Source organism: Rhodococcus sp. GA1 (assembly GCF_024321955.1).
Taxonomy (GTDB): domain Bacteria; phylum Actinomycetota; class Actinomycetes; order Mycobacteriales; family Mycobacteriaceae; genus Rhodococcus; species Rhodococcus pyridinivorans.
Genome location: NZ_CP097186.1, coordinates 2,471,204 through 2,584,808 on the forward strand (window position 1 = coordinate 2,471,204; position 113,605 = coordinate 2,584,808).

Consider the following 113,605-nt stretch of genomic DNA (forward strand, 5'->3'; position numbering starts at 1 on the left):
CCCGCGGCCTGTCCGGGGTGCGGTTGGTGACCTCCGATGCCCACGCCGGCCTCGTCGCGGCGATCGGCGCAACCCTGCCCGGCGCCTCCTGGCAGCGGTGCCGCACCCACTACTCGACGAACCTCATGGCCGTCACACCGAAGTCGTCGTGGCCCTGGGTGAAGACACTGCTGCACTCCGTGTACGACCAGCCCGACGCGGATTCCGTTCACGCACAATACGATCGAATCATCGATGCACTCACCGAGAAGCTGCCGAAGGTGGCCGATCACCTCGACGCCGCCCGGTCGGATCTGTTGGCGTTCACCGCGTTCCCGAAGCAGATCTGGAAACAGATCTGGAGCAACAATCCGCAGGAGCGCCTCAATAAGGAGATCCGCCGCCGGACCGACGTGGTGGGGATCTTCCCGGACCGCACCGCTCTGATCCGACTCGTCGGGGCGGTGCTGGCCGAGCAGCACGACGAGTGGATCGAAGGCCGCCGCTACCTCGGCCTCGACGTACTCGCCCGCTCCCGCACCGGCAAGCCCGCCGACAGTGTCACCGAGGGCACCGAGGAGGTGACACCGGCCTTGACCGCCTGATCCACCGACGAGGAATCACGCGACGACGTCGTACACCACCTCACGGGACTTGACCGCGCCGCGACGATCTCGGCGAGTCGCGGAGAGAGGCGGGGCGTCACCCTTCGAGTGTGGAATGTGGGCAGACGGGCCGAGGCAGCAACAGAGAAAGGGCGCTTCCGAAAGATCGGAAGCGCCCTTTACCTGCATTCATGTGATTGTGGAGCCTAGGAGATTCGAACTCCTGACATCTGCCTTGCAAATGCGAAACATGGTGCAGGTCAGAGGTTCGGAAACGCCGTGAACTGCGGAAACAATACGTTCGGCATCACTCCACATCACACGGTTTGAAGGCATGATGTGTCCAAAATGTGTCCACGCGGGCGCAGACTTCTACCAATGTAAAGAACCGTGGCCAGGGGCACCGTGGTTGACGGGATAGTCCCCGTCTTAGTCACAAATGGGTATCCGCATGTCGGTGCCTCGTGTTTACCTGTCTACTATCCCTTCATGCCGAACCAGGAGCCTTGCATGATTTCCGCAGAAAACCTGAAGTACGAACTGAGCGGACGGCTGCATGAACTCGCCTCGGTAACCGGCAAGACGCATCTCAGTGTCCGCTGGGAGCCTCAGGCACGAATCGTCCGAGTCGGCGCTTGCCTTGAAGAGTACAACTGGGACTCTAGAGAAGCCGTCCTCAAGCGACTCCTGGCCTTTGAGGCTGATCACTTCGACGAACTCGCATTGGAGTTCGACATCATTCCGCTGCACGCGGTCCGCGACGAGTCCTTTGCAGAGGTCTAGGTGGGAGCTCGTGCGTGGCATCTTGAGCGCGCAAAGCACAACAAGAAAGCCTCAGATTTCCTCCAGAACGACGGGAAGTTTATCGACTGGGCGGCAATCTCACTCTTCTACTCCGCGCTTCACTACGTGCATTCCTCCCTTGCCGATGAGCCAGAGCTCCCGAAGGATGAGCGACATCCTCGTAAACACAGCGACCCCACCCCAGGTAGCCGTGGGGTAAACCAGCTGGTCACGCAACTCTATCCTCAGATCAGCACCCAGTACCGCAGTCTCTTCGAGATGTCCTATCGCACTCGCTATGACATAAAGCAGCTCGGCCCGACTGCCATGCCCATGTTGGTGAGGCAGTGGAAAGACGTCAAGCAATTCTGCGAGGGGCTCAACCAGGGGCGACCCACCATCCCCACCCAAGCCCCATAATCGGGGCTTCGGGGCTCACGTTCGAGCATCCGCGTCGATTCGACGGCCTCCTGCATCGCACAGAGACACGAAAACGGCCCCACCCCGACATAGGGCGAGGCCGTTCGCGCTGATACGTCAGCCGACGAATGCAGTCTGCTTCGGCCGCTGATTCGGAGCAGCAGAAACGACCGTCGCGTAGGCCTCCGCCAAAGTCCGCAGACCCTCCGGGTTCTGGAAGTCGATCTCGTCGGCCGCCTTCTTGATCTGCTCCAGCAAAGCGACCGCAACCTCTGCGCTGAGTTCCTTCATGTACGTACCCCTCCTGAGTTCGACCCCGACCCGAGACGAGAGTCAACAACACGTCACCGACACACTTCCTGTCGCACCGGAGATGTCAGCGGTGGGCACTACATGTTTGGGACGCCTTTCGGAAAGCGCGGTTCTGATGATCGGGTAGCGGTCGGACGGGTATCGGATAGCGGAGTTCACCCGTCCGACCGCTGGGCCGCTATGGCGTTGCCGTGGCGAGGTGTCGTCTCATGTTCGGGCCGTCGAGGGCGATGATCTCGGCGCCGGCGACGATCCGGTTGAGGATCGATTCGGCGATGACCGCGTCTTGGAGCGACTTGTACCAATCTGGCGGATCGAACTGCGAGGTCACCAGCGTCGAGCCCCGCCCCTCCCGAGCGGCAAGGATGTTGAGCAGCTCCGCCGCGGTGTGCGGGGCCACCGGCGTGGTCAGGAAATCGTCCAGCACTAGCAGGTCGCAGTTGTGCAGATCAGTGAGGAAGTCCAGCCTGCGCTGCGAGGTCGGCTCCAGCACGGCGAGCCGGTTGGCCAGGTCGTCGAGCCGGAAGAACCTCGCGGTGTAGTACTTTCGGCACGCGGCATTGAGAAGCGCCTGGGCGAGGTAGGTCTTGCCCACGCTGGATTGGCCGAGCACGACGAGATTGCGAGTGGCGTCGATCCATTGACAGCTGGAAAGTCGTGCGATTAGCTCGCGGTTGACGTTGCGGTCAGGCAGGTAGCGGATCTCTTCTACGCAGGCGTCAGGGTTTGGCGATCTGGAGGCCTTGAGTAGTTTCTGGGTCCGGCGTTCCTGCCTGGCCGTGATCTCTTTGTCCAGGGCGTGGAAGATCTTCTCCGAGAAGGTCCACTCGTCGCAGGCGGGATCGTTGGCCAGGTCAATGACGGTCTGGCCGAACGCGGTCATCCGCAGCTGCGTGAACAGCGGCATGTCGGCGTCGGTGAGATGACGATCAGTCACTGCAGCTCCTCCTGCCCCGCAGTGCCGCTGCTCGGGCCTCCGGTGAGGGCGGCGAGGCTGAACTGCTCGGGCCCGGCCAGATGCGCCCCGGTGGTATCTCGCCGACCCGGCGGCGGCTCCAGCCGGTCCGTCGTAGCCGCCACCGCCGGCTGCGTGGTGGTGGGCCGGGCGGCGGCCTGGGTCCTCAGGGCCGCCAGCTGCTGCTTGACGGCGGTGTAGCTGATCGCCCGGCGTGAGGTCTCGGAGACGAGTTGGCCACAGGCCCGCTCGAGCAGCATCTTGTTGTCCCCGCGGGCCAGGGCGAGGATGTTCTGGCACGAACGGTAGCCCTGAGCCTCGATCCGCTGGCGATCCAGGACCTCACTGATCGCAGCCACGGTGTGCGGTCCGATCTTGTGGGCCTGGCGCACGAAATACGCCCGCGACCACAGGTCCGATGACTGCAGATGCTGCGCGGGAACATGGTCGGGATCGGTGACGAAGGCGTGCCGCCTACCGGAGACGGTGTGGGAGGCGATGATCTCGCCGCCAGCCATGACCACCAGTGTGGGGCCGGTGATCTTCACGTCGACGTGCTGGCCGGTGAAGGTGTAGGGCACCGAGTACTTCACCGTGGCGATCTCCACGTGATAGTCCCGGTTGACCTTGGACTTCTTCCAGATGACCGGCTGCCAGCGGACCTCGGGCAGAGCGATCAGCTCCGACTGCTCGTGCTCGGTGAACAGCTCGCGGCGGCTGGTCTTCTGGCCGCGGAACGGGATCCGGTCGTTGATCGCCTCCACCTCGGCGGCGATCGCCTCGTTCAGATCGTCCAGGCTGGCGAAGCGCCGATCGGCCAGCCGTCCGATCACCCAGTTCGTCACCACCTTCACCCCGGCCTCGACGTTGCCCTTGTCCGTCGGGCGCACCGGCCGAGTGGGCACGGCGGCGGTGTGGTGGTACTCGAGGAAGTCACGGTATTCACGGTTGACCTCGCGGGCCCGGTCGCCGCGGGCGATCTGGTTCGATGCCGTCGAGGCGTTGTCCGGGACGATCACTTGCGCCGCGCCGCCGAAGTACTCGAAGGCCTGCAGGTGCGCGTCGAGCCAGTTCGCCATCTTCTCGTCCACGCAGCCGCACGCGAAGACCATCCCCGAGTACGGCAGCGACGCAACGAACACCGAGACCGTGGTCTTGGTACCGAGGACGGGGTCGAAGATCGCCATCTTTGTGCCCGCCCAGTCGACCTGCATCGTGTGCCCGGGCACGTGCGCGATCCGCATCGTCAGCTCGTTGACCTCGACGTACTCGCCGACGATCTGGCAGAACCGCTGATAGCTGTAGTGCCGCTGCCCCGGCGATCCGTCGCTGTCGAGGTAGTTGGCCCACAGCACCCGCAGCGGCAGCTTGTTCTTGCCCGTGCGCTTCTTCACGGTCGCCGCCACGTCGAAGGCGACGAACTCCTTCGACGGCGTCTTGCGCCCATCTGCGAACAAGACGTCGATCTCCTCGCCGCTGAGCGCCTCGACCTGGCTCGTGGCGGTCAACCCGTGCTCGTGGCAGACCTTCTTCGCCTTCGCGACAGTGCGATGCGAGCAACCCGCGATCGCCTCGATGTCCCGGTAGGACCTGTCCTGCAGCAGTAGCGACATCACCAATCGGTAATCAGTCACCCGTGCCTCCTGTTCGGATCCACGCGCAGCCTTGTTGCCACGCGTAGAACCGACACGAGCACACGAGGACCGGCACCGCTATCCGATGCTCATACTCGCGCTACCCGATCATCAGAACCCTGCTTTCCGAAGCACGTCCCTAACACACTACACTCGGCCACGATCGTCGATGCTCGATCACCGATCCGCCCCGTCACCCCCGGGGCGGATCGCTCGTTTCACACCCCCACCGAGAACCCCCAGACCCGTAGGCAAGGCGAGCGCCAATGCCAAGGGGTGTCCAGGGTTGGCGCCGAGGAGGGGGTGGGTGGTCACCGGTCCGTTCCGTGCAGGACACGCCGGCGAACGGTGTGGTTGTCGACGATCATCTCGACCACACCTCCGGGCCACGGGTTGTTGCGCGCCCACTCGCGTCGAGCAGCGCACCAGGCGTGGACTCGTTCGGCTGTGGTGCCCGACCAGTCACCGGTGTCGAAGGTCCACAGCATCGGCGGCACCTTCCCGGCCTCGCCGATGCGCCGGCGTCTCACGCCGTGCCCCGAATCCCGTACACCCCTCGAGGTGCACGCACCGGACGAGAGGCATCCTCGGCAGGGATGTTCAAAGCAGCGAGCAGACGAGCCAACACGATGCGCTGCTGCCTGAGTTCGGAGACGGCGGGATGCACGCGCCTGCCCTGCGGTGAGTTCTGCATCGGGCCGTCCGTCTTCACCACAGCCTGCAGCTGTTCGATCTGGTCCACGGTTCGCACCGCTTCCCGCAGGACAGCGACCTCGTGGGTGTCGAGTTCGTACTCGTCGAGCACCGCGTTCCACAGGCGGCGACCCACAGCGGTGCATCCAGGTGGGGGTTTGGGCTTCATCGGGCCTCCATAGGTCGGGGCGTTTGGCCGGCGGGGGGATAGATCCTCAATGCCGAGGGGAAGCGGAGCGGGGTGGGGCGAGGAGGTGGCCCCTGGGGGCGTCGCTGCTGTGCGGTCACCATTGCTGTGAGGTGGGGAGCGGCAGCCTTGTGGTGGGGACTTGGAAGGGTTCGCCGTATGCCTTGCCGCCTTTGGCGAGGTTGCAGGGCCGGCACGACAGGACGAGGTTGTTGGGGTCGTGTGCGAGGTCGGGGCGCTCGATGTATGGGATGAGGTGGTCGATCTCGATTGCGCCGGGTTCACCACGTTTGGCTTTCGGGTCCAGGGCTGTTCCGCAGTGGTGGCATTGGTGTGTGCGGGTGCGGATGAGGCGTGTCCTGATGCGCTTCCATCGTGTGGTTGCGGTGCGTGGTGTTGTGGGGCGCGGCATGGTGTCTCCGGTTGTGGTGGGTGGGCGTCGGTCCAGGAGGGGAAGCCGACGCCCACCCGTTCCCGCACGGATGCTGGCGTGCGGGAAGTGTGTTAGACCAGTTCGTCTTCGGGGTCGATCTCTACCCGTACTGATCCGGCGTACTTGCCTTCACCGCGTATGTACTTCACTTCGATGGGTGCGGGTCGGCGGTAGGGCGTGAAAGTGTCGGGGTGTGCTGCTCGGATGGTTGCTCCGAGGCGTGCGAGTGCTCCCCACTTACCGGTGCGTCCGGTGCTGGTTTCCCAGGCTTCCCACAGGCGCCTGCGGTGGTGTCCTGCGGTGTCGACGGTGAGGGGTAGCAGGGCGTCGTTGTCGTGGGCGCGGAGGCCGGCGAGTACTGCTGCTGCTCTGAGTGCGGTGAGTTGCTGGTCGAGTTCGACGGCGTGGATTGCGGCGTCGGTCCAGGCTTTGCGGGCCTTCTCGGACTGGGTCACCATCTGCTCGGCGGGCAGGTCGGGGTCTGCTGCGTTCACGGCTTTGGTGAACGCAGTGGCGGTGGCGGTGAACTTGTCGGCGAGGGTGCGGTAGTTCGCATCGGCGACGGGTTCGTAGGCGGCACGGAGAGCGAGCAGAACGGGGGCTTTCAGCTCTTTGGTGAGGTCGGCCTGTTCGACGGTTCCGCAGCGTTCTGCGAGGGCCAGTGCCCGTAGTTGTGCGAGGTCGCTGGTGTCGCCGGGTGTGGTGATCGCGTCGGCGAGCAGTGCGCTGGTGTCGTGGCCGATGTCGAGGTAGCGGCTCCATCGTTGGTTGATGGTGGTGTAGGTGTCGGGCACGGTGCCGCCGGCGGCTGCGACGGTGTCGACTTGTTCGCGGAAGGTGTCGAGGGGGTGTGTTCCGAGCATGGTGTGGTCCTTAGAGTTCGCGGCTGCGGTTGAGTTTCGCGCCGATGATGCGGGCGAGTCCTTCGTCGTCGTTGAGGGCGACGGGTGCCGGCTGGTCGGGTTCGGGGGTGCGGTTGAGTTCGCGGTGGATGAGGTCTCGCACGTTGGCGGGGCCGGGGTCGACTCCGCGGGCTTCGGAGATGGTGCGGCGGAGCTCGTCGTCGGTCATGGCGGCGAGCATGTCCAGCAACTCGTGCCGGGTGGGGCTCATGCGGCCCGTCCTTTCAGGTGTTCGTCGACGGCGGCACGTGGGATGAGCCAGCGGCCTGCGTGGAGGCGTCCGTCGAGTTGGGGTGCGAGTCGGCGTGCTTGGCGTTGGCTGCATCCGAGCATTCGTGCCGTCTCCTGTATGTCGAGCAGTTCGGTTGAAGTGTGTTGTGCGCGTGTGGGTTCGGTGTCCGTTGTTCCGGGTTCGGTCACGGCTGCTGCGAGTTCGGTGAGTTCTCGGGGGACGGGGTAGCCGTTGCGGTGCCGTGCTGCGATGGCGACTCGTACGGCGTAGCGCACAGTGGTGAGGGCGTCTCCGGTGAGCAGGACGACACCGGGGGCGAGGTGCTGCACGGTCATGCTCGGCCCTGCCTCAGTTTTTCGGCGGCGTCGACGAGCTGGTCTGCGAGAGCGATTGCTTCGGATGACCTCATAGCGATGGCGACTCCGCTGAACTCGAAGAGCACCGGGAAAGGTTGTCCGGGGTTGGCGGTCACTTTCGCCTTGCTGCGGTGGACGACGAGTCTCATGCTGCGGGGGTGTCCTTTCGTCCGGGGCGGCCGGGCAAGCCGTGGACCTTGCCGCCCCATATCCCGAGGGGGTGTTCCTGTTCGCTTGCTGCGGTTCGGCACAGGCCCTGGACCGGGCATCGTGTGCATTCGGTTCGTGCCCATGCCAGTCGTGCCGATCGCTGCTCGGCGGTCTCGTCTTCGAGTTCGGCATCGAACAGGGGGTGCCGGCCGCTGCACCTGGCACCGGTGAGTCGGTCGTCGACAAGGCTGGCGATGGGATCGGGAATCTGCGGAAGCCGTGAGGTTCGGTGTCGGATCATGCTCTGTTCCTCTTCATGAGCGGGATATGTGCGAAACACGCGAAACTTGAGGAACTGTGCAGGTCAGAGCGTTTCGCTTCCGATTCATGTTTCGCTTTATCCGAAACAGTGTTTCGATCCGAAACGCTGTGACCTGGCAAGTTCCGCTTGTTACCCACGTTTCGACTACTTCCCGGTTTCGCTCGGTAGGTAGCGCTTCCAGGCGTCATGGAAGCCGTTCTCGCCGGTGGCTGTGTAGCCCTTGACCGTCCGTTCTCCGATGCGGATCTGACCGGAACGCACGCCGTACTTCTTGAGCATCGATGCCAGACGTCGGGGGTCGATCTGCTTGCCGTGCATGTCACCCCACGGCGATTCCTCGATCTTGCGAAGCTCGAGGATCAGTTCCTCGGTCGACACTCGGTCGCGGCCGTCGATGATCGTTCGGCAGTCCGCGAGCAACTGCACTCCCAGGGATTGTTCTGCCGGTTCGGAATCGAGCACGAAGTGCCGGCACGCTGCCCGTGCGGTCTCCGGCCAGTGACCGCCCGCCTCGTCGGCGATCGCAAGCAATGCCTCCCACACTTCGGCCGGACGATCCTCGACACCGCGGGGCATCTTCGGTCGGGCCTCGGCCACACGTTCGGCGACCGACTCCATCCACTCCGCCAGGTCTTCACGGATCGGTTTCGCCTCGAGTTCGGCGTCGCGTTCCCTGTAGGGGTTCACTACCTCTCCGGGTGCTCGTTTGCGCTTGTGAATTGTGATGGCCCTGGTGGTGATCGTGGCGGGCATGTTCCCGGCCAGGCCGGCCAGTGCGGCCGGGGCGAACACCGGGAACTCGCGCACCTTCATGTTCTTCGCGTCGCCCTCGCAGCGGTCGACGGTCGCACCACGCTTGTACCCGGAGTTGAGCAGGGCCCGCAGGTCTTCGGTCTGCGGCGACGAGGTGCGTCCGAAGATCGCGTCCACCTCGTCGTAGAAGAACGACGGTGGCAGCTCCCCGGCATCGGTCGACTGTGCGATACGCCGGTAGATCGCCGCGGTGGTCGCGGAGATGGTCAGCTTCGGCTTGTGGGCGAGCAACGCGCCGAGCTCGAGATCCCTGGTCTTTCCCGATCCCGGTTCGGGTGAGGAGAAGATGATCCGCGGCGAGATATAGAAGGCGGTGCTGGCGTGCGTGTGAGCGATCCACAGCGCATACGCCGGCGCGCAGTGTTCGTTCGGATACACGCTGTAGAACCGCAGGAACGCCATCACGTCGTCGAGGACACCGGCACCGTTGACCGGAGCGATACTGTCGTCGGTGCGGTCGATTTCGGGGGTGTAGACCACCTAGGCCACCTCCCCGCGAAGCCGAGAAAGTCGCTCAGAATGCGATACAGCGTCTGTTCCGGCGAGGCGGAGCATCGGCAAAAGATCATTCTCGGGCATCGTGTCGGCAGCCTCGACGAGCGACTTCCCCAGCAGCTCGTAGCGGCGGCGGTATGCGTCGGAGACCACTGCGCGGGCGTATGTCGCCGGAGCGAGATGGTTCGAGGCGGCGCCGGAGGTGATCGCGTCGAGGAGGATCTTCTTCACCGCGGTGCCGGAGTCCCCTCCGAGGCGGCCGGAGCGTTGCAGCTGGTCGCTGACTGCGGTGCCGTCGTGGGGTTGGCCGGCGCCGACGAGCCAGCGGATCGCGAACAGGATCACGCGGGCGTTCGGGTCCTCGAGGTCGTCGTCGGCGATGAGGGGAAGTACCTCACGTACGTCGTCGGCGGTAGCCCACATGAGGGAGCCGAGGAGAAGCACTTCGGTTGTCGGGTCCGGGCCGATCGGGCGTATAGCTCGGGTCACTCCATGCCTCCCTTCTGGCACTTCGGGCCGACATGGGCGGCACGGGATTTCGGGGCGATGAGCCAGCGGCCGCACACGCTGCACCGGGTGGCGATACGGGCACCGTAGAGACGTGCTTCGGCGTCGATGCGGGCGACGGGATCGGGTTCGATTGGGATATCCTTCTTTTGACGCATCGGGGCGTCTCCTTCTGGTTCGATGTGGGGCCGGGAACCGCGGATCGGGTTCCCGGCCTTGCTCGTCCGCGGCGTGCGGGGCTCCGCATCGAGCACTGGATCGGGGGCCTGACGGTCAGGTCACGGGCTTCGCCTCCGCATCGCGGTGGTGGCGTCCTCTCCGAACCCGTCGCGGTCGGTGACCCGCCGGTCGACGATGTGCGCGAGGATCAGGGCGATGTTCTCGGCGAAGAGGGCGACGACGAGGAAGAGTTCGAGGTCGGTCACTGTCCGACCTCCGTGATGTACCGGTACGCCGTCGTGATCGCGTTCGTCACCTGTTGGAAGTCCTCGAGCTGGTCGGGGAGGATGCACAGGTCGTGGAACATTTCGCCGCCCTGCATCCCGGTCGAGTCGATGGTGATTTCGACTTCGCTGTGAGGCCGGCCCTGTTCGATACTGTCGTGTCGCCACACTTGGGCGGTGAACACGCCGCGGGTGACCTCGGCGAGAAGGAAGTTGTCCCCGTCGCGCCAATCGGCATCGGGTCCGAGGGTTTCGAGGTTCTGGTAGATGGTGGGGATCGGGTGCTTGACGATCCCCTCGGGTACGCCGTCGATGGTGTCGGCCGCGGGTTCGTCCTCAGGCACCGGCTGGTCGGATCGAAGGAGCTGGTACTCGATTTCGAGGCCGACTGTGGTGGTCATGCGTACGTAGTCGCCGGTGGTGACGGTGTATTCGATCGCGTCCCAGCCGAACCGTCGGGTCACGTCGGCGTTGATGAGAGCGACCGCGCTGCCGAAGGTGTCCGCATGGGCGACGATCTGCTGTAGCCCGGCGACGATCAGTCGCACCATGTAGCTCTGGGGGTCGGTAGACTGCATGTCAGAATCTCCTGCTTCCTGGTTGGTGGATTCGTTGCCCTCGATGCCCTGCCCGGCATCGGGGGCGTTCTCATTCGGACGCTCGGTGTAGTCGTGTTCGACTCCGAGCAAGTGGTGCAGCCTGCGGGGGTAGTCGCACCGCTGGCAGGTCGGTTCGTCGCCGAAATAGCTGGCCATCACGCAGCGCCGGGACGATCGTCGGTGCGCTGCATGGTGTTCTGGTCGATCCACTCGTAGACATCGGCCCACTTGTAGAAGATCCGGCGATTCAGCCGAACGAACTTCGGCCCGGTCCCCCGATAGCGCCACTGGGCGAGTGCAGCCTCGGTCATGTCGAAGAACGCTGCGACTTCCTTCGCCGGGGCGATGGACGGAGCGTGTGTCTCGCTCATGATTCCTCATTTCACTGATTTTTCGGTGACGTCACAAGTAGATCAGTGAGGTGAAGGGCTGTCAAGTCACGTAATTTCTAGTACCGTGTCGGTGTGACCGAATCGAGAGCGTTGTCCGAGGTAGTCGGCCAAAATGCGCGCGCACATCGCACCAAAGGTGAGGCAACACTCGACGACGTGGCACGCGCTGCGCGCTTCTACGGCCTCAAGTGGAACACCGGACGAGTCGGTGACCTTGAGAGTGGACGGATCCCCGCGACCCTTCCCACGCTGTTCGTGCTTGCCGAAGTCTTGGGGGACGTAACCGGGGAGCGCATCACGATCGCCGATCTCGTGTGGACCGACGGGTGGGTTGAGATCAATCCCGAACTGACAGTGAAAGGCGAAACTCTGGCTAAGTCCCTTCAAGGCGAACCGGTGCACCTTCGCGCAGGTGACGTGCATGGTGCGGTGGACCGAATGAAGGAACAGGTGCCGAAACTTCTTGCTGAACTAAAAGAACTTCCCGAATACCTCAACAAGACCGAGATAACCGCCCTAGAGCGAGCGGAACGCAATTCGGGCGTCACGGAAGAACGCGTCGCGAAGGACCTTGGGATCAGTTTGCTACGCATGCACCACGAATCGGCGCACCTCTGGGGTGACTCGTTCTCTCGGGAACGTGATCGCCGAGCTGGAGCAAACGCCAACGCTCAACGGAAAGGCCAGATCACCCGGCGCATGAAGGAAGAACTGAGAGTGAGCATGCGCCGTGGCGACGGTCAGTAGCTACGACACCGCCAGCGGGAAACGCTGGGAAGTCCGGTACCGCACCCCAGAGCGCACCACCACCCGGAAACGCGGATTCACCTCGAAACGGCAGGCACAGGACTTCGCTGCCACGGTCGAGGTAGAGAAGATGACGGGGAGTTACGTCGCACCATCGGCCGGCCGGGTGCTTTTCGGTGACGTCGCCGAAAAGTGGATCGCGAGCAAGGTCAACCTGTCCGCCTCGACTGCCTCGAGGTACAGGTCGGCGCTCGATGTGCACATCCTTCCCGCCTTCAAGACCACCCCCCTAGCTGACGTCACGCGAGAACGACTGCGGCGATGGGTAGCGAGCATGACGGAGACCAGCTCGGCCGCGACCGTACGGAAGAACGTCGGCGTCGTATCGCAGATCCTCGACCAGGCCGTCGAGGACTCAAGGATCGTGTCGAATCCCGCGGCCGGCCTCGACCTGCCCCGCATCGAACACGAGGAACGCCGATACCTGACACCCCACCAGGTCGATCTGCTGGCGAAGGCGGCAGACGGTCACGCCGTGCTCGTCTACACGCTCGCGTACTGCGGTCTGCGGTTCGGTGAGGCCGCGGCACTCACCGTGGCCGATGTGAACCTCGACCGCGGCCGGCTACGCATCCATCGGTCCGCGACTGTCGTCGACAGCAAGGTCGTGGTGTCGAGCACCAAGTCGAACAAGGGCCGCGATGTACCGCTCCCCCGGTTCCTAGCGGAGATGCTGGCGAAGCACACCGAGAGCATGAGTCCCGAGCAGTTGGTGTTCCCCGACAGTCGCGGCGGACACCTCCGTGCGAACAACGTCCGGCGACGATGGTGGAACGACGCGGTAAAGGCATCCGGTGTCCCCGAGGGACTGACACCGCACGAGCTGCGACACACCGCGGCCTCGCTGGCGATCAGCGCCGGAGCGAGCATCAAAGCGGTACAGCGGATGCTCGGTCACAGCAGCGCGGCACTCACCCTCGACCGGTACGGGCACCTGTTCGACGACGATCTCGGAATGGTGGCTCAGCGACTTCACGATCTCGCTCGACCACACTCCACGTGACACTGCTCGAGAACCGAGTGTGTCCAAACTGTGTCCAGAAACGCAGAGAGGGTATTTCCCCCGATTGGAGAAAATACCCTCTACCTGCACTTTTACTTGTGGAGCCTAGGAGATTCGAACTCCTGACATCTGCCTTGCAAAGGCAGCGCTCTACCAACTGAGCTAAGGCCCCGTCCGCCGCGTCAGCGACTGGGAACCGCGTGCCATTCGTCTTCGCTCCGAAGCATGCGAGCGATTCCGAGAACGATCAGAATCCCGGTTCCCACGAGCGCGAGAACCCTCATTCCGATCATCCTTTCGGCACGGGAGTGGGCCTAGGAGGACTTGAACCTCCGACCTCTTCGTTATCAGCGAAGCGCTCTAACCGCCTGAGCTATAGGCCCTCGAACCGAGATGGAACACTACCCCACCGGGGTCGCCGGAAACAAATCGCCTCGGCGGGGCAGCGTTCCGGCAGGTCAATCCGGGTCCGCGAGGGTGGCCTGAACGCCGCCTACGAGATCGGTGCAGAGGTTGTAGATGAACGCACCGAGGGTCGCGAGAGCCGTCAGCAACACCGTGTTGGCGATGCCGATGATCGTCGCGTAGCCGAACACCTGGCCGGCCGAGACGAGCGCACCGCTACCGGCGTCGGAGACGATGTCGGTGAACGCACTGTTGAGGCGTTCCCATACCCCCATGCCGGCCAGCACGCCGTAGAGTAGGCCGACCGCGATCATCCACACGAAGAACAACGACACCGAGATCACCGACGAGATCTTCAGCATCGACCAGGGGTCGATACGGCGGATCTGCACGGTGGCCCGCAGCGGTCCGGCGGCGGGGATCGCCGTGGGCACCGCGGTGGTGGCGGGGGCGCTCACCTGCGGGGTCTCCCCCGTGCTCGGCGAACCGGTCGACGGATGCTTCACTGCGGACAGATCCGGCAGGTCCTTGGCGAGATCCTTGCGTTCGATGTGCCGTGTCGGGCCGTCGATTACCGCGGACTTCGCCTTCGCTGCAGCAGCCCGGTCGCGCGTCCCGCGCGCGGCGTCTCCGCCCCCGGCCGGGCTAGCTCCTCCGGCGGCATTGGGAGCCGCTGTGCCGGTCACGACGGGACGCGTCGACGGCTCCGGGCCTCCGGCCGCAGAGCCCTTGGCCGAGGCCCCAGCGGGGCGCTGAGGCGCTCCACCCTGCTTGGACAGACCCTGACCCACACCCGGAACGTTCGTCTGCGGAGCGTTCTGCGGGGAGCCCGACTGCGCCGACGCCGCTCCCCGCTGCCAGGGAGGGGTCGGGCCGCCGGAGCGGGGCATCTGGGCGGTGCGTTGCTGACCTGTGGCCGGCTGATCGGCCGCAGCCGATCCGTTCTTACCGTCCGCTGAGGCACCACCGGACTTCTGGGGGCCGCCCTGAGCAGGCGTGTCCTGCGCCGCCTTCGCCGTCGGCTCGGCGGCCTTCCGGCCTGCTGCCGGCTGCTGGTCGGCCGGACCCTGCACGGGTGCCGGGTCCGCTGCTCCCGCTGCGGGAGCGGACGAACCCTCCGCCGGTGCCCCAGGAGCCTGCGAAGGCTGGGCCGGTGACGACTGCGACGGCCGGTTCTCCGGCGCCAGTTTCTGCTCCGAGGCCGGGCCCTGCTGCGTGCCCTTGTTCTCGGGCTTCACCTCGTTCTCTGTACGGTCCTCCGGCTTCCGACCGGTTTGCCCGCGATCGGCCCCGTTCGGTCCCTGGGGAGTGCTCACTTACGACTCCTTAGCTCCGGCTGCGTCGGCTTCGTCCGGCTCGTCGGCGTTGCGCGCGATCGCGAGCAATGTATCGCCCTCGGCCAGGTTCATGAGCCGCACGCCCTTGGTCTGACGGCCTGCCTTGCGCACCTGCTTCGCCGCAGTGCGGATGACACCGCCGCTCGAGGTGATGGCGTACAACTCGTCGTCGTCCTCGACGATGCGCGCCCCGACCAGGTTGCCACGCTTGCGGTCGTACTGGATGGTCAGAACACCCTTACCGCCGCGACCTTGGACCGGGTAGTCCTCCATCGGGGTGCGCTTGGCGTAACCACCCGAGGTAGCGACCAGCAGGTACGTGCCCTCCTTGACGACGTTGAGCGAGAGCAGCTTGTCCTCGCCGTTGAACCGCATGCCCTGCACACCGGAGGTCGCGCGGCCCATCGGACGCAGCGCCTCGTCGGTGGCCGAGAAACGGATCGACTGGCCCTGCTGCGAGACGAGCAGCAGATCGTCCTCGGCGGAGCACAACACCGCGCCGACGAGCTCGTCGTCGCCGCGCAGGTTGATCGCGACGATGCCGCCCGAACGGTTGGAGTCGAAGTCCGACAGGCGCGACTTCTTGACCAGGCCGTTGCGGGTCGCGAGCACCAGGTACGGCGCATCCTCGTAGGTTTTGAGGCGGATGACGCCCTGGATGCGCTCGTCGGGCTGGAAGGCCAGGAGGTTCGCGACGTGCTGACCACGCGCCGTGCGATTCGCCTCGGGCAGCTCGTACGCCTTCGCGCGGTAGACGCGGCCCTTCGTCGTGAAGAACAGCAGCCAGTCGTGCGTGGACGTCACGAAGAAGTGCTTGACGATGTCGTCCTGCTTGAGCTCGGCACCCTTGACGCCCTTGCCGCCGCGCTTCTGCGAGCGGTACAGGTCGGTGCGCGTGCGCTTGGCGTAACCGGTCTCGGTGATGGTGACGACGACGTCCTCACGTGCGATGAGGTCCTCGTCGTTGACATCACCGTCGGCCGCGACAAGCCGCGTGCGGCGCTCGTCGCCGTACTTGTCGACGATCTCCTTCAGCTCGTCGCGGACGATGGCGCGCTGCCGCTCCGGACGGGCCAGGATGTCCTTGTAGTCCTCGATCTCGCGCTCGATCTCGGCGAGGTCGTCGACGATCTTCTGACGCTCGAGAGCAGCCAGGCGACGCAGCTGCATCGCCAGGATGGCGTCGGCCTGGATCTCGTCGACCGTGAGCAGATCGATCAGGCCGGCGCGCGCGATGTCGACGGTCTGCGACGCGCGGATGAGCGCGATGACCTCGTCGAGCGCGTCGAGGGCCTTGACCAGGCCGCGCAAAATGTGGGCGCGTTCCTCGGCCTTGCGCAGCAGGTACCGCGTACGCCGGACGATGACCTCGATCTGGTGGTCGACGTACAACCGGATCATCTGGTCGAGGCGCAGCGTGCGCGGCACCCCGTCGACGATCGACAGCATGTTGCAGCCGAAACTCGTCTGCAGCTGCGTGTGCTTGTAGAGGTTGTTGAGAACCACCTTGGCCACCGCGTCGCGGCGGACAGTGACGACGATGCGCATGCCCACGCGGTCGGACGACTCGTCGTGGATGTCGGAGATGCCCGCGATCTTGCCGTCGCGGACCTGTTCGGCGATCGACGTGATGAGGTTGTCCGGGTTGACCATGTACGGCAGCTCGGTGATGACGATGCTGGTGCGGCCCTTGGAGTCCTCTTCGATCTCCACGACGCCGCGCATCTTCACCGATCCGCGACCGGTCGTGTAGGCATCGTGGATGCCCTGCGTGCCCGTGATCAGGCCGGCGGTCGGGAAGTCCGGTCCCTTGATCCGCTCCATGACCGCGGCGAGGGTGGTCTCCTCGTCGGCCTCGAAGTTGTCGAGCGCCCAGTAGATGGCCTCCGCAACCTCCCCGAGATTGTGCGGCGGGATGTTGGTGGCCATACCGACCGCGATACCGCCCGAACCGTTGATCAACAGGTTGGGGATACGGCTGGGGAGAACCGTCGGTTCCTGCGTGCGGCCGTCGTAGTTCGGCTGGAAATCGACCGTCTCGTGGTCGATCTCCCGCAGCATCTCCATCGCGAGCGGCGTGAGCCGGCACTCGGTGTACCGCATGGCGGCGGCGCCGTCGTTGCCGCGGGAACCGAAGTTGCCCTGACCGTCGACGAGTGGATAGCGCATCGACCACGGCTGCGCCAGACGCACGAGCGTGTCGTAGATCGACGCGTCGCCGTGCGGGTGGTAGTTGCCCATGGTCTCGGCGACCGCGCGCGCCGACTTCACGTACCCGCGGTCGGGACGGAAGCCGTTGTCGAACATCGCATAGAGCACGCGACGGTGCACCGGTTTGAGACCGTCACGCACGTCGGGCAGAGCACGGCCCACGATCACGCTCATCGCATAATCGATGTAACTGCTCTGCATCTCCTGCTGGATGTCGACGGGCTCGATGCGGTCGTGCCCCGGCCCCTCCGGAGGCAACGTGGTGTCGGTCATGAGCTCCTTCTTCTACTCGGCTCGCACGCCCGGCTCCGGCCTTCGGCCCGACGGACGTCTCGCAACCACACGAGTCTATAGGTGCAGGTCAGCCGATGCCGAGAAGGACAGGCACTTCACAGCCCGAGATCTGTCCGGAACCGAGTTCTCACATGTGGGATCCGGTGACCGGGTCGCGGTCCACCTGCCGTTCCGCCTCCGACGCCCACTGCCCGAGCCGGGCGTCGCGCACGGCGTCCTCCGGGTCGGAGGCGAGCAGCAGCGCGGTGATCGGCACGGCCAGGACGATGATGCCGAGGACGAACGCAGGGAACAGCAGCGACATCACGGTCATGCCTTCGGGCGCGGGCATGCTCGGATCGAGGGTGACCCGCACGCCGGCCATGCCGGTGTAGTGCAGCGCCACGACCGCGCATCCCATGACGAAGGCCGGGACGACGCGGATCTCGAGACGACGCGTGCGGCGGGCCAGTGCGAGCGCGGCCGTGGAGGCGACGACACCGATGATCACCGAGGCGATCACGTACCCCGTCTCGTGTTCGATCGCGCCCCGGATGCGGATGGCGTACATGCCGCTGTAGTGCATCATGCTGACGGCGGCGCCCATGAGCAGACCGCCGATGAGCAACCGCACCGATTCGGGAATGCGGTGCTTGCTGACGTCGTGCACGTCGGCGATCCGCAGACCCACGAGGGTCGCGACGACGGCGAGCACGACAGAGAAGACCGTCGGTGCCAGTTCGTATCGGATGGTCGTACCCGGCACGGAGAAGCCCATCATGCCGATGAAATGCATGAGCCAGATGCCCACGCCGCCGATGGACAACGATGCCATGAGGAGCCACCAGTTGCCGCTGCGCCGCGGCTCTTCGAGCGACCGCCGGACACAGGACAATCCGACGAAGGAGCCCATCACAGCGGTGGCGTAGGAGAGGAGGAAAACCCACATCCCCATGGAGAAGTCGTGTACGTCGTGCGACACGTGAGGTCCTCACAGCGGCGCGCTGTCACCACCGCGCTCGGAGGGCACGCGCCACGACTTACCCGATGCGGGCTGCACCCCGACTTTCCAGCAGCGTAAGCGAGCTTATCGTGCTGTGGGTGTTCACATCACATCACCGTTTCACATGTCGTCCGTAAGGACGGGAGACCGTCTCGGGGCCGTCCCCACCGAGCCAGATCGCCATCTCCCGCTCCTGCTCGAGGTCCTGTGTGCTCGCCGATGCCATCAGAGCTACGACCGGCACCGCGAGCAGCGCGACACCGATGATGAATCCAGGGAACAGCAGGGTCATGATGGTCATCCCCTCCGGATTCGGAGCGGACGGATCGACGGTCACCGCGATCCCGGCCATGCCCGTGTAGTGCAGTGCCACCACGGCGCATCCCATGACGGCGGCGGCCGGGATCCGCACGGCCGGCCGTTCCGCGACCCGCGACAGCCACAACGCGACGATCGACGCGACGACACCGATCGCGACGGACGCCGCGACGTACGACCGTCCCTGCTCGAGTTCGCCCTGGATCCGCACCGCGGCCATGCCGCTGTAGTGCATGCCGGCGACCGCGAAGCCCATGATCACGCCGCCGACGAGAAGCCGGACATCCGACGGCAACCCACGGATCCACTGCACGTCGGTGTCGAGGATCCGCAATCCGACCAGCGTGGCCGTCACGGCGAGCGCGACCGACAGCAGCGTCAGTCCGAGGTCGTAACGGATCGCGGAACCGGGTACGTCGAAGCCCATCATCCCGATGAAGTGCATCAACCAGATTCCGACGCCCCCGATGGACAGGGCTGCCATGAGTGTCCATCGGGTCCGGGCGACCGACGTCCATGCGTTCGCAGCCTTGCGCGCGCAGGACAGACCGGCATAGCACCCCACTGCGGACGTGATGTAGGCGAGTGCGAAAAGCCAACCGCCCATGGAAAAATGGTGAACCTCGTGCGACATGTTGCCCCCCAGGAAGCGGCACGCACGGCACATCGATCCGTGTCGTGCCGAGTAGACCGACAGCGACCCCCGACGCTGCACAGAAGACTACTCCATTTCCGGGATTTCAACCAGATATATTGACTTACAACATGTTCGGACGATACTCAGAAGGTCCGACCGTCGACGGGATCTACCGGGCCGTCGGCCGCCCACCGCTCGGATTCCTCTTCCAGTTCCGCCGCAAGACGATCCGGGGCCTGGAGCACCAGGACGATCGGAACGGCCAGCAGCAACAGGCCTACGACGAAGAGCGGGAAGAGAATGGAGAAGACCTCGATCCCACCGGAAACCACCACGGCGGGGTCGATCTCCACACGGACCGACGCGGCGGCGAGGAAGTGCACCGCGATCACGGCGACGCCGGCCAACGCGCTGCTCAGCAGGCGCTTGGGCCACGTGTCCGCCGTCTTCACCTGGGCCAGGAAGCCCACGGCCGTCGCGATCGCCAGCCCCACCGCTGCGGCGACCCAGAGCGGATCGAAGGTCAGCGATCCCTGGATCCGCACCGCTGCGAGGACCGAGAACGGCGCGCCCGCAAGGCCGGCGCCCAGCACGAGAGCACCCGTGACCGTCCGGGCGAGGGTGGCGGGAGCGTTGTCCGGGATCGCGACGAGCAGCGCCACGTACACCGACACCAGCGCGACGAGCATCGAGAACACGATGGTGACGGTGTCGAACCGCACCACACTGTCCTCGACGTTGAAGCCCGCCATCGGAAGGAACATAGCGAGCCAGACACCGACGCCACCGCTCACCAGGGCAGCGAGAATCATCCAGTACGAACGCAATCGGTCGCTGGAGGTGGTACGGACCCGTCGAGCACCGGTGACCCCGATGAACACCCCGATCGCCGAGGTCAGATAGGCAAGGACCGTGACCCACGAGCCCATCGTGAAGAGTTCGAGGCCCTCCCCCATTACTGGGTCACCGGCTGGTGCAGCTTCCGCAGAGCGTATTCGGTGACGGTGACCAGGGCCTGCTTCGCCGACTCACGTGCTCGCGCATCGATCGACACGATCGGCACATCCGCCGAGATCGCCATCGCCTGACGGATGTCCTCGAGCGGGTACCGGGGAGCATCGTCGAATTCGTTGATGGCGACGATGAACGGGAGATTGCGCGCCTCGAAGAAGTCGACGGCGGCGAAGCTCTCATCCAGGCGACGCGTATCGATCAGCACAATCGCCCCGATGGCGCCGCGGATCAGGTCGTCCCACATGAACCAGAAGCGGTGCTGTCCGGGCGTGCCGAACAGGTAGAGGACGAGGTCGTCGGCCAGACTGATACGACCGAAGTCCATGGCGACCGTGGTGGTCGCCTTCTGCGGTGTCGCAGAGAGGTTGTCGACGCCGTCGCTGGCGTTCGTCACGAGCGCCTCGGTACGAAGCGGCACGATTTCCGACACCGTCCCGACCAGAGTCGTCTTACCGACGCCGAAGCCTCCGGCGATCACGATCTTGGTCGAGGTCACGCGCTTCGTGGCGTTAGAGTTCGCGAAGTCCACTGAGGACCCTTTCAATCAGCTCACGACGCTCCGCGTCGCTCGAATCGTCTTTCAGCGTGGCCAGGATCTGTACGTGTCCGGCTTCGACGAGATCGGCGACGAGCACGCGTGCCACGCCGATCGGCACCCCCACGCGCGCGGCGATCTCCGCGACGGAGGGTGATTCCTTGCACAGCTCCAGGATCGTGGCATTGATGTTGTCCAGATCCCGGGACCGATCGTCGGTTCCCGGAATGGCCTGGATGAGCGCCTCCAACGCCAGTTCGACCGCAGGACTCGTACGTCCCGAAGTCAGGGAGTAGGGCCGGACCAGACTGGGCTGATCCGGCACGGACTCCGGCTTCCGCGATTCCATGGCCACCTCGACGTCAGGACCCTAGACCGACCCGCGGGGTGGCTTCGACCGAAGCACCCACTCGATCGACCAAGAGCGCCATCTCGTAACCGACCTGTCCGATGTCGCACTCGGAGGCGGTCAAGGCCGCCAGGTGCGAGCCGTCGCCGACGCTCATCAGCAGCAAGTAGCCGTGCTGCATCTCCACGACGGACTGCAGCACACCCCCACCGTCGAACAGCTGCGACACACCGTTGGACAGGCTGGCCAGGCCCGAGGTCACCGCAGCGAGCTGCTCGGCACGATCCACCGGGAGGTGGGCGCTGGCGGCCATGAGCAGACCGTCGGCGGACACGAGCACGGCATGCGAGACACCCGGGACTTCGCGCGCGAAGTTGGAAACCAACCAGTCCAATGGACGAGCTGCGTCGGATCCATGATCAATATTCATCGAACTCCCTGTTCGTCGTTCTCGCGATTGCTGGAATTCGCCGAGGCGCGTCCGTTGCGGACACCCTGCTGATGGCGGCTCAAGTTGGCCCGGATGGCTTCCGGGTCTCGACGTCGAATGGTCCTCGGCAGCTCACCCGTTGCCGGTGCCCGAACAGCACCCGGCACCAGACGCTCGCCGGGAGCGCGCCGCGGAAGACCCGCGGTGGTGTGCTCCTCCACGGGGGACTCGGTAGCACGCTGTGCGGCTTCCCAACCCGCGTCCGCCGCGGAGTGCCACTCCCGCTTCCTGCGGTCCTCCGGAAGGCTCGTCGGGTCGACGAGCCAGTCCGACATCATCGTGGTGAAGATCGGGGTGTTCGCCGGCTGCGGACGGGCCGACGCGAGGTCGGACCGCGGCTGGAAGAACGATGCGGTCTTCGCCGAGTTGGTCCGGTAGCGATGGCGGGCCGCCTGCTGCGCGTCGCTGTGCGGTGAGACGGAGCCACCGTCGGCGATGCTCGGGCCGGAGACCGCTGCGGCCGAATCGGGTTCGGAAGCGTTGGTCGACGCAGCGGGTTGCTGCGGAAGCCCCGGCGTGCTGCCCGGCTGACGACGCGGCAGACCGGGCGCGCTTCCCGGACGACGCTGCGGGAAACCCGTCGAGGGTTCCTGCTGCCGACGGTCCGCATCCTGCTCGGGGGCGCGCTGTGCGTCCGGCGCGGGGGCGCGCTGGGGCAGGTCGGGACGGTTCGGTGTGTCCGGGCGGCCTGCGGCGTCGCCACCTGCGAGCGGTCCCGCCGACGGCTGTTGCTGCGGCCGGTTCTGCGGAACGGACGGGGACGATCCGGAAGCCCGTCCCGGCAGGCCGGGAGTCGCGCCCGGCCGACGCTGCGGAAGACCGGGGGACGCGGGTCGCTGCTGCGGGGCGGGTGCACGATGCGCCGAACCCTGCTGGGGCTCACGGACCGGCAAGGACTGCGACTGCGACTGCTGGGAGTCCGTTGGCGACAGGCCCGGTGTGGCACCGGGACGACGCTGCGGAAGACCCGAAAGCCCTTCCCGGCGAGACCGATCGGCGTCGGGTCGTGGCCCGGCACCGTTGCGGCCGTCGAGCGGGTGACCGTTGGTCTCGTCCGGCCCGCGACGAGGACCGCGCGGAGGCAGCGACGACGCGAAGGCTGCTGCGGCGTCCGGCTCGATCCGGCGCGGCTGCGGCGACCGGGGTGGAGTCGGGAGACCAGGCGTCTCGCCCGGCTGACGCGTGGGCAGACCCGGAGTTCCACCCGGGCGACGCTGCGGAAGACCCGACGGGCCGAACTCGCGGGATGCCGACGGTGCCTGATTGTCGCGCTGCGGCTCGTCGCGTCGCTCGTCGTCGTAGGACGGCTCCGCATCCCATGCGGCGGAAGCGCTCTCGTCGACATCGGCGGCGTAACCGTTGTTCGCGTAGCCGTTGTCGTAGGCATCGTCGGACTCGTCCGCACGGACATCGTCGGCGGAGTCGAGCGGCTGCGAGGACGCGTACTCGTGCCGGTCGTCGGCCGCGGGCAGACCCTGCGGGGCGACGGGCGCCGAGAGCGCCTGCGGTGCCGAGTACTCCTCCGCTTCGATCTCGATGCGCGGCTGGGGACCGGTGTGCGACAACGCCAACGGGGAGACCAGCAGGACGTCCGGGATGTGGACGCTCGCGGTGATACCCGGGTTGCGCGCGGTGTCGAAGGTCGGGCGCAGGCGCACGGTGAGACCGTGCCGCTCGGCCAGTCGCGAGACCACGAACAGACCCATGTGGCGTGCGGTGTCGGGACCGACCTCGCCGCCCTTGGCGAGACGCTGGTTGATGGACTCGAGTTCGTCGGCCGGGATACCGATACCGCGGTCGGCGATCTCGACGAGCAGGCCACCGTCGACGGCTCGCGCGAAGCTGAAGGTGACGTTGCTGTCGGGCGGCGACGCGCGCAGCGAGTTGTCGACCAGCTCGGCGAGCAGATGCACGATGTCGGTCGCGACCGCGCCGCTGAGGGCACCGTCGGGAGTCGAACCGATCTGCACGCGCTGGTAGTCTTCGACCTCCGACATCGCGGCGCGCAGGATGTCGCCGAGCTGCACGGGCGCGGAGTGACCGCGGCGCGTGCGGGTACCGGAGAGAATCAGCAGGTTGTCGCCGTTCCGGCGCATACGCGCGGCGAGGTGGTCGAGGCGGAACAGGCTCTCGAGTCGGGCCGGATCCTTCTCCTCGTACTCGAGTCGTTCGATGAGGCCGAGCTGCTGCTCGACGAGCGACTTGGAGCGACGTGCGAGTGTCTCGAACATGTCGCTGATCTGCAGGCGGAGGTGTGCCTGCTCGCCGGCGAGACGCAGTGCCTGCCCGTGCATGTCGTCGACGGCGCGGGCGAGCTGACCGATCTCCTCGGTGGTGTGCACCGGGACTCGGGTGAACTCGATATCCTCGATGTTGTCGCCGACCTTGATGCGGTCGATGGCCTCGGGCAGCTCCTGCCGCGCGACCTTCAGCGTGCCGTAACGCAGGCGGCGGATCGGGCCGACCAGTGAGCGGGACACGAGCAATGCGAGCACGAGGGCTGCGAGCAGGGCTGCGAGCACGATCGCGGTGTCGCGGAGAGCGGCCGAGCGGGTTTCCGCGGCGCGGTCCTGAATCGTAGTGCTGACCTGCGACGACGCTTCGTCGATGATGGTGCCGTAGATGTCGACACTGTCGAGCAGCGACGCGCGGATGTCGAGGATCGGGAGCGGACCGGAACCGGCCGCGTCGACCATGTCGGCACGTTCCTGGACGCCGGCCCGCAGTTCGGCGATCTGCTGATCGGCCATCAGGTAGGAGCGGGCGAGCAGGTCGAGCATCGCGAGCTCGGCGCCGGAGGCGGACACCAGCGCGGTGCCCGGCTGGGTCGGGTCGTCGATCAGCTGGAGCAGACCGAGAACCTGACCGAAGAGGTAGCGCTGCGAGTACCACGCGTTGATCAGCTGGTCGCCGTAGCCGATGATCTCGCGATCGTCGACCTCACCGAGGATGGCCTCGACGACACGGTTGAGGCTGTCGCGCACCTCGTTGGTGACGGCACCGATCTCCTCGATCGGCACCGGACCCGCCTGAATCTTCGTGTAGAGCGACTGGGCCGTGGCGGCGGTGCGGCTGAGGTCGGCGGTCACGGCGGGATCGAGCTCGGGGTTCTCCGTGATCGCGGCGATCGTGCCGAAAGCGTCACCGAGAGCCGCCATTTCCTCGGGGGTCGCCGTTCCGACCGCGGCATCCGCGGTGGCGGTGGCGAACGCCGTCGAGAAATCCACGATGTCCGGCACGGCTGCGACCTGATCGGCTGCGGACGAGAAGTGGACGGCGTTGCTGAGCTCGTTCTCGACCCGAAGACCACCGAGGACCATTGCCACAGTCACGGGGACAGCGAGAACGGCGGTGACCTTCCTGCGAAGACCCCACCCCTCGATGTTCCACCACCGCTGCTGGGGCGGCGACTTGTCACTCATGGATCACAGCTCTCCTTCCACCCCGTCCGCGCCGGGCGACGAACACCAGTCGGCACTGCACTCCGTTGAGCGCGTTTTCGATCGAGTGCAGTCGAACGAGACGTTTCGGGTGAGGGCACCATATCGGGACATACAGCGGATACGGAAGAGTGAGTTCTTCCCGTACCCCGCGCTGCCCCAGCCCCCTCGTCGGCAGCCACACGTACAGATGGCCGATAGAAGTGTACTCACGAGTAACGAAGAAGGCTAACGGCCCTGCCCACTTCCGGGCGCACGACATGCGAATCCCCGCTGTGATGTACGACACAGCGGGGATTCGCATGCAGTTCTCCGGCGCTGCCGGCCGTGATCAGACGTCGAGGAAGCGGACATCCTTCGCGTTACGGGTGATGAAGCTCCGTCGTGCCGCGACGTCCTCACCCATCAGAACGCTGAACAGCTCGTCGGCGGCAGCGGCGTCGTCAAGGGTCACCTGACGCAGGACGCGGACGCTCGGATCCATGGTGGTCTCCCACAGCTCTTTGGCGTTCATTTCACCGAGGCCCTTGTAGCGCTGGATGCCGTCGTCCTTGTTGATCCTCTTGCCGGCCTTCAGACCCGCCTCGAGCAGGGCGTCGCGCTCGCGGTCGGAGTACGCGAACTCCGGCTCGCTGCGCTGCCACTTGAGCTTGTACAGCGGCGGCTGTGCCAGGAAGACGTGGCCTTCCTCGACCAGCGGCCGCATGAAGCGGAAGAGCAGCGTGAGCAGCAGCGTCGCGATGTGCTGACCGTCGACGTCGGCGTCGGCCATCAGGACGATCTTGTGGTACCGCAGCTTCGAGATGTCGAATTCCTCGTGGATGCCGGTACCGAACGCCGTGATGATCGACTGGACCTCGGCGTTCTTGAGGACCTTGTCGATCCGGGCCTTCTCGACGTTGATGATCTTGCCGCGCAGCGGAAGGATCGCCTGGTACATCGAGTCGCGACCCGACTTGGCGGAGCCACCCGCGGAGTCGCCCTCCACGATGTAGATCTCACACTTGCTCGGGTCCTTCGACCGGCAGTCGGCGAGCTTGCCGGGCAGACCACCGATGTCGGTCGCGCTCTTGCGGCGGACGAGCTCGCGCGCCTTACGAGCGGCGACACGCGCGTGCGCCGACGACACGGCCTTGGTGACGATCGTCTTCGCGTCGGCCGGGTTGGCCTCGAACCAGTGCGAGATGTGCTCGTTGCACGCCTTCTGCACGAAGGACTTCACCTCGGTGTTGCCGAGCTTGGTCTTCGTCTGGCCCTCGAACTGCGGCTCAGCGACCTTGACGGAGATGATCGCCGCGAGACCCTCACGGATGTCGTCACCCGTGAGGTTCGGGTCCTTGTCCTTGAGGAGTTTCTTGTCCTTCGCGTAGCGGTTGACGACCGTGGTCAGCGCCGCACGGAAGCCTTCCTCGTGCGTACCGCCCTCGTGGGTGTTGATGGTGTTGGCGAAGGTGTGGACGGACTCGGAGTAACCCGAGTTCCACTGCATCGCGACCTCGAGTTCGTGGCCGGTGCCCTTGGCGGTGAACCCGACGACGGAGTTGTGGATCGGCGACTTCGTGCGGTTGATGTGGCGCACGTAGTCCTCGAGACCACCCGGGTAGTGGTAGGTGCGGACCTTGACCTTGTGCACCTCGGGCTCAGTTGCCTCGACGGCCTGGTCCTCGGCGGTCTTCGGCGCCTCGGCGGTCTCCGGGACGTCCTCGTCGGTGACCTCTTCGGGAGCGACCCGCTCGTCGGTGAGAGTGATGGTCAGTCCCTTGTTGAGGAACGCCATCTCCTGCAGGCGACGCGCGACGGTCTCGAAGTTGAACGTCGTGGTCTCGAAGATCTCCGGGTCCGGCCAGAAGCGGACGGTGGTACCGGTCTGCTTGGTGGCCTCACCGCGGACGAGCTCGCCCGGCTTCGAGGCGGTGTACGTCTGCTCCCAGTGGTAGCCGTCGTTGTCGATCTCGACCTCGAGGGTTGTGGACAGGGCGTTCACCACGGAGATACCGACACCGTGCAGACCGCCGGAGACGGCGTAGGCATCGGAGTCGAACTTGCCACCCGCGTGGAGCTGGGTGAGGACGACCTCGACGGTGGGCACACCGGAGGCGTGCATACCGACGGGGATACCGCGACCGTCGTCGACGACCTGGACACCGCCGTCGGCGAGGAGGGTGACCTCCACCTTCGACGCGTAACCGGCCATGGCCTCGTCGACGGAGTTGTCGACGACCTCCCAGATCAGGTGGTGCAGGCCACGCTCTCCGGTGGAACCGATGTACATACCGGGGCGCTTGCGCACCGCCTCGAGACCCTCGAGGACGGTGATGGACGACGCACCGTACTCACTCTTGTTGTTGTTCGACTTCTGGGCAGCCACGGGTGGGTAGCTCTCCTTCTCCGATCGGCCCCGCGCACGCGCGCGACGCATTCCTGTCCATCCTACGTGCCCGTGAGCCTTGCGCCGGGGCGGACACGAAAGCGGGCGTTCCGTACCGCTGACGTCCCCGTAGCGGCCTCTTCGCGACCCGGACAACGTGATTTCCTACGCGCTCCGATTTTCGCCCCTCGTACGGGCCGGGAGCGAGCCCGGGATCACCCGTAGGTGTCGCGCGGTCCGCGGCCGCGGATGTGGCGTTCGCCTTTCCGCCAGCTCGGAGCCGTCGGGCCGGTGATCCGCAGTTCCTTGACCACCCCGTGCCCCACGGCCGCGGCGATCTTGGCGAGAATCTGCGATTGCATCATCCGCAGCTGGGTCGCCCAGGCGGTCGACTCGGCCGAGACGTGCAGGATCCCGTCGCGCAGTGTGGTCGGCTGGGCATGGCTCGCGATGTCGTCGCCGACGACCCGCGCCCAGCTTCCCATGACGGTGCCCTCGGACACGTGCGCCGACCAGCCCCGCTGTTTGGACAGCGACTGCGCGAGCGAACCGAGGGTCTGGGGATCGCGGTCGTCCGGCCCGGGTCCCGACCAGCCACGACGTCGGCGTTTCGGGCGCAGCGGCCCGCGCGACGCGCGTCCCTGGCCGACGGCCTTACCGCTCGCCTTGGCGGCAGCTCGAGCCTCCTCGAGCGCGCGGCGGGCCAGATCGATGCCCTTCGGCTCCGGCTCGTCCGCGCTGCGCTCCGGCCCGGCACCGCGTTCGGGACCTGCTTGTTCGTCGTTCAACCGACCTCCCCGGTGAGCGGGTCCGTCTCCCGTTGCACCGATCCCAGCACAGAGATACGACCTTCTTCGGTGTCCTCGGCATGCACGGGGTATCGGGCGCCGTTCAGTTCGGCCGGCACGTCCTCCGGCACGGCCGCCGTGATCAGCACCTGTTCGGCCGTCGCGGCGACCTCGGCGAGGGCGGAGCGGCGCCGTCGGTCGAGTTCGGCGAAGACGTCGTCGAGCATGAGAACAGGATCGGTGCCGTCGGTGCGGAGCAGGGCGAATGCCCCGAGCCGCAGTGCGAGCGCGAACGACCACGATTCGCCGTGGCTCGCATAGCCTTTCGCGGGTTCGGCACCGAGCGTCAGGTCGAGATCGTCGCGGTGGGGTCCGACGAGGCAGACGCCGCGTTCGATCTCCTTCGACCGCACCTCCGCGAGGCGGTGAAGGAAGACGGTCTCGAGAAACTCCCGGTCGTCGGGCGCGGGCGTGCGGGCCGGGTCGGAGAACTCCGGCGGCAGCGCGTCGGCCAGGCTGCTGCGATAACGCAGGCTCGCCGGACGCGACTCGGGTGCGATCGACCGGTACGCCTCGGACACGTGCGGGGCCAGTTCGTGCAGCAACGCGATGCGCGCGGCGAGCAGCTCGGCTCCGTGGGCCGCGAGATGACCGTCCCACACGTCGAGGGTCGCCAGAGCGCCCGCCCCGTCGCTCGAGCGACTCCCTCGCCGCAGTGCTCCCCCCGCGGTCTTGAGCAGGGCGGATCGCTGGCGCAGCACCTTGTCGTAGTCGGCCCGAACCCCGCTCATCCGCGGGAAACGCGTGCTGAGCAGTTCATCGAGGAACCGCCGGCGATCACCCGGGTCGCCGCGCACGAGCGACAGATCCTCCGGGGCGAAGAGCACCGTGCGGAGGATGCCGAGGATCTCTCGAGGACGCCGGGCGGGCGACTGATTGATCCGCGCCCGGTTCTGCTTGGCCTCGTTGATCTCGATGTCGATACCGAGCTCACGACCGTTGTTGACGACCAGCGCCCCGGCGAACGCCCGCGACGTGCCGGCCCGCAGCAGCGGGCCGTCGGAGGACACCCGGTGCGACGACAGCGTCGACAGATATCCGAGGGCCTCGAGCAGATTGGTCTTCCCGTGTCCGTTGCGCCCGACGAAGACCGTCGCCCCCGGAGTGAGGTCGACGGAAACCGTTCTCCACGAACGGAAGTCGCGCAGCGAGAAGGTGCGAACGTACACGGGGGTCCAGTCTCGGGGCCGGTCAGCCCGGCAGGCGCACCGGCATCAGAAGATAGGTGTAATCGCTGTCCGGAGCGGCGAACGTACCCGAGGAATCCGGCACGGGCTCCTCGTCGAGCGCCGGCCGCAGCACGGCCGGACGACTCGAAGTGGTGAACCCGAACGAGACCTTGTCGGTGTGCAGCGACGTCAGACCGTCGAGCAGGTAGCCGGGGTTGAACGCGATGATCAGCGGCTCACCGAAGAACTCCGCGGGATGCGATTCCTCGGCGCGGCCGGCGTCGTCGCCACCGGCGGACAGCATCACGCTGCCCTCGGTGAACTCGAGTCGGACCTGCGCACCGCGCTCGGCGACCAGCGCGACACGCTTGATCGCGTCGACCAACGGTGCGATTTCGACGGTCGCCATCGCGGTGTGCTCGTTGGGGAGCAACTGGCGGAACTTGGGGAATTCGGCGTCGAGCAGGCGCGTGGTGGTGCGGCGACCTTCGGCGACGATGCCGAGCAGGCCCTCGGCGCCCACCGACGACCCGCTGCCGAGCGCGAGCTGGACCGGGGAGTTGGACGACCCGCCAACAGTTTTCGCGGCCTCGGAGAGGGTCTTTGCGGGCACGAGCACGGCCGAGCTGGTGGACTCCGCGGTGGGCATCCACTCGAGCTTGCGCACTGCGAGACGGAAACGGTCGGTGGCAGCGAGCACCATGTCGGTGCCCTCGATCTCGACTCGGATGCCCGTGAGCATGGGAAGCGTGTCGTCCTTGCCGGCGGCGACGGCGACCTGGCTGATGGCCTCGGCGAACAGATCGCCGGAGAGTGCACCGGTCTGCTGCGGGAGCGCGGGCAGCTGCGGGTAGTCCTCCACAGGCATGGTGGGGAGCGAGAACTTGGCGCTACCGCACGTGATGAGCACACGGGTGCCGTCGAGCACGACATCCACAGGCTTGTGGGGCAACGCGCGGGTGATGTCGGCGAGCAGCTTGCCGGACACCAGCACCTGACCGGGGGTGATGACCTCGGCCGAGACGTGGACCTGCGCGGATACCTCGTAATCGAAGCCCGAGACCGTCAGCCCGCGTTCGTCCGCTCCGAGCAGGACACCGCCCAGGACGGGAACGGGGGGTCGCGACGGAAGGCTTCGGGCAACCCATGCAACGGAATCAGCGAAGTCCTCGCGAGGCACACGAAACTTCATACTTCCCAGCTCCATCGCCCGGTGGATCCCTTCGATCGTGGTCTCGACAAGTCTACGAAGTCTGTCACAGAACCCCGACACCGATGAGAGCGGAGCCGGGGGATGCGGGTCCACGCTATGCCTTCCCTCGCTGCTTGGAAAGCCGGGAGGCTCGAGGCGTGAGCCTCATTCGAGGGCCTGTGGACCGACGCTCTCCACACACCTGTTTTGAAAGAAGATTTCTGAAGAGAACTCACAGAAGTAGTAATAGGGCCTGTGGAATCTGTGGACGAACGACCGTCTAGGCTGGTGGGGCAACGTTCTCGAGGGCGTCGAACTCGAGGATGAACTCGAGGAGTTCTCGAGGATGAATGTGGATTCCTCGAGACTGTTCATTCTTTGTCCACCGTTCGTCCACAAAGATCCCACGTTCTGCACACCCTTGTCCACAGGTGTGGGGACCGGAAATTTCTCGAGATACGGGACAGGGAGCGCCCTGTGGACGCTCCCTGTGGATGGAAACTCGAGGCTCGAGGAATCAGCGCTTGGACCGCTGTTTGATACGCGCGGTGAGCTCCTGCACCTGGTCGTAGACCTTGCGACGCTCGGTCATCTCCTTGCGAATCTTCTTGTCCGCGTACATGACTGTGGTGTGGTCGCGACCGAAGGTCTGCCCGATCTTCGGCAGCGACAGGTCGGTGAGCTCGCGGCACAGATACATCGCGATCTGGCGGGCCTGCGCCAGCGGCCGTGCCTTTCCGGGCCCGCACAGGTCGTCTATCGACGTCCCGAAGTACTCCGCGGTCACAGCCATGATCGTGGCGGCATTGATCTCGAGAGCCGAGGAATCCGGCATCAGATCACGCAGCACGACCTCGGCGAGGGTGAGATCGAGCGGCTGCCTGTTGAGCGACGCGAAGGCCGTCACACGGATCAGGGCACCCTCGAGTTCGCGGATATTGCGTTCGATCCGGCTCGCGATCAGCTCGAGCACGTCGTGCGGCACGTTCAGACCGTCCATGCGTGCTTTCTTCGACAGGATCGCGATGCGCGTCTCGAGTTCGGGAGGCTGGACGTCGGTGATCAGTCCCCACTCGAACCGGGTCCGCAGTCGTTCCTCGAGCGTCGCGAGCTGCTTGGGCGGCCGGTCGGACGAGACGACGATCTGCTTGTTGGCGTTGTGGAGGGTGTTGAAAGTGTGGAAGAACTCCTCCTGGATGCCTTCCTTGCCCTCGATGAACTGGATGTCGTCGACGAGGAGGATGTCGGTCTCGCGGTAGCGCCGCTTGAACGCGACCTTGCGGTCGTCGCGGAGGCTGTTGATGAAGTCGTTGGTGAACTCCTCGGTGGAGACGTACTTCACCCGCATGCCCGGGAAGAGGCGCTGTGCATAGTGGCCGGCGGCGTGCAGCAGATGGGTCTTCCCCAGGCCCGAGGCGCCCCAGATGAACAGGGGGTTGTAGGCGCGCGCCGGTGCCTCGGCGATGGCCACCGCCGCGGCGTGCGCGAACCGGTTCGACGCACCGATCACGAAGGTGTCGAAGGTGTACTTCGCGTTGAGGCTGCTGCTGCCGATGGGCGGCGTCTCGGGCGGCGGGGGCTGGGTGAAATAGGACGGCCACGACTCGCGGACGGCGGTCATCGCCTCCCGGTCGTCGTCGACCTCCTCGAGTTCGCCGTGGTCGGCCTCGAGCATGTCGTGCTCGCGCGAGGAGATCAGGCGTCGCCGATAGGCCGCACCCTCACCGGGAAGCATGCCGTCCCGGGTGAAGCCCCCGTCCATCGGCCCGACGCCGTCCCTGGCCACAGCCCCGTCCCGCGCGCCGGCGACATCCCGGGGCATCGGAGGGTCGCGACGCAGATCACGGCTGCGGGGCTCTGCCGTGCGCGGGTCACGGCTGCGGGGCTCTGCCGTGCGCGGATTCACAGGCTGTGCATCTTCCGGCAGACCCTCGAGGGGCAGCGTGTCGCGGGGTTCGGCGTAGGGATCCTCGGCGGGGTCGTCCATGCGTTCCCGCGGTTCGACACGCACACCGAGACCCTCGACCCGGTGACCGAGGTGCCGGTTGAGGGTGCGGAGGATGGGTTCGCGCAGATCGCGTTCGATCGATTGCTGGGCGAGGGTGGACGGCACCGAGAGCAGCGCGAATCCCTGTGCGAGCGTGATCGGTTTTACCAGCGCGAGCCATGCCTTCTGGCTCTTCGTCAGCATTCCGTCGTCGATGGTCAGCTCGGATACGACGTCCGTCCACACATCGGCCAGCGCGTTCGGCTCGTCGCTCACGCAGCTTCCCTCCCTTTGGTCACCGGTTTTCCACACGATTATCCACAGGTGTGGACAACCGGGGGAATCACCCGGTGGATGTGTGGATGGGAGGTGTGTATTCGCTCGGCGGGGCTCGTGGGCCCGGGCGGTCTGCGGGGATCAGTGTGACACACGGTGCGACGCGGTCCGACTCCGTGTTCGGTGAACGCGCCCGGAGAAGCTGCGCGACGACGCCCGAAGAGGCGCGGGGCAGCGGGCCGTCACCGGCCGGCACATCGTCGTCGAATGGAGCGAGACGCGGGACTGCACAGGTAGTCGCGATGCGCCGTCGAAGACATGGCCCAAAGCGTACCCGAGCTGTGCTCCGGATCACATATCTTCTCGGCGAGTGGTTTTCGCCGAACAGGTCCGGCGTGTCGCGTTGATCGGCGCTGTTCGTCGCGGTTTGATTTCGCGCCCGCGTCCGAGTAGCCTCGAACAGTCACTCATACCGAGGTGACGGGTTCGTCCGGCTCGAGTCGAGCAATACGAATCCTGCGAATTCACGTACACGTTGGACGACGGTGCTTGCCGCGCCGTCGCAGAATTATCGAGGAGTGTCGACCGTGGCCAAGGGCAAGCGGACGTTCCAGCCGAACAACCGACGCCGCGCGCGCGTTCACGGCTTCCGTCTCCGGATGCGCACCCGTGCGGGTCGCGCGATCGTTTCGGCGCGTCGCCGTAAGGGCCGCGCTTCTCTCACCGCCTGATTCCCTAACGGGAGCTCGGGGTGCTACCTGAGCCGTATCGACTGCGGCGCCACTCGGATTTCTCGGATACCGTCCGCCGAGGGCGTCGTCAGGGGCGGCGGGATCTGGTGGTTCACGTTCTCGAACGCGATCGCACCGAGTCCTTGGTGAGTGTAGGCGGTCCGCGTTTCGGACTGGTCGTGAGCAAGGCTGTCGGGCCGGCGGTGATTCGACATCGAGTCGCACGCCGGCTTCGTCATATCTGTGCAGGTCTCGTCGAGGCTCTGCCCTCCGAGACCGACATCGTGCTGCGCGCACTACCCGGCGCTGCCATCGCGGATTCCCGTGAGCTCGACAAGCAGGTGCGGTCGGGTCTCACCCGCCTCGGACTGCTCGACGCCGGTGCTTCCGCCTCGCATGGGAGTGGTCGCGCATGACCGAGCCCGAGCGGAGGTCGTGGTGGCGGTCCCTGCGGTCCGCCCCGGCCCGGGCATTGATCTTCTGTATCGAGCTCTATCGCACCTATGTGTCGCCCACACGGATGCCGACCTGTCGATTCACCCCGACTTGTAGCGAGTACGCCGTGGAGGCGCTGCGCACGCGGGGTGTCGTCGTCGGTGCGGTCCTGGCATCGGTGAGACTGCTCAAGTGTGGCCCCTGGCACCCTGGTGGGTGGGATCCGGTACCCGAACGGAAACATCGGTCGTCCCCAGTGGGTACCTGACCGGAGCCGAGACCCGAGACCGACGCCTCTTCGTGGCGATCATGGACGACCAGAGGAGTACATAGAGCCGTGCTCGACTTCATCTACTATCCCGTGTCCTGGATCCTCTGGGTCTGGCACAAAGTCTTCGCCGCGATCCCGTTCCTAGGACCGGACAGCGGTTGGACCTGGGCGCTGTCGGTGGTGTTCCTCGTGTTCACCCTGCGCGCGATTCTCTACAAGCCCTTCGTCAAGCAGGTTCGCACGACCCGCCAGATGCAGGAGCTGCAGCCGCAGATCAAGGCACTTCAGAAGAAGTACGCCAAGGACCGGCAGCGCCAGGCACTCGAGATGCAGAAGCTCCAGAAGGAGCACGGCTTCAATCCGTTGATGGGCTGTCTGCCCGTTCTGCTGCAGGTCCCGGTCTTCATCGGCTTGTTCCACGTGCTGCGCTCGTTCAACCGCACGGGTACCGGCTTCGGCCAGCTCGGGCTGACTCCGGAGGAGAACGCGCAGATCGGCAACTATGCGTTCAGCCCGGAGGACGTCCAGTCGTTCCTGAGCGCCCGCCTGTTCGGTGCTCCGATTTCGTCGTGGATCACGCAGCCGATGGCGTCGCTCGAGGCGTTCGAGCCTTTCGGCGGCATTCCGACGCGCTGGCAAATTGCCGCCGTCGCGGTGCCGCTCATGATCGTCGCCGGCGTCGCCACGCACTTCAACGCTCGTGCCTCGGTCTCCCGCCAGAGCGCGCAGGCCGCCGCGAACCCGCAGGCCGCGATCATGAACAAGCTGGCCCTGTACGTCTTCCCACTCGGTGTGCTCGTCGGTGGTCCGTTCCTGCCGATCGCCGTCATCATCTACTGGGTCAGCAACAACATCTGGACCTACGGACAGCAGCACCTCGTCTTCCGCCGTATCGACAAGGAGGAAGAGGAGAAGAAGGCTGCGGCTCTGGCCCGCCGGAACGAGAATGCACCGAAGCCGGGTGCTCGCCCCGACAAGTCCAAGAAGAAGGGCTCGGCCGCAGCGTCCGACGCCGTCGATGCCACGGTCGACGAGACCGGCGAGGTGTCGCTGCAGAAGGACGCCGCGGCCGGCGACGGCTCCCCTGCGGCTTCGAAGTCCGGTGCGTCCGCTCCCAAGCCGGGTAGCCGACCCAAGAACTCCAAGCGCAAGCGGCGCTGACCGAAGTAGAAGAGAGCTGAATATGGCCAGTGACCTGGACAAGGTGGAAGAGGACCTCGCGGTGGCACCCGAGGAGCGCGACACTGCGGCGGACGCCGATCTCGATGACGACTACCTCATCGAAGAAGGCGAGATCGCCGGCGACTACCTGGAGCAGTTGCTCGACGTTCTCGATTTCGACGGTGACATCGACCTCGACGTCGAGGGCGACCGCGCGGTCGTGAGCATCGACGGCGGTAAGGATCTGACCAAGCTGGTGGGTCGCAACGGTGAGGTTCTCGACGCTCTGCAGGAGCTCACCCGTCTCGCCGTGCAGCAGGCGACCGGCGAGCGCAGCAAGCTCATGCTCGACATCGCCGGGTGGCGTGCAGGCAAGCGTGCCGAGCTCTCATCGCTCGGCGCGTCGGCCGCGAAGCGCGTGCTCGAGACCAGCAAGCGCGAAGAGCTCGAGCCGATGACGCCGTTCGAGCGCAAGATCGTGCACGACGCCGTCGCGAAGATCGACGGTGTGTCCAGCGAGAGCGAGGGTGCGGAACCGCACCGCCGTGTGGTGATCGTCAAGGATTGAGTCGGCCGTGCCGACCGAAGAGGGACTCTGCGCCGTCAGGGTCCCTCTTCGCCTTTTCGTAACTGATGCTGTGGGTCCCGATGTTGTTTCGGGTGAGCCGACAGGAAAGGATGTTTCACGTGGAACAGCACGAGGCGGAACTGTCGGCGGTCGCGCAGCGGGTCTTCGGGGATCGGACCGAACTTGCCGAGCGGTACCACCATTCGTTGTCGACGGCAGGTGTCGAGCGGGGGCTCATCGGGCCGCGTGAGGTGCCGCGCCTGTGGGAACGACACATTCTCAACTGCGCCGTGGTGGGCGAACTCATCCAGGAGGGTGAGACAGTCGTCGACGTGGGCAGCGGTGCCGGTCTGCCGGGTATTCCTCTCGCACTTGCCCGTCCCGACCTCCAGGTCACGCTCGTCGAGCCGCTTCTGCGCCGCACCGTCTATCTGGCGGAGTTCGTCGAATCCCACGGGATCGAGAACATTCTCGTGGTCCGTGGCCGTGCTGAGCAGCCGAGCGTCCTCCAGGAGGCGGGCGGCGCAGACGTCGTGACTTCCCGTGCCGTCGCACCTCTCGCCAAGCTCGCCAAGTGGTCGCTCCCCCTCGTCCACGAGGGAGGCCGGATGCTGGCGTTGAAGGGTTCGTCCGCTCGAGAAGAGATCGACCGCGATCACGACGAACTCGCTCGCCTCGGTGCCGGCAATCTCGAGGTGCTCGAGTGCGGAGGCAATCTCCTTCCGACACCCACGATCGTCGTGAAGGCCGAGCGGATTCCGCGGCCGGCGCGGCGTCGCAAGAAGCGCTGAGCGAATCGCCTGGCGCGACGATCGCCCCGACACCCTCCCCTCCCCTACCGGGTCGGGAGGGTGTTGCCGTTTCCGAGACATTCTTTCCGACTCGAGGAATCTACTCGAGTACATTACCGGTGCAAAACGGTTGTTTCGGACGTTGTCACACCAGACCCGATCACCCCATGACGTTTCGTCACTGTGATGTTTCAGATTCCCTGGAATGTGTTTATCAAACGAATTATCTTCCTGTGCACTACGATTGAAACTCACTAATGTGAATAGTATTGCGGACCAGAGCATTTCAGTCTGGGTGTTCGCGGTTCTCGGGCCCACTCGTGTGGGTCGGGATTGTTTCACGTGAAACCACCGAGCCGCTCCTCCGCCTGTTTCACGTGAAACAACTCCGCTCCCCGTTTCACGTGAAACGTCACCCGGCCATGTCGCCGACGGAACCTAGAATGCGGATGGGATACTGAACCGACTGAGAATGCGTGCGCGTGGTCGGAAGGCCGGGGACAGCTCCGGGCCCGGGACTCGCATTCTCCCTTCGGCGCCTCGACCCGGTCTTCGAAGTCGCGACCGGGAAGCGACGAGGATGTAGCGTGCGAACCGAGCGGATCTACGTGTAAGGAGTGTTCTATGACGGGTGGATCTGAATCCGCTGTTTCACGTGAAACCGGAGGCGCCGAGGACGACTTCTCCCCCGTACCCTTCGACGGTTTCTCCACCGTCGACACCCCGATCGGCGCGGCTGCTCATCGCGCCACCCAGGTCCTGCATCCGAGCGATGCCAACGCACTGCCCAAGCCGCGCGAGCGTCGCGTCTTCACGATCGCCAATCAGAAGGGCGGGGTCGGTAAGACCACCACGGCGGTGAACATCGCCTCCGCGCTCGCCGTGCAAGGATTGTCGGTCCTCGTGGTCGACCTCGATCCGCAGGGCAACGCGAGCACCGCCCTGGGCGTGCCGCACTATTCCGGTGTGCCCTCGAGCTACGAGATCCTCCTCGGCGAGATCAATGCCGCCGAGGCCGTGCAGCAGAGCCCGCACAACGAACGCCTCTTCTGTATCCCCGCCACGATCGATCTCGCCGGTGCCGAGATCGAACTCGTCTCGATGGTCGCGCGCGAGAACCGCCTCCGGAACGCCCTCACCAAGGAGGCGCTAGGCGACCGCGAGTTCGACTACGTGATCATCGACTGCCCGCCGTCGCTCGGTCTGCTCACGGTCAACGCGCTCGTCGCGGCGAAGGAAGTTCTCATACCCATCCAATGCGAGTACTACGCACTCGAAGGTGTCGGGCAGCTCCTGCGCAACATCGAGCTCGTCCAGTCGCACCTCAACCCCGAACTGCACGTCTCCACCGTCCTCCTGACGATGTACGACGGTCGCACCAAGCTGGCCGATCAGGTCGCCGCAGAGGTGCGTGCGCACTTCGGCAGCGCGGTGCTGCGTTCGGTCATTCCCCGCAGCGTGAAGGTTTCCGAAGCTCCCGGTTACGGGATGACCGTTCTCGACTACGATCCTGGATCGCGCGGCGCGATGAGCTACCTCGACGCCGGGCGCGAGTTGGCGGCACGCGGGGTACACGAGAATCAGGGGAACGGATGAGCGCGACACGTAAAGGCGGGCTCGGTCGAGGTCTGGCAGCGCTCATCCCCACCGGTCCCCCGGTGGATGCAGAGCAGAAGCCCACGGCCGCCCCGAGTTCCACTGCCGCCGCCCCCACGGCCACCGCTCCCACCGATACCGCTGCTCCGGCCGTTCCTGCGCCGGCCAAGTCCGCACCGGCCGCGGGTGAACCGTCGAAGCCTGCTTCGGGCGGACAGTCCAAGTCGGCTGCGTCGCGTCGCCCCGGCTCGTCGGTCCTGAACCTCCCGTCATCGGGTCTGGGTATGGCAGCCGCCGATCTCATCATCGGCGACGGCAGAACGCCGGCGCCCGCGTCGCCGGCGGAGGCTGTCGAGGACGACGCGGCACGGGCGTCCGGAGCGGCATCCGAAAGCGAACCCCTCCCCTCCCCCACCGGAGCGGTGTACCTCGAGATCCCGATCGACCGGATCGAGCCCAACCCGAAGCAGCCGCGGCAGGTCTTCGACGAGGAAGCGCTCGCCGAGCTCGTCCACTCCGTCCGCGAGTTCGGGCTCATGCAGCCGGTCGTGGTCCGCCGTCTCGAAGGCGACCGATTCCAGCTCGTGATGGGTGAGCGTCGCTGGCGTGCCGTCCAGGAGGCAGGCCTCGGCACGATCCCCGCGATCGTCCGCGACACCGAGGACGAATCGCTGTTGCGCGACGCGCTGCTCGAGAACATCCACCGGGTGCAGCTCAACCCCCTCGAAGAGGCCGCGGCCTATCAGCAGTTGCTCGAGGAGTTCGAGGTCACCCACGAGGAACTCGCGAGTCGGCTCGGACGGTCGCGGCCGGTCATCACGAACATGATCCGGCTGCTCAAATTGCCGGTCGCGGTGCAACGACGCGTGGCGGCCGGAGTGCTGTCGGCCGGGCACGCGCGTGCCTTGTTGGCGCTCGAGGCCGGTGCCGACGCTCAGGAGGCACTCGCCGCACGCATCGTCGCCGAGGGCCTGTCCGTGCGGGCGACGGAAGAAGCCGTCGTGCTCGCCAACCGCAACGACACCCCCGACGCTCCGCAGCAGAAGCGTCGGAAGCCCATCCAGATGCCGGGGCTGCAGGACGTCGCGGAGCGTCTGTCGAACTCCTTCGACACGCGCGTGACCGTGAGCCTCGGCAAGCGCAAGGGCAAGATCGTGGTGGAGTTCGGTTCGGTCGACGACCTCGAACGCATCGTGAAGATGATGGAGTCTCAGACCGACCTTTCTTGACTCCTCGTCGGAGCAAGACAACAGTCTGTAGACGAAAGACGTGGAGGCGAGCTATCCCGTGTCGACCCGAGTATCACCGCTCACGTTGAGTGGGATCGAGCAGTTGCCTGCTCATGCGCGACGGTGCGTTTTCTGGGAGCTGGATCCCACCTCATCGCCCGACGTTCAGCAATTCGCCGACCCCGAATTCGAGAAGGAAGCATGGCTGTCCATGGTCCTTCTCGAATGGGGGTCGTGCGGCCAGATCGCGACGATCGGCGACAAGGCCGCCGGGTGCGCGCTCTACGCTCCGCCGGGCATGGTTCCCCGCGCGCAGGCCTTCCCTACCGCGCCCGTCAGCGCCGACGCGATCCTGCTGACATCCATGCGGACCGAACCGCACGCGGACGAGCAGGATGTCGGAGCCGACCTCATCCGCGGTGTCGTCGCCGATCTCGTCCGTCGTAACGTCCGTGCCATCGAGGCCTTCGGGATCCGACGTACCGCCGACGTAGAAGCGAGCGATGTGCCGCACGCGACGGCCGCACTCGGGTGCTCCGACACGGAGTGCATGATCGACGCAGACTTCCTCGAGGACATGGGCTTCGAGGTCGTCGCCCCGCACTACCGCTACCCGCGGCTGCGTCTCGAGCTCGACCGCGACCACGAGTGGAAGTTCGCCGTGGAGGCCGCCCTCGATCGGCTCCTCGAGGAGTCCTCTCTCACCGTCGCGGATCTGACCGCAGGTTCGGCCGTCGGCGCCCACTGACGTACACCCGACACCGACGAAAAAGGACCGCCCCGCGGACTCTGCGAGGCGGTCCTTTTCTCGTCTACGGGCCTGCTAGCGACTGTCGGAGATGGACAACTCTTCGGCAAGCAACTCGGCGAAGGTGTACGTGCCGGTCGGCTGGTCGTCCTGGCCGAGCAGGTACAGCCGCTTCACCGCGATGAGGATCGCCTCGGCGATGATGTCGCGGCTGCGCGGATCGGCGAGCAGCGCGGCGTCCTGCTCGTTGGTGAGGTAACCGAGATCGATCTGCACCGTCGGCATGTTCGTCAGGCGCAGCAGATCCCAGGTGCGGCCGTGGCTGCGGCAGTCCTGCAGGCTCGTGCGGGCGACGATCTCGCGCTGGATGTAACCGGAGAGCACCTGTCCGATCATCGACTCGGACCCGTGCGAGTTGCCGTAGTGGAAGCTCGCGATGCCGTTCGCGGCGGGGCTGTGGCTCGCGTCGCACCGCAGCGAGATCATGAGGTCGGCACCGAACGCGTTGGACGTGCCCGCGCGTTCGACGTCGGTCGGATTCACGTGGTACGGCCGCGACAGGAAGGTCTCCATGCCCGTCGCCGCCATCCGGCCCTCGAGCCGACGCGCGAGATCCCACAGGATGTCGGCCTCGGAGATCGGGCCGTGAGGGCTCGGCACGATGATGCCGTGGGTGTTACCGCCGAGACCCGGGTCGATGACGATGCGCTTGCCGCTGAGCTGCGGACCGGAGCGGCGCACGATCTCCTCCTCGGAGATCGCGTGGGGCGACCCGCCCGACACGCGCGTGCCGAGCAGTTCGAGCGAGCGCAGTGTCTCGGCACCGCAGATGCCGTCGGAGGCGAGTCCGATCTCGCGCTGAAAGGAGCACAGACCCTCGTGGGTCTTCGGCCCGAAGTAGCCGTCCACGCGGTCGACGTAGAAGCCGAGATCCTGCAGACGGGTCTGCAGGGCCGCGACATCGTCGCCGTAAAGCGGAGCGGAGAGCTGATACATCAGGGTGCGCGCACCGAGCTTGTACGACGCTTCCTTCAAGGAACGGTAGGTCGCGGGGCCTACGGTCCCGTCGACGAGCAGACCGCGCTGCTGCTGGAACGCGCGCACGGCTCCGTCGAGTTCACGATCGAAGCGGACGTCCGATCCCATCCAGTCGCCCGACTCCTCGGGCTCGTTGTGCAGGAAGCCCAGGCCGGCCAAGGTGCTCCGGATCTCGGCGACCGCCGGACCGTGGTCGCCGTGACGAAGAGGGCGCATGTATCGGGCCTTTCCGTGCTGACAGGATCGGTGCCCGGCGTGAGGGCTGGGCAGCATCGAACGGGAGTGGGATGAAGGATGTGCCCGTGAAGACGGGCTCACGGGCACATCCGAGAGGTTGATCCTGGGACGGTACTACAGGACGTCCGCGAGATCCCGAAGCAACGCCGCCTTGCCCTTGGCCCCCACGATCGTCTTCGTCGGCTTGCCACCGGAGAAGAGGATCATCGTGGGAATCGACATGACCTGGTAGTCGCGTGCGGCCGACGGATTGGCGTCGATGTCGAGCTTGGCGACGGTCAGCTTGTCGCCGTGTTCGGCCGCGATCTCCTCGAGAACCGGAGCGACCATCTTGCACGGACCGCACCAAGTGGCCCAGAAGTCGACGAGGACGGGCTTCTCGGACTGCAGTACGTCCTCGACGAACGACGAGTCGGTGATGGTGACGGTGTTCTTGTCGGCCACGGATGTCTCCTGAATCTCGGGGTGGAATGTGGAACGGGGTGGTGGATCAGGCCTCGGCGAGCGTCGGCGCCTCGACCTCGCGGTTCGCGACGAGCCACCGCTCCGCGTCGATGGACGCCGAGCATCCGGTGCCGGCGGCGGTGATCGCCTGGCGGTAGGTGTGGTCGACGAGGTCGCCCGCGGCGAAGACACCCGGCACGGAGGTCGCGGTGGAGGGCGCCGAGACCTTCACGTAGCCCTCGTCGTCGAGGTCGACCTGACCCTTGACGAGCGAGCTGCGCGGGTCGTGGCCGACGGCGACGAACAAGCCGGTGACCGGCAGGTCGCTGCGCTCGCCGGTGACGGTGTCCTCGAGGACGAGGTTGGTGACGCTGTTCTCGCCCTGCACCTCGGCGACCTTCGCGTTGGTGACGAAGCGGATCTTCTCGTTGGCGCGGGCGCGCTCGAGCATGATCTTCGAGGCGCGGAACTCCTCGCGGCGGTGGATGAGGGTGACGCTGCGCGCGAAGCGCGTCAGGAAGGTCGCCTCCTCCATCGCGGAGTCGCCACCGCCGACGACGGCGATGTCCTGGTCGCGGAAGAAGAAGCCGTCGCAGGTCGCGCAGGCGGAAACGCCGCGGCCGAGCAGCTGCGACTCCCCGGGCACACCGAGGTAACGCGGCTCGGCGCCCATCGCGAGGATGACGGCGTGGCTGCGGTAGGTCTCGCCATTGGCGACGACCGTCTTGACCGGGCCCGTGAGGTCCATCTCGTCGACGTCCTCGGTGCGCAGATCGGCGCCGAAACGCAGTGCCTGCTCACGCATCTGGTCCATGAGTTCCGGGCCCATGATCCCGTCCTTGAAACCCGGGAAGTTCTCGACCTCGGTGGTGGTCATGAGCTCGCCACCGAACTGCGTTCCCTCGAAGACGAGCGGGGTGAGTTCGGCGCGGGCCGCGTAGATGGCGGCGGTGTATCCGGCCGGTCCCGAACCGACGATGATGAGGTCGTGAATCGTGGGCGAGGTCGTCATGCGGCGGAGCCTTCCGGTTGGGTGAACGGGGGCGCGAGGACTGCGGGCGATCCGGCCGGAACCGGACGGCAGCCTACAGATACTGTCAACACCAGGGTAAACGGTGTTGTTCCCCTTCCGCCGTGCGTCCCGCCACAGACGCCCTGTACGGACCGGCCGGTCGCCCGACCGGCCCGCCCTCGATGCGAACCGGTACGGTCTCAGGCCGCGCCGGGCACGTCCCGCAGCGTCTCGCGGATCACGCAACGCGTGCCCGTATAGATGGTCGGCATGCACTTGTTGCAGTGGATACACAGACCTTCGTGTGCCGTCTTCTCCTCGAACTTGCGGACGAGATACGGATCACGCAGCAGCGCGCGGCCCATGGCGACGAACTCGAAGCCTTCGTCGAGCGCCGTCTCGATAGTGTCGAGCCGGTTGATGCCGCCGAGCAGGATCAGCGGGATCTTCAGTTCCTCGCGGAACTGCCGGGCCATGGGCAGGAAGAATGCCTCCTCGAACGGGAGCTTCGGGAAGATCTTCGGCCCGTAGACCTTCAGTCCCCAGCCGACGACCTTCGGCTGCGACGCCTGGAACTCCTTCATGGGGACGTCGCCGCGGAAGAAGTACATCCCGTTCAACAGCGAGCTCCCGCCGGTGAGCTGCATGGCATGGATGGTGCCGTCGGACTCGATGAGCTTGGCCATGGGCAGGGACTCGTCGAGCCACAGACCCTGGGGCACGCCGTCGGTCATGTTGAACTTCGCGATGACGGCCACCCCCTCCCCCACCGCCGTGCGGACGGCCTCGAGCACGCGACGCGGGAAGGCGGTACGGCCCTCGATGCTGCCGCCGTACTTGTCGGAGCGCTTGTTGAGATTCGGGCTCATGAAGGAGCTGAGCAGGTAGTTGTGCCCGAGGTGGACCTCGACGGCGTCGAATCCGGCCTCGACGGCGAAGCGCGCGGCGCGTGCGTAGTCCTCGACCACCCGATCGAGCTGCTCGAGTGTCGCGCCGCGGACGAGCCCCATGGCGGGGGCGCTGATGCGCGTGGACGGCGCGAGCGTCTTCATCTTGTTGGAGATCTGGTTGGCGACGAGTCCGGCGTGGCCGATCTGCGCGGAGGCCAGACCCCCGGCGGCGTGCACGGCGTCGGTGAGCCGGGTCAGGCCGGGGACGGAGTCGGCGTCGAGCACGAGGGTGTCGCGGTGGACGCGGCCGTCGTGGGAGACCGAGCAGTAGGCGACGGTCGTGAGGGCGGTGCCGCCGCGGGCGACCTCGGCGTGGAATTCGACGAGTTCGTCGCTGACGGCTCCTCGAGGCATGACCCCTTCGAAGGTTGCCGCCTTGACGATGCGGTTGCGGAGGGTGAGCGGCCCGAGTCGGGCCGGTTCGAACACGGTGGGTCGCGGCGAAGACATGCCCCTACTTTCGATGCCAGTGGTATCGTAATTGCGCTTCGACTATAACGCTCGTCACACTCCGCGCCAGATCGATTCCCACTCGGTCCCGACATCACGGATCCCATGCCCAGCACCGCTCCGGGGCGCCCCCGCGACCCCCGAATAGACAACGACGTCCTCACCGCCACCCGCGAGATGCTCCGCTCCCACGGCTGGGACGGGCTGAGCCTGCGGGCGGTCGCCGCCCGCGCCGGCGTCGGCCGCGCCGCACTCACGCGTCGGTGGCCGACCAAGGCCCACCTGGTGCTCGACGCACTGCTCGGTTCCGCACCCGATCTGACGCCCTACGACGGCATCGATCGCAAGGGCTGGATCGAATGGGTGGTCACCGGGAGCATCGAATTGTTCTCCCGGCCGGAGGTCCGCGCTGCGCTCCCGGGGCTTCTCGCGGCACTGCGGGACCACGACGACCTCCGCAACACGCTCTGGCGCACGTTCAGCGGCCCCAGCACCGCCCTGTTCGCCGACGGCGACGGCTCGGACGTCGAGATCGACGCCAAGGCCGTGCTCGTGATGGCAGCGGGGTCGGCGTTGTTCGCCGGCCTCATCGCCGCGGAGGACGACACACCCGCGCTGCGCGCGCGGATCCTGGAACTGTTGTCGACCGTGGCGTAGCGCCGGACCCGAGCGCCGAAAGGTCAGCCGATCGTCTTGCGGACCAATATCGCGGGATCATCTGCGTCGCAGTCGGTTCCGACCACCAGAGCGGTAAGCGCCGGTGCGTCCGGTCCGCTCAACAGGACGAGGACGGCATCGTCGCCGGCGTACCGCACCGCGCGTGAACCGATCGGTGACCGGCCTTCGAAACCGTTCGCGTCCAAGCATTCTCGGAGACGATCGGCTCCACCGAGGAGACCGGGATCGGTGTCGCCGATCATCGCCCGCAGGGTGGAGGGTTCGAACAGGGCCTCGTCTTCCGCTGCCGCGACGGGAACACCGGTCGGGTCGTCGCTACCGAAAGCCGTTTCGCGCACGACCACCACGAGCAACACCGCCACTGCAGCCGCGACCGCGGCACCGGCCACCGCCCACCGGCGACGCCGTGCGATGCGGGACGGTGTGGACCGGACATCGGACCGGTCGTCGGATCGATCCTCCGCGAGCGCGGCACCGATACGCGCGGCGATCTCGGGCGGAATCGATTCCTTCGGTGGAGCGCCGCGCAGGGCCGACAACCGCGCCTGCGTCGCGTCGAGCCGCGCCAGATACACGACGGCCCCGGGATCGCGGCGCACGCGCGGCCACAACCGGGCGGCGAGCTCCTCGTCGAGCACCCCGGCATGCAGATCGGCGAGCAACTCCGCGGAGTACGGCGGGCGCATCTCGGCGGAGTTCGACGGACGCATCTCGTCCTCGTTCATGCGCGACTCTCCTCCGCGGTTCGGCATCCCTCACCAGAGTAAGACGGAGGAGGATCACGATCGGTTCCCCTCGGAGCGAAGGTCGTCGAGAAGAACTGCGAGCCGGCTCCGCGCGCGGGCACAGCGGCTCTTGACCGTTCCCTCCGGAACACCGAGACGTTGCGCCGCCTCCCGGACGGAGAAACCTTCCACATCCACCGCGACGACGGCTGCCCGCTGGTCGGGTGGCAGTGCGAACAGGGCGGATTCGATGTCGAGTGCGATCTCGGTGTCGTGGATGGGATCGCGCGGGGTACGCAGGTCGTGCGAATCGTCCTCGAACAGTGGGACGGTCACGCGGACACGATTGCGGCGGATGCGATCGAGGCACGCGTTGACGACGATCGAATGCAACCAGCTGCGGACCGCGGCGTCCTCCCGGAAACCCGAAGCCCTCCGGTGCGCCGAGAGCAGTGCCTCCTGCAGCGCGTCGGCCGCGTCCTCGTTCGAGTAACTCGTCCGCCGCGCGACCTGCCACAGATGGTCGTGATGTCGTGCCAGCAAGGCGGAGAAGGCATGCCGATCGCCTGCGATGTGTGCTGCGAGCAGCTCGGCATCCGACACTGCTCCATCGGACGCCACCCCGTCCGACACGCTTCCGCCGTCGTCGACACCCCCGTCGGGCACGGCGATTTTTGCGATCCCCCCGAAAATTCGCACGCGCGGATGGTAGCCGATCCGGACGATTCCGCCCGGCTGTCCGCGGTCAGCGTGCGGCTTCGAATTCCACTTCGGAGAGGGAACTCTTGTTGCTTCCGCCGCTCGAGCTCAGATCGGTGATCCACACCAGCACGTGCGAAGTCTGGCCGTCCGCCTCGACCGGGATCGTGGTCTCACCGGAAGCCAGTGTGCCCGAACCGATCACCTGCGTCTGATCGAGCGACGTCGACTCGGACGGTGCGCTGCGCACCTCGACGACCGTGCCCGGCGTGTCGGTGGTGACCTTCACCGCGGACAGTTCCGACGCGTCGGCGAGCGTGAACAGAAGTCCGACACCGTTCTTCAGCGACGGGAACGGATCGAAGTAGGCATCGGTGCTCCACGAGGTGGACGGATCACCGTCGATCGCCTGCGACGCGGTGGCGGGCGAATCGGGTGTGCCCTGAGGCGAGAACACCGACACGGAGGTCGCGGAGACCGGAGCGCTCGCCGCCGGTCGCGGCGGCGCGGCCTCGACCTGCTCGTCGCCCGCCCCCTCCTCGGCGGGTGCCTCGGCAGTGGGAGTCAGACCGAACTCCTGACTCGTCAGCGGAGCATCGTTGGCATCGCCGGCGAGCAGGTTCGCGATCCACCATCCGATGAGCGCGAGCAACAGCACCGTCGTGGCACCGAGCGCGGCCAGGGCGATGAGCATCCGCTGCGAATGTTTCTTCTTCTGTTCCAGCGCTTCGGGATCCGCGAGTGCATGCGTCTCCGCGGCGGCAGCGCGCTGCCCGATCCGCAGTGCCGGGATCATCTCGGTCTTCTGATCGACGACCGACGCCTGGTCGAGGATGTGCTGCACGGTCGCGGCGGTCCGGATACCGCCGTCCTCGGACAGGGCACGCACCGCGACCGCCGAGATCTCGAACGGCACATCGGGACGCAGGACGCGCGGCTCCACCGGCACACCGTCCTTGCGGTCGGGCTCCGGCATTCCGCCGACGGTGGCACCGCTGTGGTGCGGGACGGGAACGCCGCCCGGAGCCGATGGCTCATCGAGCGGCCACCGTCCGGTGATGAGTCCGTACAGGCTCGCGCCGAGACCGCGCACGTCGGACATCGCGTCGGAATCGGAGAAGGTCGCGGGGAAGGCCAGCACGGCGTCACCCGCCACGCTGATGCGGATGCGATCCGGGTGGTCGATCGACAGCGCGCTGCCCGCACGGTGCGACGCCTCGGCGGCGGCCGCGAGCGCGCGGATCGCGCGTGCCGCACCGATCGGCGACGGCTCGGTGGTGGACATCTCCTTCAGCGACCGGCCGGGAGTCCACTCCGAGATGACGATGCCGCCCGAGCTGCCGCGCACCACGTCGAGGACGCGGGCGAGTCCGGGCGAATTGATACGACCGAGGCGCAGGGTGCGCGAGAGCACGGCCTGCGGCGAGTCGGGGCCGGTGCCGTCGGCCGCGCGCTGTTCCGCGTCGACGAAGGTCAGCGCGACCTCGCGATCGAGCTTGACGTCGAGTGCCTGCCAGAAACGCAGACCGCGCGCGCCTCCGTGCGGGGCGAGCAGACGGTAGCGACCACCGGCGACCGAGGCACCGGCGATGAGATCGGGGCCGCGCATCGGACGGCGCGGCTGGGAGGCCGGGCCCGCGACACGCACCGGCGGGAGCTGCGGGGATCCGACGGGGATGACACCCGTGTCGAGGTTCGGATCGCGCGGCGGGCGCTTGCCGTCCTTGTCGGCAGACTTCTGCCGTGCGGCGGCATCGATGGTGGACTTGCCGGCAGCGTGGTCGTCGCTCACCCTCACTCCTTCGTTGTCGACTCGTCCACTTCCGGTGTGCAGACGCGGGTCGCCGCTGGGGGCCGCGAAGAACCGTGGTCGACGGCTCCCGGACCGTACCTGCTGCTGATCAGGGTACGGGAGTTGTCCGTGCGCATTGCTGCGACCGGGCACGTCCCTGATGGCGGGCATGACCTCTGTGATGGCGTCATAAGGTCCGACGCCGTACTCGCCGTAGTCGATACGCGGCAGGATGACGGTCTTCTCGGCATCCGATTCGGCGTAGCGCGGACGCGGGACGGGGGCGGGAGCCGGTGCCTCGTCGGAGGTGGTTCCGGTCTCGGGTTCGGAGGGGGCCTCCTCGACCGGGGCGGTGCCGCGCAGTGCCGCGACCTTCCGTCGCACGGCCGCTTCGATCGCGAGGATCTCGGGCACCTTGAGCAGGTACATCCCGACCAGCGCGACGAGCACCATGAGCACACCGTTGAGCCCGACCCGCACGAGCGAGCCGATGCCCCCGAAGCGGTCGGCAAGGACGTCGAGTTGCAGGAGACGGTCGGTGACGAGCACGACAATCGCCGCGGCGAGCGACGCGAGCACGACGTGCCAGACGGTGCGTCCGACGTTCGCCATCTGCAGGTCGCCGAGTGTGCGGTGCAGCAGATAGCCGCCGATGAACGCTCCGACGGTGAACGCGACGCCCGTGGCCGCGCCGAGGAGCAGCACCACCTGCTCGTCGTTCGCCGCGACGACGGGCGCCAGCGCGGACAGGCCGATCTTGACGGCGGTGATGCCGAGGATGATCCAGGTGGGGGTCCAGGCCTGTTCCCTGGCATAGAACACGCGCAGGTGGATGAGCACCAGCGCGTACGGGATGAGCGTGAACGCCGACCAGCTCACCGCCTGGCCGAGGCGTTCGGCGTTGCTGCCGCCGAAGTTGCCGTAGCCGTACAGCGCGGCGCCGACCTGCGAACCCGCGATCGTCAGGAAGGTGACGATCGGGATGAGCGAGATCATGGTGAGGCGGGTCGCGACGGACAGGTCGTCGACGACGGCCGGGGTGTCGTCCGCGGCGGCGTTGCGACTCAGGCGCGGCATGATCGCGGTGAGCACGGTGACCCCGAGGACGCCGTAGGGCAGCTGCAGCAGCAGCCACGCGTTGTTGTAGATCGCGGGACCTGCCTCGTCGGCGCCTGACGACACACGCGTGGCGAAGACCATTCCGGCCTGGCTGATCAGCACGTACAGCACGATCGCGGCGGCCATGCCACCGAACTGCCGGAGCCGGTCGTCGAGACCCCACAACGGCCTGAGATTGATGCCTTCGCGGCGCAGCGCGGGTACCAGGCACATCGCCTGCGTGATGACGCCGAGCAGCACGCCGATGCCGAGGACGAGCAGTTTCGGATCGCTCATCCGCACCGGATCGAGCGTGATCTCGCCCGGCATCAGGTAGTAGATCACCAGCACGGTGAGCACCACGAGGTTGTTGCACACCGGGGCCCAGGCGCCCGGCTTGAACACCTGCCGGGTGTTGAGGATGCCCGTGAACAGGCCCGACAACCCGTAGAACATGATCGCGGGCAGGAGCAGGTACGACAGCGCTGTGGTCAGCGACGTCGAGACCTTGCCGGACTCGTCGAGGAAGACGTGGGTGGTCAGGACCGGGGCTGCGGCCACCGCGAGAACGGTCGCCGTGCCGAGCAGCACCAGCGCCGTGGTGAACAGTCGCCGGACGAAGGCCTCACCGCCGTCGGGGTCCTCCCGCTCGGCCCGCACCAGCACCGGCACGACGATCGAGGTCAGGACGGCGCCGAGCACCAGCTCGGAGATCATGTTGGGGATCTGGTGCGCCACGGTGAAGGACGACGCGACGCTCGCACCGAGCAGGGTCAGGATGAGCAGCTGCTTGAGGAAGCCGGTGATGCGGCTGACCAGGGTCGCCACGGCGATGGAGCCGGTCGCCGCGAGCAGGCTCTGCGGCCTGCGGCGACCCGCACCGGCACCCGTGACGTCCGGTGAGGTGGTGGGAGAGTCCGACGGTCCCGGGTTCGGGTGTGTCTCCACGTCGTCCCGTGTGGAGTTCCCGGTCATTTCTCATACCCTTCGTCGGCTGGATCCGGCTCTCCCCGGAACCGGTGCAGAAGTCGCCTGCCCGCCAGGAACAGCAGGAGGGCTCCCGCACATCCCGTGACGACGGCGAGGATCTGGCCGTACGCATTGGAACGTACCGTCACCGTCGTCGAGCTGCCGAGAGGCAGGCCGGAGTCGGTGGTGAGTGCGAACTCCAACCGGAGGTTCCGCGAGTCGCTGATCTGAGCCGGCACCGTGAGGGTGCGGCTGCCACGCGGCGGGAGCTGGGTCGGCCCGATATCGGTGATGTCCACCGTGTCGGGCGCGTCCACCTGCAGCCGCACGGTGATGCCCACGGGCAGGTCGTTGCGCGCGGTGAGCAGCAGCGGACTCTGTTCGGACGTCAGGGTGTACACACCGCCGGTCGAGATGACCGTCACGGCGTCGTAGATGTCGTCGACGGCCTCCCGCACCTCGGAGGCGCGGTGCTCGCCGGTCGCGTAGGCACCGTCGGCGTCGGCACCGCGACGACCGGCCAGGCTCATCGCGCGCAGCAGGTCCTCGCGCAGCGGGGCGGTGAACTGCTGCGGGGTGAGCTGGGCCTGCGGGTCCTCGACCAGCGCCGTCTGGATCGCGTCGAGGCGGCCGATCTGTTCCTCGGCCTCGGACACGACCGTCGCGGAGGCGCCGTCGGTGATCGCCTGCTCGGGATAGACCAGCATCGAGGCCGTCGGGTCGTTCGCGGTGTTCGCGGCCGCGTCGACGAGCGCGGCGAGCGGTCGCGGCGTGGTCAGGCCCGAGCGGACGAGCGTGGAGAGCATCGACAGCACGGAGGCGGCGTCGTCGGGCGATGCCGACCAGTTCTGCGGCGGCGCGAACAGCACCGATCGGCCTGCGACCGGCAGTGCCGCCCCGGTGACCTCGCTGACCGTCGGCACCATGGCCGGCCAGGCCAGCGCGCCGAGGGCGTCCTGCAGGCGGGCCGTCGAGGAATCGCGGGAGAGGTCGTAGCGCGCCGAGGAGGGGACGAAGGACGGCGTCTGCGGGTCGGTGCCCATCCCGGCCAGTGCCGCGGACGCGGACGAGTCGAACAGGGCGGCGGTGAGGCCGGAGACACCGGAGATCCGGAAGCCGTTGCCGCCCGGCGCGGTGGACGGCGTCGACGACGTGCCCGCGAGCAGGGCGCGTCCGCCCTCGAGGGCGTTGTCGGACACCAGAGCGGTCACCGGGCCGTCGGCGGCGAGCATCGATCCGGTCTTCTCGGTGAGTACGCCGGAGTCGGGCCACATCACGCCCGGGGTGGAGGTGACGCCGAGGATGGAGTCGACGATCGTCGCCGGTGATTCGAGCGCGGAGTCGGTCAGGGACGAGTCGGCGAGGTCACCGAGCGCGGTCAGGTCGACCTGCGCGAACGGCACGGCCAACGTGCAGGTCGTCGCCGCGAGGGCACGCAACCGCTCGAGCCAGGCGACCGCGGCATCCGTGCCCGAGCCCGGACGCGCATCGCCGGTCGGTTCGTTCGGATCCTCGACGACGAGATAATCGCGCGTCATGTTCGCGACGGTCACGAGCAGGTCCGGGTCCACGGCCAGGCACAGTCCCTCGAGGACGCGGGGTTCGGTGCGGGCGGTGTCCTCGACGGCGCGCAGCAGACCGTCGAGCCTCCCGCCCTCGGTGAGCGAGGCCGCGAGGTCGTCGTCGACCAGGCGTACCGGCTCGGTGCCGGAACCGGCCACGCCGGCGGCGAGCCTCGGCCGATCGGCCAGTGGCCACAGCATCGTGACCGCGGCGGGGCGGGACACGTCGGGCGGTACGGCGGGGAACGCCTTCTCCTCGCGGTCGAGCCGGCCGTCGTCGGACGAGCGGGTCGTGCCCCGCGACCCGCCGTTCCCGGTTTCGGTCTCCTCGGTGACCTCGTCGCTCGCGGGAACCGCGAGCACGGGCAGCAGGAAGCGTGCGTCGTCGAGCCGGGCCGCCCCGCCGTATTCGGGGACCCCGTTGACGTTCACCAGCAGCGGGTAGACGCCGGGAGTGTCGATGTCGAGCGACGGCACGAGATCGGAGCGCAGCGGCAGTTCGAGTTCGAAGTCGGCACGTTCGCCCTGTCCCAGCCGGTCGGCGACCTCCTCGAACTCACCGACCGTGTCGAATCCGGCCTGGTCGAGGGACAGCGAGGTGCGCAGCGCTGCGGAGTCGGAGACCACCGGTGCGCGCTGCAGCCGCACCCAGACGTCCTCGACGTCCCGGTCGCCGATGTTCGCCACTGTGCCGCGGACCGTGACGACGGACTCGCTCGTGATAGTCACCGTCTGCGGCGTCACCTCGTCGATGCTCAACTCGAGGAAGCGCGGCTCGTCGGGGTCGGTCTGGGCTGCGGCCGGGTTCGCCGTGGCCGTCGGGAGAAGAGTCGTCGGCAGAAGAGGCGTCACGCCTGCCGTTGTGAGGACGAGTACGAGCACGGCGAGCACCGCGGCGCCCGCCCGGGACACCACCACCGTCATCCGCGTGGGGCCCCCGGTTCGTCGGCATCGGGGAGTCGTGTGTGGTCCATCTCGGCGATGAGCTGATCGGCGATGTCGGCGAGCTTGCGTTCGTCGGCGTACGCCAGGCGGGTCCGCAGTTCGCGCAGCGGCACCCACGCCACCTCGGTGACCTCGACGTCCGCGTCGGAGAGTTCTCCGCCGAGATAACGCAGCAGATAGTGGTGCACGGTCTTGTGGACCCGGCGGCCCTCGGTGACGAACCAGTAGTCGATGCTGCCCAGCTCGGCGAGCACCGAACTGCGCACGCCGGTCTCCTCGCGGACCTCGCGCATCGCGGTTTCCTCGGCGGTCTCACCCTGCTCGATGTGGCCCTTCGGCAACGACCACAGCAGGCGTCCCCGCCGGTCGGTGCGGCCGATCAGGGCTGCGCAGAGTTTCTCGGGCGGACCACCGAGTCCGTCGACCACCAGACCTCCCGCGGAAGTCTCGCGGACGGTCCGCATGCGAGGTCCGGGCGAAGCGGACGATCCGGGCGAAGCACCGTGTGCGGTCTTCTTTGCGCCCGCGCCACGCCGCCGCGAGCTGCGGCGGTTACGGTTGGCACGTTCGGCGGGCGACACCTCATAGATAGTAGATGGACCGACGTCGGTCCCGGCTCAACCACACGAACGCGCTGCTCGGTAAGGTGCAAAGACGTGAACTCCCCCACCGCAGACACCGACCGTCGTACCCGGCTGCTCGCCGGAGCCGAGGCCACTCTGCGCGATCTGTCCGACATCCTCGCCCCGCTGGGGGCGCGATTCGCCGAAGCCGGACACGAGCTGTATCTCGTGGGGGGCAGCGTGCGCGACGCGGTGCTCGGTCGCCTCGGCACCGACCTCGACTTCACCACCGATGCGCGTCCGGAGGTCGTGCAGGAGCTGCTGCGCGGATTCGTCGACCACCAGTGGGACACGGGTATCGACTTCGGGACCATCAGTGCGGTGAAGGGACTCGAGCAACTCGAGATCACCACCTTCCGCAGCGACGCCTACGACCGTGTCACGCGTCACCCCATCGTGAAGTACGGCACGAGTCTCGAGGACGATCTCGTGCGCCGCGACTTCACCGTCAATGCGATGGCCGTGCGGATCGGACCGGACGGTGCGGGTGAGTTCGTCGACCCGCTCGGCGGCATGGACTCCCTGCTCGCCGGCGTGCTCGACACCCCGGCGAAGCCCGAGGACTCCTTCCACGACGATCCGCTGCGCATGCTGCGCGCGGCGCGGTTCGTCTCCCAGCTCGGCTTCGCCCTCACCGAGCGCGTGCACACCGCGATCGTCTCGATGGCCGACGAGATCCTGCGGATCAGCGCCGAGCGGGTGCAGGCCGAGCTCGACAAGCTGATCCTCGGCGACTATCCGATCGAGGGCATCGACACGATGGTCGAGACCGGTCTGGCGCAGCGGGTGATCCCCGAGATCCCCGCGATGAAGCTCGAGATCGACGAGCACCACCAGCACAAGGACGTGTACTGGCACTCGCTGACCGTCCTGAAGCAGGCCATCGACCTCGAGGACGGCGATCCCGATCTCGTCCTGCGGTGGGCCGCGCTGCTGCACGACATCGGCAAGCCCGGCACCAAACGCAACGAGCCGCAGGGCGGCGTCAGCTTCCACCACCACGAGGTGGTCGGAGCGAAGCTCGTGCGCAAGCGCATGCGCGCCCTCAAGTACTCGAAGCAGATGATCGAGGACGTCAGCCGTCTGGTCTTCCTGCACCTGCGCTTCCACGGCTACGGCAGGGGACAGTGGACGGATTCGGCCGTGCGCCGTTACGTGCACGACGCCGGGCCGCTGCTGCCGAAGCTCCACAAGCTGGTGCGCGCCGATTGCACGACCCGCAACAAGCGTCGGGCCGCCGCGCTGCAGGCCACCTACGACGGTCTCGAGGAACGGATCGAGCGCATCGCCGCCGAGGAGGATCTCGCCAAGGTCCGGCCCGACCTCGACGGCAACGCGATCATGGAACTGCTGGGTATCTCCGCAGGTCCGACGGTCGGCAAGGCGTGGAACTTCCTCAAGGAACTGCGGCTCGACCGCGGCCCGCTCGAGCGCGACGAGGCCGAGGCCGCGCTGCTCGAGTGGTGGGCACAGCAGCAGGAGGCCTGACTCCGAACGTCTGATCTCACATCGTCGTGACGGCGGCGTGAGCCAGATGTCACCGCGTGCTCACCGCGGGTGACGCCACCGCAACACCGCTTCTCCAGCATGGACACCGGCGTAGTCGAGACGGTGTCGAGGAGTTGCGGGATGCAGGACGAGATCACCACGGTGAAATCCACCTGCTCCTACTGCGGTGTGGGATGCGGGATGCTCCTCGACGTCGCCGTCGACCCGGAGACGGGTGACCGACGCGTGGTGAGGGCATACGGAGACAAGGATCACCCGACCAACAGGGGTCGGTTGTGCACGAAGGGCGCGACCAGCGCGGAGATGCTCGCGGCCGGGGGCCGGCTCGATACGGCGTGGATGCGTTCCGAGCGGGCGGCCGAGGTCGCCCCGCTCCCCTTCGACGATGCGATCGCCGAGACCGCGCGGCGCCTGAACGATATCGTCTCGGCCCACGGCTCCGACGCGGTGGCTCTCTACGTCTCGGGACAGATGTCGCTCGAGGCCCAGTATCTCGCGACGAAGCTCGCGAAGGGATACCTGCGCACCTCGCACATGGAATCGAACTCGAGACTGTGCATGGCCGGCGCCGCGACCGGGTACAAGCAGTCGCTCGGATCCGACGGCCCGCCCGGCTCGTACGAGGACTTCGACCGCGCCGACGTCTTCTTCGTGTCGGGTTCCAACATGGCCGACTGCCATCCCATTCTGTTCCTGCGCATGATGGATCGGGTCAAGGCGGGAGCGCGACTGATCGTCGTCGATCCGCGGCGCAGCGCGACCGCCGACAAGGCCGACCTGTTCCTGCAGATCGCGCCGGGCACCGACCTGGCGCTTCTCAACGGTCTGCTGCACCTGATCGTCGAGAACGGACACGTCGACCGCGACTTCGTCGAGAAGCACACCGACGGCTGGGACACGATGGAGTCCTTCCTCGCCGACTACCCACCGCACGTCGTCGCCGAAGTCACCGGCCTGGCCGAGGCCGACATCCGCACCGCGGCGCAGTGGATCGGCGAGGCCGGGGAGTGGATGAGTTGCTGGACGATGGGTCTGAACCAGAGCACCCACGGCACGTGGAACACCAACGCGATCTGCAATCTGCACCTCGCGACCGGGGCGATCTCCCGCACCGGCAGCGGGCCGTTCTCCCTCACCGGCCAGCCCAACGCGATGGGCGGCCGCGAGATGGGATACATGGGACCGGGTCTGCCCGGTCAGCGCAGTGTCCTCTCCGACGACGACCGCGCGTTCGTCGAAGATCGCTGGTCGCTGCCGCGCGGCACGCTGCGCACCGAGGGCGGCGCCGGCACCGTCGACATGTTCGAGCGCATGGCCGCCGGAGAGATCAAGGCGTGCTGGATCATCTGCACCAATCCCGTGGCGTCGATCGCGAATCGGAGCACCGTTCTCGAGGCACTCGGGAAGGCCGAGCTGGTGATCGTGCAGGACGTCTATCGCGAGACCGAAACCGCTTCGTACGCAGACGTTCTCCTACCTGCGGCTCTGTGGGCCGAATCCGAGTATGTCACCGTCGGATCCGACCGCACCGTCAATCTTCTACAGCAGGCCGTCGAACCCGTCGGTGAGTCGCTGCCCGACTGGGAGATCATCGCGCGGGTCGCGCAGGAGATGGGTTTCGGCGACGCCTTCGACTATTCGAGTGCCGAGGAAATCTTCGAGGAGATCACCGGATTCGCGAATCCGCAGACCGGCTACGACCTGCGCGGCATGACCTACGACCGACTGCGGGAAGGGCCCGTGCAGTGGCCGTGCCCGCCGGAGTCGGCCGCGACACGGCACCCCGTCCGCTATCTCAACGACGGGACGAGCCGGACCCCGGTGGTGCGCGAGGACGGTTCCCGTCCGCGACTGGCGTTCGCGACCCCAGACGGCCGCGCTCGTTTCTTCCCTCGCCCGCACATGCCCGCCGCGGAAATGCCGGACGACGACCACCCCTTCGTCCTGAACACCGGACGCGTCCCGCACCAGTGGCACACCCTCACCAAGACCGGGAAGGTCGAGAAACTCACCAAACTGAATCCCGGACCGTTCGTCGAGATCAATCCCGATGATGCACAGCGACTGTCGATCGTCGATGGCGACCGGGTCGAGATCGCATCGCGGCGCGGCCGGGCCGTGCTGCCGGCCGTCGTCACCGACCGGGTGCTGCCCGGGAACTGCTTCGCGCCCTTCCACTGGAACGACCTCTTCGGCGACGATCTCGCCATCAACGCCGTGACGAACGACGCCGTCGACCCGGCATCTCTGCAGCCCGAATTCAAGGTCTGCGCCGTGTCGGTGGAGAAGGTCGCGGGTGCGGTCGAACCGGTGCTCGAGAGCGGTTCGGTGCTCGACCGTCTCGAGTCTGCGCTGGGACTCGGGACGATTCCCGCACCCACCTTCGACGACGCCGAACGAGGTTATCTCGCAGGTCTTCTCGCCGGACTCAGGACGGCGGAGATCACTGCCGCGCCGACCCTTCCGCCGACCGCGCCGTTCCCGGCCGACAAGCGGGTATGGGTCGACGGACTGCTCGCCGGGATGTACGCGCACTCGGCCCCGGTTCCCGACGCGACGTCCACCGAGGCGGTGCCGGACGGGCCGGTCGTCGTGGTGGCCTGGGCGTCGCAGACGGGCAACGCCGAATCCTTCGCGGCGAGTTGCGCACAACGGCTCCGCGATGCCGGTCGGGCCGTGCGGCTGAGGGGGCTGAACGAACTCGACGTCGCCGCGCTGGCCGACATCGACGACCTCGTGGTCGTCACGAGCACCTTCGGCGACGGCGACCCACCCGACAACGGCGGGTCGTTCTGGCGGTCGCTCGCGGCGGACACCGCGCCCGAACTGAGCGGAACGCGTTACGCAGTAATGGCTTTCGGAGATTCGAGCTACGACGATTTCTGCGGCTTCGGGCGCCGTGTCGATGACCGTCTGAGCACTCTCGGTGCGACCCGCCTGGCCGAGCGCGTCGACTGCGAACCCGGAGAGGACGAGCGCGCGCAGAACTGGCTCGACGCCCTCGTACCGCTGCTGGGAGGCTCGACGACCCCGGTCGCATCGGCTGCTCCCGCAGCCCCTGCCTATACCCGCAACTCGCCGCTCGTCACCCGGATCACCCGCAACATCGCACTGAGCGGTGCGGGTTCGGCGAAGGACGTACGTCAGTTCGGATTCGAGATCTTCGATCCAGCATTCGAATACGAGGCCGGCGACGCACTCGGGGTGATGCCGACGAACGGCCCGGAGGCCGTCGACGAATGGCTGCAGGTCACCGCCCTCGACCCGGAGACCGCCGTCGAACTCGGCGACCGTCCTACCGTGCCGCTGCGCGAGGCCGCGACCCGTCACCTCGACATCACCCGGGTGACACCGGAACTGCTCCGGTTCGTGCAGAAGCAGAGCGGCAGTGCCGAACTCGCGAAACTCCTGCGACCGGGCAACAAGATCGAGCTGCAGCAGTGGCTGTACGGGAGGCAGGCGATGGACGTCATCGCCGAGTACCCGTTCAAGGCGCCCTGGGACGAATGGAAGGACCTCCTCGGCCGTCTGCGTCCGCGCCTGTACTCGATCTCGTCGAGCCCGAAGACGAACCCGCGCGAGGTACAACTGACGGTGTCGGTGGTGCGCTACGAATTCGAGGGTCGATCCCGGGCGGGCGTGTGCTCGTCGTTCCTCGCGGATCACAGCAAGGGTGTGGACATCCCGATCTTCGTGCAGCGCAACGAGCACTTCCGGCCACCGGCACCCGAGACCGACATGATCATGGTCGGTCCCGGTACGGGCATCGCACCGTTCCGCGGTTTCCTCCACGACCGTCGCGAGGCCGGGCACACGGGCCGCAACTGGTTGTTCTTCGGCGACCAGCGATCCGAGACCGACTATCTCTACCGCGACGAGATCGAGTCGATGCACGCCGACGGTTTCCTCACCGAGCTGGGACTGTCCTTCTCCCGCGACCAGCGGCAGAAGATCTACGTGCAGGACCGGATGCGCGAGCATGGTGCGCAGGTGTGGAAGTGGCTGCAGAACGGTGCCCACTTCTATGTGTGCGGCGACGCCGGACGTATGGCGAAGGACGTCGACGCGGCCCTGCGCGAGGTGGTGCAGGCACACGGACGGCTCGACCGCGACGCCGCCGCGGCGTACGTCGAGCAGATGGCCGCCGACAAGCGGTACGTCCGCGACGTCTACTGATCTGCTTGCCGGTCCGCAGATGCGGATATAACGTAGCGTTCATGACGCATCTGCGGAGACACGCGTGACCGCCCTCCGGATCCGCGACGCCGCGTCGCTGCTGGGGGTCAGCGACGACACGGTCCGTCGCTGGATCGACCAGGGGCTGCTGCGCGCCGGCAAGGATTCCGCCGGACGCAAGACAGTCGACGGTCGCGAGCTGGCGGAGTTCGCCCGCGCTCAGGCCGACGCCGGTCCCGATCCGCTCGGGGTGGGCAGCTCCGCTCGCAATCGCTTCGTCGGGCTGGTCACGCGCGTCGTCTCCGACACCGTCATGTCGCAGGTGGAGATGCAGTGCGGTCCGCACCGCATCGTCTCGCTCATGAGCACCGAGGCCGTGAACGAACTCGGTCTCGAGCCGGGCAGCATCGGGGTGGCCGTCGTCAAGGCGACCACCGTCATCGTCGAGACATCCGGAGGGGACGGATGAGGCGCCGGGCGCTCGCCGCGTTCGCTGCCGGTCTCACCGCTGCGGCACTGACGTCGTGCGGCACCGGCGGTGGCTCGGATGTCCTCACCGTCTATGCGGCGGCCTCGCTCCGGGCGCCGTTCACCGAGATCGCCGAACGATTCGAGGAGGCGAACCCCGGAGTGACGGTGGAATTCTCGTTCGCCGGCTCGTCCGATCTCGAGACCCAACTCGAGCAGGGGGCACCCGCCGACGTCTTCGCCTCCGCCGACACCCGGACGATGGACACCGCCGTCGCGGCCGGACTCGTTGCCGGTGAGCCGATCCCGTTCGCGACCAACACGCTCACGATCGTCACCGAACCGGGGAACCCGAAGAACGTCACCTCGTTCGACGATCTCACCGGCGACGGTCTCTCGGTGGTCGTGTGCGCGCCCCAGGTGCCGTGCGGGGCGGCCACCGAGCGACTCGAGGAGACCGCCGGTGTCGAGCTCGCGCCGGTGTCCGAGGAATCGTCGGTGACCGACGTGCTCGGCAAGGTCACCTCCGGTCAGGCCGACGCCGGTCTGGTCTACGTCACGGACGCGAGGGGGGCCGGCGAGAAGGTCACCGTCGTCCCCGTCCCGGAAGCCGCGGAGATCGTCAACATCTATCCCGTTGCACCATTGTCGAATTCCCGAAATCCCGGTCGCGCCGACGCCTTCGTGCGCTTCGTCACCGGCACGGGCGGTCGTGCCGTCCTGGCCGACGCAGGATTCGGTGCACCGTGACCGCGACGGGACTGCCCCGGTGGTTGTTCGTTCCCGCGGCACTCGGGTTGCTGTTCGTCGTCGTGCCCCTGGTGTCGATGCTGCTCACCGTCGACTGGACGACCTTCCCCTCGCTGGTGACATCCCCGGCGTCCCTCGACGCGCTCGTCCTGAGCCTGCGTACCTCCGCGGCCGCCACGATCCTGTGCATCCTGCTCGGCGTTCCTCTCGCAATGGTGCTGGCGCGCAGTAGCTTCCGGTGGATATCGGTGATCCGCGGGTTCGTCCTGCTGCCGCTCGTGCTGCCCCCGGTCGTGGGCGGTATCGCCCTGCTCTACACCTTCGGTCGTCGCGGACTGATCGGTGAGCACCTCGATGCGCTCGGGATCCACATCGCCTTCACCACCACCGCGGTCGTGCTCGCGCAGACCTTCGTCGCACTGCCCTTCCTCGTCACGAGTCTCGAAGGTGCGCTGCGCAGTGCGGGTTCACGCTACGAGGACGTCGCGGCGACACTCGGTGCGCGTCCCACGACGGTCTTCCGGCGCATCACCCTGCCCCTCGTGCTGCCCGGCCTGGTCTCCGGTTCGGTACTCGCATTCGCCCGCGCACTGGGCGAATTCGGCGCGACCCTCACCTTCGCCGGCAGCCTCCAGGGTGTGACGCGCACGCTGCCGCTCGAGATCTATCTGCAGCGGGAAACCGATCCCGATGCCGCCGTCGCGCTGTCGCTCGTGTTGATCCTGGTGGCCGTCGTGATCGTCGTGGCCGTGTACTCGCGGCGGAAGGACCGCCCGCTGTGAGCCTGACGGTGCGGGCCCGGGTCGCCGCACGCGACGTCGACGTCGACCTCGAGGTCGCGCAGGGTGAGATCGTCGCGGTGCTCGGCCCCAACGGAGCCGGCAAGTCGACGCTGCTGGGAGTGGTCTCCGGTCTGCTGCGTCCCGATGCGGGTCGCGTGGAACTCGACGGTCGCGTCCTCACCGATACCGCGACCGGCGTCACCGTCGCTCCGCACGACCGGTCGGTGGTGCTGCTCGCCCAGCAGGCGCTGCTCTTCCCGCACCTGACGGTCGCGGACAACGTCGAGTTCGCACCGCGCAGTGCGGGTGCGGGTCGGCGTGAGGCCCGTGTGCGCGCCGAGAGGTGGCTGCAGGAGGTCGATGCCGCAGCACTCGCCGATCGTCGTCCGCACGAGTTATCGGGTGGGCAGGCGCAACGGGTCGCACTCGCACGTGCCCTCGCGGCCGAACCGCACCTGCTGTTGCTCGACGAGCCGATGGCCGCGCTCGACGTCACCGCGACACCGGTGTTGCGGTCGTTGCTGCGACGCGTCCTGCGCGACAGTGGACGCACGGGCCTGCTCGTCACCCACGACCCGCTCGACGTGCTCGCTCTCGCCGATCGGGTGATCGTGATCGAGGCCGGGCGGATCGTCGAGGACGGGCCGGTGCGCGGGGTGCTGACCCGGCCGCGCAGTGCCTTCGCCGCCCGCATCGCGGGGAGCAATCTCGTCACCGGCATCGTGCGAGCTGAGGCGCTGGAATCCGCGGACGGTCTCGTCCACGGCCGCGTCCACGACGACTGCGTCCCGGGTACGGCCGCCGTCGCCGTCTTCGCGCCGTCGGCGGTCGCCGTCTACACCGAGGCCCCGCACGGGAGCCCGCGCAACGCCCTGAGGGTGAGGATCGCGGAACTCGAGGCGCAGGGTTCGTCGGTGCTCGTGCGATCGGATACGGGTATCGCCGCGGAGATCACGACGGCGGCACTCGCCGACCTCGACGTCCATCCGGGTGACTCCGTATGGTTCGTCGTCAAGGCCACGGAGGTGGGGATCCATCCGGCCGCGCTGCGCACGTGATCGCTACTGCCGCGTGCGGCGCACGACGAGCACGGCGACGAGCCCGATCAGGTAGACGACCCCACCTGCGACGGCCAGCTCGGGTGTGCGTCCGTCGGGGTCGATGACGAAGGCCGCCACGACGATCGCGCCGAGGAAGGCGATGTTGAAGACGGTGTCCTGCAGCGCGAAGACCTGACCTCGGCGCGCGTCGTCGATATCGATCTGCATCGCGGCGTCGCCGGTGAGTTTGATGGTCTGACCGGCGAGGCCGAGCAGAAAGGCCGCGACGAGCAACGGTCCGGCCGACACGGTGGTGACGAACGCGAACTGCACGATCGCGGCGGCGATCAACCCGACGGTGACGGTGCACGGCCGGCCCAGCCGCGGGATCAGGATCGGTGCGAGCACCGCTGCGAGGAGCATGCCGGTGGCGGTGCAGGCGACCGCGACACCGAATCCGGAGAATCCCGCGAGCAGGTCGGAGCCATTCTCCTCGGCACGCAGGACGAGCACCATGATGAGCGTGTCGATGCCGAACACGATGCGGTGCGCGCCGATTCCGAGCATCGCGATCGTCACGCCAGGAGCTTCGAGGACGGCTCCTGCACCGGTCCGCAGACCCGACAGGACGGTGGGGATCACGGCCCGGGGACGTATTCCCTCGGGGCCGAGGGCATTCGCGGCGAATCCCGCTGCGGCGACCGCACCGACGAGCGAACCGCTCACTCCGAGGAGGACGGCCGTCCCGGAGCCAGTGTCGCCCGCGCCCACGAATCCTATGGTCGCGACCGCCGTGGCGGCCCCGACCGCCGAGACACCCGAACCGACCGTCGCCAGAACGGAATTGACCGGGACGAGCCACGACTGGGCGACCACGTGTGGGAGCGAGGCCGAGACGCCCGCCAGGACGAATCTGCTCACACCGATGGCGGCGAGCGCGAGCAGCATGAGTGGGGTCTGCGGTCCCCCGAGGAGCAACACGGCCGCCGCTGCCGCGATGAACACTCCGCGGAGCAGGTTGGCCCAGACGAGGACGAGGCGCCGGTCCCACCGGTCGAGCAGGGCGCCGGCGAACGGACCGATCACCGAGTACGGCAACAGCAGCACCGCGAAGCCTGCCGCGATCGTCACCGGGTCGGTGTGACGTTCGGGGTTGAACAGGATCGCCCCGCCGAGTGCGGCCTGGAACAGTCCGTCACCGAACTGGCTCGCGAACCGCACTCCGGTCAGTCGTACGAGACCCGGCGAGTTCCGCAGGGCGGTTGCGGTCGATCGCCACGCCCGCTGCCTGGACTGCTGCCCGGAGTCTCGCACAAGCACGACACTATCGGCTCCGCCACCATTCGACGGTGCGGGCGGCCGCCTCGTCGAGCGGGGTGGGCGACAGGCCGAGTACCTGTTCGGTGCGGGTCGAGTCCATGACGAACGGGGCATCGAACTGGTAGAGCATCTCGGCGAATTCCTTCATGTCCCGGTTCACGTGGCCGCCGGCCCGCACCAGCCAGGACGGGATCGTCCCCACCGCGGGCGCGGGCAGGCCGGCCGTCCGCGTGAAGGCGGTGGCGATCTCGCGCTGTGCCACGGCCGGTCCGGTGGGTGCGTGGATCACGGTGTTCCACACGGTCGGCTCCCCCGCTGCCGCGATCATCGCCGCGGCCAGGTCGGGAACGTAGGTGAACGAATGCGGGACGTCGGCCGAGCCGAGCACCCGCACCTTCTTCCCGGCGAGCACGGTGGGCACCATGCGTTCGCCGGCCATCGCGTTCAGTACCCGCGGACCGAAGAAGTCCGACGCGACCACGCTCACCGTCGGTGCGCGATGCGCTGCCCGGGCGGCGAGGAGCTGCCGTCGGACCCCGCGCTTGCCGGTGTCGGCCTCGCGGGGCGAGTCCTCGGTCATGACCCGGTCGGGTTCGCTGTACGAGTAGAGGCTCTCGGGGAAGACGACGACCGTCTTCTCCGACAGGTTCGCGGCGGCGTCGAGAACGACCCGCTCGGCGACGGGGAGTTCGCGTGCCCACACGTCGGCGCGGTAGGCCGACCCGTGGACGCACATGTACACCGCGTCGGCAACAAGTCCGTCTTCGTCGACGAGTGCTGCGGCCACGGCCTCGGGATCCGTGACGTCGACACGCAGGCGTTCGATGCCCGCGCCTTCCGGTCCACTGCCCGATCGGGTGAGAACGCGCACGCGATGTCCTTGTGCGGCAATCTGTTCGGCGACGGTCCAGCCGACGGGTCCGGCTCCTGCGACCACCTGGAGATGCGACATGATTCCTCGCTTCGGAAAAGTGTGAGCACTGCTCTCTGATGACGTCGACGATCCTCCGTGCAGCCGTGCTTGTCAAGAGCAGTGCTCTCATTTGTTGACGGTGCTCTCTGTTCGACGGCAGAATGGTCCGGTGACGACACCACGGGCGCGCGCACGCGCACAGACGATGGCCGACATCCTCCGGATCGGCCGCGAGCATCTCGGCACCCACGGAGCGGCGGCGCTGTCGCTGCGTGCCGTCGCCCGAGACCTGGGCGTCGTCTCCTCCGCCGTCTACCGCTACGTCTCGAGCCGCGACGAGCTGCTCACCCTGCTCGTCGTCGACGCCTACGACGAACTCGGCGACAGTGTCGACCGTGCCGTCGACGCAGTCGACCCCTCCGATCACCGCGAACGGTTTCTCACCCTCGGCCGGGCGGTGCGCTCGTGGGCGCTGGCCGAACCGGCCCGCTACGGGTTGCTGTTCGGCAGTCCGGTGCCCGGTTACGCTGCCCCGGCCGAGCGCACCACCGCACCCGGTATCCGCGTGGTCCTGCGACTGGCCCGGATCGTGGACGAGGCCCACGCCGCGGGTGTATTGGACGACACGGCCGCTGCCCCACCTCCGGAGAGCCTGGGGGAACCGCTGGGCCGGATCCGGGACGAGTTCTCCCTCACGGCCCCGGATTCCGTACTGGCACGCGGTCTCTGGGTGTGGCCGTCGTTGTTCGGGTCCGTGAGCTTCGAGGTCTTCGGGCAGTACGGCCCCGACACTTTTCCGGACCGCGAGGTCCTGTTCGAACATCATCTCGCCCTGTTGGCACAGACCGTCGGGTTCCACCCCACGCGCCGGTGACGGCGGTGACAGAATGGCTGACGTGGCGCAGCATCAGGACGAACCCGAGGACCGCACCGCACCCTCGACACCCAGGGTGCGGGCCGGAAGCCTGCTCGTCTCCGCCACCGATCTCACCGAGCCGACCTTCCGCCGCACCGTCGTCTACATCATCGAGCACACCGATGCCGGCAGCTTCGGTGTCGTCCTGAACCGCATCAGCGACACCTCCGTCGACGCCATGCTGCCGCAATGGTCGTGGCTCGCCGCCGAACCGAAGACCCTGTTCGTAGGCGGTCCCGTCCACCGCAGTTCGGCGCTGTGCCTCGGCACGCTGCGGGTGGGGGCCGACATCACCGACGTCCCCGGCATCCGCCACGTCGACGGCCGAGTGGTGATGATCGACCTCGATGTCGATCCCGGGCACATCGCCCACTACGTCGAGGGTGTGCGGATCTTCGCGGGATACGCGGGGTGGAGCGCAGGTCAGCTCGACGGCGAACTACGCAACGACGACTGGATGGTGGTCTCGGCACTGCCCACCGATGTGCTCGCCCCCGCGCACCTCGACGTGTGGGCGAGGGTGCTGCGCCGGCAGCCGCTGCCGATGGCGTTGCTCGCGACGCACCCCATCGAGGTCGAGCGCAACTGAGCCCCCCTCGGGCGACCGGGACCGGTCAGCGGGCGTCGGCGAGAGTGTTGAGCGCGCCGGCCATCTCCTCGGCCCTCGTTGCGGTCACGGTGAATTCGTGTCCCGAGGCCGTGGTCACCACGACGGCAGGCCCGGTGCGCGTGACCAGGCCGTACCGCTTGCCGCCCTTGGCCCGCAGGCCCCAGCCGCCCCAGTCCTGGAACGGGCGGGTCTCGGTGACCTTCGCCCCGACGATCTCGTCGAGGTCGTATCCGAGCGCGTCGGTGGCCAGATTCGACACCCGGATCCCGTCCGCGTCGACCACCACGGTGTAGCGGAGCAGACCCAGCACGAGCAGAGCGACGGGCGCGATCAAACCCAGCGGCCACCAGCTCTGCGTCGCACCGCACACGACGAGCGCGGGGATCAGGACGAGCAGCGACAGTCCCGCCGTCGTGCCCACACCGGTGCCCACCTGCTCGACGATCGGCAGTTCGGCACGACCGCGCGGCAGCGCCGGATCCGGAGCGGCGGTCGCCGCCTTCCGCTCCCGACCGTCGCGCAGGAGCCGTCCCCCGAACCAGCCCACCGCGATACCCACCCACATGCCGAGCACCGCCGGCCAGCCCTCCAACGCGGCCTGCGTGGCGTCGGTCGTGTCGAGCTGCCCCGCGAGACCGGCCAGGAACAGTGCGGTGATCGTGCCGGTGACCCCGAGACCGATCGCGAGCATGTAGCGACGCATGAGCAGTTGCGCCTGCGCGATCGCGGCGATCGCGCAGCACCCTCCCCCGACGAGCACGATCAGCAGGGCGGCGGTCCACGCCGAGGTCATGGGTGGTCCGAACGAATCGGGTGTCGTGCCCGACCAGTGCGTGGCGATCTCCTCGGGCAATCGTGGGATCCACGAGCGGGTGAGCACGAGTACGGCCACGGCACACAGCAACGGAACGGCCAGTCCGAGCAGCGCACCGACGGGGTCGACCTGACGCGTCGTCATGGGGTCAGCTTAGGGTGCGGGCCTCCACCGGCGCCGTCCTCGTTCCGCTCTCGTCGAACCATCCGTCGGGTCGCAGGTCGCCACCGAACCGGGGCATGTACTCGGTACACGCGAGTCGCGAGACGAGGCTGCGCCGGCTGTTCACACCGGTCTTTGTGAAGATGTTCTTCAGGTGGTCCTGCACGGTGTACGGGCTGATGAACAACCGACTCGCGATCTCGTTGCGAGACCGTCCGGCGAGCACTTCGACGAGTACTTCCGATTCGCGTGGCGTCAGACCGTAGGCGGCGGTGACCAGGGCGACGATCTCGGGCAGGCGTGCCCGCTCGAAGGTCATGACGACGCGGCCGGTCTCGTCGAAGATCGCGGCGCGCAGTACGAGCCATTCGCCGTCGAGGGTGCGGACACGCACATCCGCGGGCACGGGTCGTGTTCTACGGACCTGACGGGCGATCACATGCGCCGGTCCGGGGCGCCCCCGAGCGGGACTCTCCCAGCCGAGGCGTTCGAAGAAGATCATCGCTGCGGCAGTGACGGAATCGAATTCGTCGTCCGCCCCGATTACCACCACGGCCGGACCCGAGCATTCGCAGGCGGTGCCCTCGACGACCGTGTTCCGTGTTCGTGCGGATGCGTGCCGGATCAACGTGGTGCGGAATCCGTTCGCGATGTCGTCGAGAACGTCGTCGAGCATCGTGAGTTCGGCGTCGGAGAAACCTCGGCCCGACGCGCGGAGCAGATCACCGACACCCCAGCACCGACGGTCTCCGCCCCGGAAGACCAGCTGCACTTCGTGTCCCATGCCCAGATGCGACACGAGTTCGAGATACCGCCTGTTGCCGTATCCCGGTCCGCGGCCGGAGGGTTCTTCGAGCCGCCGCACTCCGGACCGGTGCTGCATGAGCGCGTAGAGGCTGTCCGGATCGAGGTCCGGACCGTACTCGAACTCGATCGACAATCGGAGTACCTCGGCCGGGTCGTCGAGGCCGCGGGTGGTGAAGCCGGTGGGAACCCCGACGGCCGGGTCCACGGGTGCGACACAACCACCGTCGTACGGAATGAAAGCGCCGAGCACATCCATCACGAACTCGCGAAACTGCGCCCCGTCCGCAGCCGCGGATGCTGCGTCGTGGATGCCTGCCCTCAACCGCTGTGCAGAGCGCATATCCCGAAGTATCCCCCTCGAATGTGGGATTGAGAACACCTCACGCGGCGACGAGGCTCCATGGACACGGGGACATTCATCCGGAAGTCGAGGTACCCGCCATGACCACCACTCACGCCACGCCGTTGTCCGCCGAGGATCTGGAGGTCGTGCATCTGATCCACTCCGCTCTACGCCGGGACACCGAACGTCTCGCCGACTTCGCGCAGAAGTGGCGGACCGCCGATCCCGGCACGCACGATGCGCTGCTCCTTGGCTGGCACGGATTCAGCACCGAACTGCACACGCACCACTCCGTCGAGGACGTCTACGTCTGGCCGTTCATGCGGCCACGCCTCGCACACGATGCGGGGGCGATGGAGGTGCTCGATGCGATGGAGGCCGAGCATTCCGTGATCGACCCGGCGTTGGCGGAGATCGAGGCTGTGCTCGACGACCGGGAGACGGCGACCGAGCGGCTCGGCGGTCTGCTCGACGGTCTCGTCACGTCGCTGGGTGCTCACCTCGCGCACGAGGAACGGGACGCCTTCCCGCTGATCGAACAATCCATCACCAAGGAGGAATGGCACGACATCTCGATGCGGGCGTTCGCGCAACTGGACAAGCGCGAGGTCTCCGAAATGCTGCCCTACCTCTTCGAGGGAGCACCGAAGGACCGCGTGGCCGTCGTGCTGAAGAGTCTCCCGGTACCGGTGCGGGTGCTCAACCGGTTCTGGTGGACACCGCGCTACGCACGGGAGCGCCGCTGGGCGTGAGGACTGCCGGTGGGAGGACCGTCAGGCGGTCGGCTCGCACGCCCCGCGCAGGCTGCACGCCCCGCACGAGGTACCGCAGCCGGCTGTCTCCTCCGGCTTCGTCGCCGCAGCGACCCGCGCTGCGACGGATCCGCCGGCTCCGGCGGTGATCAGGGCGGCCACCACGGTGACGACGACTGCGATGATCCCGGCGACGGTGGGCAGCGTCAGCGACGCGACACCACCGAGGGCGAGGAGCACCGCGGACCCGAGCATGCTGGGTGCGGCAACCTTGTTGGCCAGGGCGAACGCCGCGTCGTCACGCAGCGCGTCGGGGGTGCGCACACCGGCCCAGCGGTTGCGCGGGAGCTTGCCGGTCAGTGCCGCGACACCCACCGCGCCGACGACGAGAGCGAGCACGAAGAGCAGGACAGCGACGATGAGCACCCGACCAGGATACGCGGCCGGTGGTGCCACCGGTCTGCGCGGGTGCGGGCACGTTCTACCCTGGTGGGAGCACTCACACGCCCGGCCGAGTAGATAGTGATCACCGTGACCCGTCCCGAACAGACCTCCCAGCACGAACCCGGCAGCACTCCGCAGCATCGGTACACCGCCGAGCTCGCGGGGCGGATCGAGCAGCGCTGGCAGGAGCTCTGGCGCGAGCGCGGCACCTTCCACGCCCCCAATCCGGTGGGCGATCTCGCCGGCGAGGTGCCCTCCGACAAGCTGTTCGTGCAGGACATGTTCCCGTACCCCTCGGGCTCGGGCCTGCACGTGGGGCACCCGCTCGGGTACATCGCCACCGACGTGTATGCGCGCTTCAACCGCATGCAGGGCCGCAACGTGCTGCACACCCTCGGTTACGACGCCTTCGGTCTGCCGGCCGAGCAGTACGCCGTGCAGACGGGCACGCACCCGCGCACGACCACCGAGGCCAACATCGGGAACATGAAGCGGCAGCTCTCCCGGCTCGGTCTCGGGCACGACGAGCGTCGCTCGGTCGCGACGACCGACGTCGACTTCTACCGCTGGACGCAGTGGATCTTCCTGACGATCTACAACGCCTGGTACGACCGCGAGGCCGGCCGGGCGCGTCGCATCTCCGAACTCGAGGCCGAATTCGCCGACGGCACGCGTCGTCTCGAGGACGGACGCGACTGGGCGTCGCTGTCGGAGGGTGAGCGCGCCGACGTCATCGACTCGTACCGCTTGGTCTACCGGTCGGATTCGCTCGTCAACTGGTGCCCGGGTCTGGGCACGGTGCTCGCCAACGAGGAGGTCACGGCCGACGGCCGCTCCGAGCGCGGCAACTTCCCGGTCTTCCGGAAGAACCTGCGCCAGTGGATGATGCGGATCACCGCCTACTCCGACCGCCTGATCGACGATCTCGAGCATCTGGACTGGACCGACAAGGTCAAGTCCATGCAGCGCAACTGGATCGGGCGCTCGCACGGCGCCCAGGTGAAGTTCGCCGTCGCCGACCACGATTCGGCGATCGAGGTGTTCACCACCCGGCCCGACACCCTGTTCGGTGCCAGCTACGTGACCCTCGCTCCCGAGCACGAACTCGTCGACCGGATCGTCGCCGCGTCCTGGCCCGAGGGCGTCGACCAGCGCTGGACCGGTGGCGCCGCCGATCCGGCTGCCGCGGTCGCGGCCTACCGCGCGTCGATCGCCGCGAAGTCCGATCTCGAGCGGCAGGAGTCGAAGGAGAAGACCGGTGTCTTCCTCGGCGCCTACGCCGTGAACCCGGTCAACGGCGAGCGACTGCCGATCTTCATCGCCGACTACGTCCTCACCGGCTACGGTACCGGCGCGATCATGGCCGTTCCCGGCCACGACCAGCGCGACTGGGAGTTCGCGACCGCCTTCGGTCTGCCCATCCGCGAGGTCATCTCCGGCGGCGACGTCACCGCCGAGGCGTACACCGGCGACGGTGTGCTGGTGAACTCCGGCCTGCTCGACGGTCTCGACGTCGCCGAGGCGAAGAAGACGATCGTCGCGAAGCTCGAGGCGGACGGCGCCGGACGCGGCACCATCCAGTACAAGCTGCGCGACTGGCTGTTCGCGCGGCAGCGGTACTGGGGCGAGCCCTTCCCGATCGTCTACGACGAGCAGGGACGCGCCCATGCTCTGCCCGAATCCGCTCTGCCCGTGGAACTTCCCGAGGTGGAGGATTACGCGCCGGTCTCCTTCGATCCGGACGACGCCGATTCCGAACCGTCCCCGCCGCTCGCGAAGGCGGTGGATTGGATGAACGTCGAGCTCGATCTCGGCGACGGCCTGAAGCGCTACACGCGCGACACCAACGTGATGCCGCAGTGGGCCGGCAGCTCGTGGTACCAGCTGCGCTACATCGACCCCACCAACTCGGAAGCCTTCTGTGACAAGGAGAACGAGGCGTACTGGACCGGCCCGCGGCCGGAACTGCACGGCCCGAACGACCCGGGTGGCGTCGATCTCTACGTCGGCGGTGTCGAGCACGCGGTGCTGCACCTGCTGTACGCGCGGTTCTGGCACAAGGTGCTCTTCGACCTCGGGTACGTCACCTCCTCGGAGCCGTACCGTCGCCTGTTCAACCAGGGTTACATCCAGGCCTACGCCTACACCGACTCGCGCGGCGTGTACGTGCCGGCCGAGGAGGTCGTCGAGCGCGACGGCACGTTCTACTGGACCGGCCCGGACGGTGAGCAGGAGGTCGCTCGCGAGTACGGGAAGATGGGCAAGTCGCTCAAGAACTCCGTCAGCCCCGACCAGATCTTCGACGAGTACGGCGCCGACACCCTGCGCGTCTACGAGATGTCGATGGGCCCGCTCGACCAGTCGCGTCCGTGGGCGACCAAGGACGTCGTCGGCGCGCACCGCTTCCTGCAGCGCGTGTGGCGTCTCGTCGTCGAGGAGGAGGGTGGCGCGCTGCGCGTCACCGACGACACCCCCGGCGACGACACGCTGCGGGCGCTCAACAAGACGGTCGCGGGTGTGTCGGACGACTTCACCCACCTGCGCGACAACACGGCGATCGCCAAGCTCATCGAGTACACGAACCACCTGACGAAGCAGTACCCGTCGGGTGCGCCGCGCAGCGCCGTCGAACCGCTCGTGCTCATGCTCGGCCCGGTCGCCCCGCACCTCGCCGAGGAGATGTGGTCGCGTCTCGGACACACCGAATCGCTTGCGCACGGCCCGTTCCCGGTCGCCGACGAGAAGTGGCTCGTCGAGGACAGCGTCGAGTACCCGATCCAGGTCAACGGCAAGGTGCGCAGCCGCATCACCGTCCCGGCCGACGCCGCACCCCACGCGATCGAGGCCGCCGCGCTCGTGGACGAGAAGATCGCCGACCTGCTCGGCGGTGCCGCACCGCGCAAGGTGATCGTGGTTCCCGGCAAGATGGTCAATGTCGTGAAGTAGCAACCGCTTACGACGGACGAGACCCCGGTGCACAGGATGCACCGGGGTCTCGTCGACTACAACCGGGATCAGGGGTGCTTGTGTTCGATCTTCTCGAACTCGGCGACCTCGCCCGCATCGTGCGCGCGCTCCTCCGCTTCCTTCGCCTCGAGCTGCTTGGCGACGGCATCCTTGAGGGAGACCTTGGCGGGCTCGGCGGCCTCCTGCTCGGCCTTGCGGATGCGCTCCTCGTCCTTCTTCTTCGCGGTCTCGGCGGCCTGGCGCTTCGCGGCGGCCTCCTGGTCGGCCTTCGCGGTCTCGGCGGCCTTCTTCTGCTCGGCCTCCTTCTCCGCCTGCTTCGCGCGTTCCTGCGCACGCTCCCGGGCCTGCTCGACTTCGTTCTCGCGGTCGCGTCGCGCGGCTTCCTGCTGGGCAGCGGCACGTTCACGCGTTCGACGGAGTTCGGCGTCTGCCGCGCGCTTCTCGGCCGCGGCCTGCGCGTCGAGTTTCTCCGCGCGCTTCACCGCCTCGGCGCGTTCGGTGGCGAGCGCCCCGCGGGTGGCGATCTCCTGGTCGTCGAGCACGCTGCCGACGATGCCGTCCAGCATGCCCAGCCCCCGCTCGTACATCAGGCGCGGCGGGGCGTCGGTGGGCAGGAACCGCAACTGCTGCTCGATCAATCCCAGTGGGAAGCGGGCGATCTTGTACTGCAGTCGCAGAACGCTCTTGGGTAGAGTGGCGAGGTTCATGGGCGCATCTCCAACTTCGATGGGGGTACAGCTCCGGTAGGGAATGTCGGTGGTGTTCGTCAGCGATCCGGCTCGTCGGTCAGCGTGCGTTCGAGGGCTTCGGCCTTGCGGCGTTCCTCTTCGGCCTGGAGGCGTGCACGTTCGGCGTCGTGGGAGGCTCGTCGGTGGTCCTCGTCGGCGGCCGCGACCTCTGCGGCGGCATCCGTGACCTGCTCGTTCTCCTCGCGACGTGCCTGTTGTTCGGCGGCTGTGGCCTCACGAGCGGCGTCGGATCGCCCTCGGACGATGTTCTCCTGATGTTCGAGGTCGGCGGCCTGTTTGCGGACCCGTGCCTCCCGCTCGGCCTGCGACTCGACGGCGTCGGTCCGCTGCTGCACGGCCTCGCGTTCCTGTTGTCCGGCCTCGCGGACGGCGTCGAGCTGTTCGACCGCCTCGTCGCTCTCGGCCTCGGCCATGTGCGAGAGGGTGTCGGCCTTCCTGGTCTGCCGAGCCTGCTCCTGCTCGAGACGGCCTTCGGTGGTGAGGGAATCGTTGCCGGTCAGAGCGCCGGCGACCTCCTTCGCCTTACCGACCACGGTCCGCTTCAACCCGAGGCGTGCCTTGTCGGCCGGACCGGGGCGAGCCCTGTCGGATGCACCAGGGCGAGCCCTGTCGGATGTGTTGTCTTCGACCACGGTCATCTCCTTCCGTACGGGACACGAAGGGGACGGCCCCCATGGCTTGGGGTAGCCAGACGCGGTCGGCTTCAATCCTCGAGAGTCTCGAGAGGGTGGATGTGCGCGCCGACGAAGTCGACGACATCGCCCAGGACCTCGTCCCGATTCGTCTCGTTGAAGATCTCGTGCCGCGCTTCGGGATAGGTCTTCGACGACGCCCCGCGACCTGCCAGCGACGACCATCCGGTGGCGGTGCCGTCGAGGGGAACCAGTCGATCGTCCTCGCCGTGCAACCACAACACGGGCACGTCGTCGACGGCACCGGCGGCGGTGATCGTGTCGATGCAGGTCTTCAGCGCCTGCACGGTGGTGCGCTTGAACGGGCCGTGCCAGACGAGCGGGTCGGCCACGTAGGCGCGACCCACCTCGGGATCACGGGAGAGGGTGGACGGATCGATGGGGGTATCGGGGATCTCCTCGGCCGTGAGCAGGGCGTCGACGGCCGCCCACCTGCCGAGGACCGGGCCGGACAGGACGACCGCGGCCAGTTCCGAGCCGTATCGCTGCGCGTACCGGGCGGCGATCATGCCACCCATCGAGTGTCCGACGAGCACGACCGGCAGGTCGGGATGCTCGCGTCGCGCCGTGAGATCGAGCAGACGGAAATCGTCGACCACCTTCTCGAAGTCGTCGATCAGGACGCGTTCGCCGTCGCTGAGACCGTGACCGATGTGGTCCACCGCGTAGACGGCGGCGCCGTCGGCGACGAGGTGCGCGGCCACATACTCGTAGCGTCCGCAGTGCTCGCCGTAACCGTGGCACAACAACGCCACGTAGCGCGGGGCCTCGCCGACCCACGTGCGGGCTGCGAGAGCACCGGCGTGTCCGTCGAGGGTGAAGGCGACAGCGTCGATCATCGGGTCTCCGATCGTTCCGGGTGATGGCGATGTCATCGTCCTCCGGCGCGGGGGTCTTCCGAGTGGGAATCGCGAGTGCATCCGCGGATCCGGCCCACTACCGTCGAATTGAAACGTGTTCCCGATTCGAACGAAGGAGACCCCATGGCACCGAGTCGGGACGCGATCCGCACCACCGTCGAGAACTACGTGAAGTCCGTGGCCTCCGGCACCGTCGACGATGTCCTCGCGCTGTACGCACCGGGCGCTACGGTCGAGGATCCGGTCGGCACGCCGGTCCGCGCCACCGAGGCCGAGATCCGCGAGTTCTACGGAGTGGTCGAACCGCTCGCGCAGACCGGTGAGGTGATAACCCTCAAGATCGCGGAGAACAACGCCGCATTCGTGTTCCGCCTGGTCACGCACCTGGGTGAGCAGGATCTGGTCATGGAGGTCGTCGACGTGATGACCTTCGACGACGACGCGAGGATCACGAGCATGAGGGCGTTCTGGAGCCAGGAGGACATGCAGACCGTCCCCGCCTCCTGATGGACAGCCTCATCGTCGAGGTCGATGGTTTCACGTGGAACATCGACGATCGGGGCGACGGACCCGCGGTCGTCATGTGCCACGGCTTCCCCGGCCTGGGGTATAGCTACCGGCACCAGCTCGCGGCGCTCGTCGCCGCCGGATACCGTGCCGTCGCCCCCGACATGCCCGGCTACGGCCGCACCGGCCGGCCCCGGGAGGTCGAGGAGTACACGAACGTCGCGGTCACCGATCGCCTCGTCCGGCTGCTCGACGTCCTCGGCATCGACAGCGCGGTCGTCGTCGGTCACGACTTCGGTGCGCCCGTCGCATGGACGACGGCGCTGCGACATCCGGACCGCGTCGCCGGTCCGGCGGATACCGCTATCGCGACGCATGGTCGCATCCGTCCGAGAGACGCGGATATCTCGACGTGCTGCCCACCGCTCCCGACCTGCCGTGGGATTGGCTCGCCGACGACGAACTCGCCCACTACGCGGCCGAGTTCGCCCGCACCGGATTCCGCGGAGGCCTGTCCTGGTACCGCGCCTACGACGCGAACTGGGAGGCGTCGCGTCCCTACGAGGGTGCGAAAGTGCAGGTACCGACGCTGTTCGTGGCCGGCGACCGGGATCCGGTCATCGCGATGTCGGGACCGTCGGCGCTCGAACGGATGCGTGATTTCGTCCCCGATCTGCGCGGCGTCCACCTGCTCGAGGGCGCGGGGCATTTCGTGCAGATGGAACGTCGCGACGAGGTGAACGAGCTTCTCCTGAGCTTCGTCTCCGGGATCCGGATACCGACGAGAACCGCCGAACAGCACTTTCACCGGCGATCATCGACCTAGCATGACGGCGTGGCCAGCGACACGGTTCGTGGATTCGGTCTGGCACTCGCACTGACGGCACTGGTGGCGGGTGCCTGCTCGTCGGGCGGTTCGGTCGAGACGACGACGCCCGTGCACCTGCATGTCGCCACCGCGCAGGACGACCCGTGGACGCCGCGTCTCGTGCCACCCCAGGTGCCGGTCGCGGTGCCGCCCCCACCCCCCGAGGTCGTCGAGGACGGCGGCGACCCGGTCACCGCGACCGCCGGAACCCCGGCCGTCCCCGGTGATCGCCCCGCCCTCTACGGGGGAAGTCTCGACCGGCCCCTGTGCGACCGCGAAGCCCTCGTCCTCCATCTGGAAGAAGACCCGGACAAGGCCGAAGCGTGGCGCGGTGTCCTCGGCGTGCCCGACATCCGCGGCTACACCGACACCCTCACCGCGGTCCTCCTGCGCGCCGACACCCGGGTGACCATGCACGAGTACCGCGACGGTGCGGCGCGGCCCGTGCAGTCGCTGCTCGAACGCGGCACGATCGTCCTCGTCGACGAACTCGGTGTCCCGCGCGTGCGGTGCGTGCGCGGCAATCCGCTGTCCGCGCCGGTGCTCACCGGAAACGACGAACTCGAAGGTCCGAAATGGCCCGGACTGAACGCCGAGCGGATGTTCGTCGTCCAGCCCGCCGCGACTGCCGTGCGGGAGTTGGAGGTCATCGACATCACGACCGGCGCGATGGTCCCCGTGCCGGTCGGTGAGGCCCTGCCGAAAACCATGGCTCCGGCCGCACCGGAGACCACGGAGGAAACCCGCCCGGAGACCGAGGCGCTGCAGGTACCCGTTCCTGCACCGCGGCGCGATCCGGTGCCGGAAGCCGCGGCACCACCACCGCCTCCTCTCCCGGAACCGTCGCCTCCGCCTCCCCCCGCTCCGGAACCGCCGCCACCGCCACCGCCACCGCCGCCGGCTCCGGAACCCGCTCCGGCACCGGCACCCCCGCCGGCGCCGCGGGCTCCCGCGCCGCCGCCTCCGCAGATCCAGATCCAGATTCCGGGCGCTCCCCCGGTCGTGATCCCCCTGCCGTTCTGAGCCGCCTGCCGTTCTGAGCCGTCGGCTCTTTCGAGTCGTCAGCGAGGACGCAGAACGACCTCGGTGGGGTGGGCGTCGACCGGCGCCTCGACGACCTGCCGCACCGCACGCGCCACCGTGCCGGGGCTGAGGAACTGCGACGGGTCGTACTCGCGGCCCTCCGACGCGACGATTGCGCGTTGCATGTCGGTGTCGATCCGGCCCGGGTGGATCGAGGTGACCCGCAGTGCGGGTTCCTCCTCGCGCAGCGCGTCGCCGAACGCCCGCAGTGCGAACTTGCTCGCGGCGTAGGCACCCCACCCGGGGCGAGCGCGCAGACCCGCCCCCGAGTTGATGAGCACCACGTGGCCGTTCGCGGCCCGCAGGGCCGGTAGCAACACCTGCGTCAGGGCGACGACGGCGACGACGTTCGCCTCGAACGTCTCGCGCCACTGCCGGGGCTCGCTGTCGGCGATCGTGCCCAGTTCGGCGACGCCCGCGTTGTGGACGAGCACGTCGAGCCGATCGATGTCGGCGGCGGCCGCGGCGACGGCGACGTGATCGAGCAGGTCCACGGGCCACGGCGTGGCGTCGGGCAGTTCCTCGAGGATCGCATCGAGCGACTCGCGACGTCGTCCGCCGAGGAGCAGATCGTGGGTGGGAGCGAGTTCCTGGGCGATCGCGGCGCCGAGACCGCGACCCCCTCCGGTGACGAGAGCTGTGGGGCGCATGATCACGAGCCTAGGAAGCAGACGGTGGGGCGGCCACCGCACCGTGCTCGAGACCGGCCAGGATCTCGGCGAGCCGGTCGTCCGGAGGGGTCTCCACCGCCGGGTCGCGCGGGAACCGGAGTTCGAGGAACGCCTTGGGTCGCGACAGCACGTACTCGCGCGCCAGATTCCTCAGCCGCGTGCGCAGTCGCACGTCGTTCGCGGCGCGGACTCCGGCGATGTCGATGCCCGCCCGCCGGCACAACGCCACTGCGCGCGGAAGGTGGAAGGCCTGGGTCGTGATCAGCGCCTGCCGCACGCCGTAGGTGGCCACCGCACGCCGGGCGGTGTCGTAGGTGTCGAGACCGTACGGGTCGGCGACGATCCGTTCCCGGTTCACACCCTGCTCGACGAGATACGCGATCATCGCCTCGATCTCGTCGCCCGAGGTTCCGGCCCCGTCGCCCGAGACGAGCACGGCTTGCACCCGTCCCCGTGCCATCAACGCGACCGCGACGTCGAGGCGGCTGCGGAGCACCCGCATCGGACGGCCCTCGTGCACCCGCGCGCCCGGCACGATCACCACCGGGGCGGGCGGCGCGCCGTCCACCTCGTACATGAGGTCCTTCGCTTCGGACGCCACGCGGGCGGAGACGAGTGTCAGCGCGGACACCGCACCGACGACCAGTGCGGAGACCGCACCGAGAGGGGACGACGACCGGACGGATTCGAGCATGCGTCCCAGATTACGGACGCCCGGCGGCCACAATGGAGGGGTGGACCCCGTCGACGCACTCCGCGAAGTCGCCTTCTGGCTCGAACGCGAACACGCCGACACCTACCGTGTGCAGGCCTATCGACGCGCGGCGGAGGTGCTCGCCGAGGTGAGCGACCACAAGCGGGAGGTTCTGCGGAAGACCGACTCGTGGACCGATCTACCGGGCGTCGGGAAGAAGACCGCGACGGTCGTCCGGGAGTCGTTCGACAAAGTGCCCGCCTATCTCGAGCAGTTACGCGAGGAGGCCGACCCGATCGGGCGCGGTGGCCGCGACCTGCTCGAGTCCCTGCGCGGCGACCTGCACACCCACTCGAACTGGTCCGACGGCGGCAGCCCGATCGACGAGATGCACCGCGTCGCGTCGACGATGATCGGGCACGAGTACTTCGCCCTCACCGACCACTCCCCTCGCCTGAAGGTCGCGAACGGGCTCACCGCGGAGCGGTTGCGCTCGCAGCTCGCCGTCGTCGCGGAGATCAACGAGAACGACAGTGGTTCAAGGATTCTCACGGGTATCGAGGTTGACATCCTCGACGACGGGTCGCTCGACCAGGACGAGGGGCTGCTCGCCGAACTCGACGTCGTCGTCGCGAGCGTGCACTCGAACTTGCGGGCCGACCGGTCGGCGATGACGAAACGCATGCTGCGTGCGGCGGCGAATCCCCACGTCGACGTCCTCGGGCACTGCACCGGCCGGCTCGTCGCCGGGGGGCGCGGAAACCGTCCCGAGTCGAAGTTCGACGCCGAGAAGGTCTTCGCCGCATGTCGCGACCACGACACCGCCGTCGAGATCAACTGCCGGCCCGAACGCCGCGACCCGCCGTCGCGTCTCATCGACCTCGCGCTCGAGACGGGCTGCCTGTTCTCCATCGACACCGATGCGCACGCACCCGGGCAGCTCGACTGGCTCGGGTACGGTTGCGAACGTGCCGTCGAGCGGGGTGTCGAACCCGAACAGGTGATCAACACCTGGGAGATCGACGACCTGCTGGCGTGGGCCGACAGGTAGGAGATGCGCGTGGAACACGTCGACGTACTGATCGTGGGAGCCGGATTGTCCGGCATCGATGCCGGTTACCGGTTGCAGACACAGTGCCCGGATCTCGGGTACGCCATCCTCGAGAGTCGCGACGCGATCGGTGGTACGTGGGATCTGTTCCGCTATCCGGGGATCCGATCGGACAGCGACATGTACACGCTCGGCTTCCCGTTCCGCCCGTGGCGGGGCGAGAAGTCCATCGCCGACGGCCCCGACATCCTGCAGTACATCCGCGACACCGCCGCCGAATTCGGCATCGACCGACGGATCCGATTCGGCCACAGGGTGATCGATGCATCCTGGTCGTCGGAGGACGCCCGGTGGACGGTGCGTGCCTCGACCGGGCAGGGAACCGTCGAGATGTCCTGTTCCTTCCTCTATCTCTGCAGCGGCTACTACAGCTACGAGTCGGGTTACCTCCCCGACATCCCCGGTCTGCAGGACTTCGCGGGCACGGTCGTGCATCCGCAGTTCTGGCCCGAGAACCTCGACTACGAGGGGAAGAGGATCGTGGTGATCGGCAGTGGCGCCACGGCCGTCACGCTCGTGCCCGCCCTGGCGGAGAAGGCCGAGCACGTGACGATGCTGCAGCGCTCCCCCACCTACGTGATGTCGCTGCCCGCGCGCGACCCGATCGCGACGCGGATTCGACGTCTGTTGCCGGACAGGGTGGCCCACCGCGCAGTGCGGACGAAGAACGTCGTAGCCAATCTCGGCTTCTACCAGTTCTGCCAGCGGTTCCCCTCGGCCGCGAAACGCATGTTGCGCACCCTCACCGAACGTCGCCTACGCGGCAGGATCCCGGTCGATCCCCACTTCTCACCGCGCTACGACCCGTGGGATCAGCGACTGTGCGTGGTCCCCGACTCCGACCTGTTCCGCACCCTGCGCGCCGGGAAGGCCGAGATCGTCACCGACCGGATCGACACCGTCACCGAGAAGAGTGTCCGCCTCGAGTCCGGCCGCGAACTCGAGGCCGAGATCCTGATCCCCGCGACGGGTCTGCAACTGGTGCCTGCGGGCGGAATCGAGTTCGTCGTCGACGGGGAGAAGATCGACCTCTCGGCCCGGTTCATCTACCGTGGCATGATGCTCGACGGCCTGCCCAATGCCGCGATGTGTCTCGGCTACACCAACGCGTCGTGGACCCTGCGTGCCGATCTCGCGTCCCTCTACGTCTGCCGGTTGCTGCGGTACATGCGACGCAACGGTTACCGTTCGGCGGTTCCGAGGTATTCGGGCGACGGGTGTACCCGCCCGCTGCTCGGTCTCGACGCCGGGTACATCCACCGCGCGGAAGGTGCTCTGCCCAAACAGGGTGCGCGCAGCCCGTGGTTGATGCGGCAGAACTATCTCCTCGACCTGCCCACCATGCGGCTCGGGCGTGTCGACGAATCGATGCAGTTCACGCCCTGACCCGTCAGCGCCGCCGCGCCGCCAGGTGGACGTCGGGGAAGCGATGATCGGTGTCGGGGCGGCCGACCGTCCGCCACACCTCGTCGAATCCGGCGTCGGACAGGGCCGCGGCGAGACGATCCGGGTGCCACCGCCACGCCGGCGCCACCGCGTGATCGAACTCCACCACTTCGCCGGGGGTGTCGGTGGTCTGGCCCGCGATGAGCACCACGCCGCCGGACGGAACCCGCTCCGACCACGCGTCGAGGATCCCGGGGATCTCGGACGGCGGAACATGGATGAGGCTGCACCGTGCGATGATCGCGCTCGGAACCACTCCGCGGAGTTCGTCGGACCCGAGTCGCGCGTCGTCCCGCACGAATCGCAGGGCGGGGTAGGCGCCCCGCGCGATGCGCAGCATCTCGGTGCTGGGATCGAGGCCGATCACGTCGAGTCCGCGGTCGGCGAGATCCGCGGCCACGTATCCGGGTCCGCAGCCCACGTCCAGCACGACACCCTGCACCTGGCTCTGGCACACCATCTCGGAGAAGGCGGCGACGGTGTGGCGTTCGAGCGGAGTCAGGTACGGATCGGGAAACAACTCGACGTACAGATCCGCGAGGGCATCGTATCCGGGCTGGGTCACTCCGGCATGGTACGACGGGCCGCGATGAGTTCGACCCCGTTCGCAGGTCCTATCCACGACGAGGCAGTGACCACGGGAGGGAATTCATGATCATCGTCGCAGGACATCTCACCGTCGACGCCGACAGGCGTGAGTTCTATCTGGCGACCTGCAGGTCCGTCGTCGAGGCCGCCCGTAGAGCGCCGGGCTGCCTCGACTTCGCTGTCACCGCCGACCTGATCGAGCCCGACCGCGTCTGCATCTACGAACGGTGGGAGTCACAGGCACACCTCGACGACTTCCGCGGCAGCGGACCCGACGACGATCAGGCCCGGGAGATCCGGTCGATGGAGGTCTCCGAGTACCTCGTCCCGGATGTGCAGCCGTCGAACGAGTAGTTCTCGTCGCAGATCCCGCCGGAAATCGACAGGATCTGCGCACGCCGTCAGCGTTGCTCGAGCTTCTCGTCGGGATACCGCGCGAACCGGCCGGCGTCACGTTCGTGCACGGGACCGTCGCTGTCCCAGGGCCATCCGCCGAATCCGGTGCGGCGGTAGTCCTCGAACGCCTGGCGGACACCCGCCTCGTCGTTGAGCACGAACGGGCCGTACGAGACGACGGGTTCGCCGATCGGGCGACCCTGCAGCATCAGGATCTGCGTGCCCTCGTCGCCGCCGGTGAGGTGCACCGGCACCGACGCGTCGACGACGACCCCGTGCCCGGACTCGATCGTCCGGTCACCGATCCGCACGGGAGAACCGTTGTACACGTACAGGACCCGTTGCGTCTGCTCACCGCGCGCGGCCGGCAGTTCCCAGCGCGCACCGGACGACAGGTCGATGTTCCAGATCGCCACGTCGGTGCCGGGTCGGGACGCCCACGAATTCGGCGGGGGCGGCGGCGGAGTCACGTCGTCGAGCTCACCGGCGATGACGCGGACGGAGACGGTGCGTCCGTCCTCGTCCGAGACGGTCACGGTGGGGGTGTCCTCGTTCCACAGCATCGAGAAGTGCGGATCGACGGTCTTCGACTCGGCGGGCAGGTTCAGCCAGATCTGGAACAACTCGAGCGGATTGTCCGAATCCTTGTTCAGCAGAGGGAACATCTCGCTGTGGACGACCCCGTTGCCGGCGGTGAGCCACTGCGTGTCGCCCTCACCGAAACGCGCCGCCGCACCCACCGAATCGGAGTGGTCGACGAAACCCGAGCGCACGAAGGTCACCGTCTCGAAGCCGCGGTGCGGGTGGCCGGGGAATCCTGGGACGGTGGTGCCGTGGTACATGCTCCAGCCCGCCGGGTTGCCGAAGTCCTGGCCGATCGGGCGGCCGTCGAGCGACGCGTCGGGTCCGAGCTCGTCGTTGCCCGCCGGATACGCGTCGACGTGGTGTGCGACGAACAGGAAGGGATCGATCGTCTGCCAGGGCATACCGAGCCGGAAGACCTGGAGTACCGGAGTAGGGGCTGCTGACGTCATGACCCGTGCAACTACGTGCCCGTGCTCTTTGTTCCGGGCGGTGTGGTGGCCTCGCGGTCGTCGAGCACGCGCGCCCCGGCGGCGAACTTCTCGACCTGGTCACCCAGCCGGATCTGCGCGGGGACGGCTCCGCCGAGCAGGTCGCGGGCCAGGGCCGGGGAGTCACCGAGCGGCAGGTCGCTGCCGGCGATGACGACGTTGCCGTAGCGGCGTCCCTTGAACATCGCGGGGTCGGCGATGATCACGGTGTGCTCGAAGACCTCACCGATCGTCGCGGCCTCACGTTTCGCGACGGTCAGGTCGCGGAAGTCGCCGCAGTTGACGACGTAGACACCGCCGGGCGCGAGCACGCGTCGGGCGTGCTGTGTGAACTGGAGGGTGGTGAGTGCGACGGGAGTGCGGTTGTAGGCGAAGACATCCCGCACGATCACGTCGCGGCTCGCGTCGGAGAGCGAGGTGAGGACCTGACGGGCCTCCCCCACCCGGATACGCAGCAACGGAGCGCGGGGCAGATCGAACCAGTGGCGGACGAGTTCGGCGAGGCGACCGTCGATCTCGACGACGACCTGCCGAGCGTCGGGGTAGACCGCGGCGAAGTAGCGCGCCATCGTGCACGCACCCCCACCGAGGTGCAGCACGCGCAATCTCGAGTCGTGTTCGAACCTGCTCTCGACGAGCATCGCGATCCACCGCATGTACTCGAACTCGAGCAGGGCCGGGTCGCTCAGGTCGATGTGCGAGCTGGGCACCCCGTTGATCTCGAGGACCCATCCGTCGGCGAGATAGCGGTCCTTGACGAGCTCGCACGTACCCGTGTCGATGTCGTACAACCCCTCGGCCGGGCCGCCCGGTGCACCCGTCTTCTCCTTGCGCGGCGACGATGCGGCGCGGCCACCTCGTTGCCTGCTCATACGACGAGCCTAGTACCGGCTCGTTTGCCTCGGATCAGAGGCATCGTGCCGACGAACGAACTCTGGTCGGGGAAGAACAGCTGGTTGAACACCAGGCTCGCAGCCGTCGCGTAGAGGAAGAAGTCGTACCACTCCACCGTGGTGCCGAGCAGGCTCGCCGCGACCACGGTGCGTAGTCTCCTGCGACGATCGAGATCGGACTCGGGTGCGGAACTGGGCTGTGACAGCGTGGTCACGGACTCGATTCCCGGTGGTGGACAGCGTGCAACCCGGCGACGCCGACCACGTCCGACACATTCACACACGGGCGGGCAACGGCCCGGTCGACTTCCAGGCCGAATACATCCAGGTCGAGAACGCCCAGCTCCAGCGCATCCCCGATCCGGTGCCGCCGCTCTTCTTCGGCGGGTCCTCTCCCGCCGCCGGCACCGTCGCATCGCAGTTCTGCGACACCTATCTCACGTGGGGTGAGCCGCCGGCCGCCGTCGCCGACAAGATCGCGTGGATCCGCGGCCTTGCCGACATCCAGGGACGCACCCTCGACTACGGCATCCGCCTGCACGTCATCAGCCGGGACACCTCCGACGAGGCCTGGGCCGAGGCCGACCGCCTGCTCTCCGCGCTCGACCCCGCGACCATCGAGAAGGCCCAGCAGAGCCTGGCCCGCTCCGGTTCCGAGGGGCAGCGCCGGATGGTCGAGCTGCACGGCGGCGGCAGCGCTTACGCCGCGAGCAAGGACGCCCGCAGCCTCGAGGTCTCCCCCAACCTGTGGGCGGGCGTCGGACTCGTCCGTGGTGGCGCGGGCACCGCGCTCGTGGGTTCCCACGAGGAGGTCGCCGACCGCATCGCCGAGTACGCCGAGATCGGACTCGACCACTTCGTGCTGTCGGGCTACCCGCATCTCGAGGAGGCCTACCGCTTCGGTGAGGGCGTTCGTCCGATCCTCGAGCGTCGCGGCCTGCTCGCCCCGGCCTCCCACCGCCCGGGCGACCTGTCGGGCTCGACGGCCTTCCTGCCCTCCGCGCACTGACCATCCCTGACACATCGATACAGCACAGCTCGACACAGCGCCGGCGCGAAATGTGTCGGCGCTGTTACAGCTGCGGCCCTCGTCGTGCGGATCCGTCCGCAGCACAGAGAATGGGGCCATGCCGGACCGAGGATTCACCTCCACACAGCTCGCCGCACGCGCGGCGTACCTGCTGCGTGGGAACGACCTGGGCGCCATGACGAGTGCCGCTCCCAAGCTTTATCCACACATGTGGAGTTGGGATGCGGCGTTCGTCGCCGTGGGGCTCGCGCCGCTCAGTGTCGAACGGGCGGTGGTCGAACTCGACACCCTGCTCTCGGCGCAGTGGAAGAACGGGATGATCCCACACATCGTCTTCGCCAACGGTGTCGACGGCTACTTCCCGGGCCCGACGCGCTGGGCGGTCTCCGAACTGGCCGCGCACGCACCGGCGCAGGTGCAGACCTCGGGTATCACACAGCCTCCCGTGCACGCCATCGCCGTACAGCGCATCCTCGAGCATTCACGACGGCACGGCCGCTCGACACGTGCTGTCGCCGAGGAGTTCCTGGATCGCCGGTGGGCGGATCTCGTGCGGTGGCACCGCTGGCTCTCGCACGCACGCGATCTCGACGGCAACGGCCGCATCGCGCTGTACCACGGGTGGGAGTCGGGCATGGACAACTCCCCGCGCTGGGATACGGCGTACGCCAACGTTATCGCCGGTCCGGTGCCGCCCTTCCATCGCGAGGATCTCGAGCACGTCGCCGACGCCACCCAGCGACCCACCGACCGTGAATACGCGCGTTATCTGTGGTTGCTCGAGGAGATGAAGACGGCGCGTTACGAGGACAGCGTGCTCGCGAAGGCCATGAGCTTCGCGGTCGAGGACGTCTTCGTCAGCGCGGTGTTCTCGCTGTCGTGCGAGGTGCTTGCAACCATCGGTGAGGAGCATTCCCGTCCCAACGCGGATGTGCGCGAGCTGTATTCGTGGGCCGAGCGGTTCCGGAAGGGTGTGGTCGCCACGACCGACTCCCGCACGGGCGCGGCGAAGGACTTCGATCTGCGCAGCGGGAAGTGGGTCGCCACCGATACTCTCGCGATGTTCGCGCCGCTGCTGTGCGGTGGCCTCGACCGGCAGGCCGAGAGGGCGCTGCTGCGCACCTTCGAAGGGCCGAAGTTCTGCGGGCATCCGGATCTTCGCTACGCGGTCCCGCCGTCGACCTCCCCCGTCTCGGGCGACTTCCGTCCCCGCGAGTACTGGCGCGGGCCGGTGTGGCCTGTGATGACGTGGTTGTTCTCGTGGGCGTTCGCCCGTCGCGGCTGGGCCGAACGGGCCAACGTGCTTCGCGCGGAAGGACTCCGGCAGGCGAGCGACGGCACCTTCGCCGAGTACTACGAACCGTTCACCGGCGACCCGCTCGGCAGCATGCAGCAGTCGTGGACCGCCGCAGCGGTATTGGACTGGCTCGGATGACCCGTGCGTGGTTCCGGGAGCGAGCGCGACCGGAACCACGCACGAGGTGTCAGACCCCGATACGTCCGCCGTCGGACTTCCACGCCGCGACCACGGCGGGACGCGGCTGGGAGTCGCCTCCGTCGGGCCAGTGCGAGGCCGGCGACGCCCACGACGCGTCGTCGGTCTCCCCGGGATGCTGGACGCACACCACGACCCGGCCGTCCTGCACGATCGGCCCGCACGTCTCGGCGCCGATCGGCACGGTGAGGAACTGCTTCGTCTCACCGCGACGCGGACCGTCGAGGACGACGCTGAACAATCCGTCGTTGGAGCCGAGTGCGTTGCCGTCGGTCGAGATCCACAGATTGCCGTACGAATCGAAGGCCAGGTTGTCGGGGCACGAGATCGGACTGACCTGCGACTTGTCGAAGCCGCCGAAGTAAGTGTCGGCCTCGTTCGGGTCCCCGCACACGAGCAGCAGCCTCCACGTGAAGGACGTACCCGCGTGGTCGTCGTCGATCTCGAGGACCTGACCGTTCTTGTTGTTCTCGCGCGGATTCGCCTCGTCGGCCGGCGCGGCGCCGTCGACGCCGCGCTTGGTGTTGTTGGTGAGTGCGACGTAGACCTTGCCGGAGACCGGATTCGGTTCGAAGTCCTCGGGGCGATCCATCTTCGTCGCGCCCACCCGGTCGCCGGCGAGGCGGGTGAACACCGCGACCTCTTCGGCGCTCATGCCGTCGACCAGCGACTCGGCGCTGCCGTCCTCGTTCGCGCGCAGCAGCGGGATCCACTCGCCGCTGCCGCGGAACTCGCCGGCCTCGGGAAGTGTTCCGGATCCGTCGATCTCGTCCGGATGGTCACCGCTGAGCTTCGCGACGTAGAGCGTGCCGGCGTCGAGCAGGGTCATGTTGTGCCGCATCGCAGCTCGCGAGTTTCCGGGCTGCATCTTCCGCGACGAGACGAACTTGTACATGTAGTCGAAGCGTTCGTCGTCACCGCTGTACGACACGACGGTGCCGTCGTCGGTGATGTGGACGGTGGCCGCCTCGTGCTTGAACCGTCCCAGTGCGGTGTGCTTGACGGGCACCGAATTCGGATCCCACGGATCGATCTCGACGATCCACCCGAACCGGTTGACCTCGTTGGGTTCCGCGGCGATGTCGAAGCGCCGGTCGAATCGTTCCCACTTCCGTTCGGTTTCCGCGCCCTCGAGTCCGTACCGGGCGAGACGTTCGGCGACGACCGGGTCGGTGACGCTTTCGGCGTTGGCGAAGTACTGGTTGAAGTTCTCCTCGCCCGACAGCACGGTGCCCCACGGGGTGAGCCCGCCGGCGCAGTTGTTGAACGTCCCCGAGACCCGCGTGCCCGTCGGGTCGGCGGTGGTCTTCAGCAGGCCGCTGCCCGCGGCCGGTCCGGTGAGGAGGAACTCGGTGGTTCCGGTGATACGACGGTTGTATTCACCGAATTCCGGTGTCAGGCGGCCGGTCCCGGGCTCGCCCTTCACCTGGACGACCGACATCCCGTGACCGGCGATGCCGATGCGCACCTGTTCCTCGGTGGGGTCGTCCGCATCGTAGTCGGCGAACATGAAGGGTTCGGTGGTGTATTCGTGATTGACGACGAGCAGGTAGGTGTCGGGTCGGCCGTCCACCGGGAGCAGGCCGGCGAAGTCGTTGTTGAACCCGAACTGCTTCTCCTGCGCGGTCGCCGTCTGGTTCCCGATGTCGAAGGCCGGGGCATCGGGCAGCACCGGATCGCCCCAGCGGATGACGACGTCGTTCTCGTACCCCTCCGGAACCGTCACCGCGTCATCGGTGTTCGGCGCGACCGCCGTGAAGTTGGTGCCGTCGGGCACCGGCCCGAGATCTCCCGCCGCCCCGGCGTCACTGCCGGCGGCCGCAGCGGAGTCGTCCGCACAGGCCGTCAGGACACCACCGGCGCCGACGGCGAGCACGGCCATGGCACCGCCTCGCAGGACCCCGCGACGCGAGACGGCGGCGCGCACGATGTCGCCGAAGTATTCACCGCGGGAGGTGTTCGGGACGGCGTGCGAACAGGCATCCCCGCACTTGTACTTGCACGTGATGTTCGAGCGCGACGATATGCCGTCGTGCGTGACGAACAAGGGCAGGACTCTACGGGCCACAACGTTCTCCTCGGAAATCGGTTCGACGCCGGAACCGTAGGAGCGTCAGGCGAGTCGGACGGAACGAGAAGGTGAACACCCGATGAGCATTCGGCGGCCGTGAGACGGCGGTCACAGAACGGGCCGAGGTCAGCCCGGGGCGATGCGGTCGAGATCCACGATCGGCCGTACACCGGGACGGTTGCCATCGGAGAATTCCTCGTCCCGCGACTGCTCGTCCTCGTCCTCGACCTCGCCGGGCCGGCCGTCGACGAACGGCACCACCCGGTCGGTGATCGCCGTGTTGTATTCGGCGGGAGCCTGGATGGGATTGGCGTGACCGGTACGGTCGAGCTTCGACACCAGCAGCGTGCCGTCGACACCGCCGGACTGGTCGATCAGGATCCGGTGACTGTACTCGACGTCGACGACGTTGTCGGACAGTGCGTTCCGGGGCCGGAGGAACACCACGGCGGGACGGATCTTGTCGTCGCGTTCGTCGGCGAGTGCCCGCAGGTTGTCGACCGCACCGGAGGCGACGATCGCCCGGAACTGCGATTCGATCAGTCCGTTGCTCGCGGCGTCGGTCGAGAAGATCTTGTCGTGGAGCACCTCGACCGCGACGTCGTGCAACTCTTCGGTGTCGATACGGCGGTACCACCGGTCCGAGGGGAGCACGAAACGGTCCATGCGGGCGACGACCTCGACGAGCATGCGCATGCTGCGGCTCTCCCGTGCGCCGGGCAGCCAGCCGATCCAGCGCAACAGGTCCTCACCGGCGTCGCGCGCGTCGGCCCGCACGGCGTGCAGGTCGAGCGGCGTGCAGTCCAGGATCACGCCGGTCACCTCGAGATCGGTGTCCTGATGCAGGTGCTGGGCGACCTCGAGGGCGATGATCCCACCCATGCTGTGCCCGGTGAGCACGATGTTCTCGATCCCGGACCACGCGGCACGCTCGTGGATCAGGCGGCTGACGACGGCGGTGTCGAGACCGCTGTTGTCGTACTCGACCGCCCACACCTGCCCGAGTTCGCTCAGTGCGGGCAGTGCCGTGGCGGTCTCGGTCGCGTCGAGGTTGCCCAGGCCCACCAGGTCGACGACCGCCGTGTCGCGGTCCTCCCGCGTCGCCGCGTCGTGGATCGGATGTAGCTGTGGCTGCGTGAGAGCGAGTCGCTCACGGACCGGCGCGACGTCCCATGCCCAGTACTGGGTGAACAGGGCGACGAGCGGGAGCGCCGCGACGGCGGTGCGCGCGAGGGCTCGTCGAAGCCGGCCGAACCGTACCCAGTGATGACCGGCGCGGGTATCGCGGAGACGTCGCCGCCGCCGACCGTCGTCCCAGTCGTCGGCGGTGCAGGGCGGTAGCCATGGTGCGTTCGACATGCACCACCGATGCTACCGACGTACTGTGCTCGGCTCAGGGTCCGTCGGCACGGGCCGGGATCAGCTCAGCCCCGTCAGCGGGGGTGCGGAGTTGTCGTCTCGCCACGCGATGGCTTCGCGCAGTTCGGTGAGGTCGTAGTCGGGACCACCGACACCCACCGTGAACTGCGTGATCCCGAGCTCCACATAGGACGGGGCCGCGTCGGCGCCGGGCCACGAGGTGGACCGTTCGATGTCCTCGGGTCGACGACCGGCCTCGGCGCAGCGCTGCGCGAGGATCTCGGATTTCTCGGCGTGGGTCTCCATCTCGCCGAAGCTGTGCCAGATGTCCGCGTACTTCGCGACCATCGGAAGCGTCTTCTTCGGGCCGCCGCCACCGATGAGGATGGGAATGTGCCGGGTGGGCTGCGGGTTCAGCTTGCCGAGGCGATTCACGATGCGGGGCATGTACTCGGCGAGCAGGTCGAGGCGGGAGCCCTTGGTGCCGAACTCGTAGCCGTACTCGTCGTAATCTCGTTCGAACCAGCCCGAGCCGATGCCGAGGATGAGACGACCGCCGCTGATGTGGTCGACGGTGCGGGCCATGTCGGCGAGCAGATCGGGATTGCGGTAGCCGCCACCGGTGACCAGTGCGCCGATCTCCACGCGCTCGGTCTGCTCCGCCCAGGCGCCGAGCATCGTCCAGCACTCGAAGTGGGCGCCGTCGGGGTTGCCGTAGAGCGGGTAGAAGTGGTCCCAGTTGAACACGATGTCGGCGCCTGCGTCCTCGGCGCGGAGCACGGTGTCGCGGATGACGCCGTAATCGGGTTGCTGCTGGGGCTGTAGTTGGAGTCCGATGCGAATGGGGCGCGTCATGGAGTCCAGGTTAAGAGAGTGTGTCTCATGTGGACGGCTTCTTGAAGCAAGTGAGTGCAGCACCGAGATGGAGGAACCCGACGAAATGTTCCCCGCCGGGCTCGATAGCGATCGGCGGACGAGGGGAACGCGCACGACGATGACCTCCAGCTCGGGCGCAGCCGGACGGCGGGCCGGGTCCGGGGCCATGTCGGCAGTTTCCCGCGCGTCCTTCTCCAGAGTGCTGCGGTCTCGGCGAACTGGTCGAGGGCGGGATTCACGCCGACGAGTGTGAATCGCGTCCGATCACGGTGACGTCGCCACCCCACAGGTCGCCGAGGATTCGGACGAGGAACGCGGTGCTGTGATCCCAGCCGTCGCGCGGGGCGCGGGCGCCGTAAGAGCCGCCGCGGGTGATGAGTAGAACGACGGGCTTACCGTCGAGGAATCGATCGCTGGCGGCGCCACCGGCAATGACAAGGTCGATCAGAGGTACTGCAGTCGGGACCGGCGGGGGATGTCGCCGAATTTACCGGCGTGAAAGTCCTCGAATGCATTGGTGATTTCCACCTTGGTGTTCATGACGAACGGTCCGCCGAGCACCTCGGGTTCGCCGATCGGCGGTCCGCTGAAGGTAAGGATTCGTGCGGGGGTGTCGCCGTCGGTGGTGTCGATGTCGATGGTGGACGAGCCAGCGTGCGTGCACCCGGAGCGCAGCGCCGGCAGATGGACGAGCAGAGGGAACGAAAGCCGCACCTCACACCTTTTGGTACCGAATGCCGTACCGAAGTGGTACCGTTTAATGTACCGGTTCAAGAGCTGAGCCGAGAGACTTCGGGGAAGGAGTACCTATGGCTGCCATCACTGCTACCGAAGCGAGAAAAAACTTCTTTCCGCTGCTCGAACAGGTCAACAAGGACCACACCCCTGTGGAAATCGTATCCAAGCGGGGCAATGCCGTCCTGATGTCGAAGGATGACTACGACGCCATGCTCGAGACCTCGTACCTGATGCAGTCTCCGGCCAACGCCCGACGACTGCTCGCCAGCATGCAGAGAGCTCGCGGAGGTGAACACACCGAAAGGGAACTCATCGAGTGAACATCACCTTCACCGACGAAGCCTGGGACGACTACCAGTTCTGGATCTCGACCGACAGAAAGCAGCTCGAGCGTGTCAACGAGCTGATCAGGGATTGCCAACGAGACCCGTACTCGGGGATCGGCAAACCCGAACGGCTCAGACATGCCCTGTCAGGACTGTGGTCTCGACGTATCGACAAAGAACACCGCCTGGTCTACGAGGTCATCGACGGTGCCCTGGTCATCATCGCCGCCCGCTACCACTACTGACCCGATCCACGGTCCGACGACCGAATCCGGGCAGGATTATCACTTCTGACTGAGCAACCGCAGACACATCCTTGCCGATGGTCGGGGGGTTGCTTGCAGGTCAGCGACAGTCGACATGCACCGAGACATACACCCGGCCACTGTGCTCGCCGCTCCACTGGTCCGGACCTTCGACGGCCGCGGCGATGTCGAACTGGTCGGGTTCGGACCAGTCCACCGGCTCGGGTGCCGCGATCAATGCGGTGGTGTCGAGCTCGGCGGACGGGAACTGCTGGTCGGTGTTGCCCACCGTCAGTACCGGCGAGCCGCACGCAGCGCGGAGCAGATGGTCGATGGCCGATGTGCGCCACGCGGTCGCCGAGAACCGGATCGTGTCCTGAGCGAGTAAGTCCACTGCCTGCCCGACACCGACGATGTGCGCCGCGGCCATCTCCACCCCGGTGCTTATGCCGCTGTCGAGCAGCCACGCATGGAATATGGGTATGAGCCGCTGGTACTCGTCGACCGCGGTTCGGCGAGAGCGATCTGCGAGCGAGACCATCGTCCCCTGGTTCTTCTGCGCTCGCTTCTCGGCTTTCGCGGCGCGCTTCTGCCCGGCCGAACCTCTGCTCTTGTCGGACATGTGGCAGGACCTTTCATCGACGACCGGTTTCTGTCGCGCCCACCCGATGCATTCCTGCCTCGCACACGCGTGTCCGGCAGGCTTGTCGGCGGGCGATCGGTATCGGACACTGCTCGGTATGTATCGCCGAGCGAAAGGCCGCCGAACTTCGTGGACATGGTGATCGCCCGCAACCCGGACCCGGAATCACGGCTGCCGTTCCTGCTGCGCCTGCCCCTGTCGGACGGACTGGTGTTTCGCACCTCCGACACCTGGCCGCGTACCAAAGCCCTGTTCTGCTATCTCGTTCCGGCCGACGAGTGGCCTGAGGACCCCGAGATCGTCGAGCAGGTTCGGTTGCGTTCGTGTGTGCGTCGCGGCGCCGCGATCGACGTGGTCCTGGACCGGGGACGGGAGAACCGGTCGCAGATCGTGTTCACCCAAGCTCGGGGGCGCGATGCCGTGTTCTGGCAATCCCCGCGCACTCGGAAGCAGGCACGTCCGAATGTGCGCACCCCCACCGCCCGAGCCGCCGGCATCGCCGAACTGACGATCGTCGTCGATTCCCACGAGCGTTACCCCTACAAATTCCCCGGGCAGCAGGTCGACACCGTCCGCCGTGTGTTGGCGTGCGGAGACTACGGTCTGCTCGTCGACGACCGGTTGGTCGCCTCGGTCGAACGCAAGTCGTTGGCCGACCTGGTAGGCAGCCTGACCAGCGGGAGGCTGCGTTTCGCGATGGCCGAGCTCGCTGCCCTGCCCCGCGCCGCAGTGGTGGTCGAAGACCGTTACTCGGCGGTGTTCAAGTTCGAACGGGTCCGGCCGGCGATGATCGCGGACGGTCTCGCCGAGCTGCAGGTCCGCTACCCCGGTGTGCCGATCGTGTTCTGCGAGACTCGTCAGCTCGCCGAGGAGTGGACCTACCGCTATCTCGCCGCCGCGCACGAGTGGACCGGCGTCGAGGACGCGGCGTGTGACCGCATCACACCGCAGCACAAGGACGCTCCCACCGCGGAACCGTCCACCGCCGACGTACGCGCGTGGGCCCGCGGCGAGGGCATGAAGGTCCCCGATCGTGGCCGGCTCCGTCCCCAGGTTTGGGCGGCCTGGCGCAACGCTCACGCCTCGGGGTGAGGCTGAACGCCGCAGCAGCCGATGCCACGTCCTGCCGTTTCGTGCGGAAGGCGCGGCGACTGCCACGCGCGCTCGATAGACCGCGCCCCATCCAGCGGTTCGACGCCACGCCGTGCTGAGCACGGCGATCACGTCATCGTCGAGCATGATTACTGAATCGTCCCTGATTTCATCGAGGGTGAGCCAGGCATCCCGGAAGGATCACCCCAGACTCATCATGGCGAACTACAAATACCCTCAGGAACTGGCGTGAGCGAGCGACCCGACTCGCCGTCGAAGCCCGCCGTGACCCCGACACCCGCACCGGCGCGCCATCAACCGGATCGCCGAGCAGACCGGCGTCCACAAGGAAGCCCTGCGGACCTGGGTGCGCAAAGCCGAAGACGACGAGCTCCCGACCGAGCCGGTCGATGCCGAAGCGCGCATCCGCCGTCCGGAGAAAGAGAACCGCGAACTGCGGCAGTTGATGGAGATATTTCGCTCTGCCACAGTGTTTTTCGCGAAGGTGGAGTTCGTCCCCCGCAAGTGGGAGGTGGCCCCACGCCGACTGAAGTAATCGCCTGTGTTCATCGACGAACACAAACACCGCTGGGGGATCGAACCGATCTGTCGCGTTCTGTCGGAGAACACCGGCCGGGAAGACGTCGAAGCGGCCACCGTGCAATGGGTGCATTGGTTCGATACCGAACGGGTCCACGGCATACTCGACTACCGCACCTCGACCGAGATCGAGACCGCCTGCTACGCACAACCACCGGCCGCACCTGCGGCCTGAGGACTGAACACACGCTCAGCCTCAACAAGACTCGGGACTTGACGATCCAGTGGAACAACCCGACCCGAGTGGTCGGACGATCAGCCATGCCAGCAGAGCGATCGTTACCGCACAACCATATTCACAGCAACGCGCTCAGCTGATCGGTGCATTCGGGCTAAGGAAACATCTCGTATCGTCGCCCGAGTTCCCGCAGGAAGGACTCGAGAACGAGGTCGAAGCTCTCGGCATCGATCTCGGCGGCGTACTCGCGAAGCCGATGCGCCTGCGACAGATGCGGATACCGCTCGTTGTAGGTGTCGATGTGATCGTCGAATCCGCCCGCGAACGAGGTGATCGCGGAACCGATGACGATGTACTTGATCGAGGCTCCGATCATCGTCGCGAAGCGGGGCGGCCAGCCGGCGCGGGTGAGGCCGCCGTGGATGGCGTCGGACGCCTGGAGGGAGACGGGCCGGGTGCCGGGACTCGAGGCGAGGAAGGGCACCATATTCGGGTGCGCGGCGAGCGCGTCGCGGTAGGTGCGAGCCCAGCGTCGGAGCGCTTCCTGCCAGTCGTCCTCGGCGAACCCGCTGACGTCGACCGATTCACCGATGGCGTCGGCGATGTCGTCGAGCAGTTCTTCCTTGGTGGCGTAGTGGCTGTACAGCGACGGGGCGCGAACACCCAGTTCGGCGGCGATCCGACGCATCGAGACGGCGTCGAGGCCGTGCTCGTCGACGAGTCGTAGCGTGACGTCGCGGATGAGCTCACGGCTGAGCAGAGGCGTGCGCGGGCGCGCCATCCATCGTCCTCCTTCCGGCCCGGCCTGGACGAGCTAACAATGTAAGGTTAGTTTGGAATCGCGAGAAGCGCTACGGCGCCGGCATCCCTGGAAGGTCCCTCCATGAACCTGAAGCTCACCGAGGAGGAGCGTGCGTTCCGCGACGAACTGCGCACCTTCTTCACCACCGAGATCCCCGCCGAAGTGCGTGCGAAGACCGCCTCCGGCACTCCGCTGGGCAAGGACGACTACGTCGCCGTCCAGCGCATCCTGCATTCGCGCGGCCTCGCCGTTCCCAACTGGCCCGTCGAATGGGGCGGTCAGGACTGGACGCCGATGCAGCGCAACATCTGGCTCAGCGAGCTGCAGCTCGCGTCGGTGCCCGACCCGCTGCCGTTCAACGCGTCCATGATCGGGCCGGTCATCGCGCAGTTCGGCTCGCAGGAGATGAAGGAACGCTTCCTCCCCGCCACCGCCAACCTCGACATCTGGTGGTGCCAGGGCTTCTCCGAGCCCGAGGCCGGCTCCGACCTCGCGTCCCTCAAGACCCGCGCCGTCCGCGACGGTGACGACTACATCGTCAACGGTCAGAAGACGTGGACGACGCTCGCGCAGCACGCCGACTGGATCTTCTGCCTCGTCCGCACCGATCCGAACGCGAAGAAGCAGGCCGGCATCTCGATGCTGCTCTTCCCGATGGACACCCCGGGCGTCACCCTCCGTCCGATCAAACTGATCGACGGCGGCTACGAGGTCAACGAGGTCTTCTTCGAAGACGTGCGCGTTCCCGCCGAGAACCTCGTCGGCGAGGAGAACACCGGCTGGACGCAGGCGAAGTTCCTGCTCGGCAACGAGCGCACCGGCATCGCCCGGGTCGGCGCCACCAAGGTCAAGCTCGCGCGGGCGAAGTCCCTCGCGGCCGAGACCCGCTACGGCAGCGGCTCGCTGCTCGACGACCCGATCTTCGCGGCACGCCTGGCCGAACTCGAGAACGAGCTGCTCGCTCTCGAGCTCACCCAGCTACGCGTCGTCGCCGGCTCGGCCGACGGCAAGCCCAACCCGGCATCGTCGCTGCTCAAGATGCGCGGCTCCGAGTTGCAGCAGGCCGCGACCGAACTGCTCGTCGACATCGCCGGTCCCGATTCGCTGCCCGCCGGCGAGGCCGGTATCGACTCGCCCGACTGGGCGCAGCTGACGATGCCGACCTACCTCAACAACCGCAAGGTCACCATCTACGGCGGGTCGAACGAGGTTCAGCGTTCGATCATCGCTTCCTCGATTCTCGGACTGTGAGGCCCCGGACATGAATTTCGAACTCGACACCGAACAGGACATGCTCCGCGCGACCGTCCGCGACCTGCTCTCCGGCGCGTACGACGTCGAGTCGCGCAACCGGGTGGCCGAAGGTGACCTGGGCTGGAACCGCGACGTATGGAAGCAACTCGGCGAACTCGGCGTGCTCGGCCTGCCCTTCGCGGAGGAGCACGGCGGCATGGGAGCCGGACCGGTGGAGGTCATGGCCGTCATGACCGAGATCGGCCGCGCGCTCGCACCCGAGCCCGTGCTCGACTGCGTCTACCTGCCCGGCCGGCTCGTCGCCGAGGTCGGCACCGACGCGCAGCGCTCCGACATCCTGCCGCAACTGTCCGAGGGCACCGTGCTCCTCGCGTTCGCGCACGACGAGCCGGGCAGCCGCTGGCCGCACACCGAGGTGGCCACCACCGCGGCACGCGACGGCGACTCCTGGACCGTCTCCGGTCGCAAGAATCCTGTGCTGCACGGTGATTGCGCCGACACCTTCATCGTCTCCGCGAAGCTCCCGGAGGGTGGCGTCGGACTGTTCGTCGTCGACGCATCGGCGGACGGTCTGGTCCGCACGCCGTACCGCACCCACGACGAGCGTCGCGGTGCGCAACTCGTGCTCGACGATGTTGCGGCGACCCCGCTCGGTGAGGCGGCCGACGCGTCCGCCGCCATCACCGCGGCGCAGGTGCACGCGCAGGCGGCACTGTGCGCCGAGGCGGTCGGTGCCCTCGACTCCTCGGTGCAGCTGACCACGAGCTACCTCAAGCAGCGCAAGCAGTTCGGTGTGCCGCTGTCGATGTTCCAGGCGCTCACCCACCGTGCGGCCGACATGTACGTGCTGTACGAGCTGGCGTCGAGCATGAGCCTGTACGCGACCATGGCCCTCGCCGACGGCATCGTCGACCCGACCATCGCCTCGCGCGCCAAGCTGCAGGTCGGCCGGTCCGCTCGGAAGATCGGCCAGGAGTCCGTGCAGATGCACGGCGGCATCGGTGTCACGGCCGAGCACTCCATCGGCCACTACCTGAGCCGCCTGACCGCGATCGAGCACACCCTCGGCACCATGGACGATCACCTGCGGGTGCTCGCCGGCGGTGTGAAGGACTACGAGCTCGTGGAGATCGCCGGAATGTGACCGATCGGGCTCACTCCCGGGGCAGCAGTGTCCCCAGCGGACCGAGATCGATGTTGAGATCCTCGGGGGTGAGCCCGAAATGGTCGCGCAGTTCGCCCATGCGCTGCTCGAGCAGCATCAGTGTCGTGCCGAGCCGTTCGATCTGCTCGTCGCTGAGATCCCCTGCATCCATGCGGTGCAGGGCCTGACGCTCCATCAGCTGCCGGAGCAGTTCGACGAGCGTGAGCACCAGCGTCACCAGACCCCGCTCCACGGATTCGGGATCGGCGTCGATACGCGACGGGAAGTTCACCGGCTCGCTCACGAACCCTCCCGGGCCCCATGGGGAACGGGGACGTCGACCCCGGGCAGCGACAGGGTACTGATCGACGAGATCAACGCGCGTAACGAGATCCGCACCAGATCGATATCCGCGATCGACAGTGTGATGTCGCCGGTGATGACCACGCCGCCCGACAGCACCCGATCCAGCAGATCGATCAGAGCGATCCGCCGTTCCTCGTCCACCGATCCGTCGGCGTATCTCACGGCGAGATCCGTTCTGCTCCAGCGAACGAGTAGGGCGGCCACGGGCCGCTCGTCTCGAGCCTGATCCCCGGATTCAGGGACCCGAGTTCCTCCACCTCGGAATAGAATTCGTCCGCCCTGTCGTCGTCGACGAGATATGTCCCGTTGAGCAGCATCCACTCCTGGCTGCCGCTCAGTGCCGGATCGGTCGGCGCGCTCCGGCGACCCGCGGCCGACACACGCAGCAACCGATCGTGGATATCGGCGGCGCGTTCGGCCGCATCGCGTTCGATGCTCTCCTGCGCCGCCAGTTGCGCGCGGCGACGCAGCAGATAGGCCGTGCCCCTGCCGGAACCCGCACCCTCCGCATGCGCTTCCGCGGCGGCCGCGGTGAGCGCCTTGCGATCGGCGAACGCCTTGACCCCCCATTCGGTACGACCGGTCACGAGGGCGAGCGCAGACGCGAACTGCTCCCGGTGCTCGGTGAGCAGGGCCCGGACCCGTTCGTCGTCGAGGCAGACGGTCGCGAGTCGAAGGGGTACCACGGAGAAGTGCCGTGCCAATCCGGCGACGACCGAATCATGGGCGCGGGCCACTCTTTCCAGCCAGTCCAGGTCCTCGAGATTGCGAGCCAGTGCGGCCTCGCCGAAATCGTCCAGGGGCACCGTTCCGACCACGGCGGTCAGTCCGCCCTCCTGCACCGTGCGGACCTGCTCGCCGGCGACGCCGGAGGCGCCCTCGGTCTCGTGGCCGACGAGCGTCCCGTCGGTCACGGCGTACATCCAGGTCCCGGTCGTGTCAGTCACGGTTCTCCTCGTCCACGATCTCCGCCGGTTCCGGCTCCAGTTCCTCCGCTCGGGCCTCGAGTGCGGCCAACCGTTCGCGAAGCTGCCGGTTCTCCAATTCGAGTTCCACCCGGCTCGAATCGACCTCGGGTGAGCGAGCCTTGCTCGTCAACCACGGATCGCTCTCCCACCAGTCGATCCCGACGGCCTTGGCCGTCTCGAGCGATGCGATGACGAGGCGGAGCTTGATCGTGAGCAGTTCGATGTCGAGCAGATTCACCTGGATGTCGCCGGCGATGACCAACCCCTTGTCCAGGACACGTTCGAGGATGTCGCCGAGATTGGTCGACCGTCCTCCACCCCCGTAGGGCTGCGGCGACGACATGCCGCCTCCCCCACCGACCACCGTCATGACCCGGTCCTTGCGCCGATGTCGCTGCTGCCGCGTCCGTAACGCCGGGTCCGCCGGTACGCGAGCAGATCACCGTCCAGATCGACCTCCACCTCGTAGAGCGCGAGCATGTCGGCCGACGACGGAATCCGCCGGTCTTCCACGACCTCCACCTCGACGACCCATCCGTCCTCGGTGGGTTCGACGGAGGTGACCCCCTGAGCTTCCTTCGAGGTCAGTTCCTTCAGATGTGTGAGGGCCGCCGATGCGGCCTCGGCCGCCGAGATCGCGGGCGGGCCGGTGTCCTGCGCCACGGGATCACTCCTTTCCCCCGGCGGGGCCGGAGCCGCCCCGGGAGATCATGCGGTTCAGCACGGCCTGCTGCGCCTCGTCCTTCTCCTCGGGGGTCAGCTCACCCGCCTCCGCCGCCTCCTCGATCTGCTCGAGTTCGCGCCGCACGTTGGCGGGATCGTGCAGTTGCTGTTCGACCTGCTCCTGGATGATCTCTCCGAGCCACATCACTCCCCTGACGGGAGCGAGGGGCAGCGTGAGCAGGGAGGTCAGCAGACCCATCGTCAACTTCCTTCGCCGGGGTCGGATTTCGCCACGAAGTCGTAGGCCGCCATCGGGCCGAGCAACGAGACCTCGACCCGGTTCTCCCATTCCCGACCCAGTTCCTGCAGGGCCTGTTCGAGTTCGTCCTGCCGCTCGAGTTCGACGAGGACGGCGATGTGCACGGCATCCTGCTCGTGCGTGGGTTGCCGCTCGTTGACCATCGGGTCGAGCGACGACAGGGCCTCGACCGTGCGGCGCGTGTCCTCGTTCCGTTTGGCCTCGATCGCCGCGTTGATGATTTCCCCGAGCGCCATTCGCGCCTCGCGGGTCGCGTCCTCGGACTGGCCGCGGATCTGCTCCCGCAACTGCGCCGCCTCGGAGTTCTCCTCGAGGATCTCCTGCAGGATCGCCTTCTCGTCGTACCGTCCCTTCACGACGAACTGTGCGAGACCGTCGAGTTGGTCGAGGGCCGAGGCGAGTTCGTCCTCGTTCCCCTCGAGCAGTTCCGCGGCCACCGCGTCCCGGTCGGTGAGGACGGCACCGAATCTCAGCGGGAGCACGGGGGCGACCGTCACGGTCCCGTCGAGCAACGCGGCGTGCGCCTCGAGATCGTCCGGTGTGCCGAGAGCGCGATCGGTCGGGATCTCGCTCACCAGTGCAGCGATGCGACCGGACTTGACCACCGACACCTCGGCCGGCGGATTGCCCACCCCTTCCGCATGCTCCTCCGGTTCCACATCCGACGGGACGATGCCGTAGACGTAGACCGCAGTGGTCGTGGCGGTTTCGTCGCTGTCGCCCTGCTCGGGTCGTTCGGTCTGTTCGGTGGACATCAGTCCTCACCCCTGCGTGATCGTCGAGCGGGCTGCCGCTGCTCCTGGACGTCCCCGAGGAACTCGCTGACTTTCTCCCCCGCAGCCTCGAGCGCGCCCTTCGTCTTGTGCTTGGAACCGCCGGAGGTGATGTCGCCGACGAGATCCGGAAGGCCCTTCGGCTCGTTGTCGGAGATCTCGAGCGGGTTCACCGCTTCCGCGAAACGCAGATAGGTGTCGACACTGGCCACGACGACGCGGGCGTCGATGGTGAGCAGTTCGATACCGACGAGCGAGACACGCACGAACGCGTCGATGACGAGGCCTTTGTCGAGGATGGTGTCGATGACGTCGGCGAGGCCGGACGAGTTGGGACGGGCCATACCGCCCCCGCCGCCTCCACCGCCGCCCCCTGCAGGTTGGATGGTCATGACCGGGATCCTCTCGAGCGGGACGAGCGCGTACCGGTGCTCTTCGTCGCCCGGGTCCGCTTGGCGGGCGCACGTTTCCGAGGCGGTTCGGGCTCTTCCTCTTCGTCGTCGGGTTCTTCGTCGGAGGACTCGTCATCCTCGGGATACTCGTCCTCGAGATCCTCCTCGTCCTCGGCCGACTCCTCGTCGCCTTCGTCCTCGGACGGCTCACTCTCCTCGAAATCCTCGTCCTCGTCGCGGATCTCGTCCTCGTCACCGGAGGCGTCGGTCTCCCACTCCTCGCCGTTCTCGCCGGTGTCCTCCTGCTCCTCTTCCTCCCGGCGCGCGGTCTCGTCGTCCTTGACGACCTCGCTGTCGCGGATCTCGCCGTGCCAGCCGACGACGTCGTCGGGATGCAACACGGCTTCGGTCATGACGTGGCGCCGGAAGTGCTTCAGTTCCAGGCGTGACCGGCGACCCACCGCCCGCCACAGATTCGCGGTGCGCTCGAACAGGCCCCGGGGGTGGTACTCGAGCACCAGGAGTATCCGGGTGAGATCCGGTGTGAGTTCATGGAAGGTCACCGCGCCGTCGATGTAACCTTTTCCTCCCTTGGAACGCCACACGATCCGTTCGAACGGCACCTGTTCGAGGATCGTGGACTCCCAGTTCCGACGCGACCAGAAAACCTTGCCCGTCCAATGGAGTTTCTCGTCCTGGACCTGCTCGACCTGTTCGACCTTCTTCATGAACTTCGGCCAGTCGGCGAATTGCGTCCACAGGTCGTAGGCCAGATCGACCGGCACCCCCACGTCGATGCTCTCGACGATGTTGGTGAGCTTGATCTTCTTGTTGCCGCCGCCGCCCCCCTTGCCCCCGCCGGTGACGGCCTCCTTGACGTCCTCGAACTTGTCCTTCGCCGTGTTCTTCAGATTCTCGAACCCCGAGCTCGCCGCCGCCTTCAGCGGCGACTCGCCCTGAGCGAGCTTGTCGACGCCGGTGAGCGCACTGGCCAGATTTCCGCCTTTGCCCTCGGAGTAATCCTGTAATCGTCCCGCCGTGCCGGTGACCCTGTCCGACAGGCTCGACAACGCATTCTGCGCGACGGTTCCTGCGAGGCCCTGCAACGACTGCTGCAGACCGCCGGTCAGTCCGCCCGTGGCCTTCCCCGCCGTGTCCGAGGCGGTGCGGCCCGCCTTACCGGCGGTATCGGTCGCGGTCTTCCCGGCCTTGCCCACCGCGTCGGCGACTCCGCCCGATACATCGCTCAACCTGGCCATCGCTCTCACCCCTTCGTTCGACGTACGGGCGCACGACCGGAGGAGGAGGACGACGCAGTGCTACGCGCTGCGCGCTTGCGCGGCTTCGGAGGTGCCTCCTCCGAGTCGTCCGGATCTTCGCTGTCGGCCGTCTTCTTGCTGCGGGACGTCCGCGGACGGGATGTGGCGCGGGCTTCACGGCGCCGCGGTGCGGGACGCTCGGGTTCCGGCTCCTCTTCGTCGCCCGAATCCTCCTCGCCCGAATCCTCTTCGTCGGAACCCTCTTCGTCCGTCTCGTCGTAATCCGGCTCCTCGTCCCGATTCCGGCTGCCGCAACGCCTGCTGCCGCGACTTTCCTCCTCGTCGCGTGATTCGTCGTATTCGTCCTCGTATTCGGCATCCTCGGGTTCCTCCGATCGCCCGCCACCGCTCGCACGGGACTGCAGACGTTCGTTGAGGGCGTCGATCCGGTTGCTGGCCGCGGTCACGGCAGCGGCACGAGCCGCATGCATGAGTTCTCCGCGTACGGATTCGGTGATCTTGTTGATCTCGGGAGACGAGCCGAGCATCGAGGCGCTGCGCTGCAGGAGTTCCTGCGGATTGCTGGGCAGTTTGCCGGTCATTCCGGCACCGGCGAGCATCATGGCCACCCGCATCTTCTTGGTACGGCCGAGGAAATATCCGATGCCCACACCGAGGGCGACTCGTGCTCCGGGTTTCATCACCGTTCTCCTTCGTATGCCGCGCGTCGTGTGGCGTGCTCGGAAGGGGCCGGGGAGGTCTCGGTACGGTACGCAGCCGATGCGCGTCTTTGTGTGATGCAAACCGCAGTACGTCACTCGAGGCCTTGATTCGCGTGCTTCGTAGGCATGCGGATTCCGGAGTGAACGACGGGCTCGAAAAGTACCAATCAGTATGTCGTGCAGCAGGATACGATGCTTGCTACAGATCTCGACCGGCCGTCCGCGGGCATGCCGAAGAAAGGTTCTCGAGCCGGTAAGGATTCCGGAAACCGGAGGCTATCGCCGCGGATGCACCGGGGTGGCGATCCCTGTCGCCTGCAAAGCGAATGCTGCTTCTGGACCGATTATTTCGCCGACGAGTGCGAGGAAGCGGTCGACGAAGGCCGGCCCGTGGGCCCCCTCGGTGGCGTCGTCTGGATCCTGCGGATCGAGATGGTGCGCGAGTTCGTGCAACACCACCATCTCGCGGAACGCCCACGCGGTGTTCACCCGGTGTTCGGGAAGAGCGATCGTCGCGCAGTCGCGTTCGTAGTGTGCGGCCGCGTTGCCCGCACGGGCCCGCACGCGCACCGGCACGGCGGCGCGCTCCCACCGGGTGCGTACCCAGTCGAGGGCGAGCACGGCGTCGATGTAGTCCTGGACCGAGGCGATGGAGGCGAACCGTCTCTCCACCGGGAGCGTGACGTGGGAACCGGCGACCTCGACGGTCCGCAGACCGCGCTCGTCGGCGCGGTCGAGCATCTTCCGTACGATGGACTCCGCTTCGTACACAGCGGTTCTGCGGGTGTCGCGCACCTTGGTCACCGTTCCAGCCTCCTCGGAGCCGACGGCAGTTCGGGTGCCGTTCCCAGCCGGGCCGCGCGTCCGGCGCGGTCGCCCGCGCGCCGGGCATCGGCCGAGCGCGCCGACGGGGCCCGGTTTCCCCGCCAACTGCCCCGTGCCTGCGACGTACTGCGGTAGAAGTCCTGCAGTTCCAGACTCTTCCCACGCAACACCAACGCCGTACCGGGCGCGGATGTTTCCACCTCGCGTTCGATCTCTTGCTTCGCCTCGGCCAGCCGGGCGCCGATGCGGGCGGCAAACGCCGACTGGAAGTTCAGCCGGGCCGTCACCGCGGCAACGGGCTTGCGCACGCGTGTGCGCACACGGCGGCCACCGCGTTCCTCGACGACGGTGCGCACCGTGGTCTCGTTCCGGTAGGTGCCCTCGCGCAGATATGCGTCGGACGCCCGCACCATCTGCACGAGCAGGGAGGAGTACAGCGCCTCGCACACGTCGATGTCGTCGGCGAAGCCGTAGGCGTAGATGACGGTGGAGTTCGCGGTGATGTCGCACTGCACGTCGTTGGCCCCGGCGATCGCGATGAACAACTGGGCGTAGGTGCGCAGTCCCTTCTTGCCCGTCTCGCCGATGGTGATCAGTCGCTGCACGGGAGTCGCGCGGCGTTCCTTCGCCGCCGTGTGACTGCGCGCGACCGCCAGATCGATCGAGGAGGACGTCGCGAGCCGCTGCGCCGCGGCGAGGAAGGCGTCGGCCTCGTGAGGGTTGTCGGTGGACTCCGCCTGGCGGAGCAACCCGCCGATACGACTCAACATCTTGTCCGAACTCACCCAGCGAGCGTAGAGCTTGGCACCGACTCCGCCCACGAGACCGGGAACACGCACGAAGTTCCTGCGAAACCACCCGCGACCCACCAAGATCGTGCAGGTGGACACTGCGGTCGATTTCGTCACCGATATCAACGACACGTTCTGGTATGCGGTGATCGCACTGCTCATCGGTTCGGGTCTGTACTACACGTTCCGGTCCCGGTTCATCCAGATCCGGCTCCTGCCCGACATGCTGCGCTCCGTCGTGGAGAAACCCGAGAAACTACCCAACGGGGAACCGGGCCTGTCCGCATTCCGGGCCTTCTCCGTCTCGGCCGCCTCCCGCGTGGGAACGGGCAACGTCGCCGGTGTCGCGATCGCGATCAGCCTCGGTGGTCCCGGAGCGGTGTTCTGGATGTGGGCCATGGCCCTGATCGGTGCGGCGACCGCCTTCCTCGAGTCCACTCTCGCCCAGCTGTACAAGGTGCGCGACGAGGACGGCACCTTCCGCGGCGGCCCCGCCTACTACATGCAGTACGGGCTGCGGAAACGCTGGATGGGCATGATCTTCGCGGTCATCATCACCATCACCTACGGTTTCGTGTTCAACGCGGTGCAGACCAACTCGGTCGTCGATGCGGTGTCGGGTTCCATCGGGGAGAAGACCACGGCCCTCCAGGTGATCGTGGGCCTGGTCGTCGCCCTCCTCGTCGGCGTGGTGATCTTCGGTGGGATCCGCCGCATCTCCGGCGTCTCCCAGGTCGTCGTGCCGGTCCTGGCGTTCGTCTACCTGGTCATCGGCATCATCGTCGTGATCCTCAACATCGGTGAGGTCCCGACCGTCTTCCGGCTCATCGTCGAGAACGCCTTCGGTCTCGAGGAGATCGTCGGTGGTGGTTTCGGCGCCGCCTTCATGAACGGCATCCGACGAGGGCTCTTCTCGAACGAGGCCGGTATGGGCTCCGCCCCCAACGCCGGTGCCGCCGCCGCCGTCTCCCACCCGGTCAAGCAGGGCCTGGTCCAGAGCCTCGGCGTCTACTTCGACACCCTGCTGGTCTGTTCGATCACGGCCTTCATCATCCTGCTGTCGGAGCCCGAGTTCGGCGGCGGTCTCGAGGGCGCCGCCCTGACGCAGAATGCGCTCGCGCTGCAGCTCGGCGACTGGACGGTGCACTTCCTCGCCGTGCTGATCTTCTTCCTCGCGTTCACCTCGATGATCGGCAATTACTACTACAGCGAATCCAACATGGAGTTCCTCACCGGATCGCGCCGCATCCTGCCCTACCTCCGGTCGGCGGTCGTGCTGTGCGTCTTCCTCGGGGCCATCGGATCGCTGCCGCTGGTGTGGGCCCTGGCCGACCTCGCCATGGGAGTCATGGCCATCGTCAACCTCATCGCCCTGATCCCGCTGTCGGGTGTCGCCTACGCCCTGTTCCACCACTACAGCGCGCAGCGCAAGCAGGGCCGTGATCCGGTCTTCCACGCCGGTGACGTCCCGGGCGTCCGGGGGATCCAGGTCTGGAACGACGACGACGTCACGCCGGTCGAGAACCGATCGAGCGACGCACGGTAGATTCCCCTACCGCACGAGCGTGTTCCGCTTCGGAAAGGATCTGCGAGATGGCGTCGGTGACCTTCGACAAGGCCACGTGCCTGTTCCCCGGCTCGACTACGCCCGCGGTCGACGCGCTCGACCTCGAGATCGAGGACGGCGAATTCCTCGTCCTGGTCGGGCCGTCGGGCTGCGGCAAGTCGACCTCGCTGCGCATGCTCGCCGGCCTCGAGGAGGTGCACAGCGGGCGCATCCTCATCGGTGACCAGGACGTCACCGGGCAGGATCCGAAGGAACGCGACATCGCGATGGTGTTCCAGAACTACGCCCTCTACCCGCACATGTCGGTCGCGGAGAACATGGGCTTCGCGCTGAAACTGGCCAAGACACCCAAGAACGAGATCCGCGAACGGGTCGTCGAGGTCGCGAAGATGCTCGACCTCGAGCAGTTCCTCGACCGCAAACCCAAGGCGCTGTCCGGCGGTCAGCGTCAGCGCGTCGCGATGGGGCGCGCCATCGTCCGCCAGCCGCAGGTCTTCCTCATGGACGAGCCGCTGTCGAACCTCGACGCCAAACTCCGCGTGCAGACCCGCACGCAGATCGCACAGCTGCAGCGCCGCCTCGGCACCACCACCGTCTACGTCACCCACGACCAGGTCGAGGCCATGACGATGGGCGACCGCGTCGCGGTGCTCGAGAAGGGCATCCTGCAGCAGTGCGCATCGCCGCGTGTGCTCTACAACCGGCCCGCGAACGTCTTCGTCGCCGGCTTCATGGGCTCGCCCGCGATGAACCTCTTCCGCCTCCCGGTCTTCGACCGCGGCGCGATGATCGGCGACACCCACGTACCGGTGCCGCGCGACGTGGTCGGCCAGGTCACCGAGAAGGAGGTCGTGCTCGGGATCCGGCCCGAACACCTCGAGATCTCGAACGAGGGTCTGGCCATGGATGTCGACGTGGTCGAGGAGCTCGGCTCGGAGGCCTACGTCTACGGCCGGGCCGACGTCGGCGGGATCGGCCAGCAGATCGTCGCCCGCAGCGACTGGCGCAACCCTCCGCAGAAGGGCGACCGGCTGTACCTGCGCTTCGACCCCGAGCACGTGCACGTCTTCGGAACGTCCGACGGGAAGCGGATCGGCTGATCACCGCTCCGGGATCGGTCTGCGGAGTCGACACTCGACCGATTCAGGATGGGCGGAATGCCGACTTTTACCGGTGCTGCGTGCCACAGTAGTGGCCGGTGTCGGTGCAGCTGGGTCACCGACGTGTGTTCTACGACCTCGAAATGGGGAGTTGTTGATGGTTCTGAATACGAAGGCGATGCGGAGGGCTGCGATCGCCGCTACGGCCGCGACCGCGCTCGTTCTCGCGGGCTGCTCGTCGGACAACGGTGGCGACGACACCTCGACCGGCGGCGAGGATACCGCTGCTTCCGGTGAGGGCCGCGGCCCCATCACGATCGTCGAGGGGCAGGATCCCCTGAACGCGGCGCTCGAGAGCATCATCGCCGACTGGAACGCCGAGCATCCCGACGAGCAGGTGACGTTCAAGCCGCTGGCCAAGGAGGCCAACGACCAGTACGACGACATCGCTCAGCGCATGCAGGCCAAGAGCGACGAGTACGACCTCATCGCCGTCGACGTCACCAACACCGCGGAGTTCGCCGCGAACGGCTGGCTGCTCCCCCTCGAGGGCGACCTGGAGATCGACACCGGGGGCGTGCTGCCCGCGACCGTCGAGTCGGGCACCTACAACGGCACCCTGTACGCCGCCCCGAAGAACACGAACGGCGCGTTCCTCTACTACCGCACCGACCTCGTCGACGAGGCGCCCGCGACCTGGGACGACCTGAAGGCCGAGTGCCCGAAGGCCGAGGAGGCGGGTATCGCCTGCTACATCGGTCAGTTCAAGAACTACGAAGGCCTGACGGTCAACGTCACCGAGATCGTCAACGCCTTCGGTGGCTCCTTCGTCGCCGAGGACGGCCTGACCCCGGCCATCGACGACAAGACGGCCGAGGGCCTGCAGTTCATCGTCGACAACTTCGAGGACGGCATCATCCCGGCCGCCGCGCAGACCTACACCGAGGGCGAGTCGCAGACCGCCTTCGGCAACGGCGAGGCACTGTTCCTGCGCACGTGGCCCGGCTTCTACACCGACGGTGAGACCTCGTCGGTCGCCGGCAACTACGGCATCGCCGTCCTGCCCGGCATCGACGGCCCCGGCGTCTCGACGCTCGGCGGCTACAACGTCGGCATCAGCGCGTTCTCGGATGCTCCCGCCACCGCGCGTGACTTCCTCGAGTTCATGCAGACCCGCCAGTCGCAGATGTACTACGCGGAAGCGGGCGGCGCCCCGGTTCTCGCCGAGGTCTACGACGACGCCTCCATCCTCGAGCAGTACCCCTACTTCTCGACGCTGAAGGAGGTCCTCGAGGCCGCCAAGCCGCGTCCGGCGTCGCCGTACTACTCGGCCGTGTCGAAGGCGATCTCCGACAACGCCTACGCTGCGATCCGTGGCGAGAAGACCGTCCAGCAGGCGCTGGACGACACCAAGGCCGGCATCGAGACCGCCGGCAACTGATGCTCTAGGAGCAGTACATGGCTGACCCGCAGGTCGACAATCCCGCGGATCCGCCACACGCCCCCGCGGTCGGGACCGTCCCCGGTCCCGACCGCGGACGTGTCGGCGGACGTCACCGCGTGCCCGCGCCTCCCGCCGCGGCGGTGGAGACGCGGCGCAAGGTCCCGGTATGGATGTTCGTCGCACCGTCGATGCTCGTCCTGGCCGTGATCATCCTGTACCCGCTCGGACGAGCGGTGTGGATGTCGCTGCACGGTGACTCGAAGCGACTCGACCCCGAGACGGGCCGATTCGTCACCGGCGGTTTCGTGGGGATCGAGAACTACACGCGCTGGATCACCCAGACCTGCAACACCGCCACCGGTTCGATCCCGTGCCCTCCGGGCACCCTCGGCTCCCAGTTCTGGCAGTCGATCTTCAACACCTTCTTCTTCACCGTCGTCACGGTCTCGCTCGAGACGGTGATCGGTTTCGCGATGGCGATCGTGATGGCCAAGTCGTTCCGGGGTCGCGGCCTGCTGCGCGCCTCGGTGCTGGTGCCGTGGGCGATCCCCACCGCCGTCACCGCCAAGCTGTGGTTCTTCATCTTCGCCAACGACGGTGCCGCCAACAAACTGCTCGGCACCGACTACCTGTGGACCGCCGATCCGTGGCCCGCGCGCTTCGCGATCATCGTCGCCGACGTGTGGAAGACGGCACCGTTCATGGCGCTGCTCATCCTCGCCGGCCTGCAGATGATCCCGCAGGACGTCTACGAGGCCGCGAAGGTCGACGGCGCGAACGCCTGGCAGCGGTTCAAGATGATCACGCTGCCGCTGGTCAAGCCCGCCCTCATGGTGGCGATCCTGTTCCGCACCATGGACGCGCTGCGCATGTACGACCTGCCCGCGATCATGATGGGGTCCAATCCGGCGACGTCCACGATCTCGGTGCTCGTCGTCGACCAGATGCGTCAGGGTTCGAACTCCGCGTCCGCCCTGTCGACGATCACCTTCCTGCTCATCTTCGCCGTCGCCTTCGTGCTGGTGCGGTTCCTCGGCGCCAACGCGGTGAGTACGCAGGAGAAGCAGCGTAAGGGGGAGGTCGTATGACCGTCACCACCGAGATTCCCCGGAGCCGGCCGGAGCCGGAGCCCACGCCGGTGCAGACCCGCAAGGTGCCGTTCAAGCGCAGGATGAGCACCGTCGGCACCTATCTGGGTGTCGCGCTGATCGTCGTGTGGGGCCTGGCCCCCTGCTACTGGATGATCGTCACGGCCCTGCGCGACCCGTCGGAGACGTTCAGCACGACCCTGTGGCCGTCGAACCCGACACTGCAGAACTTCGCCGACGCGCTCGACCCCGACGCCAAGGTCAACTTCTCGCGGGCGCTGCTCAACAGCGTCATCATCGCCGGCGCCACCACGGCGGTCGCGCTGCTGCTCGGCGTGTTCACCGCCTACGCCCTGTCGCGCTTCGAGTTCCGCGGTAAGTACTTCGTCACCGGCATCATCCTCGGCGCGTCGATGTTTCCGGTCGTCGCGCTCGTGACGCCGCTGTTCCAGCTGTTCACCGACATCGGCTGGATCGGCAAGTACCAGGCGCTGATCATCCCGAACATCTCGTTCGTGCTGCCGCTGACCGTCTACACGCTCACCTCGTTCTTCTCCGAACTGCCGTGGGAGCTCGAGGAGGCCGCCCGCATGGACGGCGCGACGCGCGGGCAGGCGTTCCGCCTGGTCATGCTGCCGCTCGCGGCACCTGCGCTGTTCACCACGGCGATCCTCGCCTTCATCGCGACCGTCAACGAGTACCTGCTGATGTCGCAGCTGTCGAGCGAGAGCACGGCCCCGGTGACGGTGGCGATGGCACGGTTCACCGGCACCGACCCGTACGTCACCCCGTACGCGTCGATCATGGCCGGCGGCACGCTCGTCATGGTGCCGCTCGTGGTGATGGTGCTGCTCTTCCAGCGACGCATCATCTCGGGTCTGACCGCGGGTGGCGTCAAGTCGTGAGGAAGGTTCCGCGCCGGAACCGACTCGAGATGCTGCTCGGCCTGCTCACGGTGTTCACGGTGATGGCCGTGATCTCCGCGGTCGCCGAGCTGACGTCGCCGCAACCCGGCATCGTGCCGTCCCTCGTGCTGCTTACATTCGTCGTGATGTGGGGGTTCGCGTTCCGCGCGTGGCGCCGATCGGGCTGACCCTGTCGTGACGATGGCCCCGCCGTGACGTGAGAAGGAGCACCGTACCGGTGTTCCGGAGGCGTCTCGTCGTCGTTTCCGTACCATACGGTGGGCGGGAGACCCTCCCGTCCGGATTTCCGGTACCGAGAAAGTGGAACGAGTGACGAGCCCGACAAGGTCGACATCCTCGCGCGCCGCCGCGGCCGCAGCGAAGAAGCGCAGGGGACGCATCGTTCGCTACGCCGTACTCGTCGCGTTCGTTCTCGCCGTGCTCGTCCCGCTCGGGATCTTCGCCACCGCCTACTACTCGGCGGAGGTGCCGACCCCGGCGGACATGAAGACGAACCAGCTCGCGCGGGTCTACGCATCCGACGACGCCACCGAGATCACCCGGGTGGTCCCGCCGGAGGGCAACCGTGTCGAGGTCGGGATCGCGCAGATCCCCGAGCACGTCCGCAACGCCGTGCTGTCGGCGGAGGACCGCAACTTCTACAGCAACCCGGGCTTCTCGATCACCGGTTTCGCACGCGCAGCCCGCGACAACGTCATGGGCAAGGACACCGCCGGCGGCGGTTCCACGATCACGCAGCAGTACGTCAAGAACGTGCTCGTCGGCTCCGATCGCACGCTCGAACGCAAGATGCGCGAACTCGTCATCTCCACCAAGATGGCGCGGCAGTGGTCGAAGGACGAGATCCTCGAGGCGTACCTCAACACCATCTACTTCGGTCGTGGCGCCTACGGCATCGGCGCGGCGTCCCAGGCGTACTTCGGCAAGCCTGTCGAGGAACTGTCGGTCTCCGAGGGCGCTGTCCTGGCCGGGGTGATCCAAACACCGTCGTCGCTCGACCCCGAGTACAACCTGCCTGCCATCGAGGAGCGCTGGAACTACGTGCTCGACGGCATGGTCGAGATGAAGGTCCTCGACCCGGCCGAGCGGCCGGACCAGGTGTTCCCCCCGACGGTGCCGTCGGACACCCTCGTGCTGGCCACCGAGGCGACCGGACCGGAAGGTCACATCCGTACCCAGGTGCTGCGTGAGCTGTCCGCGGCGGGGATCAGCGAACAGGCCCTCAACACCGAAGGTCTGCGCATCACTACCACCATCGACCTGAAGGCCCAGCAGGCGGCGATCGACGCCGCTCGGTCCACGCTGTCCGGCGAACCCGGGGAACTGCGCACCGCCGTGGTCTCGATCGATCCCCGATCCGGTGCCGTGCGCGCCTACTACGGCGGTGAGGACGGTGCCGGTTTCGACTTCGCACAGGCCCCCGTCCAGACGGGTTCGGCGTTCAAGGTGTTCGGCCTGCTCGCCGCGCTCGACGACGGGATCGGCCTCAACGCGCGTTTCGACAGCTCCCCGCTCACGGTGGGCAATATCCGCATCGGCAACGTCGAGGGTGAGTCGTGCGGACGTTGCACGATCGCCGAGGCGCTCAAGCGGTCGCTGAACACGAGCTTCTACCGGCTCATGATGTCCATGTCGAACGGCCCGCAGAAGATCGCCGACGCCGCGCATGCGGCGGGGATCCCGCTGACGATCCCCGGGGTCGAGGGGCAGACGCTGAGCGAGAACGGCGGTCCGCCGGAGGGCGGCATCGTCCTCGGCCAGTACCAGGCACGGGTCATCGACATGGCCTCCGCCTACGCGACGATCGCCGCGTCCGGTGTCTTCCACGAGCCGTACTTCGTGCAGAAGGTCGTCACGGCCGACGGTGTCGTGCTCCTCGATCGTCCGCCGTCACCCGGCGAGCAGCGCTTCGACGCCGCGGTCGCCGACAACGCAACCCAGGCCATGATGCCGATCGCCGCATACTCGCGCGGACACGCGCTCGCCGGTGGCCGGCCGTCGGCGTCGAAGACCGGCACCACGCAGCTCGGCGACACCGGGTTGAACAAGGACGCCTGGATGGTCGGGTACACGCCGTCGCTGTCGACGGCCGTGTGGATGGGCACCCCCGACGCCGGGGCGATCACCAACAGCTGGGGCGGGTCGATCTACGGTTCCGGACTGCCGTCGGACATCTGGAAGAGAACGATGGACGGCGCCCTCGAAGGCACGCCAGTCGAGAGCTTCCCGTGGCCGGCGCCGATCGGTGGTCAGGCGGGTGTCCCGAAGGACGCCGGCATCGAGGCCACCACCGCTCCCCCGGCGCCGACCTTCCAGCTGCCCGACCTGTCGAACCTGCCGCCGATCACGATTCCCGCGCCCCCGGTCGATCTGCCTGTCCCCGTGCCTTCGCAGATCGAGGTGTTCCCCGGCGTGACGATCCAGATCCCCGGCTTGTAGATCCGCACTCCGCCCATCGAGGGGAGGTGGTTCGGGTCTACGGCCCGGCCAGCACTGTCGGCAGCAGCGCGGCCGAACAG

Annotated in this window: 114 protein-coding genes, 2 tRNA genes and 5 pseudogenes (2 of these 121 cut by a window edge); 47 read left to right on the forward strand and 74 right to left on the reverse strand. The window is 67.3% G+C overall.

Annotated features, from left to right (window positions below):
• A protein-coding gene (locus M3330_RS11560; RefSeq protein WP_255026428.1) for an IS256-like element IS1164 family transposase crosses the window boundary here: on the forward strand, window positions 1-584 show its 3' portion. The gene continues 661 nt to the left of window position 1, outside the view; 584 of the gene's 1,245 nt are visible here — the last part of the coding sequence; its start codon lies beyond the left edge, outside the window; the stop codon is at window positions 582-584.
• Window positions 585-1,073: 489 nt separating this feature from the next.
• Window positions 1,074-1,367 (forward strand): hypothetical protein, encoded by a 294-nt coding sequence (locus M3330_RS11565; protein ID WP_255028764.1) that lies wholly within the window; start codon window positions 1,074-1,076, stop codon window positions 1,365-1,367.
• Window positions 1,368-1,904: 537 nt separating this feature from the next.
• On the opposite strand, the gene M3330_RS11570 is transcribed toward M3330_RS11565, so the two are convergent.
• The 16 genes from M3330_RS11570 to M3330_RS11640 all read right to left on the reverse strand — a co-directional run bounded on the left by M3330_RS11570 (window position 1,905) and on the right by M3330_RS11640 (window position 11,191).
• On the reverse strand, window positions 1,905-2,078 hold the full coding sequence (locus tag M3330_RS11570; RefSeq protein WP_255028765.1) for a hypothetical protein: 174 nt from the start codon (window positions 2,076-2,078) through the stop codon (window positions 1,905-1,907).
• Window positions 2,079-2,277: 199 nt separating this feature from the next.
• A complete protein-coding gene (locus M3330_RS11575) occupies window positions 2,278-3,036 on the reverse strand; it encodes an ATP-binding protein (RefSeq protein WP_007633699.1) in 759 nt (252 codons plus the stop codon).
• Window positions 3,033-4,688, reverse strand: coding sequence for an IS21 family transposase (gene istA, locus M3330_RS11580; protein WP_247848311.1), 1,656 nt, complete (start codon window positions 4,686-4,688; stop codon window positions 3,033-3,035). The genes M3330_RS11575 and istA overlap by 4 nt, the downstream gene beginning before the upstream one ends.
• Window positions 4,689-4,999: 311 nt before the next feature.
• Window positions 5,000-5,218 carry a hypothetical protein gene (locus M3330_RS11585; protein ID WP_255028766.1) on the reverse strand — a complete coding sequence of 73 codons (219 nt, stop codon included), beginning with the start codon at window positions 5,216-5,218 and terminating at the stop codon, window positions 5,000-5,002.
• Complete coding sequence (locus tag M3330_RS11590) at window positions 5,215-5,550, reverse strand: hypothetical protein (protein ID WP_255028767.1); 336 nt, start codon at window positions 5,548-5,550, stop codon at window positions 5,215-5,217. Before M3330_RS11590 ends, M3330_RS11585 begins: the two co-directional genes overlap by 4 nt.
• Window positions 5,551-5,665: 115 nt before the next feature.
• Window positions 5,666-5,980, reverse strand: a complete 315-nt coding sequence (locus M3330_RS24485; protein WP_369683117.1) for an HNH endonuclease — start codon at window positions 5,978-5,980, stop codon at window positions 5,666-5,668.
• Window positions 5,981-6,072: 92 nt separating this feature from the next.
• Complete coding sequence (locus M3330_RS11595; protein ID WP_255028768.1) at window positions 6,073-6,864, reverse strand: hypothetical protein; 792 nt, start codon at window positions 6,862-6,864, stop codon at window positions 6,073-6,075.
• A 10-nt stretch (window positions 6,865-6,874) separates the two neighbouring features.
• Entirely contained in the window at window positions 6,875-7,114 is a 240-nt protein-coding gene (locus M3330_RS11600) for a hypothetical protein (RefSeq protein ID WP_106201252.1), read from the reverse strand.
• Complete coding sequence (locus tag M3330_RS11605; RefSeq protein WP_255028769.1) at window positions 7,111-7,470, reverse strand: helix-turn-helix domain-containing protein; 360 nt, start codon at window positions 7,468-7,470, stop codon at window positions 7,111-7,113. The genes M3330_RS11600 and M3330_RS11605 overlap by 4 nt, the downstream gene beginning before the upstream one ends.
• A gap of 166 nt (window positions 7,471-7,636) precedes the next feature.
• Window positions 7,637-7,942, reverse strand: coding sequence for a WhiB family transcriptional regulator (locus M3330_RS11610; protein WP_255028770.1), 306 nt, complete (start codon window positions 7,940-7,942; stop codon window positions 7,637-7,639).
• 165 nt (window positions 7,943-8,107) lie between these two features.
• Window positions 8,108-9,256 (reverse strand): DUF3631 domain-containing protein, encoded by a 1,149-nt coding sequence (locus tag M3330_RS11615; protein ID WP_226950001.1) that lies wholly within the window; start codon window positions 9,254-9,256, stop codon window positions 8,108-8,110.
• On the reverse strand, window positions 9,257-9,760 hold the full coding sequence (locus tag M3330_RS11620; RefSeq protein ID WP_255028771.1) for a DnaB-like helicase N-terminal domain-containing protein: 504 nt from the start codon (window positions 9,758-9,760) through the stop codon (window positions 9,257-9,259).
• Entirely contained in the window at window positions 9,757-9,936 is a 180-nt protein-coding gene (locus M3330_RS11625; RefSeq protein WP_106201256.1) for a DUF6011 domain-containing protein, read from the reverse strand. Before M3330_RS11625 ends, M3330_RS11620 begins: the two co-directional genes overlap by 4 nt.
• Window positions 9,937-10,056: 120 nt before the next feature.
• Complete coding sequence (locus M3330_RS11630; RefSeq protein WP_255028772.1) at window positions 10,057-10,203, reverse strand: hypothetical protein; 147 nt, start codon at window positions 10,201-10,203, stop codon at window positions 10,057-10,059.
• Complete coding sequence (locus tag M3330_RS11635; RefSeq protein WP_255028773.1) at window positions 10,200-10,976, reverse strand: hypothetical protein; 777 nt, start codon at window positions 10,974-10,976, stop codon at window positions 10,200-10,202. Before M3330_RS11635 ends, M3330_RS11630 begins: the two co-directional genes overlap by 4 nt.
• Entirely contained in the window at window positions 10,976-11,191 is a 216-nt protein-coding gene (locus tag M3330_RS11640) for an AlpA family transcriptional regulator (protein ID WP_094979666.1), read from the reverse strand. Before M3330_RS11640 ends, M3330_RS11635 begins: the two co-directional genes overlap by 1 nt.
• A gap of 93 nt (window positions 11,192-11,284) precedes the next feature.
• On the opposite strand from M3330_RS11640, the gene M3330_RS11645 reads away from it, so the two are divergent.
• The 3 genes and pseudogenes from M3330_RS11645 to M3330_RS11650 all read left to right on the forward strand — a co-directional run bounded on the left by M3330_RS11645 (window position 11,285) and on the right by M3330_RS11650 (window position 13,022).
• A complete protein-coding gene (locus tag M3330_RS11645; RefSeq protein ID WP_255028774.1) occupies window positions 11,285-11,959 on the forward strand; it encodes a hypothetical protein in 675 nt (224 codons plus the stop codon).
• A 130-nt stretch (window positions 11,960-12,089) separates the two neighbouring features.
• A pseudogene (locus M3330_RS24490) lies at window positions 12,090-12,236 on the forward strand (site-specific integrase); the annotation flags it as partial.
• A 57-nt stretch (window positions 12,237-12,293) separates the two neighbouring features.
• A complete protein-coding gene (locus tag M3330_RS11650; RefSeq protein WP_255028775.1) occupies window positions 12,294-13,022 on the forward strand; it encodes a site-specific integrase in 729 nt (242 codons plus the stop codon).
• Window positions 13,023-13,121: 99 nt separating this feature from the next.
• Here the strand turns inward: M3330_RS11650 and M3330_RS11655 are convergent.
• The 16 genes from M3330_RS11655 to dnaA all read right to left on the reverse strand — a co-directional run bounded on the left by M3330_RS11655 (window position 13,122) and on the right by dnaA (window position 32,874).
• A tRNA-Ala gene (locus tag M3330_RS11655) sits at window positions 13,122-13,194 on the reverse strand.
• Window positions 13,195-13,331: 137 nt separating this feature from the next.
• A tRNA-Ile gene (locus M3330_RS11660) sits at window positions 13,332-13,405 on the reverse strand.
• A gap of 75 nt (window positions 13,406-13,480) precedes the next feature.
• Complete coding sequence (locus M3330_RS11665) at window positions 13,481-14,665, reverse strand: DUF3566 domain-containing protein (RefSeq protein WP_255028776.1); 1,185 nt, start codon at window positions 14,663-14,665, stop codon at window positions 13,481-13,483.
• Window positions 14,666-14,743: 78 nt separating this feature from the next.
• Complete coding sequence (gyrA, locus tag M3330_RS11670) at window positions 14,744-17,248, reverse strand: DNA gyrase subunit A (protein WP_006550923.1); 2,505 nt, start codon at window positions 17,246-17,248, stop codon at window positions 14,744-14,746.
• Window positions 17,249-17,396: 148 nt separating this feature from the next.
• Window positions 17,397-18,230, reverse strand: a complete 834-nt coding sequence (locus M3330_RS11675; RefSeq protein ID WP_255028777.1) for an MHYT domain-containing protein — start codon at window positions 18,228-18,230, stop codon at window positions 17,397-17,399.
• A 133-nt stretch (window positions 18,231-18,363) separates the two neighbouring features.
• Window positions 18,364-19,176 carry an MHYT domain-containing protein gene (locus tag M3330_RS11680; RefSeq protein ID WP_006550921.1) on the reverse strand — a complete coding sequence of 271 codons (813 nt, stop codon included), beginning with the start codon at window positions 19,174-19,176 and terminating at the stop codon, window positions 18,364-18,366.
• Between the two features lie 173 nt (window positions 19,177-19,349).
• Window positions 19,350-20,162 carry an MHYT domain-containing protein gene (locus M3330_RS11685; protein WP_006550920.1) on the reverse strand — a complete coding sequence of 271 codons (813 nt, stop codon included), beginning with the start codon at window positions 20,160-20,162 and terminating at the stop codon, window positions 19,350-19,352.
• Window positions 20,162-20,716 carry an ATP/GTP-binding protein gene (locus M3330_RS11690; protein WP_024102547.1) on the reverse strand — a complete coding sequence of 185 codons (555 nt, stop codon included), beginning with the start codon at window positions 20,714-20,716 and terminating at the stop codon, window positions 20,162-20,164. The genes M3330_RS11685 and M3330_RS11690 overlap by 1 nt, the downstream gene beginning before the upstream one ends.
• Before the next feature lie 13 nt (window positions 20,717-20,729).
• Window positions 20,730-21,104, reverse strand: coding sequence for a DUF742 domain-containing protein (locus M3330_RS11695; protein WP_006550918.1), 375 nt, complete (start codon window positions 21,102-21,104; stop codon window positions 20,730-20,732).
• 13 nt (window positions 21,105-21,117) lie between these two features.
• Window positions 21,118-21,534 (reverse strand): roadblock/LC7 domain-containing protein, encoded by a 417-nt coding sequence (locus M3330_RS11700; RefSeq protein WP_006550917.1) that lies wholly within the window; start codon window positions 21,532-21,534, stop codon window positions 21,118-21,120.
• Complete coding sequence (locus M3330_RS11705; RefSeq protein WP_255028778.1) at window positions 21,531-25,016, reverse strand: ATP-binding protein; 3,486 nt, start codon at window positions 25,014-25,016, stop codon at window positions 21,531-21,533. The genes M3330_RS11700 and M3330_RS11705 overlap by 4 nt, the downstream gene beginning before the upstream one ends.
• Before the next feature lie 349 nt (window positions 25,017-25,365).
• Window positions 25,366-27,402 carry a DNA topoisomerase (ATP-hydrolyzing) subunit B gene (gene gyrB, locus M3330_RS11710; RefSeq protein ID WP_019290470.1) on the reverse strand — a complete coding sequence of 679 codons (2,037 nt, stop codon included), beginning with the start codon at window positions 27,400-27,402 and terminating at the stop codon, window positions 25,366-25,368.
• Window positions 27,403-27,617: 215 nt separating this feature from the next.
• Window positions 27,618-28,190 carry a DUF721 family protein gene (locus tag M3330_RS11715; RefSeq protein ID WP_019290471.1) on the reverse strand — a complete coding sequence of 191 codons (573 nt, stop codon included), beginning with the start codon at window positions 28,188-28,190 and terminating at the stop codon, window positions 27,618-27,620.
• Window positions 28,187-29,419 carry a DNA replication/repair protein RecF gene (gene recF, locus M3330_RS11720; RefSeq protein WP_006550913.1) on the reverse strand — a complete coding sequence of 411 codons (1,233 nt, stop codon included), beginning with the start codon at window positions 29,417-29,419 and terminating at the stop codon, window positions 28,187-28,189. The genes M3330_RS11715 and recF overlap by 4 nt, the downstream gene beginning before the upstream one ends.
• 22 nt (window positions 29,420-29,441) lie before the next feature.
• A complete protein-coding gene (dnaN, locus tag M3330_RS11725) occupies window positions 29,442-30,626 on the reverse strand; it encodes a DNA polymerase III subunit beta (protein WP_024102543.1) in 1,185 nt (394 codons plus the stop codon).
• A 502-nt stretch (window positions 30,627-31,128) separates the two neighbouring features.
• Complete coding sequence (gene dnaA / locus M3330_RS11730; RefSeq protein ID WP_094979670.1) at window positions 31,129-32,874, reverse strand: chromosomal replication initiator protein DnaA; 1,746 nt, start codon at window positions 32,872-32,874, stop codon at window positions 31,129-31,131.
• Between the two features lie 587 nt (window positions 32,875-33,461).
• Here dnaA and rpmH point away from each other — a divergent pair.
• The 9 genes from rpmH to M3330_RS11775 all read left to right on the forward strand — a co-directional run bounded on the left by rpmH (window position 33,462) and on the right by M3330_RS11775 (window position 40,404).
• Complete coding sequence (rpmH, locus tag M3330_RS11735) at window positions 33,462-33,605, forward strand: 50S ribosomal protein L34 (protein WP_006550910.1); 144 nt, start codon at window positions 33,462-33,464, stop codon at window positions 33,603-33,605.
• 20 nt (window positions 33,606-33,625) lie between these two features.
• Window positions 33,626-34,021: a ribonuclease P protein component gene (rnpA, locus tag M3330_RS11740; RefSeq protein ID WP_255024833.1), complete on the forward strand. Its 396-nt coding sequence runs from the start codon at window positions 33,626-33,628 to the stop codon at window positions 34,019-34,021.
• Complete coding sequence (gene yidD / locus M3330_RS11745; RefSeq protein WP_006550908.1) at window positions 34,018-34,308, forward strand: membrane protein insertion efficiency factor YidD; 291 nt, start codon at window positions 34,018-34,020, stop codon at window positions 34,306-34,308. The genes rnpA and yidD overlap by 4 nt, the downstream gene beginning before the upstream one ends.
• 69 nt (window positions 34,309-34,377) lie before the next feature.
• Complete coding sequence (yidC, locus tag M3330_RS11750) at window positions 34,378-35,472, forward strand: membrane protein insertase YidC (RefSeq protein WP_006550907.1); 1,095 nt, start codon at window positions 34,378-34,380, stop codon at window positions 35,470-35,472.
• 22 nt (window positions 35,473-35,494) lie between these two features.
• Window positions 35,495-36,040, forward strand: a complete 546-nt coding sequence (locus M3330_RS11755) for a R3H domain-containing nucleic acid-binding protein (protein WP_006550906.1) — start codon at window positions 35,495-35,497, stop codon at window positions 36,038-36,040.
• Between the two features lie 110 nt (window positions 36,041-36,150).
• A complete protein-coding gene (rsmG, locus tag M3330_RS11760) occupies window positions 36,151-36,831 on the forward strand; it encodes a 16S rRNA (guanine(527)-N(7))-methyltransferase RsmG (RefSeq protein WP_033098073.1) in 681 nt (226 codons plus the stop codon).
• Between the two features lie 624 nt (window positions 36,832-37,455).
• Window positions 37,456-38,427 (forward strand): ParA family protein, encoded by a 972-nt coding sequence (locus M3330_RS11765; RefSeq protein ID WP_006550904.1) that lies wholly within the window; start codon window positions 37,456-37,458, stop codon window positions 38,425-38,427.
• Between the two features lie 284 nt (window positions 38,428-38,711).
• Window positions 38,712-39,656 (forward strand): ParB/RepB/Spo0J family partition protein, encoded by a 945-nt coding sequence (locus tag M3330_RS11770; protein WP_255028898.1) that lies wholly within the window; start codon window positions 38,712-38,714, stop codon window positions 39,654-39,656.
• Window positions 39,657-39,714: 58 nt separating this feature from the next.
• Window positions 39,715-40,404, forward strand: a complete 690-nt coding sequence (locus M3330_RS11775; protein ID WP_255024842.1) for a GNAT family N-acetyltransferase — start codon at window positions 39,715-39,717, stop codon at window positions 40,402-40,404.
• 75 nt (window positions 40,405-40,479) lie between these two features.
• Here M3330_RS11775 and M3330_RS11780 read toward each other — a convergent pair whose 3' ends face one another.
• The 4 genes from M3330_RS11780 to M3330_RS11795 form a co-directional block, all read right to left on the reverse strand.
• Entirely contained in the window at window positions 40,480-41,658 is a 1,179-nt protein-coding gene (locus tag M3330_RS11780) for an N-acetylmuramoyl-L-alanine amidase (protein ID WP_006550901.1), read from the reverse strand.
• Window positions 41,659-41,793: 135 nt separating this feature from the next.
• The gene (gene trxA, locus M3330_RS11785) at window positions 41,794-42,123 is read right to left on the reverse strand and encodes a thioredoxin (protein WP_006550900.1); all 330 of its coding nucleotides are present in this window, start codon (window positions 42,121-42,123) and stop codon (window positions 41,794-41,796) included.
• Window positions 42,124-42,169: 46 nt separating this feature from the next.
• Window positions 42,170-43,135, reverse strand: a complete 966-nt coding sequence (gene trxB / locus M3330_RS11790; RefSeq protein ID WP_006550899.1) for a thioredoxin-disulfide reductase — start codon at window positions 43,133-43,135, stop codon at window positions 42,170-42,172.
• 200 nt (window positions 43,136-43,335) lie between these two features.
• Window positions 43,336-44,535, reverse strand: a complete 1,200-nt coding sequence (locus tag M3330_RS11795) for an NADH:flavin oxidoreductase (protein ID WP_006550898.1) — start codon at window positions 44,533-44,535, stop codon at window positions 43,336-43,338.
• 105 nt (window positions 44,536-44,640) lie between these two features.
• Here M3330_RS11795 and M3330_RS11800 point away from each other — a divergent pair, with 105 nt between their 5' ends.
• Window positions 44,641-45,192: a TetR family transcriptional regulator gene (locus M3330_RS11800; RefSeq protein WP_006550897.1), complete on the forward strand. Its 552-nt coding sequence runs from the start codon at window positions 44,641-44,643 to the stop codon at window positions 45,190-45,192.
• Window positions 45,193-45,215: 23 nt separating this feature from the next.
• On the opposite strand, the gene M3330_RS11805 is transcribed toward M3330_RS11800, so the two are convergent.
• From M3330_RS11805 to M3330_RS11825, 5 genes are all read right to left on the reverse strand, one after another.
• Entirely contained in the window at window positions 45,216-45,938 is a 723-nt protein-coding gene (locus tag M3330_RS11805; RefSeq protein WP_019290481.1) for a hypothetical protein, read from the reverse strand.
• A gap of 54 nt (window positions 45,939-45,992) precedes the next feature.
• Window positions 45,993-46,541 (reverse strand): RNA polymerase sigma factor SigM, encoded by a 549-nt coding sequence (gene sigM / locus M3330_RS11810; protein ID WP_033098127.1) that lies wholly within the window; start codon window positions 46,539-46,541, stop codon window positions 45,993-45,995.
• 142 nt (window positions 46,542-46,683) lie between these two features.
• On the reverse strand, window positions 46,684-50,502 hold the full coding sequence (murJ, locus tag M3330_RS11815; protein ID WP_255024848.1) for a murein biosynthesis integral membrane protein MurJ: 3,819 nt from the start codon (window positions 50,500-50,502) through the stop codon (window positions 46,684-46,686).
• Window positions 50,499-52,982: a DUF6049 family protein gene (locus M3330_RS11820; protein ID WP_255024849.1), complete on the reverse strand. Its 2,484-nt coding sequence runs from the start codon at window positions 52,980-52,982 to the stop codon at window positions 50,499-50,501. Before M3330_RS11820 ends, murJ begins: the two co-directional genes overlap by 4 nt.
• Window positions 52,979-53,584: an NUDIX hydrolase gene (locus M3330_RS11825; protein ID WP_033098068.1), complete on the reverse strand. Its 606-nt coding sequence runs from the start codon at window positions 53,582-53,584 to the stop codon at window positions 52,979-52,981. Before M3330_RS11825 ends, M3330_RS11820 begins: the two co-directional genes overlap by 4 nt.
• A 75-nt stretch (window positions 53,585-53,659) precedes the next feature.
• On the opposite strand from M3330_RS11825, the gene M3330_RS11830 reads away from it, so the two are divergent.
• The 6 genes from M3330_RS11830 (at window position 53,660) to M3330_RS11855 (ending at window position 62,369) form a co-directional block, all read left to right on the forward strand.
• Window positions 53,660-55,114 carry a CCA tRNA nucleotidyltransferase gene (locus M3330_RS11830; RefSeq protein WP_255024852.1) on the forward strand — a complete coding sequence of 485 codons (1,455 nt, stop codon included), beginning with the start codon at window positions 53,660-53,662 and terminating at the stop codon, window positions 55,112-55,114.
• 141 nt (window positions 55,115-55,255) lie between these two features.
• Window positions 55,256-59,311 (forward strand): bifunctional nitrate reductase/sulfite reductase flavoprotein subunit alpha, encoded by a 4,056-nt coding sequence (locus M3330_RS11835; RefSeq protein WP_255024853.1) that lies wholly within the window; start codon window positions 55,256-55,258, stop codon window positions 59,309-59,311.
• Between the two features lie 64 nt (window positions 59,312-59,375).
• Window positions 59,376-59,780: a molybdopterin-binding protein gene (locus M3330_RS11840; protein WP_255024854.1), complete on the forward strand. Its 405-nt coding sequence runs from the start codon at window positions 59,376-59,378 to the stop codon at window positions 59,778-59,780.
• Window positions 59,777-60,529, forward strand: coding sequence for a molybdate ABC transporter substrate-binding protein (gene modA, locus M3330_RS11845; protein ID WP_255024855.1), 753 nt, complete (start codon window positions 59,777-59,779; stop codon window positions 60,527-60,529). Before M3330_RS11840 ends, modA begins: the two co-directional genes overlap by 4 nt.
• Window positions 60,526-61,311: an ABC transporter permease gene (locus M3330_RS11850; protein WP_033098065.1), complete on the forward strand. Its 786-nt coding sequence runs from the start codon at window positions 60,526-60,528 to the stop codon at window positions 61,309-61,311. Before modA ends, M3330_RS11850 begins: the two co-directional genes overlap by 4 nt.
• Window positions 61,308-62,369, forward strand: coding sequence for a sulfate/molybdate ABC transporter ATP-binding protein (locus tag M3330_RS11855; protein ID WP_255024856.1), 1,062 nt, complete (start codon window positions 61,308-61,310; stop codon window positions 62,367-62,369). The genes M3330_RS11850 and M3330_RS11855 overlap by 4 nt, the downstream gene beginning before the upstream one ends.
• A gap of 3 nt (window positions 62,370-62,372) precedes the next feature.
• On the opposite strand, the gene M3330_RS11860 is transcribed toward M3330_RS11855, so the two are convergent.
• Complete coding sequence (locus M3330_RS11860; RefSeq protein ID WP_255024857.1) at window positions 62,373-63,665, reverse strand: MFS transporter; 1,293 nt, start codon at window positions 63,663-63,665, stop codon at window positions 62,373-62,375.
• A 10-nt stretch (window positions 63,666-63,675) separates the two neighbouring features.
• Window positions 63,676-64,623 (reverse strand): NAD-dependent epimerase/dehydratase family protein, encoded by a 948-nt coding sequence (locus tag M3330_RS11865; RefSeq protein ID WP_255024858.1) that lies wholly within the window; start codon window positions 64,621-64,623, stop codon window positions 63,676-63,678.
• 166 nt (window positions 64,624-64,789) lie between these two features.
• On the opposite strand from M3330_RS11865, the gene M3330_RS11870 reads away from it, so the two are divergent.
• Window positions 64,790-65,458: a TetR/AcrR family transcriptional regulator gene (locus M3330_RS11870; protein WP_019290493.1), complete on the forward strand. Its 669-nt coding sequence runs from the start codon at window positions 64,790-64,792 to the stop codon at window positions 65,456-65,458.
• A gap of 13 nt (window positions 65,459-65,471) precedes the next feature.
• Window positions 65,472-66,089, forward strand: a complete 618-nt coding sequence (locus M3330_RS11875; RefSeq protein ID WP_019290494.1) for a YqgE/AlgH family protein — start codon at window positions 65,472-65,474, stop codon at window positions 66,087-66,089.
• 25 nt (window positions 66,090-66,114) lie between these two features.
• Here M3330_RS11875 and M3330_RS11880 read toward each other — a convergent pair whose 3' ends face one another.
• Window positions 66,115-67,068 (reverse strand): DUF1648 domain-containing protein, encoded by a 954-nt coding sequence (locus M3330_RS11880; protein WP_064256054.1) that lies wholly within the window; start codon window positions 67,066-67,068, stop codon window positions 66,115-66,117.
• 4 nt (window positions 67,069-67,072) lie between these two features.
• Window positions 67,073-68,233, reverse strand: a complete 1,161-nt coding sequence (locus M3330_RS11885; protein ID WP_255024862.1) for a LuxR family transcriptional regulator — start codon at window positions 68,231-68,233, stop codon at window positions 67,073-67,075.
• Window positions 68,234-68,334: 101 nt separating this feature from the next.
• Between M3330_RS11885 and M3330_RS11890 the strand changes: the two genes are divergently transcribed.
• The gene (locus M3330_RS11890; RefSeq protein ID WP_006550878.1) at window positions 68,335-68,988 is read left to right on the forward strand and encodes a hemerythrin domain-containing protein; all 654 of its coding nucleotides are present in this window, start codon (window positions 68,335-68,337) and stop codon (window positions 68,986-68,988) included.
• Between the two features lie 21 nt (window positions 68,989-69,009).
• Here M3330_RS11890 and M3330_RS11895 read toward each other — a convergent pair whose 3' ends face one another.
• The gene (locus M3330_RS11895) at window positions 69,010-69,414 is read right to left on the reverse strand and encodes an SdpI family protein (protein ID WP_255024865.1); all 405 of its coding nucleotides are present in this window, start codon (window positions 69,412-69,414) and stop codon (window positions 69,010-69,012) included.
• Window positions 69,415-69,510: 96 nt separating this feature from the next.
• On the opposite strand from M3330_RS11895, the gene leuS reads away from it, so the two are divergent.
• On the forward strand, window positions 69,511-72,378 hold the full coding sequence (gene leuS, locus M3330_RS11900; RefSeq protein ID WP_006550876.1) for a leucine--tRNA ligase: 2,868 nt from the start codon (window positions 69,511-69,513) through the stop codon (window positions 72,376-72,378).
• Window positions 72,379-72,446: 68 nt separating this feature from the next.
• Here leuS and M3330_RS11905 read toward each other — a convergent pair whose 3' ends face one another.
• From M3330_RS11905 to M3330_RS11915, 3 genes are all read right to left on the reverse strand, one after another.
• On the reverse strand, window positions 72,447-73,106 hold the full coding sequence (locus M3330_RS11905; protein WP_019290499.1) for a hypothetical protein: 660 nt from the start codon (window positions 73,104-73,106) through the stop codon (window positions 72,447-72,449).
• A gap of 59 nt (window positions 73,107-73,165) precedes the next feature.
• Window positions 73,166-73,786, reverse strand: a complete 621-nt coding sequence (locus M3330_RS11910) for a general stress protein CsbD (protein WP_039584419.1) — start codon at window positions 73,784-73,786, stop codon at window positions 73,166-73,168.
• Between the two features lie 65 nt (window positions 73,787-73,851).
• Window positions 73,852-74,679 carry an alpha/beta hydrolase gene (locus M3330_RS11915; RefSeq protein ID WP_019290501.1) on the reverse strand — a complete coding sequence of 276 codons (828 nt, stop codon included), beginning with the start codon at window positions 74,677-74,679 and terminating at the stop codon, window positions 73,852-73,854.
• A 144-nt stretch (window positions 74,680-74,823) separates the two neighbouring features.
• On the opposite strand from M3330_RS11915, the gene M3330_RS11920 reads away from it, so the two are divergent.
• The 3 genes and pseudogenes from M3330_RS11920 (at window position 74,824) to M3330_RS11930 (ending at window position 77,098) form a co-directional block, all read left to right on the forward strand.
• Window positions 74,824-75,207 (forward strand): nuclear transport factor 2 family protein, encoded by a 384-nt coding sequence (locus M3330_RS11920; RefSeq protein WP_006550872.1) that lies wholly within the window; start codon window positions 74,824-74,826, stop codon window positions 75,205-75,207.
• Window positions 75,207-76,033 (forward strand): annotated as a pseudogene (locus M3330_RS11925) (alpha/beta fold hydrolase). Before M3330_RS11920 ends, M3330_RS11925 begins: the two are co-directional and overlap by 1 nt.
• 9 nt (window positions 76,034-76,042) lie before the next feature.
• Window positions 76,043-77,098: a DUF6777 domain-containing protein gene (locus M3330_RS11930; RefSeq protein WP_255024869.1), complete on the forward strand. Its 1,056-nt coding sequence runs from the start codon at window positions 76,043-76,045 to the stop codon at window positions 77,096-77,098.
• A 38-nt stretch (window positions 77,099-77,136) separates the two neighbouring features.
• Here M3330_RS11930 and M3330_RS11935 read toward each other — a convergent pair whose 3' ends face one another.
• Both M3330_RS11935 and M3330_RS11940 read right to left on the reverse strand, forming a co-directional pair.
• Window positions 77,137-77,808 (reverse strand): SDR family oxidoreductase, encoded by a 672-nt coding sequence (locus M3330_RS11935; RefSeq protein WP_255024870.1) that lies wholly within the window; start codon window positions 77,806-77,808, stop codon window positions 77,137-77,139.
• Between the two features lie 10 nt (window positions 77,809-77,818).
• Entirely contained in the window at window positions 77,819-78,523 is a 705-nt protein-coding gene (locus M3330_RS11940) for a vancomycin high temperature exclusion protein (RefSeq protein ID WP_006550869.1), read from the reverse strand.
• A 40-nt stretch (window positions 78,524-78,563) separates the two neighbouring features.
• On the opposite strand from M3330_RS11940, the gene M3330_RS11945 reads away from it, so the two are divergent.
• Both M3330_RS11945 and M3330_RS11950 read left to right on the forward strand, forming a co-directional pair.
• A complete protein-coding gene (locus M3330_RS11945; RefSeq protein ID WP_019290504.1) occupies window positions 78,564-79,574 on the forward strand; it encodes a PHP domain-containing protein in 1,011 nt (336 codons plus the stop codon).
• A gap of 3 nt (window positions 79,575-79,577) precedes the next feature.
• Window positions 79,578-81,020 carry an NAD(P)/FAD-dependent oxidoreductase gene (locus M3330_RS11950; protein WP_019290505.1) on the forward strand — a complete coding sequence of 481 codons (1,443 nt, stop codon included), beginning with the start codon at window positions 79,578-79,580 and terminating at the stop codon, window positions 81,018-81,020.
• Between the two features lie 4 nt (window positions 81,021-81,024).
• On the opposite strand, the gene M3330_RS11955 is transcribed toward M3330_RS11950, so the two are convergent.
• Window positions 81,025-81,645, reverse strand: coding sequence for a trans-aconitate 2-methyltransferase (locus M3330_RS11955; RefSeq protein WP_019290506.1), 621 nt, complete (start codon window positions 81,643-81,645; stop codon window positions 81,025-81,027).
• Between the two features lie 86 nt (window positions 81,646-81,731).
• On the opposite strand from M3330_RS11955, the gene M3330_RS11960 reads away from it, so the two are divergent.
• On the forward strand, window positions 81,732-82,022 hold the full coding sequence (locus tag M3330_RS11960) for a putative quinol monooxygenase (RefSeq protein WP_006550865.1): 291 nt from the start codon (window positions 81,732-81,734) through the stop codon (window positions 82,020-82,022).
• A gap of 47 nt (window positions 82,023-82,069) precedes the next feature.
• On the opposite strand, the gene M3330_RS11965 is transcribed toward M3330_RS11960, so the two are convergent.
• The 3 genes and pseudogenes from M3330_RS11965 to M3330_RS11975 form a co-directional block, all read right to left on the reverse strand.
• On the reverse strand, window positions 82,070-83,050 hold the full coding sequence (locus M3330_RS11965; protein WP_006550864.1) for a pirin family protein: 981 nt from the start codon (window positions 83,048-83,050) through the stop codon (window positions 82,070-82,072).
• 59 nt (window positions 83,051-83,109) lie between these two features.
• Window positions 83,110-84,009, reverse strand: coding sequence for a spermidine synthase (locus M3330_RS11970; RefSeq protein WP_255024872.1), 900 nt, complete (start codon window positions 84,007-84,009; stop codon window positions 83,110-83,112).
• 41 nt (window positions 84,010-84,050) lie between these two features.
• Window positions 84,051-84,245: pseudogene (locus tag M3330_RS11975) on the reverse strand (MFS transporter); the annotation flags it as partial.
• A gap of 71 nt (window positions 84,246-84,316) precedes the next feature.
• On the opposite strand from M3330_RS11975, the pseudogene M3330_RS11980 reads away from it, so the two are divergent.
• Window positions 84,317-85,039 (forward strand): annotated as a pseudogene (locus tag M3330_RS11980) (LLM class flavin-dependent oxidoreductase); the annotation flags it as partial.
• A gap of 118 nt (window positions 85,040-85,157) precedes the next feature.
• A complete protein-coding gene (locus M3330_RS11985) occupies window positions 85,158-86,495 on the forward strand; it encodes an amylo-alpha-1,6-glucosidase (RefSeq protein ID WP_255024873.1) in 1,338 nt (445 codons plus the stop codon).
• Between the two features lie 49 nt (window positions 86,496-86,544).
• Here the strand turns inward: M3330_RS11985 and M3330_RS11990 are convergent, their stop codons facing one another.
• The 4 genes and pseudogenes from M3330_RS11990 to M3330_RS12005 form a co-directional block, all read right to left on the reverse strand.
• Window positions 86,545-88,623 (reverse strand): PhoX family phosphatase, encoded by a 2,079-nt coding sequence (locus M3330_RS11990; protein ID WP_255024875.1) that lies wholly within the window; start codon window positions 88,621-88,623, stop codon window positions 86,545-86,547.
• 129 nt (window positions 88,624-88,752) lie between these two features.
• Complete coding sequence (locus M3330_RS11995; RefSeq protein WP_255024877.1) at window positions 88,753-89,985, reverse strand: alpha/beta hydrolase; 1,233 nt, start codon at window positions 89,983-89,985, stop codon at window positions 88,753-88,755.
• Window positions 89,986-90,045: 60 nt separating this feature from the next.
• Complete coding sequence (locus M3330_RS12000; RefSeq protein WP_006550857.1) at window positions 90,046-90,840, reverse strand: LLM class F420-dependent oxidoreductase; 795 nt, start codon at window positions 90,838-90,840, stop codon at window positions 90,046-90,048.
• Window positions 90,841-91,305: 465 nt separating this feature from the next.
• Window positions 91,306-91,446, reverse strand: a pseudogene (locus tag M3330_RS12005) (pirin-like C-terminal cupin domain-containing protein); the annotation flags it as partial.
• Between the two features lie 224 nt (window positions 91,447-91,670).
• Between M3330_RS12005 and M3330_RS12010 the strand changes: the two are divergent.
• Window positions 91,671-91,919, forward strand: coding sequence for a type II toxin-antitoxin system Phd/YefM family antitoxin (locus M3330_RS12010; RefSeq protein WP_019290515.1), 249 nt, complete (start codon window positions 91,671-91,673; stop codon window positions 91,917-91,919).
• Window positions 91,916-92,170 (forward strand): Txe/YoeB family addiction module toxin, encoded by a 255-nt coding sequence (locus M3330_RS12015; protein WP_019290516.1) that lies wholly within the window; start codon window positions 91,916-91,918, stop codon window positions 92,168-92,170. Before M3330_RS12010 ends, M3330_RS12015 begins: the two co-directional genes overlap by 4 nt.
• A 100-nt stretch (window positions 92,171-92,270) precedes the next feature.
• On the opposite strand, the gene M3330_RS12020 is transcribed toward M3330_RS12015, so the two are convergent.
• Window positions 92,271-92,792, reverse strand: coding sequence for a hypothetical protein (locus M3330_RS12020; RefSeq protein ID WP_200359089.1), 522 nt, complete (start codon window positions 92,790-92,792; stop codon window positions 92,271-92,273).
• A gap of 156 nt (window positions 92,793-92,948) precedes the next feature.
• Between M3330_RS12020 and M3330_RS12025 the strand changes: the two genes are divergently transcribed.
• The 3 genes from M3330_RS12025 (at window position 92,949) to M3330_RS12035 (ending at window position 94,680) form a co-directional block, all read left to right on the forward strand.
• Window positions 92,949-93,905 carry an ERCC4 domain-containing protein gene (locus M3330_RS12025; RefSeq protein ID WP_255028899.1) on the forward strand — a complete coding sequence of 319 codons (957 nt, stop codon included), beginning with the start codon at window positions 92,949-92,951 and terminating at the stop codon, window positions 93,903-93,905.
• A gap of 367 nt (window positions 93,906-94,272) precedes the next feature.
• A complete protein-coding gene (locus tag M3330_RS12030) occupies window positions 94,273-94,461 on the forward strand; it encodes a hypothetical protein (protein ID WP_019290519.1) in 189 nt (62 codons plus the stop codon).
• A gap of 6 nt (window positions 94,462-94,467) precedes the next feature.
• A complete protein-coding gene (locus tag M3330_RS12035) occupies window positions 94,468-94,680 on the forward strand; it encodes a hypothetical protein (RefSeq protein ID WP_019290520.1) in 213 nt (70 codons plus the stop codon).
• Between the two features lie 157 nt (window positions 94,681-94,837).
• On the opposite strand, the gene M3330_RS12040 is transcribed toward M3330_RS12035, so the two are convergent.
• The gene (locus tag M3330_RS12040) at window positions 94,838-95,464 is read right to left on the reverse strand and encodes a TetR/AcrR family transcriptional regulator (protein ID WP_006550849.1); all 627 of its coding nucleotides are present in this window, start codon (window positions 95,462-95,464) and stop codon (window positions 94,838-94,840) included.
• A 102-nt stretch (window positions 95,465-95,566) separates the two neighbouring features.
• On the opposite strand from M3330_RS12040, the gene M3330_RS12045 reads away from it, so the two are divergent.
• Window positions 95,567-96,736 (forward strand): acyl-CoA dehydrogenase family protein, encoded by a 1,170-nt coding sequence (locus tag M3330_RS12045; RefSeq protein WP_019290521.1) that lies wholly within the window; start codon window positions 95,567-95,569, stop codon window positions 96,734-96,736.
• A gap of 10 nt (window positions 96,737-96,746) precedes the next feature.
• A complete protein-coding gene (locus tag M3330_RS12050) occupies window positions 96,747-97,883 on the forward strand; it encodes an acyl-CoA dehydrogenase family protein (protein ID WP_006550847.1) in 1,137 nt (378 codons plus the stop codon).
• A 10-nt stretch (window positions 97,884-97,893) separates the two neighbouring features.
• On the opposite strand, the gene M3330_RS12055 is transcribed toward M3330_RS12050, so the two are convergent.
• From M3330_RS12055 to M3330_RS12110, 12 genes are all read right to left on the reverse strand, one after another.
• A complete protein-coding gene (locus M3330_RS12055; RefSeq protein WP_016693994.1) occupies window positions 97,894-98,187 on the reverse strand; it encodes a gas vesicle protein K in 294 nt (97 codons plus the stop codon).
• Window positions 98,184-98,411, reverse strand: coding sequence for a gas vesicle protein (locus tag M3330_RS12060; protein ID WP_019290522.1), 228 nt, complete (start codon window positions 98,409-98,411; stop codon window positions 98,184-98,186). The genes M3330_RS12055 and M3330_RS12060 overlap by 4 nt, the downstream gene beginning before the upstream one ends.
• Window positions 98,408-99,196, reverse strand: a complete 789-nt coding sequence (locus M3330_RS12065; RefSeq protein WP_033098479.1) for a GvpL/GvpF family gas vesicle protein — start codon at window positions 99,194-99,196, stop codon at window positions 98,408-98,410. Before M3330_RS12065 ends, M3330_RS12060 begins: the two co-directional genes overlap by 4 nt.
• Window positions 99,189-99,587: a gas vesicle protein GvpJ gene (gene gvpJ / locus M3330_RS12070; protein ID WP_024102486.1), complete on the reverse strand. Its 399-nt coding sequence runs from the start codon at window positions 99,585-99,587 to the stop codon at window positions 99,189-99,191. The genes M3330_RS12065 and gvpJ (M3330_RS12070) overlap by 8 nt, the downstream gene beginning before the upstream one ends.
• On the reverse strand, window positions 99,584-99,880 hold the full coding sequence (gene gvpO, locus M3330_RS12075) for a gas vesicle protein GvpO (protein WP_019290524.1): 297 nt from the start codon (window positions 99,878-99,880) through the stop codon (window positions 99,584-99,586). Before gvpO ends, gvpJ (M3330_RS12070) begins: the two co-directional genes overlap by 4 nt.
• A gap of 4 nt (window positions 99,881-99,884) precedes the next feature.
• Window positions 99,885-100,139 carry a gas vesicle protein GvpG gene (locus M3330_RS12080; RefSeq protein ID WP_019290525.1) on the reverse strand — a complete coding sequence of 85 codons (255 nt, stop codon included), beginning with the start codon at window positions 100,137-100,139 and terminating at the stop codon, window positions 99,885-99,887.
• A 2-nt stretch (window positions 100,140-100,141) separates the two neighbouring features.
• On the reverse strand, window positions 100,142-100,954 hold the full coding sequence (locus M3330_RS12085) for a GvpL/GvpF family gas vesicle protein (RefSeq protein ID WP_255024879.1): 813 nt from the start codon (window positions 100,952-100,954) through the stop codon (window positions 100,142-100,144).
• On the reverse strand, window positions 100,954-101,364 hold the full coding sequence (gene gvpJ / locus M3330_RS12090) for a gas vesicle protein GvpJ (RefSeq protein ID WP_255024880.1): 411 nt from the start codon (window positions 101,362-101,364) through the stop codon (window positions 100,954-100,956). The genes M3330_RS12085 and gvpJ (M3330_RS12090) overlap by 1 nt, the downstream gene beginning before the upstream one ends.
• Complete coding sequence (locus M3330_RS12095) at window positions 101,361-102,623, reverse strand: SRPBCC family protein (protein ID WP_255024881.1); 1,263 nt, start codon at window positions 102,621-102,623, stop codon at window positions 101,361-101,363. Before M3330_RS12095 ends, gvpJ (M3330_RS12090) begins: the two co-directional genes overlap by 4 nt.
• A 5-nt stretch (window positions 102,624-102,628) precedes the next feature.
• Window positions 102,629-103,324, reverse strand: coding sequence for a hypothetical protein (locus M3330_RS12100; RefSeq protein WP_255024882.1), 696 nt, complete (start codon window positions 103,322-103,324; stop codon window positions 102,629-102,631).
• 297 nt (window positions 103,325-103,621) lie between these two features.
• Window positions 103,622-104,149, reverse strand: a complete 528-nt coding sequence (locus M3330_RS12105; protein ID WP_019290529.1) for a TIGR04338 family metallohydrolase — start codon at window positions 104,147-104,149, stop codon at window positions 103,622-103,624.
• Entirely contained in the window at window positions 104,146-104,955 is an 810-nt protein-coding gene (locus M3330_RS12110; RefSeq protein ID WP_033098495.1) for a DUF2786 domain-containing protein, read from the reverse strand. The genes M3330_RS12105 and M3330_RS12110 overlap by 4 nt, the downstream gene beginning before the upstream one ends.
• A gap of 97 nt (window positions 104,956-105,052) precedes the next feature.
• On the opposite strand from M3330_RS12110, the gene M3330_RS12115 reads away from it, so the two are divergent.
• From M3330_RS12115 to M3330_RS12145, 7 genes are all read left to right on the forward strand, one after another.
• On the forward strand, window positions 105,053-106,507 hold the full coding sequence (locus M3330_RS12115; RefSeq protein WP_255024883.1) for a sodium:alanine symporter family protein: 1,455 nt from the start codon (window positions 105,053-105,055) through the stop codon (window positions 106,505-106,507).
• Window positions 106,508-106,554: 47 nt separating this feature from the next.
• On the forward strand, window positions 106,555-107,628 hold the full coding sequence (locus M3330_RS12120; protein WP_255024884.1) for an ABC transporter ATP-binding protein: 1,074 nt from the start codon (window positions 106,555-106,557) through the stop codon (window positions 107,626-107,628).
• Between the two features lie 157 nt (window positions 107,629-107,785).
• Window positions 107,786-109,069, forward strand: coding sequence for an ABC transporter substrate-binding protein (locus tag M3330_RS12125; protein ID WP_255024885.1), 1,284 nt, complete (start codon window positions 107,786-107,788; stop codon window positions 109,067-109,069).
• 17 nt (window positions 109,070-109,086) lie between these two features.
• The gene (locus M3330_RS12130) at window positions 109,087-110,160 is read left to right on the forward strand and encodes a carbohydrate ABC transporter permease (RefSeq protein ID WP_255024886.1); all 1,074 of its coding nucleotides are present in this window, start codon (window positions 109,087-109,089) and stop codon (window positions 110,158-110,160) included.
• Between the two features lie 83 nt (window positions 110,161-110,243).
• The gene (locus M3330_RS12135; RefSeq protein WP_033098494.1) at window positions 110,244-111,065 is read left to right on the forward strand and encodes a carbohydrate ABC transporter permease; all 822 of its coding nucleotides are present in this window, start codon (window positions 110,244-110,246) and stop codon (window positions 111,063-111,065) included.
• The gene (locus M3330_RS12140; protein WP_064256082.1) at window positions 111,062-111,253 is read left to right on the forward strand and encodes a hypothetical protein; all 192 of its coding nucleotides are present in this window, start codon (window positions 111,062-111,064) and stop codon (window positions 111,251-111,253) included. The genes M3330_RS12135 and M3330_RS12140 overlap by 4 nt, the downstream gene beginning before the upstream one ends.
• Before the next feature lie 142 nt (window positions 111,254-111,395).
• Window positions 111,396-113,525, forward strand: coding sequence for a transglycosylase domain-containing protein (locus M3330_RS12145; protein ID WP_064256083.1), 2,130 nt, complete (start codon window positions 111,396-111,398; stop codon window positions 113,523-113,525).
• 37 nt (window positions 113,526-113,562) lie between these two features.
• Here the strand turns inward: M3330_RS12145 and M3330_RS12150 are convergent, their stop codons facing one another.
• Window positions 113,563-113,605, reverse strand: partial view of a TetR/AcrR family transcriptional regulator gene (locus M3330_RS12150; protein ID WP_024102478.1) — the 3' portion only. It continues 545 nt past the right edge of the window; only the last 43 of its 588 coding nucleotides appear in the window; the start codon falls outside the window, past its right edge; the stop codon is at window positions 113,563-113,565.

Excerpts from the sequence above, each read along its gene's own strand:
- M3330_RS11700 (WP_006550917.1), bottom strand. The coding sequence starts at position 21,534 with ATGAATATTGATCATGGATCCGACGCAGCTCGTCCATTGGACTGGTTG.
- M3330_RS11680 (WP_006550921.1), bottom strand. The coding sequence starts at position 19,176 with ATGGGCGGTTGGCTTTTCGCACTCGCCTACATCACGTCCGCAGTGGGG.
- modA (WP_255024855.1), top strand. The coding sequence starts at position 59,777 with ATGAGGCGCCGGGCGCTCGCCGCGTTCGCTGCCGGTCTCACCGCTGCG.
- M3330_RS11635 (WP_255028773.1), bottom strand. The coding sequence starts at position 10,976 with ATGGCCAGCTATTTCGGCGACGAACCGACCTGCCAGCGGTGCGACTAC.
- M3330_RS11570 (WP_255028765.1), bottom strand. The coding sequence starts at position 2,078 with ATGAAGGAACTCAGCGCAGAGGTTGCGGTCGCTTTGCTGGAGCAGATC.
- M3330_RS12100 (WP_255024882.1), bottom strand. The coding sequence starts at position 103,324 with ATGAAACCCGGAGCACGAGTCGCCCTCGGTGTGGGCATCGGATATTTC.
- M3330_RS12045 (WP_019290521.1), top strand. The coding sequence starts at position 95,567 with ATGAACCTGAAGCTCACCGAGGAGGAGCGTGCGTTCCGCGACGAACTG.
- M3330_RS12050 (WP_006550847.1), top strand. The coding sequence starts at position 96,747 with ATGAATTTCGAACTCGACACCGAACAGGACATGCTCCGCGCGACCGTC.
- M3330_RS12020 (WP_200359089.1), bottom strand. The coding sequence starts at position 92,792 with ATGTCCGACAAGAGCAGAGGTTCGGCCGGGCAGAAGCGCGCCGCGAAA.
- M3330_RS11960 (WP_006550865.1), top strand. The coding sequence starts at position 81,732 with ATGATCATCGTCGCAGGACATCTCACCGTCGACGCCGACAGGCGTGAG.
- M3330_RS11870 (WP_019290493.1), top strand. The coding sequence starts at position 64,790 with ATGGCCGACATCCTCCGGATCGGCCGCGAGCATCTCGGCACCCACGGA.
- trxB (WP_006550899.1), bottom strand. The coding sequence starts at position 43,135 with ATGACGACCTCGCCCACGATTCACGACCTCATCATCGTCGGTTCGGGA.
- M3330_RS12095 (WP_255024881.1), bottom strand. The coding sequence starts at position 102,623 with ATGGCCAGGTTGAGCGATGTATCGGGCGGAGTCGCCGACGCGGTGGGC.
- M3330_RS12010 (WP_019290515.1), top strand. The coding sequence starts at position 91,671 with ATGGCTGCCATCACTGCTACCGAAGCGAGAAAAAACTTCTTTCCGCTG.
- M3330_RS11705 (WP_255028778.1), bottom strand. The coding sequence starts at position 25,016 with ATGAGTGACAAGTCGCCGCCCCAGCAGCGGTGGTGGAACATCGAGGGG.
- M3330_RS11880 (WP_064256054.1), bottom strand. The coding sequence starts at position 67,068 with ATGACGACGCGTCAGGTCGACCCCGTCGGTGCGCTGCTCGGACTGGCC.
- dnaN (WP_024102543.1), bottom strand. The coding sequence starts at position 30,626 with ATGGAGCTGGGAAGTATGAAGTTTCGTGTGCCTCGCGAGGACTTCGCT.
- M3330_RS11910 (WP_039584419.1), bottom strand. The coding sequence starts at position 73,786 with ATGACCGTGGTCGAAGACAACACATCCGACAGGGCTCGCCCTGGTGCA.
- M3330_RS11995 (WP_255024877.1), bottom strand. The coding sequence starts at position 89,985 with ATGTCGAACGCACCATGGCTACCGCCCTGCACCGCCGACGACTGGGAC.
- M3330_RS11605 (WP_255028769.1), bottom strand. The coding sequence starts at position 7,470 with ATGACCGTGCAGCACCTCGCCCCCGGTGTCGTCCTGCTCACCGGAGAC.
- M3330_RS12025 (WP_255028899.1), top strand. The coding sequence starts at position 92,949 with ATGGTGATCGCCCGCAACCCGGACCCGGAATCACGGCTGCCGTTCCTG.
- M3330_RS11885 (WP_255024862.1), bottom strand. The coding sequence starts at position 68,233 with ATGCGCTCTGCACAGCGGTTGAGGGCAGGCATCCACGACGCAGCATCC.
- M3330_RS11905 (WP_019290499.1), bottom strand. The coding sequence starts at position 73,106 with ATGAACCTCGCCACTCTACCCAAGAGCGTTCTGCGACTGCAGTACAAG.
- M3330_RS12080 (WP_019290525.1), bottom strand. The coding sequence starts at position 100,139 with ATGGGTCTGCTGACCTCCCTGCTCACGCTGCCCCTCGCTCCCGTCAGG.
- M3330_RS11685 (WP_006550920.1), bottom strand. The coding sequence starts at position 20,162 with ATGGGGGAGGGCCTCGAACTCTTCACGATGGGCTCGTGGGTCACGGTC.
- gvpJ (WP_024102486.1), bottom strand. The coding sequence starts at position 99,587 with ATGACGGTGGTCGGTGGGGGAGGCGGCATGTCGTCGCCGCAGCCCTAC.
- M3330_RS11805 (WP_019290481.1), bottom strand. The coding sequence starts at position 45,938 with ATGAACGAGGACGAGATGCGTCCGTCGAACTCCGCCGAGATGCGCCCG.
- M3330_RS11650 (WP_255028775.1), top strand. The coding sequence starts at position 12,294 with ATGACGGAGACCAGCTCGGCCGCGACCGTACGGAAGAACGTCGGCGTC.
- M3330_RS11985 (WP_255024873.1), top strand. The coding sequence starts at position 85,158 with ATGCCGGACCGAGGATTCACCTCCACACAGCTCGCCGCACGCGCGGCG.
- M3330_RS11950 (WP_019290505.1), top strand. The coding sequence starts at position 79,578 with ATGCGCGTGGAACACGTCGACGTACTGATCGTGGGAGCCGGATTGTCC.
- rsmG (WP_033098073.1), top strand. The coding sequence starts at position 36,151 with ATGTTTCACGTGGAACAGCACGAGGCGGAACTGTCGGCGGTCGCGCAG.
- M3330_RS11770 (WP_255028898.1), top strand. The coding sequence starts at position 38,712 with ATGGCAGCCGCCGATCTCATCATCGGCGACGGCAGAACGCCGGCGCCC.
- M3330_RS24485 (WP_369683117.1), bottom strand. The coding sequence starts at position 5,980 with ATGCCGCGCCCCACAACACCACGCACCGCAACCACACGATGGAAGCGC.
- M3330_RS11610 (WP_255028770.1), bottom strand. The coding sequence starts at position 7,942 with ATGATCCGACACCGAACCTCACGGCTTCCGCAGATTCCCGATCCCATC.
- M3330_RS11765 (WP_006550904.1), top strand. The coding sequence starts at position 37,456 with ATGACGGGTGGATCTGAATCCGCTGTTTCACGTGAAACCGGAGGCGCC.
- M3330_RS11800 (WP_006550897.1), top strand. The coding sequence starts at position 44,641 with ATGCCCAGCACCGCTCCGGGGCGCCCCCGCGACCCCCGAATAGACAAC.
- murJ (WP_255024848.1), bottom strand. The coding sequence starts at position 50,502 with ATGACCGGGAACTCCACACGGGACGACGTGGAGACACACCCGAACCCG.
- M3330_RS11915 (WP_019290501.1), bottom strand. The coding sequence starts at position 74,679 with ATGATCGACGCTGTCGCCTTCACCCTCGACGGACACGCCGGTGCTCTC.
- M3330_RS11820 (WP_255024849.1), bottom strand. The coding sequence starts at position 52,982 with ATGACGGTGGTGGTGTCCCGGGCGGGCGCCGCGGTGCTCGCCGTGCTC.
- M3330_RS11600 (WP_106201252.1), bottom strand. The coding sequence starts at position 7,114 with ATGAGCCCCACCCGGCACGAGTTGCTGGACATGCTCGCCGCCATGACC.
- M3330_RS11920 (WP_006550872.1), top strand. The coding sequence starts at position 74,824 with ATGGCACCGAGTCGGGACGCGATCCGCACCACCGTCGAGAACTACGTG.
- M3330_RS12000 (WP_006550857.1), bottom strand. The coding sequence starts at position 90,840 with ATGACGCGCCCCATTCGCATCGGACTCCAACTACAGCCCCAGCAGCAA.
- M3330_RS11890 (WP_006550878.1), top strand. The coding sequence starts at position 68,335 with ATGACCACCACTCACGCCACGCCGTTGTCCGCCGAGGATCTGGAGGTC.
- M3330_RS12130 (WP_255024886.1), top strand. The coding sequence starts at position 109,087 with ATGGCTGACCCGCAGGTCGACAATCCCGCGGATCCGCCACACGCCCCC.
- M3330_RS11695 (WP_006550918.1), bottom strand. The coding sequence starts at position 21,104 with ATGGAATCGCGGAAGCCGGAGTCCGTGCCGGATCAGCCCAGTCTGGTC.
- M3330_RS12085 (WP_255024879.1), bottom strand. The coding sequence starts at position 100,954 with ATGTCCACCGAACAGACCGAACGACCCGAGCAGGGCGACAGCGACGAA.
- M3330_RS11970 (WP_255024872.1), bottom strand. The coding sequence starts at position 84,009 with ATGAGCAGGCAACGAGGTGGCCGCGCCGCATCGTCGCCGCGCAAGGAG.
- M3330_RS11865 (WP_255024858.1), bottom strand. The coding sequence starts at position 64,623 with ATGTCGCATCTCCAGGTGGTCGCAGGAGCCGGACCCGTCGGCTGGACC.
- M3330_RS11590 (WP_255028767.1), bottom strand. The coding sequence starts at position 5,550 with ATGAAGCCCAAACCCCCACCTGGATGCACCGCTGTGGGTCGCCGCCTG.
- yidD (WP_006550908.1), top strand. The coding sequence starts at position 34,018 with ATGACCGAGCCCGAGCGGAGGTCGTGGTGGCGGTCCCTGCGGTCCGCC.
- M3330_RS12135 (WP_033098494.1), top strand. The coding sequence starts at position 110,244 with ATGAGCACCGTCGGCACCTATCTGGGTGTCGCGCTGATCGTCGTGTGG.
- M3330_RS11640 (WP_094979666.1), bottom strand. The coding sequence starts at position 11,191 with ATGAGCGAGACACACGCTCCGTCCATCGCCCCGGCGAAGGAAGTCGCA.
- M3330_RS11940 (WP_006550869.1), bottom strand. The coding sequence starts at position 78,523 with ATGCTCGAATCCGTCCGGTCGTCGTCCCCTCTCGGTGCGGTCTCCGCA.
- M3330_RS11625 (WP_106201256.1), bottom strand. The coding sequence starts at position 9,936 with ATGCGTCAAAAGAAGGATATCCCAATCGAACCCGATCCCGTCGCCCGC.
- M3330_RS12040 (WP_006550849.1), bottom strand. The coding sequence starts at position 95,464 with ATGGCGCGCCCGCGCACGCCTCTGCTCAGCCGTGAGCTCATCCGCGAC.
- M3330_RS11875 (WP_019290494.1), top strand. The coding sequence starts at position 65,472 with ATGGCTGACGTGGCGCAGCATCAGGACGAACCCGAGGACCGCACCGCA.
- M3330_RS11595 (WP_255028768.1), bottom strand. The coding sequence starts at position 6,864 with ATGCTCGGAACACACCCCCTCGACACCTTCCGCGAACAAGTCGACACC.
- M3330_RS12125 (WP_255024885.1), top strand. The coding sequence starts at position 107,786 with ATGGTTCTGAATACGAAGGCGATGCGGAGGGCTGCGATCGCCGCTACG.
- gyrA (WP_006550923.1), bottom strand. The coding sequence starts at position 17,248 with ATGACCGACACCACGTTGCCTCCGGAGGGGCCGGGGCACGACCGCATC.
- M3330_RS11780 (WP_006550901.1), bottom strand. The coding sequence starts at position 41,658 with ATGCGCCCTCTTCGTCACGGCGACCACGGTCCGGCGGTCGCCGAGATC.
- M3330_RS11965 (WP_006550864.1), bottom strand. The coding sequence starts at position 83,050 with ATGCCCTGGCAGACGATCGATCCCTTCCTGTTCGTCGCACACCACGTC.
- M3330_RS11565 (WP_255028764.1), top strand. The coding sequence starts at position 1,074 with ATGCCGAACCAGGAGCCTTGCATGATTTCCGCAGAAAACCTGAAGTAC.
- M3330_RS11755 (WP_006550906.1), top strand. The coding sequence starts at position 35,495 with ATGGCCAGTGACCTGGACAAGGTGGAAGAGGACCTCGCGGTGGCACCC.
- M3330_RS11795 (WP_006550898.1), bottom strand. The coding sequence starts at position 44,535 with ATGTCTTCGCCGCGACCCACCGTGTTCGAACCGGCCCGACTCGGGCCG.
- M3330_RS12120 (WP_255024884.1), top strand. The coding sequence starts at position 106,555 with ATGGCGTCGGTGACCTTCGACAAGGCCACGTGCCTGTTCCCCGGCTCG.
- gvpJ (WP_255024880.1), bottom strand. The coding sequence starts at position 101,364 with ATGACCATCCAACCTGCAGGGGGCGGCGGTGGAGGCGGCGGGGGCGGT.
- M3330_RS11935 (WP_255024870.1), bottom strand. The coding sequence starts at position 77,808 with ATGCGCCCCACAGCTCTCGTCACCGGAGGGGGTCGCGGTCTCGGCGCC.
- M3330_RS11835 (WP_255024853.1), top strand. The coding sequence starts at position 55,256 with ATGCAGGACGAGATCACCACGGTGAAATCCACCTGCTCCTACTGCGGT.